Source organism: Acidovorax sp. Root219 (genome assembly GCF_001428665.1).
In the GTDB taxonomy this organism is placed as follows: Bacteria; Pseudomonadota; Gammaproteobacteria; order Burkholderiales; family Burkholderiaceae_C; genus Acidovorax.
The window spans coordinates 162,809-274,974 of record NZ_LMIJ01000024.1 but is presented as its reverse complement, the minus strand read 5'-3'; the positions used below and the strand labels follow the sequence as shown (position 1 = coordinate 274,974).

Annotated in this window: 106 protein-coding genes and 3 pseudogenes (1 of these 109 cut by a window edge); 68 read left to right on the top strand and 41 right to left on the bottom strand. The window is 67.6% G+C overall.

Annotated features, from left to right (window positions below; translation table 11 throughout):
- Positions 1-78 carry the beginning of a glucose-1-phosphate cytidylyltransferase gene (rfbF, locus tag ASE28_RS23370; RefSeq protein ID WP_057268661.1) on the bottom strand. 705 nt of this gene lie to the left of the window's left edge, so only the first 78 of its 783 coding nucleotides appear in the window; its start codon is at positions 76-78; its stop codon lies off the left edge, out of view.
- 132 nt (positions 79-210) lie between these two features.
- Entirely contained in the window at positions 211-2,571 is a 2,361-nt protein-coding gene (locus tag ASE28_RS23365; RefSeq protein WP_057268660.1) for a tetratricopeptide repeat protein, read from the bottom strand.
- Positions 2,572-2,835: 264 nt separating this feature from the next.
- Between ASE28_RS23365 and motA the strand changes: the two genes are divergently transcribed.
- The 9 genes from motA to ASE28_RS23320 all read left to right on the top strand — a co-directional run bounded on the left by motA (position 2,836) and on the right by ASE28_RS23320 (position 12,212).
- Positions 2,836-3,696 (top strand): flagellar motor stator protein MotA, encoded by an 861-nt coding sequence (gene motA, locus ASE28_RS23360; protein WP_057204096.1) that lies wholly within the window; start codon positions 2,836-2,838, stop codon positions 3,694-3,696.
- A gap of 12 nt (positions 3,697-3,708) precedes the next feature.
- Positions 3,709-4,647, top strand: a complete 939-nt coding sequence (gene motB / locus ASE28_RS23355) for a flagellar motor protein MotB (protein WP_057268659.1) — start codon at positions 3,709-3,711, stop codon at positions 4,645-4,647.
- A gap of 72 nt (positions 4,648-4,719) precedes the next feature.
- Positions 4,720-5,106: a chemotaxis response regulator CheY gene (gene cheY, locus ASE28_RS23350; protein WP_057204094.1), complete on the top strand. Its 387-nt coding sequence runs from the start codon at positions 4,720-4,722 to the stop codon at positions 5,104-5,106.
- A gap of 4 nt (positions 5,107-5,110) precedes the next feature.
- Positions 5,111-5,740, top strand: coding sequence for a protein phosphatase CheZ (locus ASE28_RS23345; RefSeq protein ID WP_057204093.1), 630 nt, complete (start codon positions 5,111-5,113; stop codon positions 5,738-5,740).
- Positions 5,741-5,936: 196 nt separating this feature from the next.
- On the top strand, positions 5,937-7,097 hold the full coding sequence (locus tag ASE28_RS23340; RefSeq protein WP_057204092.1) for a flagellar biosynthesis protein FlhB: 1,161 nt from the start codon (positions 5,937-5,939) through the stop codon (positions 7,095-7,097).
- Positions 7,094-9,172 (top strand): flagellar biosynthesis protein FlhA, encoded by a 2,079-nt coding sequence (gene flhA, locus ASE28_RS23335; protein ID WP_057204091.1) that lies wholly within the window; start codon positions 7,094-7,096, stop codon positions 9,170-9,172. Before ASE28_RS23340 ends, flhA begins: the two co-directional genes overlap by 4 nt.
- Complete coding sequence (flhF, locus tag ASE28_RS23330; RefSeq protein ID WP_057268658.1) at positions 9,169-10,692, top strand: flagellar biosynthesis protein FlhF; 1,524 nt, start codon at positions 9,169-9,171, stop codon at positions 10,690-10,692. The genes flhA and flhF overlap by 4 nt, the downstream gene beginning before the upstream one ends.
- The gene (locus ASE28_RS23325; RefSeq protein ID WP_057204089.1) at positions 10,685-11,491 is read left to right on the top strand and encodes a hypothetical protein; all 807 of its coding nucleotides are present in this window, start codon (positions 10,685-10,687) and stop codon (positions 11,489-11,491) included. The genes flhF and ASE28_RS23325 overlap by 8 nt, the downstream gene beginning before the upstream one ends.
- A gap of 4 nt (positions 11,492-11,495) precedes the next feature.
- Entirely contained in the window at positions 11,496-12,212 is a 717-nt protein-coding gene (locus tag ASE28_RS23320) for an RNA polymerase sigma factor FliA (RefSeq protein ID WP_057204145.1), read from the top strand.
- A 498-nt stretch (positions 12,213-12,710) separates the two neighbouring features.
- On the opposite strand, the gene ASE28_RS23315 is transcribed toward ASE28_RS23320, so the two are convergent.
- The 3 genes from ASE28_RS23315 to flgA all read right to left on the bottom strand — a co-directional run bounded on the left by ASE28_RS23315 (position 12,711) and on the right by flgA (position 14,311).
- Positions 12,711-13,097, bottom strand: a complete 387-nt coding sequence (locus ASE28_RS23315) for a hypothetical protein (RefSeq protein WP_082604314.1) — start codon at positions 13,095-13,097, stop codon at positions 12,711-12,713.
- Positions 13,098-13,148: 51 nt separating this feature from the next.
- Positions 13,149-13,478, bottom strand: a complete 330-nt coding sequence (flgM, locus tag ASE28_RS23310) for a flagellar biosynthesis anti-sigma factor FlgM (RefSeq protein ID WP_057268657.1) — start codon at positions 13,476-13,478, stop codon at positions 13,149-13,151.
- A gap of 92 nt (positions 13,479-13,570) precedes the next feature.
- The gene (flgA, locus tag ASE28_RS23305) at positions 13,571-14,311 is read right to left on the bottom strand and encodes a flagellar basal body P-ring formation chaperone FlgA (protein WP_057268656.1); all 741 of its coding nucleotides are present in this window, start codon (positions 14,309-14,311) and stop codon (positions 13,571-13,573) included.
- Between the two features lie 215 nt (positions 14,312-14,526).
- On the opposite strand from flgA, the gene ASE28_RS23300 reads away from it, so the two are divergent.
- The 13 genes from ASE28_RS23300 (at position 14,527) to ASE28_RS23240 (ending at position 27,268) form a co-directional block, all read left to right on the top strand.
- Positions 14,527-15,018 carry a flagellar basal body protein gene (locus ASE28_RS23300; RefSeq protein WP_057268655.1) on the top strand — a complete coding sequence of 164 codons (492 nt, stop codon included), beginning with the start codon at positions 14,527-14,529 and terminating at the stop codon, positions 15,016-15,018.
- Between the two features lie 30 nt (positions 15,019-15,048).
- Positions 15,049-15,453 carry a flagellar basal body rod protein FlgC gene (gene flgC / locus ASE28_RS23295; protein WP_057204085.1) on the top strand — a complete coding sequence of 135 codons (405 nt, stop codon included), beginning with the start codon at positions 15,049-15,051 and terminating at the stop codon, positions 15,451-15,453.
- A 19-nt stretch (positions 15,454-15,472) separates the two neighbouring features.
- Entirely contained in the window at positions 15,473-16,126 is a 654-nt protein-coding gene (locus ASE28_RS23290; protein WP_057268654.1) for a flagellar hook assembly protein FlgD, read from the top strand.
- Between the two features lie 51 nt (positions 16,127-16,177).
- A complete protein-coding gene (gene flgE / locus ASE28_RS23285; RefSeq protein WP_057204083.1) occupies positions 16,178-17,458 on the top strand; it encodes a flagellar hook protein FlgE in 1,281 nt (426 codons plus the stop codon).
- A gap of 34 nt (positions 17,459-17,492) precedes the next feature.
- Complete coding sequence (locus ASE28_RS23280; protein WP_057204082.1) at positions 17,493-18,233, top strand: flagellar basal body rod protein FlgF; 741 nt, start codon at positions 17,493-17,495, stop codon at positions 18,231-18,233.
- Positions 18,234-18,260: 27 nt separating this feature from the next.
- Positions 18,261-19,043: a flagellar basal-body rod protein FlgG gene (flgG, locus tag ASE28_RS23275; RefSeq protein WP_057204081.1), complete on the top strand. Its 783-nt coding sequence runs from the start codon at positions 18,261-18,263 to the stop codon at positions 19,041-19,043.
- 38 nt (positions 19,044-19,081) lie between these two features.
- Positions 19,082-19,795, top strand: coding sequence for a flagellar basal body L-ring protein FlgH (locus ASE28_RS23270; protein ID WP_057204080.1), 714 nt, complete (start codon positions 19,082-19,084; stop codon positions 19,793-19,795).
- 86 nt (positions 19,796-19,881) lie between these two features.
- The gene (locus ASE28_RS23265) at positions 19,882-20,511 is read left to right on the top strand and encodes a hypothetical protein (RefSeq protein WP_057268653.1); all 630 of its coding nucleotides are present in this window, start codon (positions 19,882-19,884) and stop codon (positions 20,509-20,511) included.
- A 128-nt stretch (positions 20,512-20,639) separates the two neighbouring features.
- Positions 20,640-21,794 (top strand): flagellar basal body P-ring protein FlgI, encoded by a 1,155-nt coding sequence (locus tag ASE28_RS23260; protein ID WP_057268652.1) that lies wholly within the window; start codon positions 20,640-20,642, stop codon positions 21,792-21,794.
- Positions 21,795-21,796: 2 nt separating this feature from the next.
- Positions 21,797-22,723 (top strand): flagellar assembly peptidoglycan hydrolase FlgJ, encoded by a 927-nt coding sequence (gene flgJ, locus ASE28_RS23255; protein ID WP_057268651.1) that lies wholly within the window; start codon positions 21,797-21,799, stop codon positions 22,721-22,723.
- Between the two features lie 16 nt (positions 22,724-22,739).
- Positions 22,740-24,671 (top strand): flagellar hook-associated protein FlgK, encoded by a 1,932-nt coding sequence (gene flgK / locus ASE28_RS23250; protein ID WP_057268650.1) that lies wholly within the window; start codon positions 22,740-22,742, stop codon positions 24,669-24,671.
- Between the two features lie 28 nt (positions 24,672-24,699).
- Complete coding sequence (flgL, locus tag ASE28_RS23245) at positions 24,700-25,959, top strand: flagellar hook-associated protein FlgL (protein ID WP_057268649.1); 1,260 nt, start codon at positions 24,700-24,702, stop codon at positions 25,957-25,959.
- A 76-nt stretch (positions 25,960-26,035) separates the two neighbouring features.
- Positions 26,036-27,268 carry an HDOD domain-containing protein gene (locus tag ASE28_RS23240; RefSeq protein ID WP_057204074.1) on the top strand — a complete coding sequence of 411 codons (1,233 nt, stop codon included), beginning with the start codon at positions 26,036-26,038 and terminating at the stop codon, positions 27,266-27,268.
- A gap of 16 nt (positions 27,269-27,284) precedes the next feature.
- Here ASE28_RS23240 and cls read toward each other — a convergent pair whose 3' ends face one another.
- Together cls and ASE28_RS23230 are read right to left on the bottom strand one after the other, a co-directional pair.
- Complete coding sequence (gene cls, locus ASE28_RS23235; RefSeq protein ID WP_082608216.1) at positions 27,285-28,736, bottom strand: cardiolipin synthase; 1,452 nt, start codon at positions 28,734-28,736, stop codon at positions 27,285-27,287.
- 110 nt (positions 28,737-28,846) lie between these two features.
- Entirely contained in the window at positions 28,847-30,313 is a 1,467-nt protein-coding gene (locus ASE28_RS23230) for a PLP-dependent aminotransferase family protein (RefSeq protein WP_057268647.1), read from the bottom strand.
- Positions 30,314-30,461: 148 nt separating this feature from the next.
- Here ASE28_RS23230 and ASE28_RS23225 point away from each other — a divergent pair, with 148 nt between their 5' ends.
- The 11 genes from ASE28_RS23225 to ASE28_RS23175 all read left to right on the top strand — a co-directional run bounded on the left by ASE28_RS23225 (position 30,462) and on the right by ASE28_RS23175 (position 39,319).
- Positions 30,462-31,076, top strand: coding sequence for a LysE family translocator (locus ASE28_RS23225; protein ID WP_057268646.1), 615 nt, complete (start codon positions 30,462-30,464; stop codon positions 31,074-31,076).
- Between the two features lie 2 nt (positions 31,077-31,078).
- Entirely contained in the window at positions 31,079-32,035 is a 957-nt protein-coding gene (locus ASE28_RS23220; protein WP_057268694.1) for a DMT family transporter, read from the top strand.
- 5 nt (positions 32,036-32,040) lie between these two features.
- A complete protein-coding gene (locus ASE28_RS23215; protein WP_057268645.1) occupies positions 32,041-32,370 on the top strand; it encodes a DHCW motif cupin fold protein in 330 nt (109 codons plus the stop codon).
- Between the two features lie 79 nt (positions 32,371-32,449).
- On the top strand, positions 32,450-33,661 hold the full coding sequence (locus ASE28_RS23210) for a PLP-dependent aminotransferase family protein (RefSeq protein ID WP_200963986.1): 1,212 nt from the start codon (positions 32,450-32,452) through the stop codon (positions 33,659-33,661).
- A gap of 5 nt (positions 33,662-33,666) precedes the next feature.
- Positions 33,667-34,293, top strand: a complete 627-nt coding sequence (locus ASE28_RS23205) for a glutathione S-transferase (protein ID WP_057268644.1) — start codon at positions 33,667-33,669, stop codon at positions 34,291-34,293.
- Between the two features lie 28 nt (positions 34,294-34,321).
- Positions 34,322-35,182 (top strand): PhzF family phenazine biosynthesis protein, encoded by an 861-nt coding sequence (locus tag ASE28_RS23200; protein WP_057268643.1) that lies wholly within the window; start codon positions 34,322-34,324, stop codon positions 35,180-35,182.
- Between the two features lie 139 nt (positions 35,183-35,321).
- Complete coding sequence (locus ASE28_RS23195) at positions 35,322-36,200, top strand: PhzF family phenazine biosynthesis protein (RefSeq protein ID WP_057268642.1); 879 nt, start codon at positions 35,322-35,324, stop codon at positions 36,198-36,200.
- Positions 36,197-36,922, top strand: a complete 726-nt coding sequence (locus ASE28_RS23190) for a VOC family protein (protein ID WP_057268641.1) — start codon at positions 36,197-36,199, stop codon at positions 36,920-36,922. Before ASE28_RS23195 ends, ASE28_RS23190 begins: the two co-directional genes overlap by 4 nt.
- A gap of 6 nt (positions 36,923-36,928) precedes the next feature.
- Positions 36,929-37,567, top strand: coding sequence for a LysE family translocator (locus ASE28_RS23185; protein ID WP_057268640.1), 639 nt, complete (start codon positions 36,929-36,931; stop codon positions 37,565-37,567).
- A complete protein-coding gene (locus ASE28_RS23180) occupies positions 37,564-38,550 on the top strand; it encodes a threonine dehydratase (protein WP_057268639.1) in 987 nt (328 codons plus the stop codon). Before ASE28_RS23185 ends, ASE28_RS23180 begins: the two co-directional genes overlap by 4 nt.
- Positions 38,551-38,647: 97 nt before the next feature.
- On the top strand, positions 38,648-39,319 hold the full coding sequence (locus ASE28_RS23175) for a histidine phosphatase family protein (protein WP_057268638.1): 672 nt from the start codon (positions 38,648-38,650) through the stop codon (positions 39,317-39,319).
- A 24-nt stretch (positions 39,320-39,343) separates the two neighbouring features.
- Here ASE28_RS23175 and ASE28_RS23170 read toward each other — a convergent pair whose 3' ends face one another.
- The 3 genes from ASE28_RS23170 to ASE28_RS23160 are packed head-to-tail and all read right to left on the bottom strand — an operon-like array spanning position 39,344 to position 41,247.
- On the bottom strand, positions 39,344-39,808 hold the full coding sequence (locus tag ASE28_RS23170) for a GNAT family N-acetyltransferase (RefSeq protein ID WP_057268637.1): 465 nt from the start codon (positions 39,806-39,808) through the stop codon (positions 39,344-39,346).
- A 41-nt stretch (positions 39,809-39,849) separates the two neighbouring features.
- Positions 39,850-40,716: a creatininase family protein gene (locus tag ASE28_RS23165; protein WP_057268636.1), complete on the bottom strand. Its 867-nt coding sequence runs from the start codon at positions 40,714-40,716 to the stop codon at positions 39,850-39,852.
- A gap of 18 nt (positions 40,717-40,734) precedes the next feature.
- Positions 40,735-41,247, bottom strand: coding sequence for a DUF1569 domain-containing protein (locus ASE28_RS23160; RefSeq protein WP_057268635.1), 513 nt, complete (start codon positions 41,245-41,247; stop codon positions 40,735-40,737).
- Between the two features lie 52 nt (positions 41,248-41,299).
- Here ASE28_RS23160 and ASE28_RS23155 point away from each other — a divergent pair, with 52 nt between their 5' ends.
- From ASE28_RS23155 to ASE28_RS23130, 6 genes are all read left to right on the top strand, one after another.
- Positions 41,300-42,052, top strand: a complete 753-nt coding sequence (locus tag ASE28_RS23155; RefSeq protein WP_057268634.1) for an alanyl-tRNA editing protein — start codon at positions 41,300-41,302, stop codon at positions 42,050-42,052.
- A gap of 124 nt (positions 42,053-42,176) precedes the next feature.
- Positions 42,177-45,923: a DUF748 domain-containing protein gene (locus ASE28_RS23150; RefSeq protein ID WP_057268633.1), complete on the top strand. Its 3,747-nt coding sequence runs from the start codon at positions 42,177-42,179 to the stop codon at positions 45,921-45,923.
- Between the two features lie 57 nt (positions 45,924-45,980).
- Entirely contained in the window at positions 45,981-48,182 is a 2,202-nt protein-coding gene (locus tag ASE28_RS23145; protein ID WP_057268632.1) for a protein-disulfide reductase DsbD, read from the top strand.
- 91 nt (positions 48,183-48,273) lie between these two features.
- Positions 48,274-48,888, top strand: coding sequence for a thioredoxin family protein (locus tag ASE28_RS23140; RefSeq protein WP_057268631.1), 615 nt, complete (start codon positions 48,274-48,276; stop codon positions 48,886-48,888).
- 25 nt (positions 48,889-48,913) lie between these two features.
- Positions 48,914-49,390, top strand: a complete 477-nt coding sequence (locus tag ASE28_RS23135) for a CoA-binding protein (protein WP_057268630.1) — start codon at positions 48,914-48,916, stop codon at positions 49,388-49,390.
- Between the two features lie 28 nt (positions 49,391-49,418).
- On the top strand, positions 49,419-50,717 hold the full coding sequence (locus tag ASE28_RS23130) for an O-acetylhomoserine aminocarboxypropyltransferase/cysteine synthase family protein (RefSeq protein ID WP_057268629.1): 1,299 nt from the start codon (positions 49,419-49,421) through the stop codon (positions 50,715-50,717).
- Here the strand turns inward: ASE28_RS23130 and ASE28_RS23125 are convergent.
- Positions 50,714-51,526, bottom strand: a complete 813-nt coding sequence (locus tag ASE28_RS23125) for an IclR family transcriptional regulator (protein ID WP_057268628.1) — start codon at positions 51,524-51,526, stop codon at positions 50,714-50,716. The two genes, ASE28_RS23130 and ASE28_RS23125, sit on opposite strands and share 4 nt — an antisense overlap.
- Positions 51,527-51,679: 153 nt before the next feature.
- On the opposite strand from ASE28_RS23125, the pseudogene ASE28_RS33190 reads away from it, so the two are divergent.
- The 6 genes and pseudogenes from ASE28_RS33190 to ASE28_RS23105 all read left to right on the top strand — a co-directional run.
- Positions 51,680-51,832, top strand: a pseudogene (locus ASE28_RS33190) (MBL fold metallo-hydrolase); the annotation flags it as partial.
- Between the two features lies 1 nt (position 51,833).
- Positions 51,834-52,092: pseudogene (locus ASE28_RS33185) on the top strand (MBL fold metallo-hydrolase); the annotation flags it as partial.
- A 2-nt stretch (positions 52,093-52,094) separates the two neighbouring features.
- Positions 52,095-52,500 (top strand): annotated as a pseudogene (locus tag ASE28_RS33180) (MBL fold metallo-hydrolase); the annotation flags it as partial.
- A gap of 30 nt (positions 52,501-52,530) precedes the next feature.
- Positions 52,531-54,222, top strand: coding sequence for an FAD-dependent oxidoreductase (locus ASE28_RS23115; protein WP_057268627.1), 1,692 nt, complete (start codon positions 52,531-52,533; stop codon positions 54,220-54,222).
- A gap of 16 nt (positions 54,223-54,238) precedes the next feature.
- Complete coding sequence (locus tag ASE28_RS23110; RefSeq protein ID WP_200963985.1) at positions 54,239-54,490, top strand: DUF2783 domain-containing protein; 252 nt, start codon at positions 54,239-54,241, stop codon at positions 54,488-54,490.
- A gap of 121 nt (positions 54,491-54,611) precedes the next feature.
- The gene (locus ASE28_RS23105; protein WP_057268625.1) at positions 54,612-55,577 is read left to right on the top strand and encodes a tripartite tricarboxylate transporter substrate binding protein; all 966 of its coding nucleotides are present in this window, start codon (positions 54,612-54,614) and stop codon (positions 55,575-55,577) included.
- 9 nt (positions 55,578-55,586) lie between these two features.
- Here the strand turns inward: ASE28_RS23105 and ASE28_RS23100 are convergent, their stop codons facing one another.
- Genes ASE28_RS23100 through ASE28_RS23095 form a run of 3 tightly spaced genes read right to left on the bottom strand, consistent with a single transcriptional unit; the run spans position 55,587 to position 57,309 of the window.
- A complete protein-coding gene (locus ASE28_RS23100) occupies positions 55,587-56,153 on the bottom strand; it encodes a DUF2062 domain-containing protein (protein ID WP_235514726.1) in 567 nt (188 codons plus the stop codon).
- Positions 56,154-56,163: 10 nt separating this feature from the next.
- On the bottom strand, positions 56,164-56,322 hold the full coding sequence (locus tag ASE28_RS32630) for a hypothetical protein (protein WP_164470727.1): 159 nt from the start codon (positions 56,320-56,322) through the stop codon (positions 56,164-56,166).
- 12 nt (positions 56,323-56,334) lie between these two features.
- A complete protein-coding gene (locus ASE28_RS23095; protein WP_057204049.1) occupies positions 56,335-57,309 on the bottom strand; it encodes a TerC family protein in 975 nt (324 codons plus the stop codon).
- Positions 57,310-57,575: 266 nt separating this feature from the next.
- On the opposite strand from ASE28_RS23095, the gene ASE28_RS23090 reads away from it, so the two are divergent.
- A complete protein-coding gene (locus ASE28_RS23090) occupies positions 57,576-58,481 on the top strand; it encodes a LysR substrate-binding domain-containing protein (protein ID WP_057204048.1) in 906 nt (301 codons plus the stop codon).
- Here ASE28_RS23090 and ASE28_RS23085 read toward each other — a convergent pair.
- The 14 genes from ASE28_RS23085 to ASE28_RS23020 form a co-directional block, all read right to left on the bottom strand.
- Positions 58,471-59,646 carry an ABC transporter substrate-binding protein gene (locus tag ASE28_RS23085; protein ID WP_162262274.1) on the bottom strand — a complete coding sequence of 392 codons (1,176 nt, stop codon included), beginning with the start codon at positions 59,644-59,646 and terminating at the stop codon, positions 58,471-58,473. The two genes, ASE28_RS23090 and ASE28_RS23085, sit on opposite strands and share 11 nt — an antisense overlap.
- 150 nt (positions 59,647-59,796) lie before the next feature.
- Positions 59,797-60,546, bottom strand: a complete 750-nt coding sequence (locus ASE28_RS23080) for an ABC transporter ATP-binding protein (protein ID WP_057268623.1) — start codon at positions 60,544-60,546, stop codon at positions 59,797-59,799.
- On the bottom strand, positions 60,543-62,453 hold the full coding sequence (locus ASE28_RS23075; RefSeq protein WP_057268622.1) for an ATP-binding cassette domain-containing protein: 1,911 nt from the start codon (positions 62,451-62,453) through the stop codon (positions 60,543-60,545). Before ASE28_RS23075 ends, ASE28_RS23080 begins: the two co-directional genes overlap by 4 nt.
- Complete coding sequence (locus ASE28_RS23070) at positions 62,450-63,478, bottom strand: branched-chain amino acid ABC transporter permease (RefSeq protein ID WP_057268621.1); 1,029 nt, start codon at positions 63,476-63,478, stop codon at positions 62,450-62,452. The genes ASE28_RS23075 and ASE28_RS23070 overlap by 4 nt, the downstream gene beginning before the upstream one ends.
- Positions 63,479-63,698: 220 nt before the next feature.
- Positions 63,699-64,853: an ABC transporter substrate-binding protein gene (locus ASE28_RS23065; RefSeq protein WP_057204043.1), complete on the bottom strand. Its 1,155-nt coding sequence runs from the start codon at positions 64,851-64,853 to the stop codon at positions 63,699-63,701.
- Positions 64,854-64,970: 117 nt separating this feature from the next.
- Positions 64,971-65,600: a TetR/AcrR family transcriptional regulator gene (locus ASE28_RS23060; protein ID WP_057268620.1), complete on the bottom strand. Its 630-nt coding sequence runs from the start codon at positions 65,598-65,600 to the stop codon at positions 64,971-64,973.
- A 128-nt stretch (positions 65,601-65,728) separates the two neighbouring features.
- Positions 65,729-66,814, bottom strand: coding sequence for a 1,2-phenylacetyl-CoA epoxidase subunit PaaE (paaE, locus tag ASE28_RS23055; RefSeq protein WP_057268619.1), 1,086 nt, complete (start codon positions 66,812-66,814; stop codon positions 65,729-65,731).
- 34 nt (positions 66,815-66,848) lie between these two features.
- Complete coding sequence (paaD, locus tag ASE28_RS23050) at positions 66,849-67,391, bottom strand: 1,2-phenylacetyl-CoA epoxidase subunit PaaD (RefSeq protein WP_057268618.1); 543 nt, start codon at positions 67,389-67,391, stop codon at positions 66,849-66,851.
- Positions 67,391-68,167, bottom strand: a complete 777-nt coding sequence (paaC, locus tag ASE28_RS23045) for a 1,2-phenylacetyl-CoA epoxidase subunit PaaC (RefSeq protein WP_057268617.1) — start codon at positions 68,165-68,167, stop codon at positions 67,391-67,393. Before paaC ends, paaD begins: the two co-directional genes overlap by 1 nt.
- An 11-nt stretch (positions 68,168-68,178) precedes the next feature.
- Positions 68,179-68,508, bottom strand: coding sequence for a 1,2-phenylacetyl-CoA epoxidase subunit PaaB (paaB, locus tag ASE28_RS23040; RefSeq protein WP_235514725.1), 330 nt, complete (start codon positions 68,506-68,508; stop codon positions 68,179-68,181).
- 23 nt (positions 68,509-68,531) lie between these two features.
- Positions 68,532-69,539 (bottom strand): 1,2-phenylacetyl-CoA epoxidase subunit PaaA, encoded by a 1,008-nt coding sequence (gene paaA / locus ASE28_RS23035; protein WP_057268616.1) that lies wholly within the window; start codon positions 69,537-69,539, stop codon positions 68,532-68,534.
- A gap of 30 nt (positions 69,540-69,569) precedes the next feature.
- The gene (paaK, locus tag ASE28_RS23030; RefSeq protein ID WP_057204141.1) at positions 69,570-70,877 is read right to left on the bottom strand and encodes a phenylacetate--CoA ligase PaaK; all 1,308 of its coding nucleotides are present in this window, start codon (positions 70,875-70,877) and stop codon (positions 69,570-69,572) included.
- Positions 70,878-70,908: 31 nt separating this feature from the next.
- The gene (paaI, locus tag ASE28_RS23025) at positions 70,909-71,373 is read right to left on the bottom strand and encodes a hydroxyphenylacetyl-CoA thioesterase PaaI (RefSeq protein WP_057204036.1); all 465 of its coding nucleotides are present in this window, start codon (positions 71,371-71,373) and stop codon (positions 70,909-70,911) included.
- Positions 71,374-71,380: 7 nt separating this feature from the next.
- Positions 71,381-72,184 carry an enoyl-CoA hydratase-related protein gene (locus tag ASE28_RS23020; RefSeq protein WP_057268615.1) on the bottom strand — a complete coding sequence of 268 codons (804 nt, stop codon included), beginning with the start codon at positions 72,182-72,184 and terminating at the stop codon, positions 71,381-71,383.
- A 145-nt stretch (positions 72,185-72,329) separates the two neighbouring features.
- Between ASE28_RS23020 and paaN the strand changes: the two genes are divergently transcribed.
- Positions 72,330-74,012: a phenylacetic acid degradation protein PaaN gene (gene paaN, locus ASE28_RS23015; RefSeq protein WP_057268614.1), complete on the top strand. Its 1,683-nt coding sequence runs from the start codon at positions 72,330-72,332 to the stop codon at positions 74,010-74,012.
- Positions 74,013-74,018: 6 nt separating this feature from the next.
- On the opposite strand, the gene ASE28_RS23010 is transcribed toward paaN, so the two are convergent.
- Both ASE28_RS23010 and ASE28_RS23005 read right to left on the bottom strand, forming a co-directional pair.
- On the bottom strand, positions 74,019-75,350 hold the full coding sequence (locus ASE28_RS23010) for a sulfatase (RefSeq protein ID WP_057268613.1): 1,332 nt from the start codon (positions 75,348-75,350) through the stop codon (positions 74,019-74,021).
- 7 nt (positions 75,351-75,357) lie between these two features.
- Entirely contained in the window at positions 75,358-76,311 is a 954-nt protein-coding gene (locus ASE28_RS23005) for a Bug family tripartite tricarboxylate transporter substrate binding protein (RefSeq protein ID WP_057268612.1), read from the bottom strand.
- Positions 76,312-76,407: 96 nt separating this feature from the next.
- Here ASE28_RS23005 and ASE28_RS23000 point away from each other — a divergent pair, with 96 nt between their 5' ends.
- The 14 genes from ASE28_RS23000 to gspD all read left to right on the top strand — a co-directional run bounded on the left by ASE28_RS23000 (position 76,408) and on the right by gspD (position 94,404).
- Complete coding sequence (locus ASE28_RS23000; protein WP_057268611.1) at positions 76,408-76,941, top strand: MarR family winged helix-turn-helix transcriptional regulator; 534 nt, start codon at positions 76,408-76,410, stop codon at positions 76,939-76,941.
- A 126-nt stretch (positions 76,942-77,067) separates the two neighbouring features.
- Positions 77,068-78,648 (top strand): MFS transporter, encoded by a 1,581-nt coding sequence (locus ASE28_RS22995; RefSeq protein ID WP_057268610.1) that lies wholly within the window; start codon positions 77,068-77,070, stop codon positions 78,646-78,648.
- A 206-nt stretch (positions 78,649-78,854) separates the two neighbouring features.
- A complete protein-coding gene (gene hemE, locus ASE28_RS22990; RefSeq protein WP_057268609.1) occupies positions 78,855-79,970 on the top strand; it encodes a uroporphyrinogen decarboxylase in 1,116 nt (371 codons plus the stop codon).
- A 1,460-nt stretch (positions 79,971-81,430) separates the two neighbouring features.
- Entirely contained in the window at positions 81,431-83,554 is a 2,124-nt protein-coding gene (gene priA, locus ASE28_RS22985; protein WP_057268608.1) for a primosomal protein N', read from the top strand.
- Positions 83,555-83,783: 229 nt separating this feature from the next.
- Entirely contained in the window at positions 83,784-85,382 is a 1,599-nt protein-coding gene (locus ASE28_RS22980; protein ID WP_057268607.1) for a GspE/PulE family protein, read from the top strand.
- Positions 85,379-86,575, top strand: a complete 1,197-nt coding sequence (locus tag ASE28_RS22975) for a type II secretion system F family protein (RefSeq protein ID WP_057204026.1) — start codon at positions 85,379-85,381, stop codon at positions 86,573-86,575. Before ASE28_RS22980 ends, ASE28_RS22975 begins: the two co-directional genes overlap by 4 nt.
- A 33-nt stretch (positions 86,576-86,608) precedes the next feature.
- Positions 86,609-87,067, top strand: a complete 459-nt coding sequence (gspG, locus tag ASE28_RS22970; RefSeq protein WP_057268606.1) for a type II secretion system major pseudopilin GspG — start codon at positions 86,609-86,611, stop codon at positions 87,065-87,067.
- A gap of 27 nt (positions 87,068-87,094) precedes the next feature.
- Entirely contained in the window at positions 87,095-87,661 is a 567-nt protein-coding gene (locus tag ASE28_RS22965; protein ID WP_082608206.1) for a prepilin-type N-terminal cleavage/methylation domain-containing protein, read from the top strand.
- Between the two features lie 4 nt (positions 87,662-87,665).
- Entirely contained in the window at positions 87,666-88,175 is a 510-nt protein-coding gene (locus ASE28_RS22960) for a prepilin-type N-terminal cleavage/methylation domain-containing protein (protein ID WP_057268604.1), read from the top strand.
- Positions 88,172-88,810, top strand: coding sequence for a type II secretion system protein J (locus ASE28_RS22955; RefSeq protein WP_057268603.1), 639 nt, complete (start codon positions 88,172-88,174; stop codon positions 88,808-88,810). Before ASE28_RS22960 ends, ASE28_RS22955 begins: the two co-directional genes overlap by 4 nt.
- Positions 88,807-89,853 carry a hypothetical protein gene (locus ASE28_RS22950; RefSeq protein WP_057268602.1) on the top strand — a complete coding sequence of 349 codons (1,047 nt, stop codon included), beginning with the start codon at positions 88,807-88,809 and terminating at the stop codon, positions 89,851-89,853. The genes ASE28_RS22955 and ASE28_RS22950 overlap by 4 nt, the downstream gene beginning before the upstream one ends.
- 79 nt (positions 89,854-89,932) lie before the next feature.
- The gene (locus ASE28_RS22945) at positions 89,933-91,279 is read left to right on the top strand and encodes a hypothetical protein (protein WP_057268601.1); all 1,347 of its coding nucleotides are present in this window, start codon (positions 89,933-89,935) and stop codon (positions 91,277-91,279) included.
- Positions 91,276-91,893, top strand: a complete 618-nt coding sequence (locus ASE28_RS22940) for a hypothetical protein (protein ID WP_157422090.1) — start codon at positions 91,276-91,278, stop codon at positions 91,891-91,893. Before ASE28_RS22945 ends, ASE28_RS22940 begins: the two co-directional genes overlap by 4 nt.
- A 39-nt stretch (positions 91,894-91,932) precedes the next feature.
- The gene (gene gspD / locus ASE28_RS22935; protein ID WP_157422089.1) at positions 91,933-94,404 is read left to right on the top strand and encodes a type II secretion system secretin GspD; all 2,472 of its coding nucleotides are present in this window, start codon (positions 91,933-91,935) and stop codon (positions 94,402-94,404) included.
- A gap of 60 nt (positions 94,405-94,464) precedes the next feature.
- Here gspD and ASE28_RS22930 read toward each other — a convergent pair whose 3' ends face one another.
- The 6 genes from ASE28_RS22930 to ASE28_RS22905 form a co-directional block, all read right to left on the bottom strand.
- Positions 94,465-95,418: an AEC family transporter gene (locus ASE28_RS22930; protein ID WP_057268598.1), complete on the bottom strand. Its 954-nt coding sequence runs from the start codon at positions 95,416-95,418 to the stop codon at positions 94,465-94,467.
- Positions 95,419-95,540: 122 nt separating this feature from the next.
- Positions 95,541-96,704: an ABC transporter substrate-binding protein gene (locus ASE28_RS22925; RefSeq protein WP_057268597.1), complete on the bottom strand. Its 1,164-nt coding sequence runs from the start codon at positions 96,702-96,704 to the stop codon at positions 95,541-95,543.
- Between the two features lie 204 nt (positions 96,705-96,908).
- A complete protein-coding gene (locus ASE28_RS22920; RefSeq protein ID WP_057268596.1) occupies positions 96,909-97,268 on the bottom strand; it encodes a hypothetical protein in 360 nt (119 codons plus the stop codon).
- A gap of 97 nt (positions 97,269-97,365) precedes the next feature.
- The gene (locus tag ASE28_RS22915) at positions 97,366-97,764 is read right to left on the bottom strand and encodes a roadblock/LC7 domain-containing protein (protein ID WP_057204015.1); all 399 of its coding nucleotides are present in this window, start codon (positions 97,762-97,764) and stop codon (positions 97,366-97,368) included.
- A complete protein-coding gene (locus ASE28_RS22910) occupies positions 97,761-98,330 on the bottom strand; it encodes an ATP/GTP-binding protein (protein ID WP_082604306.1) in 570 nt (189 codons plus the stop codon). Before ASE28_RS22910 ends, ASE28_RS22915 begins: the two co-directional genes overlap by 4 nt.
- Entirely contained in the window at positions 98,327-99,100 is a 774-nt protein-coding gene (locus ASE28_RS22905) for a hypothetical protein (protein ID WP_157412609.1), read from the bottom strand. Before ASE28_RS22905 ends, ASE28_RS22910 begins: the two co-directional genes overlap by 4 nt.
- A gap of 260 nt (positions 99,101-99,360) precedes the next feature.
- On the opposite strand from ASE28_RS22905, the gene ASE28_RS22900 reads away from it, so the two are divergent.
- From ASE28_RS22900 to ASE28_RS22890, 3 genes are all read left to right on the top strand, one after another.
- Complete coding sequence (locus ASE28_RS22900) at positions 99,361-101,433, top strand: ATP-dependent helicase (RefSeq protein ID WP_057204012.1); 2,073 nt, start codon at positions 99,361-99,363, stop codon at positions 101,431-101,433.
- Positions 101,434-101,650: 217 nt separating this feature from the next.
- Entirely contained in the window at positions 101,651-102,823 is a 1,173-nt protein-coding gene (locus tag ASE28_RS22895) for a phospholipase A (protein WP_057204011.1), read from the top strand.
- 396 nt (positions 102,824-103,219) lie between these two features.
- A complete protein-coding gene (locus ASE28_RS22890) occupies positions 103,220-103,606 on the top strand; it encodes a hypothetical protein (RefSeq protein ID WP_057204010.1) in 387 nt (128 codons plus the stop codon).
- A gap of 68 nt (positions 103,607-103,674) precedes the next feature.
- Here the strand turns inward: ASE28_RS22890 and ASE28_RS22885 are convergent, their stop codons facing one another.
- Positions 103,675-104,163: a universal stress protein gene (locus tag ASE28_RS22885; protein ID WP_057204009.1), complete on the bottom strand. Its 489-nt coding sequence runs from the start codon at positions 104,161-104,163 to the stop codon at positions 103,675-103,677.
- A gap of 99 nt (positions 104,164-104,262) precedes the next feature.
- Between ASE28_RS22885 and tgt the strand changes: the two genes are divergently transcribed.
- From tgt to ASE28_RS22865, 4 genes are all read left to right on the top strand, one after another.
- Complete coding sequence (gene tgt / locus ASE28_RS22880; RefSeq protein WP_057268692.1) at positions 104,263-105,435, top strand: tRNA guanosine(34) transglycosylase Tgt; 1,173 nt, start codon at positions 104,263-104,265, stop codon at positions 105,433-105,435.
- Positions 105,436-105,456: 21 nt separating this feature from the next.
- A complete protein-coding gene (locus ASE28_RS22875) occupies positions 105,457-105,975 on the top strand; it encodes a hypothetical protein (RefSeq protein ID WP_235516196.1) in 519 nt (172 codons plus the stop codon).
- A 113-nt stretch (positions 105,976-106,088) separates the two neighbouring features.
- Complete coding sequence (locus tag ASE28_RS22870) at positions 106,089-107,240, top strand: GGDEF domain-containing protein (RefSeq protein WP_057268595.1); 1,152 nt, start codon at positions 106,089-106,091, stop codon at positions 107,238-107,240.
- Between the two features lie 135 nt (positions 107,241-107,375).
- Complete coding sequence (locus tag ASE28_RS22865) at positions 107,376-108,836, top strand: GGDEF domain-containing protein (RefSeq protein ID WP_082608204.1); 1,461 nt, start codon at positions 107,376-107,378, stop codon at positions 108,834-108,836.
- A 6-nt stretch (positions 108,837-108,842) separates the two neighbouring features.
- On the opposite strand, the gene ASE28_RS22860 is transcribed toward ASE28_RS22865, so the two are convergent.
- The 4 genes from ASE28_RS22860 to ASE28_RS22845 all read right to left on the bottom strand — a co-directional run bounded on the left by ASE28_RS22860 (position 108,843) and on the right by ASE28_RS22845 (position 111,954).
- The gene (locus ASE28_RS22860; protein ID WP_057268593.1) at positions 108,843-109,952 is read right to left on the bottom strand and encodes a zinc ribbon domain-containing protein; all 1,110 of its coding nucleotides are present in this window, start codon (positions 109,950-109,952) and stop codon (positions 108,843-108,845) included.
- 68 nt (positions 109,953-110,020) lie between these two features.
- Entirely contained in the window at positions 110,021-110,809 is a 789-nt protein-coding gene (locus ASE28_RS22855; RefSeq protein ID WP_369818266.1) for a DUF2145 domain-containing protein, read from the bottom strand.
- Positions 110,810-110,928: 119 nt separating this feature from the next.
- The gene (locus ASE28_RS22850; protein ID WP_369818262.1) at positions 110,929-111,393 is read right to left on the bottom strand and encodes a hypothetical protein; all 465 of its coding nucleotides are present in this window, start codon (positions 111,391-111,393) and stop codon (positions 110,929-110,931) included.
- A gap of 78 nt (positions 111,394-111,471) precedes the next feature.
- The gene (locus tag ASE28_RS22845) at positions 111,472-111,954 is read right to left on the bottom strand and encodes a YiaA/YiaB family inner membrane protein (protein WP_057268592.1); all 483 of its coding nucleotides are present in this window, start codon (positions 111,952-111,954) and stop codon (positions 111,472-111,474) included.
- Positions 111,955-112,166: the final 212 nt, after the last annotated feature.

Sequence of the window (112,166 nt, the reverse complement as noted above, 5' to 3'; positions counted from 1 at the left end):
GATCATGGGCTTGGGCCGCAGGTGCGACTCTTCGGAGATGCGGGTGCCGAGGCCCCCGGCCAGCAGGACAGCTTTCATGGGTAACAGCTCGATAAGTCCCCGTGCCACGACAGAGCGCGCAGCGCAGAGCAAAGGCAGGGCCTTTTCAGGATGCAGGAACTATAGCGGCAGGAAGCCGTGTTTCTCACGGGGCGGCCCGGCCTACGTCGCTCAACGGCCCGGCACCTGCGCATCGCACCATGTCCGGAACATCTGCCGATAGGCGGTCTCCACGTCGCGCGCAAAGCCGGCTTCGTCCATCAGGGCCGACGCCTGCATCCGGGGCCGCAGTTCTGTGCGGATCTGCGCCAGGCGGGGCAGGTCCGAGGCCAGCTCCACCAGCTTGTCCACATACTCCTCCTCGGTCTGCGCGATCCACTCCGGATAACCCACCGAGGTGAGCACCGAGGCGCCCAGGGTTCCCATACTCGGCGCACTGGCCAGCGTCACCAGGGGCAAGCCCATGAACAGCGACTCGATCAAGGTGGTGCCCGAGTTCTGCGGAAAGCAGTCCAGGGCAATGTCCATTCGGCGCATCACGTTCCATGGCGGGCTTTCGAAACCCATGAGGATGCGCTCCCGCTCAATTCCCAGTGCCTCGAAGCGCTGGAACCACTGCTCGCGCACCTCGACCTGGCTGAAGTTGCCGCTGTTGATCTCCAGACGCGACCCCGGAACGCGCTTGAGCAACGCGGCCCAGGCACGGATCACGCGCTGGTTGAGACGCACGGCCCGGGTCAGCGTGCCAAAGGTGACGTACCCCCGCGACAGCGCAGGCAGTTCACTGACCTCGCCCATGCCCGGGTTGGACCGGTAGACCAATGAGGCATGGGGCAGGCGCCAGGGCTTCTCGGAGAAAAGACCCTCCTGCCCCGTGGGCACGGTCGGTTCATCGGTCAGGTAGTAGTCGATGGCCGTGAGCCCGGTGGTGTAGCCCGAATCGAGCCAATGCAGCGAAACCGGTGCGGGCTTGCGCGCAAAGGCACCCAGCCGGTGACCCTTGGTGTGGCCCGCAATGTCCACGAGCACATCGATTCCATCCTCACGGATGCGCTGGGCCAGTTGGTCGTCGTCCAGGTCCCGGGTATCGATCCAATGCTCGAAGTACGTGCGGTACCGGTCCGTCACCTCGTCCTCCAGTTCATACAGCCCGCTGTACGCGAACAGTTCCACCTGCGCATGGGAGTGGTTGGCCAGCAGGGGCTCCAGGAACTGTCGGCAGGCATGGTTGCGGAACACCGGCGCGACGTAACCGACGCGCAGGCGCCGCTCGGGATTGCGCTCATTGGCATGCGGGCGCCACAGGTTGCGGCAGGGCTCTCCGAAATGCTGATTGAAACGCTGGTAGGCCGCAAACCGCTCCATGGGATCCATGTCGGGAATGCAGTTCGCGACGAACAGGTAGGAGCTGAGGGCCGACGCATCGGCGGGAGCCAGGTCCATGGCCGCCCGCAGGACCTCCAGCGACTCAGGCAACCGCCCCTGGTCCTTGAGCAGCATGCCCAGGCTGATGCGCGCCTGCATATGCCCCGGCTGCACGATGATCGCCTTGCGCGCGTACTGCTCGGCCTCTGCCAGGCGGTTCATCTCGCCCAGCAGCACGCTGAGATTGATGAGCACGCCGACATCGTTGGCATCCACCTCCAGTGCAGAGCGGTAGGCCGACTCTGCGGCCTGCAGCCGTGCCTGCCCACGCATGACGATGCCCAGGTTGTACCAGCCCTGCTTGAACCGGGGGCCATGGCCCACCGCCTGGCGTAGCAGGATCTCGGCCTGCACGAGATCGCCCCTCAACGACAGGGCCAGGCCGTAGTTGCTCAGCATGTCCACGTCACCGGGGTCCAGGGCCAGCGCCCGCTGCATGGGCTCGATCGCCTTGTCCCTCTGCCCCACGCGCATCAGCGCCGCGCTCAGCGACTTCCAGCCCATGGTGCACTGCGGGTACTGGCGGGTCATCTTGCGGCCCATGCGCAACACCGCCTCGAATTGTTCTTCATCGAACAGGCGGTTGATCTGCGCAAGTTGCTCCTTGGGAGGCATGCGCCCGGCCACGGGGCGCGCCGACCGGGCACGCTCCATGGCGACGGCGACCAGCCGCTCGACCATTTCGCCAGCGGCGTCGCCAGCCAGGCCGGCGCGCAGGGCATCTTCCAGAACCCCGCCGGCCAGATTGGCCTCACCCGCCTGGATGAGCGCATCCACCAGGCTCACCCAGTATTGCCGCTCCTTGGGGTTGGCCTGCAGGGCCGCCTGAAAGAAAGGCACGCTGGCCAGGAACTGGCCGCATTCGACCGCGATGGCGCCAAGATTGTGGTTCGCGTCGGCGTGGCCGGGATCCAGGCTGAGCACGGCCCGGTACAACTCTTCCGCCTGGGGGTAATTGCCGCCGCGGTGGCACTCGATGGCCAGCGCCATGCTGCGCTCCATCAGCATCTGCACCGGGGATGCCGCCAATTTCAGTTGCGCGCCCTCCTGCCCGGCACTCGCCTGGCCGTCTGGCTGCGGGTTTTCTGTCGTCGTGGTGTCGGTCATTGGCATCAATATAGGGCCCGGGGTTCCAAAGGCACCCCGCTGCCGCCCAGCATAAACACCCTGGGCCGCTTCCTAAATCGGGAAAACCAACGTAAAAACCACGCTACCTGCCCAACTGCTGAAGTGGTGGGTGCTTTACCGCTTGCTCATGGGACCGGTTCAAGCACAATCCGATACAGTCAATCACGCACATGGCCCTGGCCGTGTGCCAACCGCAACAGCCCAGTCGCCCGTCTGGCGCCCGCCCAATCAACCTGAATCAGCATGTTCGTCATCATTGGCTACGTCGTCAGCATGGTCTGCATCTTCGGTGTGTACATCGTGCACGGCGGGAATATCCAGGTGATCCTGAAGGCCCTGCCGTTCGAACTCATCACCATCGGTGGCAGCGCCATGGGCGCCTTCGTGGTGAACAACCAGCCCAAGGTGCTCAAGGCCACGCTCAAGGCCGTTCCTGCCGCGCTCAAGGGATCCAAGTACACCAAGGCGCGCTACATGGAGCTGCTGGCCATGCTCTACGACATCCTGCAAAAGGCCCGCAAGGAGGGCCTGATGGCGATCGAAAAGGATGTGGAAGCCCCCCATGAGTCGGAAATCTTCAAGAAATACCCCACGGTGGGCAGCGACCACCATGTGATCGAGTTCACGACCGACTACCTGCGCATGATGGTCTCGGGCAACCTCAACTCCCATGAGATCGAGGCCCTGATGGACAACGAGATCGACACCCACCACCAGGAGGCCCACGCCCCGGTGGCGGCCATCGCCCGGCTGGCCGGCGCCCTGCCCGCCTTCGGCATCGTGGCCGCCGTGCTGGGGGTGGTGAACACCATGGGCTCGGTGGGGCAACCGCCCTCGGTGCTGGGCGGCATGATCGCCTCCGCGCTGGTGGGCACGTTCCTGGGGATCCTGCTGGCCTATGGCTTCGTGGAGCCCCTGGGCGGCCTGATGGAACAAAAGACCGAAGATGCCGCCAAGGAATTCCTGTGCATCAAGTCCACGCTGCTGGCCAGCATGCAGGGCTACAACCCCGCCACCGCCATCGAATTCGGCCGCAAGGTTTTGTTCTCCACCGACAGGCCGACCTTCGCCGAGCTTGAAGGACATGTGAAAGGCAAGAAGTAAGCCCGCACTACCATGGCAGAAAAGAAGCTCCAGCCCATCATCATCAAGCGCATCAAGAAGGGCGGCCATGCCGTCCATGGCGGCGCCTGGAAGATTGCCTATGCCGACTTCGTGACGGCGATGATGGCGTTCTTCCTGCTGATGTGGCTGCTGGGCTCTACCGCCAAGGGGGAGCTGCAGGGCATTTCTGCCTATTTCAGCTCCCCGCTCAAGGTGGCCATGACCGGTGGTGATGGCGCCGGCAACAGCTCCAGCGTGATCCCGGGCGGCGGCAACGATCTCTCGAAGGTGCACGGCCAGGTGCGCCGCTCGGACTCCGACCCCGACAAGGACCGCCGCGCCAGCATCGACAACGCACGCGCCGAGCGCGCCAAGCAGGACCAGGAGCGCATCAAGGCGCTGCAGGCCAAGATCGACGCCCTGATCACCGAAAACCCGCGCCTGAACGAATACAAGTCCCAGATCCGCATCGATGTCACGCCCGACGGGCTGCAGATCCAGATCGTGGACGACCAGAACCGCCCCATGTTCGACAGTGGCAGTGCGCTGGTGAAACCCTATATGCGCGACATCCTGCGTGAAATCGGGGCCGCGCTGGGCGGGGTGGAAAACCGCATCAGCCTGGCTGGCCACACCGATGCCGTGCCCTATGGCAACAGCGAGCGCGGCTACAGCAACTGGGAGCTTTCGGCCGACCGGGCCAATGCCTCGCGCCGCGAGCTGGTGTCTGCCGGCATGCCCGACGGCAGGTTGGGCCGCGTGGTGGGATTGGCCGCCAGCGATCTGCTCGAACCCACGAATCCGCGCGCACCCGCCAATCGCCGTATTACCATCACGGTGCTGACCCGCGAGGCCGAAGAACGCCTCATGGGCAAGGGGACTCCTGCGGCGGCAAGCCCTCCTGCAGAGCTGCCGACGGAAAAGCGCGAAAATCCAACGCCTGGCGGGTGATCGTTACGACTTGTCACCAAACCTGCCACACTTGACAATACAACCAGCCTATTTCGACCGAAAGGGTCCCACGTGACCACAGCCCTTCGCTTCTTGATCGTTGACGACTTCTCCACCATGCGGCGCATCGTCCGCAATCTGCTCAAGGAGAGCGGATTTGCCGATGCAGACGAGGCCGAAGATGGCGTCGCCGCACTGAACAAACTGCGCAACAGCAAGTTTGACTTCGTGGTGACGGACATCAACATGCCCAACATGAACGGTTTCCAGCTCCTGGCGGAAATCAAGAAAGACGACAAGCTCAAACACCTTCCGGTGCTGATGGTGACCGCCGAAGCCCGCAAGGAGGACATCGTCGCGGCCGCCCAGGGCGGGGCAGCCGGTTACATCGTCAAGCCCTTCACCAAGGCCACTCTGGAAGAAAAGGTCCTGCTGATTCTCAAGAAGATGGGGCTGTGACGCCATGGAAACCCCTGACACCCCCCCTGGTGAGCCCACGGCCGAGGTCCACCACAAGATCGGCCTGCTGACCCGCCAGCTGCACGATTCGCTCAACGAACTGGGCTACGCAGACAAGCTGCGCGGCTCCATGGGCGAGTTGCCCGACGCCCAGAGCCGCCTGTCCTACATCGCCCGCCTGACGGGCGAGGCCGCAGAAAAAGTGCTCACCCGGGTCGAACAGGCCAAGGCACAGCATGATTTCATCGCCGCCGAGACACGCCGCGTAGTGGCCTCGCTGGTCAAAGACCCTGTGGCTGCCGTGGCCAAGGGCGAGATCATGAACTTCCTGACCGACGTGGAACGCGTCACCATGGAAGCCGATACGCACCTGACCGAAATCATGATGGCGCAGGACTTCCACGACCTCACGGGCCAGGTGATTGCCCGGGTGGTCAATCTGGCTGCCACCATCGAGGAGCAACTGGTCCAGCTGCTGATCCAGACTGCCCCGCCCACCGCCAACGTGCCCGCCGCGCTGGTGGAGGTTCCGCGCGAGCACCTCGCCGGCCCCGTGGTGGACCCGGAAAACACTGCGGACATCGTGACCGACCAGTCCCAAGTGGACGACCTGCTGGCCAGCCTGGGTTTCTGACCCTCCCCTCGACTGGCGTGGCACCGCCCGGCGGCGCATCAGCGCCCGCCATGCAGCGCATGGCATGCGCTCGCGCTCTACACAGTGCGGCCCTGTAGCAAGGTACGAGGGAAAAGGGCCCCGCAGCCGCCCTTTATCCGTCTTTAGATTTCCGGGTCGCTCACGACAATGGCAGGACACAAGTTGTCACGCCATCATGGAATCCAGCCAAGAAAAAAGCCTACCGGCGTCCGAGCGAAAGCTGCAGAAGGCACGCACGGACGGACAGGGTGCGCGTTCACGCGACCTGTCCCACCTGGCCATTCTGGGTGCGGGCGGCGCCGCCATGCTGGTCCTGGCTCCAACGCTCATGGAGCACCTGCAGCAGGCGCTGGCCCACCAACTGGTGTTCAACGCCAGCATCGTGATGGCGCCCGCCACCATGGTCGATCGCATGCAGACCATGGTCATCGTGGGCCTGGTAGCCAGCACGGTGTTCGCGCTGCTCACCAGCGGCGCCGCGCTGCTCAGCGCCATCGGTGCCGGCGGCTGGATCTTCAGCATGAAGCCCATCAGCCCCCAGTTCAACCGCCTGAACCCCATCTCCGGGGTGGCGAACCTGTTTTCCAAGCAGCAGATGGCCAACGTGGCGAAGATGGTGCTGATGACGGCCATCATCTCCGCCGTGGCCTGGCACTACATGTCGGGCAGCATCGAGCGCGTGGCCATGCTGGTGCTGCAGCCCTCGCCCATGGCGATCCGCCACATGTCCGAGTGGCTCACCTCCGGCGTCAGCCTGATGCTGCTGGTGGTTTTTCTGGCAGCACTGATCGACGTGCCGCTGCAGTCTTACTTCTTCAAGGCGCGCCTGAAGATGTCGCACGAGGAAGTCAAGCAGGAACACAAGGAATCCGACGGTGACCCGCATACCAAGGGCCGCATCCGCCAGAAGCAGCGCGAGATGGCGGACGGCGCCAGCGTGGCGGCGGTTCCCAAGGCGGATTTCGTGGTGATGAACCCCACCCACTATGCCGTGGCCCTGAAGTACGACGACAAGACCATGGCCGCCCCGCAGGTGATCTCGCGCGGCACCGACCTCACGGCCATGCGCATCCGTGACCTGGCCCGCGCCCACGACGTGCCGGTGCTGCAGTCCCCCATGCTGGCCCGCGCGCTCTACGCGCACGCCGAGATCGACCAGGCCATCCCCGCCACCCTGTACGCCGCTGTGGCCCAGGTACTGGCCTATGTGTACCGCCTCAAGGCCGCTCTGCGCGGCGAAGGGCAGATGCCCGACGCGCTGGTTGAGCCTTTCGTTCCCCCTGAGCTTGATCCGCTGAACAAGACGTCTTCCACCGTGCAAGGCACCGCCCCATGAACAATTCCGTGAATTACCTTCGGCTGTGGGCGGGCAAGAACACATCGGCCCTCCAGGGCATGTCGGCACCGCTGCTGGTGGTGGCCATTCTGGCGCTGATGGTGCTGCCCATCCCGCCGTGGCTGCTGGACACCTTCTTCACGCTGAACATCGCCGTCGCCCTGATGGTGATGATGGTCTCGGCCTACATGATCCGGCCGCTGGACTTTGCCGCCTTTCCCTCGGTGCTGCTGCTTACCACGCTGATGCGCCTGTCGCTGAACGTGGCCTCCACCCGGGTCGTGTTGCTGGAAGGCCACACCGGCCCCGGTGCCGCTGGCGCCGTGATCGAGGCCTTCGGCCACTTCCTGATCGGCGGCAACTTTGCCGTGGGCCTGATCGTGTTTGCCATCCTGGTGGTGATCAACTTCGTGGTGATCACCAAGGGCGCCGAGCGCATTGCCGAAGTGTCGGCCCGCTTCACGCTGGATGCCATGCCCGGCAAGCAGATGGCGGTGGACGCCGACCTCAACGCCGGCCTGATCGACGAGAAGGAAGCCAAGCGCCGCCGCGCCGAAGTTGGCGAGGAAGCAAACTTCTTCGGCTCCATGGACGGTGCCTCCAAGTTCGTGCGCGGCGATGCCGTCGCCGGCATCCTGATCCTCTTGATCAACATCATCGGCGGCTTCGCCATCGGCGTTCTGCAGCACGACCTCACCGCCAAGCAGGCCGCCGACAGCTACATCCTGCTGGCCATCGGTGATGCGCTGGTCGCCCAGATCCCCGGCCTCTTGATCTCGGTGGCCGCTGCCATGGTGATCTCGCGCGTCGGCAAGGAACAGGACATGGGCCGCCAGATCGTGCAGCAGCTGTTCATGTCGCCCCGCGTGCTGGGCGTCACGGCCGGCATCCTGATCCTGCTCGGCCTCATCCCCGGCATGCCGCACCTGGTGTTCCTGATCACCGGAGCGCTGCTCGGCTACTGGGCGTGGACGCTCTACGAGCGCCAGCAGGTGCCCGAGGAAGTGGCCCCGCCGCCCCCCGTGGCCGCCGATGGCGAAGCCACCTGGGACGACCTGCAGCCCGTGGACCTGCTCGGCCTGGAACTGGGCTACCGCCTGATCACGCTGGTGGACAAGAGCCGCCAGGGCGACCTGCTGACCCGCATCAAGGGCGTACGCCGCAAGTTTGCGCAGGAAGTGGGCTTCCTGCCCCCTGCCGTGCATGTGCGCGACAACCTCGAACTCAAGCCCAGCGGCTACCGCATCACGCTGCGTGGCGTGGTGGTGGGCGAAGGCGAGGCCTTCCCCGGCATGTTCCTGGCCATCAACCCCGGCGGCATCACCACGCCGCTGATCGGTACCCCGACCACCGACCCGGCCTTCGGTCTGCCCGCGCACTGGATCGATGATCGCCAGAAGGAAGCGGCGCAAATGGCCGGCTTTACGGTCGTTGATTCGGAAACCGTGATGGCGACGCATTTGTCACACTTGATGCAAGTGCAGGCAGCCAAGCTGTTGAGCCGCACCGAAACGCAGCAACTCGTGGAACACGTCGCCAAACTGGCCCCCAAGCTCATCGAAGAAGTCGTCCCGAAAATGGTCTCCATCGCCACGTTCCAGAAAGTCCTCCAGCTGCTGCTGGAGGAGTCTGTGCACATCCGCGATATCCGCACCATCATCGAGACCCTGGCCGAGCACGCCGGTGGCATCTCCGACCCCGTGGAACTGGCGCGCCGCGTACGCATCGCCCTGTCGCCCGCCATCGTCCAGCAGATCTACGGCCCGACGCGCGAGCTCAACGTCATCGCCATCGAACCCGGCCTGGAGCGCCTCTTGGTGCAGGCCCTGGGCAACACCGCCAGCCCGGCGCTGGACCCTGGCGTGGCCGACATCCTGACGCAGAAGGCCGCCGAAGTGGCCCTGCGCCAGGAGGAGATGGGCCTGCCCGCCTGCCTGCTTGTTCCCGACCAGATCCGCACTGCGATCTCCCGCCTGGTGCGCCGCGTGGCGCCCCGCCTGCAGGTCCTTGCGCACAGCGAAATCCCTGAGACCCACACCATCCGCATTGGGCCCATCCTCAAAGGTGCATCATGAACATCAAACGCTTTCACGCTGCTACGTCCCGTGAAGCACTGGCCAAAGCACGCATGGCCTTTGGCGAGGGCACACTGATCCTGTCCAACCGCCCCACCGCCAACGGCGTGGAGGTGATGGCCACCGCCGAGGACACGCTCTCGTCGCTGGACAGCGCCGCGGCGGCCAGGCAATCGAGCGCGCCCTCCCCCCTGGCACAGGCCAGCCAGCGCCAGCAGCTGCAACAGCAGCCGCCCCGCGCTGCGCAGCAGCCGGCCGCTGCGGCCCACCGCAACCCGGTGGAGGAAGACACCGAGCAGTTGGCCATGAGCACCCTGTCCTTCCAGGACTATGTGCGCGAGCGCATGCTGCGCCGCCGCCACGAGGCCATCAGCGGCCCGTCCGACCCGGTTCCCATGATGGAGCGCAGCCGCGACCGTGCCGCTGAGCTGGCCCGTGAGCGCCCCGCCGCCCAGGTGGCGCGCCACAACCCGTTGCGCTCGATCCCCATGGACCTTGCAGAGCCCGCGCCCCGCAAGCAGCAGCAGCAGCGCCAGGAAGCCCCCTCGCTGTCGAACGCACAGGTGAACAACCAGCAGAACCTGATGAGCGAGCTGCACTCGATGAAGGAGCTGATCGAGGACCGCTTCAACACGCTGGCCTGGCTGGGCCAGGCGCGCCAGAATCCGATCCAGTCCAACCTGATGCTGAAGATGATCCGCGCCGGCTACTCGCCCGCCCTGGCCCGCGCCGTGCTCGAGCGCATGCCCGAGGAACTCTCGGCCGGCGAATCCGTGCGCTGGCTCATGGAGGTGCTGGAACGCAACCTCAAGACCGACACGGATGCCGCGCCCCTGTACGAGCAGGGTGGCATCTTCGCCATGGTGGGCTCCACCGGCGTCGGCAAGACCACCACCACTGCCAAGCTGGCCGCCTTGTGCGCGCGCATCCATGGCCCCGGCAGCGTGGGCCTGATCACCCTGGACACCTACCGCGTGGGCGCCCATGAACAGCTGCGCACCTATGGCCGCATGCTGGGCATCGTGGCCCACCTGGCCCACGACCGTGCAGCACTGCAGGACCTGCTGGGCCTGCTCAGCGGCAAGAAGATGGTCCTGATCGACACCACCGGCGTCGCCCCACGCGATCCACGCAAGCGCGACATGCTCGACGTGCTGGACCTGCCCCACGTCAACCGCCTGCTGGTGCTCAATGCCGGCTGCCACGGCGACACGCTGGACGATGTGCTGACCGCCTTCAAGACCAAGGGCTCGCAGCAGGCCATCCTGTCCAAGGTGGACGAGGCCGTGAAGCTGGGCCCCTCCATCGACGCCCTGATCCGCCACCAGATGGTGCTGCGCGGCGTGACCAATGGCCAGCGCGTGCCCGAGGACTGGGAAGCGGCCGATGCCCACCAGCTCATCAGCACCTCGATGCGCGCGCCGGTCAAGTCGCCGTTCGACCCCAAAGCCAGCGACCTGAATTTCTTCTTCTCGCATTCACCCGAATTGGTAACCGACAGGGGGTTGGTCGATGCTTGATACCGGCTTTCACCAGGCTGCGGGGCTGCAAAGCCTCACCCCGCAGACCGAACTGCGCGTGCTGGCCGTGGCCAGCCAGGAACAGGCCGGCAGCGGCCTCGAGACCCTTTGGCAGATCTGCGCCAGCCTGCAGCGGATGGGCTACCCGGTTGTGGTGCTCGACGCCACGGGCTACGAGACCGACGAGTCCCCGGGCCTGTACCACCTGCTGCGCCGGGCACCCTGGCACGACGGCATGGACCAGGGCGCCGCAGCCTCCTCCCTGGCGGTGATCCCCGCCGCTCGGGGCCTGTGGCAGATCAGCCGGGCCGACCGCCCGGCGCATGTCTCGCCGCTGCAGGACATCCAGCCCTACGTGCGCGCCTACAGCATCCTGGTGCTGCACGCCCCACCTCCCCTGCTGGGCCAGTTGCTCACCCACACCCGGACCATGCCGCTGATGGTGATGGAGGGCGCCGCAGCAGGCGTGCTCACCACCTACAAGAGCTTGAAGCAGATGGCCCAGCACACCGGCCTGTCCTGCACCGTGGCGGCACTGTTGCGCGGCTCGGGCACGGCCGAGCGCCGCAAGACACTTGCCGCATTGCAGACATTGCAGGACTGCGCCGAGCGCCACCTGGGCGGTCAGGTGCACACTACCGCCGTCTCCACCCAGAATCCCCAGGACCTGCAGCGCCTGGCCTTGCAACTGCTGGAAAACGCGGGCACCATCAATGGAACGATGGCGGCTGCAGCTGCAATTGCATCCAGCAATTTTGCTGGTATACCTGCAGCTGCACATCTTCTCCGGAGCCACTGATCTGATGTACACCGCCAAAGGCCAGCTCGATCGTGATGCGATGATTCGCCAGCACGTGCCCCTGGTACGGCGGATCGCACACCACATGATCGCCAAGCTGCCTCCCAATGTAGAGCTGGACGATCTGATCCAGGTCGGCATGATGGGCCTGGCGGAAGCACTTTCGCGCTACGAGGCCGCACAGGGCGTGCAGTTCGAGACCTTTGCCACCCAGCGCATCCGCGGCGCCATGCTCGATGAGCTGCGCGAGGGCGACTGGATGTCGCGCAGTTCGCGCAAGAGCCAGAAGGACATCGAGCAGGCCGTCAACCGGCTGGAGCAGCGCCTGGGCCGCAGCCCGCTCGAATCGGAGATCGCCAGCGAGATGGGCATGGCCCTGCCCGAATACCAGAGCCTGCTGGGCCGGGTGCGGGGCACGCAGCTCGTGTACCTGGAGGACATGACCCACAGCAATGACGACGATGATGGTTTCCTCGACCGCCATGTGGGCGACGAGGCAGCCAACCCGCTCGAAATGCTGCGCGACCACCGCCTGCGCTCGGCGCTGGTCACGGCCATCGAGTCACTGCCCGAGCGCGAACAGCACATCATGGGCATGTACTACGAGCACGACATGAATCTCAAGGAGATAGCAGCCGTGCTCGGGGTCACCGAATCCCGTGTGTGCCAGCTGCACAGCCAGTCGATCGCGCGCTTGCGGGCGAAGATGCGCAGTCACTAGGGCCTGTTCACACTGATTTCGGGGTCGCGAAGGCCCTTGCCGGCGTGCCAATCTAAGCGCGCGACGCAGCGTGTGCCCTTGCACACGCAAGGAGCGCAACGACGAGTGGCGCGCCGGTAAGGGCCTTCCCTTCGGGTTGCCCGGCCTGGGGGCCGTCTGCGGCGTTGCCCGCGCTTGCAAGGTGCACACCTTGCTGCGCACGGGCGCCTTGCATCCAGCCCCCAGGCCGGGCAACGCGATCCCCGAAATCAGTGTGAACAGGCCCTAGTACATCCCCCTGAGGCGCAGACGCGCCTTAACCCCTTCTCTCGAATTACTGCGTAATTCGGGAAGGGGGACGCAGCAGTGCGGCGGGGCGGCCCTTGCACGGCTGCCCTGGTATGGGGCAGCGCGCTATCCACGGGTTTGCCCTGGCGCTTGCGCGCCATTCAGGGCAGCGCCTATGTACTAGTACAAAAAAGAATCGTGGCCATACAGCGCGACTTTGCCGCGCGCCGATCAGCCGGCCGAGCGGTAGATCTTGGCGATGCCGGCGGCTTGTTGCTTGCCGCCCAGGCCGTTGCCGTAGGTGGCATTGGCGGAGCTGTCCTGGGAGGGGACGAGCACGGCGGTCTGGCGGTCGGTGATGGCCGCCAGGCGGGCCAGGCTTTCGCGGTGCACCACCAGGGTGGCGGCGATGGCGTCCATGCGGGCCTTGAGGGCAGGGGTGATGCTGCTCACCTGCTGGCGCGACAGGTCCAGCGCATACGAAAAACGGGCTGCAGTGTCGCGCAGCCCGGTGCTTGCTTGTTCGAGGGTGGGGGCATCGGCCTTGAGCAGGGCGGCAGACACCATCTCGATGTGCTGCTCGACGGCCTGCAAGGCGTCTTCCAGAGGCGTGGTCACGGCTTGTCCTGGTGAATGCGGACCGGTGACGCCTGGAAGAAAGGGGTCACGCTAGCCGCGCGAGCGGGAAAAAATCTCTTGGGCGTTGGCCAGCAGCTTGTCGGCAATCGCGCCGGCGCTGACCGTGAACGTGCCCTTTTCAATGGCTGCACGCACCGCCGCCACCTTCTTGGTGTCGAAATCGCCCGAGGCACGGCCCGTCTGGTCCAGGGCACGTGCTGCGGTGGAAACCGTTACAGGCACGCCAGGGGCCGGGGCAGCCGCAGTGCCCGTTGCCACTCCTTGGGGCGTAGCAGGGGCTGCAGCGGGGGCCTTGGCCTGCTTGGCCTGCCCCGTTTGCGCCAGTGCGCCCGGAAGTTCCGGTGGTTGACCTATCTTCATCGCCTTCTCCAGCGCTCCGATGACACGGAGCTCGTAGCAATGTTTTCGACCCTTTGGCGCTGGACTTTAGCTATTTCTGCAGGCTGGATGAATCAAAGGGTAACGTCAACCGTCCCATTTTCACCCACAATACCAGAGATGGTACGGCCATTGTCCATGCGCACACGCACAGTCTGGCCTACGGCGCCCGCAGAGAGTGCCTGCCCTGCCGAGGTTACCGCATAACCCGGCCCTTGCGCCACCACCCGAACCTGGGCGCCGGCCTGGAAAATACTCGGTGCACGCACCATCGGCTGGCGCAAGGCCTGCCCTGCCACCAGAGGACGTGAGGCGATCTGGCCGACCCACTGGTCGGGATTGGCCACGATGGCGGCCGCATCGGCCGCCCAGTCCACCTCGGCCTCGGTGGCGTCATTGGCGCTCAATACAGCACCGGAGGCCACATTGCCCGTCAGCACCCACGCCGGCCCCCAGGCCTTGACCGTGACGGGCAGGAACACGTTCCAGGCGGTCTGCCCTTCCACGCAGCGCAGGCCCAGCCGGGTGCGGCCCCACAGGCGTGAGCCGGCGGGCAAATAGGGCTCGACCCGGGCGCAGGGGGCCAGGCGCAACCGGCTGTCCAGCGCACCAATGCTCACCTCCATGCGCAGCGGCAGGCCGGCAGGCTGGTTGCGCGTGATCGCATCGTCCAGCCAGCGCTGGGTCAGGGCGGGCAGGTCTGCGGCGGGGTCGGCCACTGCCTGGGCCTGGGCCATGCCAGCGGCCAGCACGCAGGCCAGTGCGGCCAGCGCGGTGCGGCCGGCCGTGAACAGGGATGGGAATGCTGATGCCATGGGGCGCCTCCTGGTACGTCAGTGCGGCCCTGCGACACGGTGCAGGGGCCATTTCACGACCATCACTGTAGGCCCCCTGGCCGCCGCCGAACCCCCGAACTGCGGCCCCAAACGCGGGCTCTTCGCGCTTTAGAAAATCCGGGCGGTTTTCATAATCGAGCCACGCCAGAAAACCGTTTTTGCTGGCGCTTTCGCAACCTGGACGTGAGGCAGACATGCTTGACAAGATGACCAACCGGCTGGACTTCCACGGCAACGCACTGATCCTGCGTGCCGAGCGCCAGCGCGCCATCGCCAGCAATATTGCGAATGCCGATACCCCCGGCTACGTCGCACGCGACTTCAAATTCTCCGACGCGCTGAGCAACGCCACGGGCGAGCGCTCCTCGTTCAACGAATCGCCACACCGCCTGTCCACGACCACGCTGGGCAGCTCCGGCTACACCAGCGAGCGGCCCACGGTCACCATCGGCACCGATCCGCGGCACATCGCCGCCTCCTCTGCCGACCCGGGCACTTCGGCCGAGCTGGGGAGCAAGGGCAAGTTGGCCTATTCCGTGCAGACCCAGCCCAGCCTGGACAACAACTCGGTGGACCTGGACCGCGAACGCGCCGCCTTCGTGGACAACGCCGTGCGCTACGAAGCCACGCTGCGCTTCATCAACGGCAACGCCAAGACCATGCTCAGCGCCATCCAGGGCCAGTAAGCCCTTTAGCGATAGAAGAGGCACCCCACCATGTCCATGTTCTCCATCTTCAACGTTTCGGGCAGCGCCATCAGTGCGCAGTCCCAGCGCCTGAACGTCGTGGCCAGCAATCTGGCCAACGTCGATGCAGTGGCCGGCCCCGACGGCAAGGCCTACCAGGCCCGCCAGGTGGTCTTTCGCACCACCAACATGGGACAGGAAGGCTCAGACGGCGTGCGCGTGAGCGCCATCACCGAAAGCAATGTGCCCGGCCGCAAGATCCACGACCCCAGCCATCCTTCTGCCGATGAGCAAGGCTACGTGACCCACTCCAACGTGAACGCCGTGGAGGAGATGGTGAACATGATTTCAGCGTCGCGCTCGTACCAGAACAACGTCGAGGTGATGAACACGGCCAAGTCACTTCTGCTCAAGACCCTGCAGATGGGCCAGTAACCCCCGGGAGACCCTCGCCATGATCCTCAGCGCCACCAATGCCGCCACCACCGCCGACACCGCCAATGCCAAGGCGACCGCGGCCAACGACCCTGCGGCCTCGCAGGACCGGTTCCTCAAGCTGCTGGTTGCGCAGCTGAACAACCAGGACCCGATGAACCCGCTGGACAACGCCCAGATGACCTCGCAGATCGCACAGATCAACACCGTCACCGGCATCCAGCAGCTCAACACCACCATGCAGAGCATGGCCGCGCAGTTCAACTCGCTGCAGGTCATGCAGGGCACGACCCTGGTCGGGCGCAACGTGCTGACCGAAGGCACGGGCATGACCGTGGCCGATGGCGTGGGCAAGGCCGGTTTCGAGATTCCGTACGCCGCCACCAAGGTGCAGGTGGAAGTCGTGACGCCCGGCGGCAAGGTGGTCGATACCCTGGACCTGGGCCCCAAGGACCAGGGGCGCCACAACTTCGAATGGGATGCGAGTGCCTACAAGGGCAGCACTGCGGGCCTGCAGTTCCGCGTCAAGGCGGTCAATGGCGCCACCACGCTCGAATCCACGGCCCTCACCCTGTCCAAAGTCACGGCGGCAGGCGCCACCGACGGCCAACTGGTGCTCACGCTGGCCAACGGCAAGAACATCAACTACAGCCAGATCAAGTCGCTGGTCTGACGCCCCAACCGCCCACTCTTCACTGAACACGCCCCCTCCAAGGAGAACACCATGAGTTTCCAGCAAGGCCTCTCCGGCCTGAACGCCGCCAGCAAAAACCTCGATGTGATCGGCCACAACATCGCCAACTCCAACACCGTGGGTTTCAAGGCATCGCGTGCTGAGTTTGCCGAAATGGTGGCCAATGCCATCGGCTCGGCTGGGGGCTCCAACGCCGGCATCGGGGTGGAAACCGCCAACGTGGCCCAGCAGTTCACCCAGGGCAACCTGACCATCACCGGCAACAGCCTGGACGTGGCGATCAACGGCAACGGCTTCTTCACGCTGCAGCTGCCCGACGGCTCCTCGGCCTATACCCGCGCCGGCAATTTCAAGCTGGACAAGGTGGGCAACATGGTCACCAACGACAACGCCAAGGTGATGGGTTACCCCATTGATCCGGCCACGGGCCTGCGCACGGGCACCGACCCGATTCCCATGGTGTTCCCCACGTCCGAACCCATCCCCGCCAAGCAGACCACGAAGATCACTGCGGCCTTCAATCTGGACGCGCGCGCCACCGACGCCGCTGGCGACCCGGCCGCCACACCACCCGTGCCAGCCACTCCGCGCGCCACCTACGGCACCTCGATCAACGTGTTCGACAGCCAGGGCGTGGCCAAGCCGGTCAACCTGTACTTCCAGAAGACCGCCACGGACAACACCTGGGACGTGTACGACACCCTCGACGATCCCACGGCCGTGCCGCCCGTGGTGGGCACGGCCATCGGCCAGATCACCTTCGACAACAACGGCGTGATCACCGGCCCGGCCGCCACGCCGCCGGCCACCGGCTTCTCGCTGGCGCTCAGCGTGAACCCCACACCGCCCAACCCGAACAACCTGCCCGCCTACAACGTGGACGTGAACCTGGACGACGTCACGCAGTTCGGCCGCAAGTTCGCCGTGTCCGACCTGTCCCAGGACGGCTACACCGCAGGCGACCTGACGGGCATCAATGTCGAGAACAACGGCATGATCATGACGCGCTACTCCAACGGCGTCACCCGCGCCGAGGGCCAGATCGCGCTGTCGAGCTTTCGCAACACGCAGGGCCTGGCATCGGTGGGCGGCAACAACTGGGTCGCCACCTTCGAATCGGGCCAGCCGGTCACCGGCACGGCCACCGACGGCAACTTCGGCGCCCTGCGCTCGGGTGCGCTGGAGGACTCCAACGTGGACCTCACGGCCGAGCTCGTGAACATGATGACCGCGCAGCGCAGCTACCAGGCCAACGCGCAGACCATCAAGACACAGGACCAGATCATGTCCACCCTGGTGAACCTGCGCTGATCCGCGCCTGACCCCCTGACCGCAGAGAAACGCCATGGACCGCATCATCTACACCTCCATGACCGGGGCCAACGCCGCTGCCCACCGGCAGGCGGTTCTGGCCAACAACCTGGCCAACGTGTCCACCAACGGCTTTCGCGCGGAGATGTCCACCTTCCGCTCCGTACCGCTGCAAGGCGACGGCTCCACCACGCGCGTGTTCGCGCTGGAGGCCACCTCGGGCCACGTGGACACGCCCGGTCCCGTGCAACGCACGGGCCGCGCCCTGGATGCCATGCCCATCGGCAAGTCCTGGTTTGCCGTGCAGGGCCTGGATGGCGTGGAGGCCTACACCCGCAACGGCGGCCTGGAGGTCTCGCCCACGGGTGCCCTGCTCACCAACACCGGCCTGCCCGTGCTGTCCGACGGCGGCGGCCCCATTGATGTGCCGCCAGGCTCGGAGGTCTCGCTGGGTTCGGACGGCACGCTCACCGCCAAGACAGCAGGGCAGCCCCCCGCTGCCATCGGCCGCCTGAAACTGGCCACGCCCACCCCCGAAGACCCGCTCAAGCGCGGCGATGACGGGCTGTTTCGCACCACCTCTGGCGACCCGCTCCCCAACGACGCCAATGCGCGCCTGCTGGCAGGGGCCATCGAGGGCTCCAACGTGAACGCGGTGGAGACCATGGTCGGCATGATCGCCGCCTCGCGCCAGTTCGAGCAGCAGATCAAGATGCTGCAGACCGCCGAAACCAATGACAAGGCCGCCAGCCAGCTGCTGAGCATCAACGGCTGACCATCCCCATAAGCGCAAGGAAACGCCATGATCAACTCCCTGTGGATTGCCAAGACCGGCATGGAAGCCCAGCAGACCCAGCTGGACGTCATCTCCCACAACCTGGCCAATGTGTCCACCACCGGGTACAAGCGCGCCAATGCGGTGTTCGAGGACCTGATCTACCAGAACCTGCGCCAGGTGGGCGCCCAGACCACCGAGCAGAACCAGTTGCCCACCGGCCTGCACCTGGGCCTGGGGGTGCGCACCGTGGCCACAGCCCGCAACTTCATGCAGGGCAGCATGCAGCAGTCCAACAACAACCTGGACGTGGCCATCAAGGGCAACGGCTTCTTCGAGGTCACGCAGCCCGACGGAACCATCGGCTACACCCGCGACGGCTCGTTCCAGCTCGACTCGCAGGGCCGCCTGGTGAACTCCAGCGGACTGCCGATTGCCAATGGCATCACCGTGCCACCGAATGCCACCAGCGTGACCATCAGCGCCGAAGGCGCCGTGTCCGCCACGGTACCGGGCAACACCGCACCGCAGCCCCTGGGCAACCTCGCCATGTCCACCTTCGTGAACCCAGGTGGCCTGGAGCCGCGCGGGCAGAACCTGTTCATCGAAACCGCCGCATCCGGCCAGCCCCAGCAGGGAACGCCCGGCACCAACGGCCTGGGCACCGTCATGCAGGGCTACCTCGAAACCTCCAACGTGAACGTGGTGCAGGAGCTGGTGACCATGATCCAGACCCAGCGCGCCTACGAAATGAATTCCAAGGCCATCCAGACCTCGGACCAGATGCTGGCCAAGCTGAGCCAGATGTAAGCAGACAGGCCACAAGCCCTTGCGCCAGGACCCTCGCCATGACATTCCTCTCCACCTTGCACCACAGCGCCCGCACCCGTCTCCTTGCATGGCCGGCCCTGGCCGCCGCCGTGCTGAGCGCAGGCTGCGCCAGCATGTCCCCGCCCCCCCCCGTGGACATCCTGCCCACCGCGCCGCCGCCCCTGGCCATGGCGCCGCGCACGCCACCGCCAGTCACCGGCGGCCTGTTCCACACCGCCAGCTACCGCCCCTCGTTCGAGGACCGGCGTGCACGCCTGGTGGGCGACAACGTCACCATCCAGATCGTGGAGAACGTGACGGCCAGCCAGAAATCCTCGTCCACCGTGGACCGTACCTCCAAGGTCAGCAGTGGCGTGACGGCGCTGCCGTTCACCGGCCAGAAGTTTACCGACAAGCTGGGCGTGGGGGCCAACTCGGAAAATGCTTTTGAAGGCAAGGGCGGCACGGAGAGCGCCAACACCTTCCAGGGCTCGATCACGGCGATCGTCATCGACGTGCTGCCCAATGGCCATCTGGTCGTGGCCGGCGAAAAGCAGATCGGCGTGAACCAGAACGTGGATGTGCTGCGCTTCTCCGGCACGGTGGATCCGCGTGCCCTGCAACCCGGCTCCATCGTGGCCTCCACCCAGGTGGCCAATGTGCGCGTGGAATCGCGCGGGCGCGGCGCCCAGGGCGAGGCCCAGGTCACCGGCTGGCTGGGCCGCTTCTTCAACACCGTGACACCGTTCTGATACAGAATGTGACCAAACGCATGCGACCTGCCCCGACCAGGGCAGGCGGCGCAGCGCCCCTTTCGCATTCAGACCCGAGGTTCACGATGTCTTTTTTCCGCAGCTTCCTGGCCTGTGGCCTCACGGCCCTGGCCGCTGCATTCGCGCCAGTTGCCCAGGCGCAGCCGACCACCTATGCCTACTCCGTGGCGCTGACACTGGCCGCGCCCAAGGGTTCGGCTTCCGAAACCGCCTCCAAGAACAAGACCCTGCCCGCAGGCATCAAGTTCTCGCCCTGCGACGCCACGGCACTGGACCAGTTCGCATTCACCATCAAATACGACGCCGGCAAGGCTGCGGTGGGCACCACCCCGGGCACGCTGCAGAACGTGTATGTGATCTTCCACCGGGACGGCAGCTTCGTCTTTCCCCTGGTGCGCTCGCCGCTGATCACCACCGGCGCCATCTTCAAGGTGTACGTGGCACCCGGCAACATCCAGACGACGGACGCCTACACCGCCGTGTCCGACAACCTGGGCGGGGCGCAGACCGAGGTGATCCTGGGTGGCAACCTCACGCTGCACGGGCTGGACTCCGGCGTCTGGCTGGTCACGGCCATCATCGCGCCGGCCGCCACGGTGAACTTCGACGATCCGCGCACCTGGAGCGCCTGGGACACCCTGCCATTCATGCTGCGCAAGCCCTGGAAGGGCTTCACGAACAGCTATTGCGAGTGATTCGCAGGGGCCTGCCAAAGCCAGGCAGCGCAGGCGGGCGGGTGCGGAAAATGTAACCAGGCCCCTCTTCCAAAAGGCGGGTGAATGCGCCTCTTTTTGGCCATTCCCCTGGGCGGCAGCAGCCCACAATGGAGGCCATGAAAGCCTTGCCCTCCCCCTTCCTGGCACACCCCCTGCGCGCGCTGTGGCTCTGTGCCATCGCCCTGGCGCTGGTGTGCGCGGCCTGGCCGGCCCATGCGCTGCGCATCAAGGAAATCGCGGCGGTGCAGGGCGTGCGCAGCAACCAGCTGACCGGCTATGGCCTGGTCGTGGGCCTGGACGGCACGGGTGACCAAACCACGCAGATGCCCTACACCACGCAGGCCATGTCCAACTACCTGCAGCAGATGGGCATCAGCCTGCCGCCGGGCACGGCCTCGCAGCTGCAGCTCAAGAACGTGGCCGCCGTGATCGTCACTGCCCAGTTGCCTGCCTTTGCGCAGCCCGGCCAGCAGATCGACGTCAACGTCTCGTCCATGGGCAATTCCAAGTCGCTCAAGGGCGGCCTGCTGATGGTCACACCGCTGCGCGGCGCCGACGGTGAAATCTACGCCCTGGCCCAGGGCAACCTGGTGGTGGGCGGTGCCGGCGCATCGTCCGGTGGCAGCAAGGTGCAGATCAACCACCTGGCCGCCGGCCGCATCCCCCTGGGCGCCCAGGTGGAGCGCTCCGTGCCCACGCCCCTCAACGAGGGCGACACCATCAGCCTGGGCCTCAACGCCTCCGATTTCCAGACCGCACGCCGCGTGGCCCAGGTCATCAACAGCCGCATGGGCAATGGCCTGGCTACGGCACTCGACGGCCGCACGGTGCAGGTGCGCGCGCCCAGCGACCCTGGCGCCCGCGTAGGCTTCATCGCCGACCTGGAAGAGTTGCCGTTCGAGCTGTCCGCCCCCGCCGCCAAGGTGGTGATCAATGCCCGCACCGGCTCCATCGTGCTCAACCAGGCGGTGACCCTAGGTTCGTGTGCCATCGCGCACGGCAACCTGTCCATCACCATCAGTTCGCGCCCCGTCATCAGCCAGCCCAACCCGCTGTCGCAGGGGCAGACCGTGGTCGCGCAGCAAAGCGACATCAAGATCAACCAGGAGCCCGGCAACATCATCCAGATGCCGCCCTCGCCCCAGTTGGCCGACGTGGTGCGCGCGCTCAACTCGCTGGGCGCCACGCCCGGCGACCTGCTGGCCATTCTGCAGGCCATCAAGGCCGCCGGCGCACTGAACGCCGAGCTTGAAGTGATCTGACCATGTCCCTCACGCTGCCTTCGTCCTCCACCACCAGCACGTCCAACGCGCTGGCAGCAGACGTTCGATCGCTGAATGCGCTCAAGTACGAGGCGGGCAACAACAACCCCCAGGCCACGAAAGAGGCCGCCAAGCAGTTTGAATCGCTGTTCATGCGCGAACTGATCAAAAGCATGCGCGAGGCCACGATGAAATCCGGGCTCATGGATGGCGCCCAGGGCGACCTGGGCACCGACCTGCTCGACCAGCAGTTGTCGGTGCAGATGGCCGGCCAGTCCGGCGGCCTGTCCGAAGCGATTGCGCGCCAGCTCTCGCGCCAGATGGGTGGGCCAGACCCGTCCTTTTCCACACCCTCCACGGTGAGCCTGTCGCAGGTGCAGCGCCCGGCAGCCGCCAAGGTGAGCGCCAGCCCTGCCAGCACCGAGGCCGTGGGCCAGGCGCCCAAAGGCCGCGACGGCTTCGTGCAGCACCTGAGCGGCACGGCCGAGAAGGTGGCGCAGGAAAGCGGTATCCCCGCGAGCTTCATGCTCGGCCAGGCCGGCCATGAAACCGGCTGGGGCAAGAGCGAGATCAAGAACGCCGACGGCAGCAACTCCTTCAACCTGTTCGGCATCAAGGCCGGCAAGGGCTGGATGGGCAAGGTCGCCGAGATCACGACCACCGAATACATCAACGGCACGCCGCGCAAGGTGGTGGCCAAATTCCGGGCCTACGACTCGTACGAGGATTCGTTTCGCGACTACGCGCGCCTCATCAAGGAAAGCCCTCGCTATGAAAAGGCGCAGTCCGTGGCGCAGTCCGGCTCGGCCATGGCCTATGCCTCCGCATTGCAGAAGGCGGGCTATGCCACCGACCCCGAGTACGCCAAAAAGCTCAGCGGCGCCATCAACAGCGTGCAGCGTGCGCAGCAGCAGCGTGCGCAGGCTTGAGAACACGAGGTAAGCCATGAGTCTGCTCAACGTCGGCGCCCGCGCCCTGCTTGCCAACCAGGTGGCCCTGCAGACTGCAGGCAACAACATTGCCAATGTGAACACGCCCGGCTACTCGCGCCAGAGCGTGGTGCTGCAGACCGTGCAGGGCCAGTTCACGGGTGGCGGCTACATCGGCCAGGGTGTGGACGTGCAGACCATCCTGCGCAACCAGAGCGAGCTGCTCACGCGCCAGTCGGCAAGCGCCGGATCCGTGCAGGCCGGCGACATCGTGCGCGCCGAGCGCCTGCGCCAGCTGCAGGACGTGTTCAGCGGCGGGGCCACGGGCCTTGGCGCCGCCATCAACGACATGATGAACGCCTTCTCGGACGTGGTGAGCTCACCCACCGACATCACGGCCCGCACGCTGGCGCTCACGCGCATGGACGAGACGGCGTCCCGCATGCGCTCGGCTGGCGAGCGTGTCGACGAGATCCAGTACACGGTGAACGAGCAGTTGCAAAGCAGCATCACCGCCATCAACAGCCTGGCCGGCCAGATCGCCGCCGTGAACGAGCAGATCGCACGCGCCAAGGGCAACGGCCAGACCCCCAACGACCTGCTCGACAACCGCGACCAATTGATCCGCGAGATGAACCAGTACGTGCAGACCACGCAGATTCCTGCGGACGACGGCACGATCGGCCTGTTCGTGGGCGGCAGCCAGCCGCTGGTGCTGGGCACCACGCCATCGCAGGTGTCCGTGGACGATGCCACGCAGTTCCCTGGCAGCGGCCAGCTCAAGCTGTTCTTCAATCGCCCGGGATCGCCGGCCATCGAAGTGGACGAGAACACCATGGGCGGCGGGTCGGTCTCGGGGCTGCTGCGCTTCAACAACACCGACCTCGCCGAAAGCCGCAACCTGCTCGGGCGCATGGCCATGGCCATCGGCATGACCATGAACGAGCAGCACAAGCTCGGCCTCACGCTGGACGGCCAGATGGGCAAGGACCTGTTCTCTGTGCCGGCCAGCATGCCCGGCCTGACCAATGGCGTGGGCGTCGGTACGGTGGGCTTCACGGATCCGACCAAGTTCGCCGCCTCCGACTACGAGATTCGCTTCACCACCGGCACGGCCGGCCAGGTGGTGCGCCTGTCCGACGGCAAGGCCACGGCCTTCACCGACGCCGCCAACCTGGCGACGCTCACCATCGACGGCCTGCAGTTCAACCTCACCACGCCAGGCGCGCCGGGCGAGCGCATGCTGTTCCAGCCCTTCAGCACGGCGGGCTCCAACATCAAGGCGCTGGTGTACTCGCCACGCGACCTGGCGGCGGCCAACCCCATCAATGCGGCCATGGGCACCACCAATGGGGGCACGCTGCAGCTGGCAGGCCTGAAGGCCACGGCCAATGGCCTGGTGGCGCCGCCCATTCCCGGCGGCGTGACGCTGACCTTTGCCGCCGGCCCGCCCACCACCTACACCGTGACGGGATCGACCACGCCACCTTCGGGCACGGCCGGCCTGCCCTACACCTCGGGCACGCCCATCACCATCGACGGCTGGGAGATCAAGCTGCAGGGCACGCCCAAGTCCGGCGACACCGTGAAGGTGGGCAACTCCCTGGACCCCCAGTACGGCGACAACTACACGCGCAACGCCGGCAACGCCACATCGCTCATGAACCTGCGCGACGTGAAGATGTTCGACGAATCCACGCTCAGCGACGGCTATGCCGGCCTGATGGCCCAGGTGGGCACGCGCACCCAGAGCGCCACGTTCGCTGCCGAGCTGTCCACCACCATCGCCGCCAACCTGGAGCGCGACCGAACGGCGGTCTCGGGCGTGAACCTCGATGAAGAAGCGGCCAAGCTGATCCAGTACCAGCAGGCTTACCAGGCATCCGCCAAAATGCTGCAGATTGCACAAAGCGTCTTCGACACCCTGATGCAGGGTCTGACGCGATGATGTTTGAGATCAGGTCCAGGAGTTCGACATGAGCAATACCCTCTACCGCCTTGGCTCTGCCAACATGTACGACAACGCGCTGCGCAACCTGGGCGCGCGCCAGACCAACCTGTCCAACCTGCAGGAGAATTTGACCTCAGGCAAGCGCGTCGTGCGCGCCAGCGACGATCCGGTTTCGGCCGCGCAGGCCGAACGCGCACTCACCCGCATCACCCGCATCCAGACCGAGCAGCGCGCGCTGGAAACCCAGCGCAACGCCATCGCGCAGGCCGAGTCCTCGCTGGGCGATGCCATCGGGCTGGTGCAGAGTGCCCGCGAACTGATGGTCAGTGCCGGCAGCCCGGCCCTCACCAGCAGCGACCGCGCCACCATCGCCAACCAGTTGCAGGGCATCCGCGAGCAGTTGCAGGAAGTGGCCAACCGCAAGGACACCAACGGCATCCCCCTGCTGGGCGCACTGGGCAGCGCACTGGCGCCTTTCCTGGGCCCACAGTCCACCTCGCCGGACTATCTGTTCAACGGGCAGCCCGGACAGTCGGGCAGCACCGGTGTGTCGATCCCGAACACGCTGGACGGTGAATTCGCCTTCATGTTTGAGCCCCAGCGCGACGGGGCCTACAACGTGCAGGTGAACCCGGCAACCGTCAACAACAACCAGCAGTTGACCACTACCGGCGTCAAGCCGACCAACCTGAGCCTGGTGACCGGAGACAACTACTCCATCGCCTTCAGCGCGGTGGGCCCGGGCGCCACGGTCGGCACCAGCACGGCTACCTACACCATCACCAACACCACCACCGGCGTGGTATCGGCCCCCGTCGTGGTGCCCGACTATCCGACCGACAAGCCCGTGACCATCTCGGTGACGGGTGTGCCGGGTCTGACCTTCGACATCACCGGTGCGCCAGCCAATGGCGACGCCATCACGCTGCAGCCCACCGCCAGCGTGTTCAGTACACTGGACAGTGCGATCCGCGACATCCGGGCAGCGCCCAACAGCAACGCCGCGACCCAGGCTGTCGGACAGGCCTTGACCAACATCGACATCGGCCTGGACCGAATCAGCAACATGCGCAGTTACTCGGGCGAGTTGCTCAACCGCGCCGACCGCATCACGGGCGACCAGGAAAAGCGCTCGGTCCAGCTCGAAGGCGACCGCTCCCGGGCAGAGGATCTGGATATGATCAAGGGCATTTCGGACTTCCAGAACCAGCAGGTGGGCTACGAGGCAGCACTCAAGTCCTATGCCACGGTCCAGAAGCTGTCCCTGTTCAATTTCATCAGTTAAAGCGGGCCTGCCCACGCCGCAATGTCCTTGCCGGACCGGGGGGGACAGGCCCCTACGAGACAACGCCTGAGAGCCCATGGTCCAATCCGTCCTCGGCAGCCTGATCCTGGGGTACCGCCCCCTGTGGAATCGCGCCCGCAAGCTTGCAGCCATAGAGCTGTACGTCCAGAACGAATCTCCCGCCAGCATGGTGGACACCGGCCACCTGCTGCGCACGCTGCAGGAGCTGTGGTCGGCCAGCTCGCCCCCCCTGCTGCTGTCGCCCCAGACCCACCAGGTGCTGGCCGACATGCTTGAACATGCGCCCCGGGGCGCCCCGTGGATCGAGGTGCGGGGTGACTGGCTGCAGGATTCGGGCATCTATGCCCTCGTGAAAGCCGCGCACCAGCGCGGCTTGAAGCTGGTGTGGCGCGGCGACATCGGCAAGCTGCCCGAGCCTGCCGTGGCCCAGTGTTTCGACAACAGCCTGCTGAGCCTGACGCCGGCCGACGCGGTAGCCGCCCTGCAGGCCAACCCGCGGCCCGGCAGCCCGGCGGGCAAGGCGCCTGCCCGTGCCGTGAGCCCCATCCTGGCCGGCCAGATGTACGAGAACATCCCCAGCCGTGCCCTCATGGAGCACTGCCTGGACAAGCACAACGCCCTGGCCCTGGCCGGCTGGCCCACGGAAGACGTGCTCTACACCCTGCGACACACGCCGCAGCAGCCCTCGCACGCGGTGATCGCCAAGCTGCAGAAAGCCATCGACGCCGAGCAGTCGCTGGAGACCTTCGAGGACATCATGGGCGAGGACCCGCTGCTGGCCTACCGCTTCATGGTCTACACCAACTCGGCGGCCCTCGGCCTGCGCACCGGCATCGACTCGCTGCGCCGGGGGCTGGTGATGATGGGCTATGGCTCCATCAAGCGCTGGCTGTCCGACCAGTTGCCCCACGCCAACACCGACCCCAACATGCTGCCCGTGCGCGAATCCATGGTGCTGCGCGCCAAGCTCATGACGCAGCTGCTCAACGCCGGTGTGGAGAACGACCTGCGCCGCGAGATCTACCTGTGCGGCCTGCTGTCGCAGATCGACGAGCTGATGCAGGAGCCCCTGGGCACCATCCTGCACCGCATCCCGCTGTCCGAGCGCATCTACGATGCCACCGTGCTGCGCACGGGCCCCTATGCCGCCAGCCTGCAGATGGCCTGCGCACTGGAGACGGGCGATGCGAGCGCCATCCGCCACCTGTGCGAGACGCAGGAGATGGACCTCGAAGAAGTCAACCGCGGCCTGCTGCGCGTGCTCTCCGACATCGAAGTACAACGCTAGGAGCCCCCTCGAGCCGCTACAGCAGCGGCGAGAACAGACGGGCTGCGGCATCGCCCAGGCGCGGCACGAAGGCCTGGCGGCGGCGCGCCTGCACGGCACTGGAGCTGCGCAGGTCCATCTCGAATTGCCGGGCCAGGGGCAGCGCCAGTGCCTGCCCGTACACCACGGCGCAGACCTCGAAATTGAGCCGGAAGCTGCGGTTGTCGAAATTGGCGGTGCCGATGAAGGCGCATTGGTCGTCCACCAGCATGGTCTTGGAGTGCAGCATGCCGGCCGTGTACTCCCAGACCTTGACGCCCGCAGCAATCAGCTCGTCGAAGTAGGAGCGCGCCGCCGCACTCACCACGAAGGAATCGCTGCGCCGGGGCACGAGAATGCGCACGTCCACCCCGCGCAGCGCCGCGCTGGTCAGTGCCATGAGCGCGGGCTCGCCGGGCACGAAATACGGCGTGGTGAGCCAGACCCGGTCTGCCGCCATGTGGATGGCCGCCACGTACATGCGGTGGATGGCCTCGTTGGCATTGTCCGGGCCCGAGGTGAGGATCTGCACCGGATGGTCGCCCGGCTCGGTGGTGGGCAGCAGTTGCCGGCTCTCGCGCGCCACGGCACCGGGGCCCTCGCCCGTGGTGTAGACCCAGTCTTCCATGAAGGTCATCTGCAGCAGGCGCACGGCCCCGCCCTCGATGCGCAGGTGCACGTCGTGGTAGGCATCGCGCCGGGCGCGCTGGTCCTCCTCGTCGGTGATGTTGATGCCGCCCGTGAAGCCCACGACGCCGTCGCAGACCACGATCTTGCGGTGGGTGCGGAAGTTGATCACCGGCCGCAATCGGCGCCCGATGCGTGATGCATGGAAGAAGGCCACCTGCACGCCCGCCTCCTGCAGCGGTGCCAGGAAGCGCCGATCCAGCCGCTTGGAGCCCAGCGCATCGACCAGCAGCCGCACGATCACGCCCTCTCGCGCCTTGTCCACCAGCAGGTCGCGCAGGGCCGTGCCAATGCCGTCGGGCTCGAAGATGTAGTACTCCAGGTGCACATGGTGGCGCGCGGCACGGATGGCGTCGAAGATAGCGCCAAAGGTCTCGGCCCCGTCGACCAGCAGGTCCACCTGGGTGGCGGTGGAGACGCGCAGGTCACAGCTGGCCTCGCCCAGCAGCACCAGTTGCCGCAGGGCCTGGGGTGCGGCGGCCGCCGTGCCGCGCAGGCTGGCAAAGTCGGCATGGGCATACAGCGCCGACTGGCTGCGCATGCGCTTCAGACGCTGCTTGCGCAGCCGCTGCGGGCCGAAGAAGTAATAGACCACGTAGCCCACGAAGGGCAGCAGCGCCATCGACAGGATCCAGCTCAGCGTGGAGACCGGGGCGCGCTTTTGCAGAATGATCCACACCGCCAGCACGGCGATGTACAGGCTCCAGGCCACGGAGATGGTGGTCAGCAGCCCCTCATGCCCACCGGGAAAGAACTGCACCATGGACTGCAGGCCATCGGTCATTGCGGCCCAGCGTCCTTGTAGGTCCATGGTTCCCTTGCGATCAGATCAAAAGGCCATTGTAGGCAGCGAAGGTGACGGCGCCCGCGCGGTCAGCGGGTTTGCCGGACGATGCGCTCGAAGGTGCGCCAGAACGTGGCGTCCTGCGTGGTCGCGAAGTTGATGCGCATGAGCGTGCTGGGCTTGCGCTCGGCGTGGAACAACGCGCCCGGTGCCAGCAGATAGCCCTCGTCCAGCATGCGCTGCGACAGCGCATCGGTGTCCACCCCGGTATCCACCCAGCCGAACAGGCCCGCCGGGTCGGCCGCGAAGGTGCAGCCTGCGCTGAGCGCCAGCTTGACACTGCGCGAGCGCGCGGCATCAAGCCGGGTGCGGATGCGCTCTGCATGGCGGCGCAGTTGCCCCTGCTCGATGCACAGCGCCAGGGCCTTCTCCAGCAGCGCGGGCGTGGTCAGGGTGGCCAGCAGCTTGGTATCGAGCAGTTGCTCGACCAGGGCCGGCGGCGCGGCCAGGAAGCCGATGCGCCAGTTGGGCGCAAGAATCTTGGCAAAGCCGCTCACGTAGATGGTGCGCTGCAGGCCGTCGAGCGCCGTCAGGCGCGTGGCATGTTCGGGCGCGATATGGCTGTAGGTGTCGTCCTCGACGATGTGGAAATTGTGCTGGTTGGCCAGTTGCAGGATGCGGTGCGCGCTGCCCGGCGAGAGGCAGTAGCCCGTGGGGTTGTGGAACACGCTCACGCTCACGTAGAGCTTGGGCTTGTGCACCTCGCAGTAGCGGGCCATCACCTCCAGGTCGGGCCCGTCGGCGCGGCGCGGCACCGGCAGGATGTGCATGCCCAGGGCCGCCAGGCGCGCGAACTCCACGGCCCAGCCGGGCTCCTCCACCATCACCGGATCGCCCGGGCGCAGCAGCGTGCGGCTCACGATGTCGAGCGCATGCGTGGCACCCACGGTGGTGATGATGTTCTCGGGCACGGTGTGCACGCTCAACTGGGCCAGCTTCTTGACCAGCAGACGGCGCAGCCCGCTGTCGCCCAGCGGCTCGCCGTACTGCAGCGAGTATTCCTGCAGCGCCCGGGTGCTGGTGACCTTGCGCACCGCCGCGGGCATGAAGGTGGATTCGAGCCACTGCGGCGGCAGCACCCCCATGCCGGGCTGGGGCTTGTCGCTGATCTTGTGGAACATGCCCCGGATCAGCGCCGTGGCGTTCACCGGCGGCGAGCCCCGCCCGGCGCCGCGCGCAGCGAACCAGTGGGCCGTGGTCCAGTTGCCACCCGCGGCCTCCATGGCCACCGCATCCACGGTGGCCGGCGCATCGGCCCCCACGGGGGCCAGTTCGCGCACGAAGAAGCCCCGGTTCTTGCGCGCCTCCACCAGACCCTGGGCCAGCAACTGGTCGTAGGCGGCCACCACGGTCGACGGGCTCACGCTGTGCTGCAGCGCGCACTGGCGCACCGAGGGCAGGCGCGCGCCCGGCGCCAGCAGCCGGTTGCGGATGCGCTCACCAAAGCGCGCCGAAAGCTGCTCGGTGAGCGACTGGGTGGTGGTCTTCATCAGCATGCGGGAATCCTCACAGGGCCTGTGTACTGCCATGACAACCAATACAGATCACCAACTGCGCTGCTGTACTGTACTGGTTGTGTATTGGTGCAGAAGATTACAGTGAAGGCCAGACGCTGACAAGCCCACGATTTCAAAGCCCCCACCCATGACCGCCGCCGAACTCACTGCCCTGCTGGTCTTCTGCACCGCGATGAGCTTTTCGCCGGGGCCCAACACCACCCTGTCCACCGCGCTCGCGGCCAATCTGGGTCTGCGCCGGGCACTCAACTTCTGCCTGGCCGTGCCCACGGGCTGGACCTTGCTGATGCTGGTGAGCGGCCTGGGCCTGGGCGCCCTGATCACCGGCGTGCCGGCCCTGCGCATGGCCGTGACCTTGCTCGGCGTGGCATACATGCTCTGGCTGGCCTGGAAGCTCAGCCGCGCCGGCCAGCTCTCGGACGTGGACAGCGCGCGCCTCTCCGTCACCTTCTGGCAGGGCGTGGGCCTGCAGTTCGTGAACATCAAGGCCTGGATGCTGGCGCTCACGCTCAGCGCGGGCTGGGTGGTGAATGCCGCCGGCCAGCCCTCGGCCAACCCCGGTGAGCGCCTGGCCATCATCTGCGGCGTGATGATGGTGTTCGCCTTCACGAGCAATTTCGTCTATGCCCTGGTCGGCTCGCTGCTGCGCCAGTGGCTGGCGCAGGGTTCGCGCCTGCTCTGGTTCAACCGCGCGCTGGCCGGGGTGCTGGTGGCCACGGCTGCCTGGATGGTGACGCTATGACCATGAACCACGCTCAAGAACGCGAAGCCCTGGTCTGGGGCCTGGTGGGCGTCACCTTGTTCGCCGCCACGCTGCCGATGACGCGCCTGGCCGTCGGCCCGGTCGATGCACCGCAGCTGTCGCCCTGGTTCGTCACCTTCGGCCGTGCGGCCGTGGCGGGGCTGCTGTCGTTGGCCTACCTGGGCTGGCAGCACGCCCAGGGGCGCCTGCGGGTTCCCGTGCGGTCGCAGTGGCCCGTGCTGGGCGTCACGGCCTTCGGTGTCATCGTCGGCTTTCCGCTGTTCCTCGCGCTGGCGCTGCGGCATGTGCCCAGCACGCACGGGGCCGTGGTCACCGCGCTGCTGCCGCTGTCCACGGCCGTGCTCGGTGCCCTGTGGTTCCGGCAACGCCCGTCGGCCGGCTTCTGGGCCTGCGCCGTGCTGGGCAGCGGCTTGGTGCTGGGCTTCATGGCCTGGCGCGCCGGCGGCTTCTACCTGGGCGCGGCCAACATCTTCCTCATCATTTCCATGACGACGGGTGCCCTGGGCTACATCGGCGGCGCGCGGCTCACGCCCAGCCTGGGGGCCGAGCAGGTGATCTGCTGGGTGCTGGCCTGCGCCCTGCCGCTGACCCTGCCCGTGACTTGGTGGTTCGCGCCGGCCGTGCCGTCCGCCATCGGCACCATGAGCTGGGTGGGGTTTGCCTATGTGGCCCTGTTCTCGATGTGGATCGGCTTTTTCGCCTGGTACCGCGCGCTGGCGCTGGGTGCCGTGCGGGTCAGCCAGATCCAGCTGATCCAGCCGTTTCTGAGCCTGCTGTTCGCGGTGCCGCTGCTGGGCGAGCACCTGGACCTCACCACGGTCGGGTTTGCCCTGGCCGTGATCGCCACGGTGTTCCTGGGCAAGCGCATGCCCGTGCACCAGGCGGCACCGCACGCCCCCGCGACACCGCCCGGCCCCCTTGCGCCCGTGAAGGACTGAGCCCAATGCAGATGAACGACATCCCCTTCGCCGCCACCGACTGGAGCCAGGTCGAGCGCGTCGAGAAGAGCGCCCAGGCCGGCCAGGCCTTCTGGCAGACGCTGCAGTACGGCGAGTTGCGCGTGCGCAAGGTGGAGTACACGCCCGGCTATGTGTCCGACCACTGGTGCACCAAGGGCCATGTGCTGCTGTGCCTGGCCGGCGAGCTGCACACCGAGTTGCAGGACGGCCGACAGTTCACGTTGACTCCCGGCATGAGCTACCAGGTGGCGGACAATGCGGAACCGCACCGCTCCACCGCCCCTTTGGGTGCCACGCTGTTCATCGTGGACTGAAAGTACCAGGGCGCCGTGAAATACCCTTTTTTCTGATGACTTTGCAACAGGTTCTTAGGACCACCGCAGGAGACCGAGAGTGAAACTGAACGACCTTCCCCACACCAGCCCCTGGACCCTGGCGCGCCGCGCCGAGCGCATGAACCCCTCGGTCATCCGCGAAATCCTCAAGGTCACGGAAAAGCCCGGCATCATCAGCCTGGCCGGCGGCCTGCCCTCGCCCAAGACCTTCCCGGTCGAAGCCTTCGCGGCCGCCTCGGCCGCCGTGCTGGCCAACGACGGCCCTTCGGCGCTGCAGTACGCGTCGAGCGAGGGCTTTGCCCCGCTGCGCGAAGCCATCGCCGCCTTCCTGCCCTGGGATGTGGACCCGGAGCAAGTGCTGATCACCACCGGCTCGCAGCAGGGGCTGGACCTGATCGCCAAGGTGCTGATCGACACCGACAGCCGCGTTCTGGTGGAAACGCCGACCTACCTGGGTGCCATCCAGGCCTTCACGCCCATGGAACCCAAGGTGGTGGCGGTGGCCAGCGACGAGCAGGGTGTGCGCATCGATGACCTGGTGGCCAAGGTCGGCACGGGCGCCGACAAGGCACGTTTCCTGTACGTGCTGCCCAATTTCCAGAACCCCACGGGCCGCACCATGAGCGATGCGCGCCGCGCCGAGCTGGTGGCCAAGGCCGCCGAGCTGAACCTCCCGCTGGTCGAAGACAACCCCTATGGCGACCTGTGGTTCGACGGCCCGCCGCCCGCACCGCTGACCGCGCGCAACCCCGATGGCTGCATCTACATGGGCTCGTTCTCCAAGGTGCTGGCCCCGGGCCTGCGCCTGGGTTACCTGGTGGCGCCCAAGGCGGTCTACCCCAAGCTGCTGCAGGCCAAGCAGGCAGCCGACCTGCACACCCCCGGCTACAACCAGCGCATGGTGGCCGAGGTGATGAAGGGCGGCTTTCTGGAGCGCCATGTGCCCACCATCCGCGCGCTCTACAAACAGCAGCGCGACGCGATGCTGACCGCGCTGGACAAGGAGATGCAGGGCCTGTCCGTCGAATGGAACAAGCCCGACGGCGGCATGTTCCTGTGGGTGCGCCTGCCCGAAGGCATGAGCGCCATCGAACTGCTGCCCAAGGCCGTGGAGCGCAATGTGGCCTTCGTGCCCGGCGCCGCCTTCTACGCCGACGATGCCGACCACCGCACGCTGCGCCTGTCGTTCGTGACCTCCACGGCCGAGCAGATCGCCACCGGCATTGCGGCGCTGGCAGCGGCCATCCGCGACCACCGGGCACAGGGCTGAGCACCGTGCTGCGCCTGTGGGGACGGCTGTCGTCCATCAACGTCCGCAAGGTGGTCTGGGCCGCGCAGGAGCTCGGCATCAGCCTGCAGCGCACCGATGCGGGTGGGCAGTTCGGCATCGTGCGCGAAGCGCACTACCTGTCCCTGAACCCCAACGGCCTGGTGCCGCTGATCGAGGACGAGGACACGGGCGTCGTGCTGTGGGAGTCGAACCCCATCGTGCGCTATCTGTGCGCCCGGCATGCACCGGGCGAGCTTTACCCCGAGGACATCGCCACGCGCTTTGCGGCCGAGCAGTGGATGGACTGGCAGCAGACCACGCTGAACCCGGCGGGGCGCGATGCCTTTATCCAGTGGATACGCACGCCGGCCGCGCAGCGCAATGACGCGCTGATCGCCGCATCGGTGGCGGCCACCGAGCCCCTGCTGGACCTGCTGGACGCGCACCTGGCGCGCCAACCCTTCCTGGCAGGCGAGCGCTTCACCATGGCCGACATCCCGGTGGGCTGCGAGATCCACCGCTGGTGGGGCCTGCCCCAGGAGAGGGCGGCCCGGCCGCACCTGGAGCGCTGGTACCAGGCGGTGAGTTCACGCACCGGTGCGCGCGGCGTGCTCGACCAGGCGTTATCCTGACGGGACCATCCGCCCGCAAGACCGCACCATGCATCCACGCCCCTTCAAGCAGATCGATGTCTTCAGCGACCACCCCGGCGACGGCAACCCCGTGGCCGTGGTGCTGGAGGCCGAGGACCTGAGCGATGCGGACATGCGCCGCTTTGCCGCGTGGATGAACCTGTCGGAAACCACCTTTCTGCTGCCGCCCACCGAGGCCGGCCGCGCGCAGGGCGCCGACTACCGGCTGCGCATCTTCAGCCCACAGGGTGAGTTGCCCTTTGCCGGCCACCCCACGCTGGGCACCTGCCACGCCTGGCTGCAGGCAGGCAACGCACCGCGCCAGGAGGGCCTGGTGGTGCAGGAATGCGCGCTGGGGATGGTGCGCATCCGGCGCGAGGACCACACCCTGGCCTTTGCCGCGCCGCCGCTCAAGCGCAGCGCGCCCAGCCCGGCGCTGGTGCCGCTGATCGCCAGCGCCCTCGGTGTGCGCCCGGCGCAGATCCTGGGCACGCAGCTGCTGGACAACGGCCCGGTATGGCTGGGCATGCTGCTCGACAGCGCCGACACCGTGCTCGGCCTGCAACCCGACCATGCGCGCCTGATGGACCTGGGCCAGTCGGTCGGGGTGGTGCACGTGGGCACCGGCGCCAGCGACACCAGCCGACCCGGAGTCGTCGTGCGCGCCTTTGCTGCCCCCATGGGCAACCGTGAGGACCCGGTGACCGGCAGCCTCAACGCCAGCCTGGCCGAATGGCTGATCGCCGAAGGCCTGGCACCGCACCACTACCAGGTGGCCCAGGGCGAATGCCTGGGCCGCGCAGGACGGGTGCACATCCGCCAGGACGGGCACCAGGTGTGGGTGGGCGGGCGCTCCGTCACCTGCATCGAAGGCACGGTGCTGCTGTGAAACCGCCCCGCATCCCGATCCACGCCAGCGGCTGAACCCCGCTCGGTGCCCCCGCTTTGGCTCCCAGGGCCGCCCCCGGCGTGCCCGCTCCCCGAAAAGCCCCATTTCCACCCCATCCACCTACCTGACAGGCTTTCCCATGAAACTGCGCCCCTTCCAGCAAGTCGACGTCTTCACCGACCAGGCCTACCGCGGCAACCCGCTGGCCGTGGTGCTCGACGGCGAAGGCATCACCACCGAGGCCATGCAGGAGTTCACCAACTGGACCAACCTGTCCGAAGCCACCTTTGTGCTGCCGCCCACGCCCGAAGGCAGGGCGGCGGGTGCCGACTACCGCGTGCGCATCTTCTGCCCCGGGCGCGAGTTGCCCTTTGCCGGCCACCCCACGCTGGGCAGCTGCCACGCCTGGCTGGGCGCGGGCGGCAAGCCACAGACGCCGGGGCGGGTGGTGCAGGAATGCGGCGCGGGCCTCGTACCCCTGCGCCAGGACGGCGCACGCCTGGCCTTTGCCGCCCCGCCCCGCCTGCAAAGCGGCCCGCTGGACGAAGCGGACGTGGCGCTCATCGCGCGCGGCCTGGGGGTGGAGCGCGCGGACATCCTGCACCACTCCTGGTGCGACAACGGCCCCAAGTGGCGCGGCGTGATGCTCCAATCGGCCGAACAGGTGCTGGCACTGCAGCCCGATGCTGCCATCCTGGCGGGCCTCGATATCGGCGTGGTGGGCCCGCGCGGCAAGGTCGGCGTGATCGGTGCCGACACCGCGCGCGAGGACATCGCCTTCGAAGTGCGCGCCTTCTTCCCGGGCAACAACGGCCTGGCCGAAGACCCGGTGACCGGCAGCCTGAACGCGGCGCTGGCGCAGTGGCTCATCGGCGCAGGCCTGGCCCCTGCGCACTATGTGGCCAGCCAGGGCACCGCCCTGGCGCGCGCCGGCCGCGTGCACGTGGACCAGGAAGGCAGCGACATCTGGATCGGCGGCCATTCGGTCACCTGCGTGCAGGGCGAGGTGCTGCTGTGACGGCGCAGACCGCAGCCTGCATCGACCACCTGGTGGTGCTGGCCCGCGACCTGGCCACGGGCGTGGAGTGGTGCGAGCGCACGCTGGGCGTCACGCCCACCGCGGGCGGCGAGCACCCGCTGATGGGCACGCACAACCGCTTGCTCAATGTCTCCAGCCCGGCCCATCCGAGGGCCTACCTGGAGATCATCGCGGTCAACCCGCAGGGCACCAAAAGCATCCCCGAGGGTGACCGGCGCTGGTTCGACATGGACGATATTGCGCTGCAGCAGCAGGTCGCCGAGCACGGCCCGCAGCTCATCCACTGGGTGGCCTCGGTGCCCGACGTGGCGGCCAGCCTGGCCGCGCTCGCCACCCTGGGCGTGGACCGGGGCCGCGCCATCACCGCCAGCCGCCCCACGCCACAGGGCTTGCTGCAGTGGCAGATCACCGTGCGCCCCGACGGCCAGCGCCTGTGGAACGGCTGCCTGCCCACGCTGATCGAATGGGGCGCCGTGCACCCCTGCGATCACCTGCCGGCCAGCGGCGTGCAACTGCAATCCCTGCAGCTGCAGCACCCCGACGCGCGCGCCCTGCGCGCGGCCTGCGAAGCTGCGGGCCTGCGCGACGTGGCCATGCCCACGGAAGGCCCCTTAGCCCAACTGCACGCGCAGCTGCTCACCCCGCGCGGCGCTCTGGCCCTGCAGTCGCGCGCCCTGCCACCCTCGCCGTCAACGGAGTAACCCACCATGCTCACCCCCCAGGAACTGCTGATCTTTGCGTTCGCATCCCTCTTGCTTGTGCTCACGCCCGGGCCCAACATGGTCTATTGCATATCGCGCAGCCTCACCCAGGGCCCGCGTGCCGGGCTGCTATCGCTCGGTGGCGTGATCGCCGGTTTCGGCGTGCACCTGCTGGCGGCATCGCTCGGCCTCACCGCCCTGCTGGCCGCCGTGCCCATGGCCTTCGACGCGATCCGCATCGCGGGGGCGGCCTACCTGCTGTGGCTGGCCTGGCAGGCCGTGAAGCCCGGCGGCACTGCGCCGTTCGAGGCGCGCGACCTGCCGCACGATACGCCGCGCAAGCTGTTCCTCATGGGCTTCATGACCAATTTGCTCAACCCCAAGGTGGCCATGTTCTACCTGTCGTTCTTTCCACAGTTCCTGCACCCCGAGCGCGGCAACTGGCTATTGCAGAGCCTGACCCTGGGCGCGGTGCAGATCAGCACCAGCGCCCTGGTGAATGCACTGCTGGTGTTGTTTGCCGCCCGCGTGGCCCTGTTCATGAACCGCAGCCAGGGCTGGATGCGCGCCCAGCGCTATGTGATGGGCACGGTGCTCGGCCTGCTGGCCGTGCGCCTGCTGACCGAAAAGAGGCCTGCCGCATGAGCGCCCTGCCGACCACTCCCCTGCCCTGGCTGCCGGGCCTGGCCGACATCGAGGCTGCGGCCCAGGTCGTGTACCGCGACTTCCCACCCACGCCGCAGTACCGCTGGGCCCTGCTCAGCGAGCGCCTGGGCACGGACTGCTGGCTCAAGCACGAGAACCACACGCCCGTGGGGGCCTTCAAGATCCGCGGCGGGCTCACCTATTTCGACCAGCTCGCCAAGCGTGGCGCACTGCCGCGCGAAGTGGTCAGCGCCACGCGCGGCAACCACGGCCAGAGCATGGGCTGGGCGGCGCGCAACCACGGCGTGGCCTGCACCATCGTCGTGCCCCGGGGCAACTCGGTGGAGAAGAACGCCGCCATGCGCGCCCTGGGCGTCACGCTGATCGAGCACGGCAGCGACTTTCAGGAGGCGCGCGAGCATGCCATGCAACTGGCCGCCGAGCGCGGCGCGCACATGGTGCCGAGCTTCCACGCCGACCTGCTGCGCGGCGTGAGCACCTACTGGTGGGAGTTCCTCTGCGCCGTGCCGCAACTCGACGTGGTCTATGTGCCCATCGGCCAGGGATCTGGCGCGTGCTCGGCCATCGCAGCCAAGCTGGCGCTGGGGCATGGCGTGCGCATCGTGGGGGTGGTCAGTGCCCATGCCACCACCTATGCCGACTCGCTGGCGGCGGGCCGGGTGGTCGAGGCGCCCGTGACCACCGAACTGGCCGACGGCATGGCCTGCCGCGTGGCCGATGCGAATGCGCTGGCCGTGCTTGCCCCGCACATCGACCACATCGTGCAGGTGACGGATGCCGAAGTGGCCGCCGCCATGCATGCGATCTATACCGACACGCACAATGTGGCCGAGGGCGCGGGGGCTGCCGCACTGGCCGCTGCGCTGCAGGAGCGCGACCGCTTGCGCGGCCTTGCGGTGGGCCTGGCGCTCACGGGCGGCAATGTCGACGCGCCGGTGTTCAGCCGCGTCCTGGCGGGCTGACCTGCCGGGTGGAGCCTGTCCCCGAGGCTACTGGCTGGGTGGTTCTGGTCGCTTGGGCGACAAACGTCCGGGCCCGCCCCTGCCCACAATCCGACGCATGGGAACCCTTTACCTCGTGCGCCACGGCCAGGCCTCGTTTGGCGCCGACGACTACGACCAGCTGAGCGCGCGCGGACGCGAACAGGCGGTGCGCCTGGGCGAATTCTGGCGCGAGCGCGGCCAGGCCTTCGATGCCGTGATCACCGGCACCTTGCGCCGCCATACGCAGACGCTGGAAGGCATTGCCGAGGGCCTGCAGGTCACCCCCGAGGTGCTGCAGATGCCCGGCCTCAACGAGTACGACAGCCATGCGCTGATCACCGCTATCCACCCCCAGCCGCTGCAGAGGCCCGATACGCCCGAGCTCTACCGCCACCACTTTCGCCTGCTGTGCGATGCACTCGCGCAGTGGATGGCGGGGGTCATCAGCCCGCAGGGCATGCCGACGTGGAACGAGTTCAGTGCCGGCGTGCGCGCCGCGCTCGACCATGTGCGCCAGCACCACACCGGCCAGAACGTGCTGCTGGTGAGCAGTGGTGGCCCCATCTCCACCGCCGTGGGCCAGGTGCTGGGCACCGCGCCCGAGGTGACGATCGCCCTGAACATGCGCATCCGCAACAGCGCGGTGACGGAGTTCAGCATCAGCCCCAAGCGCCTGATGCTGCAGACCTTCAACACCCTGCCGCACCTGAACGAAGCGCCGCACCTGGACTGGATCACCCACGCCTGACCGGCGGCAGGCCAGCGGGCTCGCCTACAGATCGAGTGCGAGAAACCGGGTTCCCGGAACCGGGTTGAAGCTCACGGGTTCCGCAGGCACAAACCCCAGCGATTCGTACAACCTTTGTGCCGCGACGAATTCCGCCAGCACATCCAGGCACATGCGCCGATAGCCGGCCTCTTTTGCGGCGTGCAGCATCTGCTCGACCAACTGCCGACCCAGGTCCATCCCCCGGGCTGCGGGCCGCACGTACACGCGCTTGAGTTCACAGGCGCTTGCATCGACCCGTCGAAGGGCGGCGCACCCCACCACTTGGCCCTCGATGACGGCCAGAAGAATGCATCCGTCGGGCTCGGCATACTTTCCCGGCAGTTGTGCGAACTCTTGCTCGTAGTCCTGAAAATCGAGATTGGCCGTTGGGCTCTTGACGTACTCGCGAAAGATCGCGATGACGTCGGGGAGATCGCCAGGGAACGTGGCAGGTCTGATCATGGTCATTCAATGAACGCAAAAGGCCGTGCAAAGCGTGGCCACCGCCCTCACCAATCGGGCTGGTCACGCAAGGTGCTCAGCGGCAATGCCGCCATTTCCTGCAGCAGGGCCACCAGTTGGGTGGCCGCCGCCTCCACCACGGTACGGCCTTTGTCGGCGCTGGCGGCTGCGGCATTGCCCACGGCACCGGCCGGGTGGTAGTCCTGCATCTGCCAGCCGAGCTTGGCGCTCTTGCCATTGCCCAGGATGGCGTACTGCTCCGAGCGGTCCTGCGAGGTGGAACGAAAGTCCTGCGCATGCGCCATCTGCACCGTGGCTGGCGCCAGGTGCAGCATCATCGAGGTCTCGATCTCGCCCGCGTGGATGCCGAAGCGGTGCTCTGCCGCACTGAACTGGCCGGCCACCGCATCTGGCAGGGGCAGGCTGAACCAGCTGGCACTGTACACCAGCAGGTCGCAGCGTGTGCGCAGCTCGCGCGCCACGATGTCCATCACGCTGACCTGGCCGCCATGGCCGTTGAACAGCAGCAGCTTCTTCACGCCCGCGCGCGCCACGCACTCGCCGAGCTCGGTCCACAGCGCGATGATGGTGGCAGGCGACAGCGTGAGCGTGCCGGGGTAGCGGATGTGCTCCGGGCTCAACCCTACGTTCTGCGGCGGCAGAAAGAGCACCGGCAGCTCGGCCGGCAGCAGCGGCAGCGCCGCGTCGATCACACCCTGCAGCAAGGTGGCATCGACCGACAGCGGCAGGTGCGGCCCATGCTGCTCGATGGCGGCCACCGGCAACACGGCGACCGTCTGCGCCGCCAGGCCCGAAGCCTTGCGCTGTGCGAAATCGCGCGTGCCGAGATCGGCCCACCAGCGCGCAGGCGTGGTGGCAGATGGGGAAGAAGAAGGCACCGGTGGCTGGGTCATGCCGCCATGGTAGCGGCCTCAGCCCAGAATGATCTCGTCCTGGTGGTTGGCGATGTGAAAGGTGTGGGCACGTGCGAACTCGACTTTGTCCAGCGCGCCATACGCGAAGTGGTGGCGCAGCACCCCCGAATGGGCGTTGAAGCGTGCAATCGCGGCCCGCAGGCGCTGGGCTGCTGGCTTCCACTCGCCCGACATGGTGAGCGCTGGCGCCGCGGGAATGGGCTCGGCAAGGCCGTGCGACATGCGCCCGCACCAGCCGAAGAAGCTGAACGCGGCAGCGCCCAGCGTGCGCTGGAACAGGGCGCTGTTCTCCTTCGGAAAACCGTCGATGCTCATCTCGATGCTCTGCGACAGGTGTTCGAGCACCGCCACCAGGGGCCAGGCACCATTGGTGCGGGCCTGGGGTGCCGCCTCCATCCGGTCGAGCCAGCGCAGCGCGCCGGACAGGTCGGCCACCTTGGGCTCATCGGCCCAGCCGAAGGCAGGGACCAGGACCAAGGGGGCGGCGATCAAGGCGGTGCGGCGTTTCATGCCTCGATGGTAGCGCTCTGCAGCCGCACCCCGCTGCCGCTACCATGCAGGGATGACCCACGATCTGTTCCGAGAAGACGGCTACCTGCGCGAGTGCAGCGCCCACATCACCGCCATCACCGACGCCGGCATCGTGCTCGACCGCACGGTGTTCTACCCCCTGGGTGGCGGCCAGGCCGGCGACAGCGGCCACCTGCTGCTGGCCGACGGCACGGCCATCGCGATTGCCGACACGCGCAAGGGCAAGGATGCCGAAGGCCAGCCCACCAGCGACATCGTGCACGTGCCCGCCCCGGGCCAGGAAGAACACCTGGCCGCGTTTCAAGTCGGCACGCCGGTGACCGCCCGCATCGACTGGGAGCGCCGCCACCGCCTGATGCGCCTGCACACCACCACCCACCTGCTGTGCCACCTGGTGCCGCAGCTGGTCAACGGCTGCTCCATCACGCCCGAGTACGCGCGCCTGGATTTCTCGATGACCGACCCGCTCGACAAGGAGGTGCTGACCGCCGGCATCGCCGCCCTGGTGGCCGCAGGCCATCCGCTCACCGTGGCATCGATCAGCGACGAGGAACTCGACGCCAACCTGGCACTGGTCAAGAGCATGAGCGTGCAGCCCCCGCGCGGTTCGGGGCGCATCCGCACCATCCGCATCGGCGGCGAGGGCGGTGCCCCGTTGATCGACCTGCAGCCCTGCGGCGGCACGCACGTGGCCAACACGGCGGAGATCGGGGCCATCGTGGTGACCAAGATCGAGAAGAAGAGCGCCACCACGCGGCGGGTGGTGCTGGGCTTCGCTGCCTGAACGTCAACAAACATCAACCACACCTCTGGATACACCGCGCGACACTGCGCGGTGGTACCTTGGGCGGCCTGCCGCCCGTTTGCGGCGTCGCTCCCCTGACCGCCCGACGTTTTCAGCTGCCTCCATGCCTCTTCCCAAGCGCCTTTCCCTGACCCGCCCCTCCCTGGCAGCCCTGCGCCAGCACCGCTGGGCGCGCCGTGCCGCCGTGGCCCTGGCGGCTTTGCTGGCCCTGTGGCTGCTGGCCTGGCTGGCTTTGCCGCCCCTGCTCAAGGGGCCGATGGAGCGTGCGGCCAGCGAACAACTGGGCCGGGCCGTGACGGTGGGCGCCATCGATTTCAAGCCCTGGTCGCTGGAACTCACGCTGCGCGACATCGCAGTGGCAGGCGCCGAGGGCAGCGACAAGCCCCAGCTCACCATCGCCCGCGTGCATGTGGATGGCGAGCTGCAATCGCTGCTGCGCCTGGCGCCGGTGGTGGACGAGTTCACCGTGGAGTCACCCGTGCTGCACATCGCCCACCTGGGCGAGGGCCGCTACGACGTGGACGACATCATCGCCAAGGTCACGGCACCACCCGCCGAACCCAAGCCGGACACGGGCCCCGCCCGCCTGGCGCTGTACAACCTGGCGCTCGTCGGCGGCAGCATCGACTACGACGACCGCAGCGTGGGGAAAAAGCACAGCCTGCGCGACCTGGCGCTCAAGGTGCCCTTCATCAGCACCCTGCCCTCGCAGCGCGAGGTGAAGGTGGAGCCGCACCTGGCCTTCACCCTCAACAGCAGCCGCTTCGACTCTTCCGCACAGGGCACGCCGTTCGCCCAGACCGGCAAGACCGACGCCAGCGTGCGCTGGGACGGCGTGGACCTCGCCCCCTACCTGGCCTACCTGCCCGCCAGCCTGCCCGTGAAGGTGCAGGGCGCCACGCTGGACGTGGATCTGAAAGTGGCCTTCGAGCAGGCCCCGAAGATGGCCGTGAAGCTCACCGGCAGCGTGCAGGCGCGCGGCGTGCGCCTGGCCGACCGCCAGGGGCAGGACCTGCTGAGCTACGAGCGCCTGAAGATCGACCTGGCCGACGTGCGCCCGCTCGACCAGGTGGTGCGCCTGTCACAGGTGGAGCTCACGGCCCCGGTGCTCAACGCCACGCGCAATGCCGACGGGCAGATCAACCTGGCGCAACTGGCGCCCGAGAGCCCGCCCGCTGCGGCGGCGCCTGCCGCCAACGCTGCCAGTACCGCGTCTCGCCCAGCCTCGGCCGCTGCGGGCAAGCCCGCGACCGCCAGGCCCTGGACCGTGGAGGTCGCCCACACCCTGGTGCGCGGCGGCACGCTGCGCTGGGGCGACCAGACCACCCGCCCCGCCGCCGCATTGGAGGCGCGCGAATTCACGCTGGATGCCAGGGACCTGGCCCTGCCGTGGGCCCACCCCGTGGCCTTCGAGGGCGGCTTCAAGCTGCAGGATGGCAGCCTGGGCTTCAAGGGCGAGGCCACGGACCAGAAGGCGCAGGTGCAGGCGACTGTGACCGCACTGGCGCTGCAGGTGGCCACCCCCTACCTCGCGCAGGCGCTGGAGCCCGCCGTGTCGGGCCAGCTCACCGGCGACATCGGCGTGCAGTGGGCAGCGCCCGATGCATCGTCCGTGAAGCCCGGTGCTGCGGCGCCCACCGGCATCACCCTCACCGCCGGCCCGCTGGCGCTGGAGCAACTGGCCCTGCGCCAGGGCAAGACCGTGCTGGCCAGCCTGGGCCGGCTGGAAGTGAAGGGCGTGCAGGTGCCATTGGACACACGCACCGCCACGCTGGAGAGCCTGGCCCTGACCCAGCCCAAGGCCACGGTGGACCGCAGCGCGGACGGGCGCTGGATGTTCGAGCGCTGGATGAAGGCGCCGGCCAGCACGCCCCCGGCACCAGAAAACGCCCCGGCATCGAACGCACCCGCCGCTGTACCGTGGGTGCTGCGCGTGGCGGATTTCAGCCTGCAGGGCGGTGCCATTGCGCTGGCCGACAACGCCCAGGCCCGCCCCTTGGCGCTGGAGCTGTCGGCCCTGGGCATCAGCGCCAAAAACCTCGCCACCGACGGCAGCAAGCCCGAGGCGCTCAAGATTTCGGCCCAGGTGGCTGCGGGCAAGGGCTCACCTGGCAAGCTCGACTACCAGGGCACGCTGGCGCTGCAGCCGCTGGCCACGCAGGGGCGTCTGGATGCCACGCGCCTGCCGCTGCACGCGCTCGATGGCTACCTGGCGAGCCAGCTGTCCATCGAGCTGCTGCGCGCCGACGTGGGATTCAAGGGCCAGGTGGCTTTCTCGCAGGGCGACAAGGGCGCCAGCCTGCGCCTGTCGGGCGACGCCGCCGTGGACGACCTGCAGGCCAACAGCACCTCGGCCTCCACCCCCAAGACCGAGGCCCAGGTGGGCGAAGAACTGCTGGCCTGGAAGAGCCTGAACCTGCGCGGCCTGGACCTGGCCACCGCGCCCGGCACGGCGCCGCGGCTCGAAGTGAAAGAGACCAGCCTGGCCGACTTCTTCGCGCGCATCACCATCAACGAAGCCGGCCGCATCAACCTGGGCGACATCGCCAAGACCCCGGCCGAGGCCCAGGCGGCCAATGCCGCCAGCGCCGCCAAGTCGGTGCCACCCGCGACGGCGCCTGCCGCGTCCGCAGCGTCCGCTGCCGTGGCGGCAGCGCCGGCCGACCCGCTGGCACCGGTGGTGCAGTTCGGCCCGGTGAGCCTGGTCAACGGCAAGGTGCTGTTCTCCGACTTCTTCATCAAGCCCAACTACTCGGCCGACCTGTCGGAGCTCACCGGCAAGCTCAGTGCCTTCTCGTCCGAGGCGCCAGGCGGCGCGCCCGTGCTGGCCGACCTGGAGCTGCGTGGCAAGGCCGAGGGCACGGCCTCGCTCGAGATTACGGGCAAGCTCAACCCGCTGGCCAAGCCGTTGGCGCTGGACATCGCGGGCAAGGTGCGCGACCTGGAGCTGCCGCCGCTCTCACCCTATGCCGTCAAGTACGCAGGGCATGGCATCGAGCGCGGCAAGCTCAGCGTGGACGTGGCCTACAAGGTGCTGCCGAGCGGCCAGCTCACGGCCAGCAACAGGCTGGTGCTCAACCAGCTGACCTTTGGCGAACCCGTGGCCGGCGCGCCCAACAGCCTGCCCGTGAAGCTGGCCGTGGCGCTGCTGGCCGACCGCAATGGCGTGATCGACCTGGACCTGCCGCTCAGCGGCTCGCTCAACGACCCTGAGTTCCGCGTGGGCCCGGTGATCTGGAAGATCATCGTCAACCTGATCGGCAAGGCCCTGATCTCGCCCTTCAGCCTGCTGGCCAGCGCCATGGGGGGCGGCGACGAACTGGGCAGCGTGCCCTTCGCCCCCGGCAGCGCCAGCCTGAGCCCCGAGGCCCAGCAGAACCTTGCCAAGGTCGTCAAGGCGCTGACCGACCGGCCCAACCTGCGCATCACCGTGACCGGCCAGGCCAGCCTGCAGGCCGAGCGTGAAGGCCTGCAGCGCGAGCACCTGCAGCAACTGGTGCTGGCCGAAAAGCGCCGCGCCAGCCCGGCCGACACCGCAGCAGTGCAGGCCGCCGAGTACCCCGCCCTGCTCAAGGAGGTGTACCGCCGCGCCGACATCCCGAAGCCGCGCAACCTGGTGGGCCTGGCGCGCGAGCTGACCCCGGCCGAGATGGAGGCCCTGCTGCTGGCCAACCAGCCCGCCACCGAGGCCATGGCGCAGGAGCTGGCCACCCAGCGCGGCCAGGCAGTGCGCAGCTACCTGCTGGCGCAGAAGCTGCCGGTGGAACGGCTCTTTCTGGCGGCGCCGCGCGCGGGAACCCAGCCCGAAAAATGGTCTCCCCAGGCGCGACTGACCCTGGCGACACAATAAGGGGCATCTTCCCCGCCCAGGAACCAAACGGTCTTCTGGGCGCTCACACCTTGCAACATGCACTACCGCCCGACCTCCCTGCTCGCCAAAGCCATCTTTCTCATAGCAGTCATGCTTGCTGGCGCGGGCAGTTGGGCCCAGTTGCCGGCCAAGGGTGGCGCGGCCACCAGCGCCGTGGTGACCACCCCCCATGTGCGGGCGGAGCTGATCGCCCATGCACCACAGGGCGTCGAGCCCGGCCAGCCGCTGTGGATGGGCCTGCAGATCACCCACCAGCCCGAGTGGCATACCTACTGGAAGAACCCCGGCGATTCGGGCCTGCCCATCGAGATGGCCTGGACCCTGCCCGCCGGGCTGGATGCGGGCGAGATCGCCTGGCCCCTGCCCAAGAAGATCCCCATCGGCACCCTCGCCAACTACGGCTACGAGGGCGCGGTGCTGCTGCCCGTGCCCGTCACCGTGGCCAGCACCTTCGCGCCCAAGGCACTGTCGAACGATGCCACGGTGCGCCTGCGCGCCACCTGGCTGGTATGCCGCAAGGAATGCATCCCTGAAGAGGGCGACTTCACGCTGACCATCCCGGCACGCAGCACCACGGCCATGCATGGTGCCGCGTTCGATGCCGCCCTGGCGGCCCAGCCCCGCCAGGTGATGGGCAGCGTGCAGGGCGTACGGCCCGACAGCAATGCCCGCATCGAGGGCAACACGCTGCAGCTGAGCGTGCAGGGCCTGCCCGTGGAACTGCGCGGCAAGACGCTGGAGCTGTTCCCCGAGACGCCCGAGGTCATCGAGAACGCCGCCGCCTGGACCCAGGCCTGGAAGGGCGCGGTGTGGACTGCCGAGGTACCGCTGGCGGCCCAGCGCAGCAACAGCCCTGACCCGATGCCCGTGGTGCTGGCCGCCGATGGCCAGGGATACCGCGCCGAGCTCAAGGTGCTGGGTGCCTGGCCCACGGTGGCCGCAGCGGCCACGGTGTCGCCCGCGCTGGAGGCCGCGCTCAAGGCCAATGCGGCGGGTGTCCCCGCTTCCACCTCGTCGGCCCCGCCGCTCACGCTGCTGGCGGCCTTGCTGGGCGCGCTGCTCGGCGGACTGATCCTGAACCTCATGCCCTGCGTCTTCCCGGTGCTGGCCATCAAGGTCGTTGGCTTTGCCCAGCATGCGCAGGACCGGCGCGCGCACCGGCTCAGCGGCATCGCCTACACGGCCGGCGTGGTGCTCTCCTTCGTGGCGCTGGGCGCGCTGATGCTCGCCTTGCGCGCAGCAGGCGAGGCCATCGGCTGGGGCTTTCAGCTGCAGTCGCCCGCCGTGGTGGCGGGGCTGGCCGCGCTGTTCACGCTGATCGCGCTGAACCTGGCGGGGGTGTTCGAGTTCGGGCATTTCCTGCCTTCGTCGGTGGCCAGCCTGCAGGCGCGCCACCCGGTGGCCGATTCGTTCCTGACGGGCGTGCTCGCCGTGGCCGTGGCCTCGCCCTGCACCGCGCCGTTCATGGGGGCCTCGCTGGGCCTCACGGCCACGCTGCCGGGCCCACAGGCGCTGGCCGTGTTCGCGGCGCTGGGCCTGGGCCTGGCCCTGCCCTACCTGGCCGCCGCCTTCGTGCCCGCCGTGGCGCGCGCCCTGCCGCGACCCGGCGCGTGGATGGACACGCTGCGCAAGTTCATGGCCTTCCCCATGCTGGCCACCGTGGTCTGGCTGGTCTGGGTGCTGGGCCAGCAAAGCGGCATCGATGGTGCCGGCGCGCTGCTGATCCTGCTGGTGGCGCTCGGGATGGTGGCCTGGGCGCTGTCGCTCGCAGGCTCGGCGCGCCGTTTCATGGCCCCGGTCTCCATCCTGGCGCTGGCGCTGCTGGCCTGGACCTTCGCTCCGCACGTCACCAACGTGGCTGCCGCACCGTCAGCACAGGCGTCCACGGGCAACGCCACCCAGCAGTGGCAGGCGTGGACCCCGGGCGCCGCCGAGCAGCTCGTCGCCAGCGGTCGGCCAGTGTTCGTAGACTTCACGGCCGCCTGGTGCGTGACCTGCCAGTACAACAAGAAGACCACGCTGGCCGACGCTGGCGTGCAGGCCGACTTCACCGCCAAGAACGTGGCCCTGCTGCGCGCCGACTGGACGCGCCGCGACCCGGCCATTACCGCCGCCCTGGCCCAGTTGGGCCGCAGCGGCGTGCCGGTGTACGTGCTGCACGCCCCCGGCAAGGCGCCCGTGGTGTTCTCCGAGATCCTGGGCGAAGCGGAACTGCGCGCCGCAGTGGCGGCGCTGTAAGACCAGCCGGTCGGCAGGGGCTCCGCCTGGAAATCCGGGGCCGCATCGCCCATACTGCCCCACCACCGTCCCACCTGGAGATTTTTCATCCATGCTGCTTCGACGTACCCTCTTCGCCCTGCCTCTCGTGCTGGCTGCCGCCGGTGCGCAGGCCGCCGCCACCGTGGGCCAGCCGGCTCCCGACATCACCCTGAAGGACACCACGGGCAAGACCGTGCGCCTGTCGGACTTCAAGGGCAAGCATGTGGTGCTCGAATGGACCAACCCCGGCTGCCCGTTCGTGCGCAAGCACTACGACAGCGGCAACATGCCCGCAACGCAGAAGGACGCTACCAGCAAGAACGTGGTGTGGCTCGCGGTCAACTCCACCGAGAAGGCCAGCGGCGATTACCTGGAGCCCGCCAAGCTCACCAGTTGGCTCAAGGAGCGCCAGTCGGTGCCCACCGCCATCCTCATGGACGAGGAAGGCACGGCCGGCCGCGCCTATGGCGCGCGCACCACGCCGCACATGTACATCGTGAACCCGCAGGGCCAGCTGATCTATGCCGGCGGCATCGACAGCATCGCCTCGGCCAAGGTTGACGACATCCCGCGCGCCACCAACTATGTAAAGACCGGGCTGGCAGAGGCGCTGGCGGGCAAGCCGCTGACGGCATCCACCACACGCCCTTACGGCTGCTCCATCAAATACAAGGACCCTGCATAGGTCTCTGCAGTTTTACACTGGTGGCATGAGCACCATCAGCGAACTGCGCCACATCCTCGGAACCTGCCGCACCATCGCGGTCGTGGGCCTGTCGCCGCAATGGCACAGGCCCAGTTTCTTTGCGGCCAAGTACATGCAGGCCCATGGCTACCGCATCGTGCCGGTGAACCCCATGGCACCCGAAATCCTGGGCGAGCGCAGCTACCCCAGCCTCGCGGCGGCGGCGGCAGACCACCGCATCGACATGGTGGACTGTTTTCGCAAGAGCGAGGACATCCCGCCGCTGGCCGAGGAAGCCATTGCCATCGGCGCGCAGTGCCTGTGGCTGCAACTCGGTGTGGTGAACGAGAACGCGGCGGCGCGGGCCCGTGCAGCGGGCCTGGCGGTGGTGATGGACCGCTGCGTGAAGATCGAGCATGCGCGCCTGTTCGGCGGGCTCAACTGGGCCGGTGTCAACACGCGCGTGATCTCGGCCAAGCGCCCGCAGCAACTGCCTTACTGAACAGAAGAACAAAGAAAGACATCCGCCCATGGAAAAGGACAGAGACTACGGCTTCGGCACGCGCGCCATCCACGCGGGCGCGATTCCCGACCCGGTGACCGGCGCGCGCGCCACGCCCATCCACCAGACGACGAGCTTCGTCTTCGACAGCGCCGAGCACGCCAGCAGCCTGTTCAACCTGCAAACCTTCGGCAATGTCTACAGCCGCATCAGCAACCCCACGGTGGCGGTGTTCGAGGAGCGCATCGCCAGCCTGGAGAACGGCCGCGCGGCGCTGGCCTGCGCCAGCGGCATGGCCGCGCAGATGGCAGCGTTGCTGGCCATCCTCAAGACGGGCGACCACATCGTGGCGGCCAGCACCCTGTACGGCGGCACGGTGGGGCAGCTCGGCGTGGGATTTGCGCGCCTGGGCATCGAGACCACCTTCGTGGACCCGGCAGACCCCGAGAACTTCGCGCGCGCCATGCGCCCCAACACCCGCGCCGTCTACGGCGAGACCATCGGCAACCCGCTGGTCAATGTGCTCGACATCGCCGCCGTGGCCGGGGTCGCGCATGCGCATGGCGTGCCCCTGGTGATCGACAACACCGTGGCCAGCCCCTACCTCTGCAACCCGCTGGCCTTTGGCGCCGACATCGTGGTGCACAGCGCCACCAAGTACATCGGCGGCCACGGCACGACCATGGGCGGCGTGGTGGTCGAGGGCGGCAAGTTCCCCTGGGACAACGGCAAATTCCCCGAGATGGTGGAGCCCAGCCGCGCCTACCATGGGGTGAAGTTCTACGAGACCTTCGGCGACTTCGGCTACACCATGAAGGCGCGCATGGAGATCAACCGCACCTTCGGCGGCGTGCTCTCGCCCATGAACGCCTGGCAACTGCTGCAGGGCGCCGAGACCCTGCACCTGCGCATGCGCGAGCACTGCCGCAACACGCTGGCGGTGGCGAAGTTCCTGCAGGGCCATGCCAAGGTGGCCTGGGTCAACTACCCGGGCCTGGCCGACTCACCGTACCACGCCCTGGCGCAAAAGCAGTTCCGCGCGGTGGACGGCACGCCGGGAGCCTCGGGCATCCTGACCTTCGGCGTGAAGGGCGGTGCTGCAGCCGGCGAGAAGTTCATCGACGCCTGCGAGTTCCTGAGCCACCTGGCCAACATCGGCGACGCCAAGACGCTGGTGATCCACCCGGCGTCGACCACGCACCGGCAGCTCAGCGACGAAGAACTGGTCCGCGCCGGCGTGAGTGCGGACATGGTGCGGCTGTCGGTGGGCATCGAGGACCTGGACGACATCCTCTGGGACATTGACCAGGCGCTGTCGAAAACCTAGCGTTCCCCACCTTGCGCGGCGCCCAGGCGCTGCGACAGGCTGCGCGCCGTGTCGCGCAGATGCCCCGCGGCGGCACTGTCCGGACCGGTGCGCAGCGTGGCGCTCGGGCCGATCACGGCCAGGCACAGCACGAGCTGGCCAAAACCGTCGAAGACCGGTGTGGCCAGCGCGCTGATGCCGGGCAGCAACTGGTCGGTGACCTCGGCCACCTGGTGGGTGCGCACGGCGTCCAGCTCCGCGGCAAACGCCGGATCGTCGAGCGCGCCGGCATGTCCATCGGCGGCCAGGGCGGCTGCGGTGCGCTCGCGCGGGCCGAAGGCAGCGAACACCTTGCCCGTGGCGGTGTGCCGCACCGAGGCCGTGGTGCCATGGCGCATGGCCACGTAGACGGCCGTGGGCCCTTCTTCGACGCGGATGATGGTGGGCCCGCTGTCACCCCAGACCGATGCCGAGACCGTGTAGCCGATGCGCTGCGCCAGCGCCGGCAGCTCGGCAATCGCCAGCCGCACCGGGTCGACCTGCTGCAGGCTGATCAAACCCAGTTGCATGGCCAGCGGCCCCAGGCCATAGTGGCCACTCACGGCGTCCTGCTCGATCAGGCCGAGCTTGCCGAAGCTCACGAGGTAGGGGTGGGCCTTGGCGGGCGTCATGTCGGCATCACGCGCCAGGTCCTTGAGCGCCATGCGCCGGCCAGTGCGGGCCAGCACCTTGAGCAGTTGGCCGCCCACCTCCACGCTCTGGATGCCGCGCGGCGCGCGCGGGCTGTCTTCGTCGTCGGCAGAAGCAAGGTCACGGGAAAGGTCGTCCATGGCGCCATTGTCCACCGAGCCCGCAGCGATCCTGGCTACCCTGGGGTTTTCACTTAAACAAATGAATTAGACATTAACGAATTTATTGCCTATGATCAGGAAATTCTGTTTAGATGAATGCATTCCACTAAACCAAATCAACCGGTACCACCCATGAGCACCAAGACCTTCGCCTCCGCCGCCGACCTGGAAGTCAAGCAGGTGAGCTTCGACAAGCTCTCCGAGCACGCCTACGCCTACACCGCCGAGGGCGACCCCAACACCGGCATCATCATTGGCGACGACGCGGTGATGGTGATCGACACGNGCTGTCCCACTACCACGCGGTGCGCGTGCTGGGCGCCAGCGCCTACGGGGCCGAGCACATCATCGCCAGCGAGGACACGCGCGATTTGATCGTCGAGCGCGGCCAGTTCGACAAGGACAGCGAGATCGGCCGCTTTCCGCGCCTGTTCCAGAATGTGGAAAGCGTGCCGGACGGCCTGACCTGGCCGACCATGACCTTCAACAAGAAGATGACGCTGTGGCTCGGAAAGCTCGAAGTGCAGATCCTGCAGCTGGGCCGCNNCCTGGTGGAATTCGGTGCCACGCCGTATGCGGGCGATGCCTACTTCAAGGACTGGCCACAGACCCTGGACAACCTGGCGGCGCTGAAGCCCGAGAAGCTGGTGCCCGGACGCGGCGCCGCGCTGCAGACCCCGGCGCAGGTGCAGGAAGGCTTGGCGGGCACGCGCGCTTTCATCAGCGACCTGTACGAGAGCGTCAAGGCCAGCGCCGCCCAAGGCGAAGACCTGCGCAAGGTGTACGAAGCCACCTTCGCCAAACTGCAGCCCAAGTACGGCCACTGGGTGATCTTCAACCACTGCATGCCGTTCGACGTGACGCGGGCCTATGACGAAGCCACGCAGTACCCGGACCCGCGCATCTGGACGGCGGAGCGCGACGTGCAGATGTGGAAGTCGCTGGAAGGCTGAGCGCCTGCCGCAATGGAGGAGACAACCACCATGCCAACAAATAACTCTGCACCACCCGCATTCGGCGGCACCGGCGCCCAGGTACAGGCCATCGAATTCGCCTACCAGCGCTCCCCCGACCAGGACGCCCCGGCCCCCGCGCAGCACCCCATCGTGGTGGTGGGCGCCGGGCCCGTGGGCCTGTCGCTGGCCATCGACCTGGCGCAGCGCGGCCAGCGGGTGGTGGTGCTGGACAATGACTGCAAGCTGTCCACCGGCTCGCGCGCCATCTGCTTTGCCAAGCGCACCCTGGAGATCTGGGACCGCCTGGGCGTGGGCCAGCGCATGGTGGACAAGGGCGTCTCGTGGAACGTGGGCAAGGTGTTCTTCCACGACGCGCCGCTGTACGAGTTCAACCTGCTGCCCGAAGAAGGGCACGAACGGCCGGCCTTCATCAACCTGCAGCAGTACTACGCCGAGGCCTACCTGGTGGAGCGGGCGCTGCAGTTGCCCAACATCGAACTGCGCTGGCACAACAAGGTGGCGGGCGTGGCGCCGCGCGACGACGGTGCGCTGCTCACCGTGGAGACCCCCGAGGGCGCCTACCGGATCGACGCACAGTGGGTCGCCGCCTGCGATGGCTCGCGCTCGCCGATGCGGCAGATGATGGGACTGGAAAGCAAGGGCCGCACCTTCCAGGACCGCTTTTTGATCGCCGACGTGAAGATGGCCAGCAACGCCGACTTCCCGACCGAGCGCTGGTTCTGGTTCGACCCGCCCTTCCACCCCAACCAGAGCGTGCTGCTGCACAGCCAGCCCGACAATGTCTGGCGCATCGACTTCCAGCTGGGCTGGAACGCCGACCCCGAGGAAGAGAAAAAGCCCGAGAACATCCTGCCGCGCGTGCGCGCCCTGCTCGGGCCCGATGCGCAGTTCGAGCTTGAATGGGCCAGCGTCTACACCTTTGCCTGCCTGCGCATGGACCGCTTCGTGCATGGCCGCGTGGTGTTTGCCGGAGACAGCGCGCACGGCGTGTCGCCCTTTGGCGCACGTGGTGCCAACAGCGGCGTGCAGGACGCCGAAAACCTGGCCTGGAAGCTCGACTGGGTGCTGCGCGGCCGAGCCGTCGAACAACTGCTGGCCACCTACGGCTCCGAGCGCGAGTACGCGGCCGACGAGAACATCGCCAACTCGACCCGCGCCACCGACTTCATCACGCCCAAGAGCGAGATCAGCCGCCTGTTCCGCGACGCCGCGCTGGAGCTGGCGCGCGAGCACCCGTTTGCGCGCCGCATCGTCAACAGCGGGCGCCTGTCGGTGCCGGCCACGCTGCGCGGTTCGCAGCTCAACACGCCCGACGTGGACACCTTTGCCGGCACCCAGGTGCCCGGCGCCGTGCTGCTCGACGCACCGGTGCTGCAGGGCGGCCAGAGTACCTGGATGCTGCGCACGCTGGGGGCGGACTTCACCTTGCTGGTGTTCGGCACGGCCCCGGCCTGGGCCACCGCACTGCCCCAGGTGAAGCTGCTGCGGGTGGGCACCGACCTGCAGGACCCCCAGGGCCTGCTGGCTCAGCGCCTGGATGCACAGCCCGGCACGACCTACCTGGTGCGGCCCGACCAGCATGTGTGCGCGCGCTGGCGCAGCCTGGATGAAGCCGCCGTGCGCGCCGCGCTGGCGCGTGCCACGGCGTCGCTCCGCAGCCAGCCTGCAGCCGCGCCTGCCGACCTCGCAACCGCCTGAACCAGGAGCCATGAGCATGCTCGATACCCAGCCCCATATGCAGGACTGCGACGACTTCTACGAGTCCCTGATCGCCAGCCACAATGGTCTCACCCCGCCCGAGAGCCACGCGATGAATGCCCGACTCATCCTGCTGCTGGCCAACCACATCGGCGACCAGGCCACGCTGCTGCAGGCGCTGCAGCTGGCGCGCGGCACCACGGTGCCCACCGGCGCTGCGGACATGGCGCCCGTGACTCCGGTCGCCCCGGTACACGCTGCGGCCTGACGCCACCCACAACCGCCCACCCACCATTCAGCCACCGCGCAAGCCCTGCAAAGACAGGGCCTGCGGCGCCGCTGTGCCCGACCCAAGCCATCCATCCTTTGACCACCGGAGACAAACCACCATGCTGCGCAAACACTTCCTCGCCACCCTCGCGGGCCTGGCACTCACGCCCCTCGCCCTGCATGCACAGGACAACAGCAAGCCCCTGGAATGGGTGGTCGGCTATGCGGCCGGAGGGGGCTCGGACATCGTGGCCCGCACCATCGCAGAGTCCATGGGTGCCAGCCTGGGCCGCCCCGTCATCATCAACAACAAGCCCGGCGCGGGCACCAACATCGCGGCCGACTATGCCGCGCGCAACAAGGATTTCGGCAACCTGATCTTCTCGGCCGATTTCGCCACGCTGGCGGCCAACCCCTTCCTGTTCAGCAAGCTGAGCTACAACGCCGAGAAAGACTTCCAGCCCGTGGGCCTGCTGGTGCGTTTTCCGATGTTCCTCGTGGTCTCGAACAACGTGCCCGCCAAGAACCTCAAGGAGTTCATGGCCTGGGCCAAGGGCAACGCCGATGGCGTGAACTGGGCGTCGGCCGGCCCCGGCAGCCCGCACCACCTGGTGGGCGAGCTGTTCCGCGAGCAAAGCGGGCTCAAGCTCACCCATGTACCCTACCGCGGCGCGGCACCGGCCATCCAGGACGTGATCGGCGGCCAGGTGCCCGCGATGTGGATCGACAGCGCCACGGTCTACCCCTTCCTTGCCACGAACAAGGTGCGCGCCATCGGCGTGGCCAGCCCGCAGCGCGTGGCGACCATGCCCGACGTGGCCACCATCCAGGAGCAGGGGCTGCAGGGATTCGAAGGCTATGCATGGCAAGGGCTGGTGGCCCCCACGGGCACTTCGGCCGAGGCCGTGGCCCAGTTCAGCAAGGCGCTGCAGACCGCCCTGGCCGATACGCGCACGCGCGCGCGCCTGCAGGCCCTGGGTGTGGAGCCCCTGCCCGGCACCCCGGCCCAGATGGGCAGCTATGCGCGCGCCGAGCGAGAAAAATGGGGCCGCGTGATTGCCAAGGTCGGCGTCAAGCTCGATTGAGCCACAGGCTCAGGCCTGGTCGCGCAGGGCGCGGGCACGCTGCCGGCGGCGCCCGCGTTGCAGCACGGGCGCGAGCCACAGGGCCTGCACCGCTGCATAACCCAGTACGGCGAGGACCAAGCCCAGCACCGGCAGGCCGACCAGCAGCGGCGTGCCCAGCGCCTGCATCCACTCGGCCAGCGCCTGCACGCTGAAGGCGCCTGCCGGGCCGGCCGCATTGAAGGCCGGCAGCGACTGCTCGCCGGGCAGCACCAGCGAGCCCACCTGGAAGGCCAGCACATACAGCGGCACGGTGGTCAAGGGGTTCGTATAGAAGGTGGTGACGCCGCCGGCCACCACGTTGCCGCGCAGCCACGCGCAGGCGCCGACCGCGCCCACCAATTGCAGCGGGCCGGGAATGAGCCCGCAGAACAGGCCGGCGGCGACCCCGCGTGCCAGCGGCTCGCGCTGGAAGCGGAACAGCGCACGCTGCTCCATCCACGGCACGGCACGGGCCAATGCCGTGCGTGCCAACTGGTCTCGCACACTCGGCTCCAGGTGGCGCAGCTTGCGGCGCAGGGTGCTCAGCATCCGCATGGGCGGGCCGTCACCAGCTGAAGGCCGCTGCGGTGGCCAGGCCCCACAGCGTGGCCAGGGCCGTGAGCAGGCCCACGTCGCGCCGGTCGTTGCCCAGGCGCCAGGCCATCAGGGCCGTGCCCGCCAGGGCCACCATCAGGGTGAGCATCACCGATTCGATCATGTCCATGGCCGGTCTCCTTCAAGGCTTGGGAGGCTCAGCAGCCGGTGGGCTGCCGGCCGAGCTGCGCAGCGACAGGACGATGGAGCCGGCAATCAGGCCCGCGGTGACCAGCAGAGCGTAGCCGATCGGGATCTTCACCAGGTCGATGAGCAGCATCTTGCCGCCGATGAACACCAGCACCAGGGCCAGGCCATAGGCCAGCAGGTGGAAGCGGTCGGCCAGGTCGGCCAGCAGGAAGTACAGCGCACGCAGGCCCAGGATGGCGAAGATGTTGGCCGTGAGCACGATGAACGGGTCGCTGGTGATCGCGAAGATGGCCGGGATGCTGTCCACCGCGAAGATGATGTCCGTGGTGCCGATCAGGATCAGCACCACGAACAGCGGCGTGTAGTGCTTGACGCCGTTGATGCTGGTGGTCAGCTTCTCGCCGTCGAACACGTCGGCGATGCGGATGCGCTTGCGCAGAAAGCGCAGCACCGGGTTGGTCGCGATGTCGGGCTCCTGGCCGGCGGCGAACCACATCTTGGCACCCGTGAACACCAGGAAGGCGCCGAACACGTAGAGCAGCCAGTGGAACGAGGCCAGCAGCCAGGCGCCTGCCAGGATCAGCAGCGTGCGCAGTACGATGGCGCCGATGATGCCTATGATCAGCGCGCGCTTCTGGTGCTGTGGAGGTACCGCAAAGTAGCTGAACAGCATCAGGAAGACGAAGATGTTGTCGATGGACAGGCTCTTTTCCACCAGGTAGCCGGTGATGAACTGCATCGACACGGTGTTGGCCACCTCGCGGCCCTGGCTGCCGTCCAGGTACCACCACAGGCCGGCCACGAACACGAAGGCCAGCGAGAACCACAGGGCGCTCCATTTCAGGGCTTCCTTGGTCGTGACCTTGTGCGCGCCCTGGCGCTCCATGACCAATAGGTCGATGCCGATGGCCACGACCACAAAGACGGCAAACCCCGCCCACATCCACCAGGTTCCGATTGTTTCCATGATGTTCTGATCCTTCGCGCGATGGCGTCAGCGCCGCGAACGCGGCAGGGGTGGCAGGCCCGGGGTCGGGGTGGACAGGGGACGGGGGGCGGCATGGCGCATGGGTTCTCTCCGGTGCGGTCAGTTGGGAATTTCAGGGCAAGCCCGCACTGTAGGGATGCTTTTGCATCTTAAAAACCTGTCTTCACGGTACTATGGGTTCGGTTTTTACGAACCAAATATTCTCCACGCCCATACCCCTTCAGCCTGTTGGGATACGCAACACCATGAGCCAGAGCTTCAACTACCGCCACCTGTATTACTTCTGGGTGGTCGCCAAGGAGGGCGGTATCGCGCGCGCCGCCGAGCGGCTGGACATGGCCGTGCAGACCATCAGCGCGCAGGTGCGCCTGCTGGAGCAGGCCTTGGGCACCAGCCTGCTGCGCACCGAGGGGCGCAGCCTGGTGCTCACCGAGGCGGGCGTGGCCGCGCTGCACGAGGCCGACCAGATCTTTGCGCTGGGCGAGCAGTTGACCCACCGCGTGCGCGAGGCCGCCAGCGGCCGGACGCTGCGGCTGAACCTGGGCATCTCCGACGGCATCGCCAAGCTGGCCATGCACCGGCTGCTGACGCCGGTGCTCGACGAGCCGCACCTGCGCCTGCTGTGCCACGAGGGGGAATTCCAGCCGCTGCTCGGCGAGCTCGCGCTGCACAAGCTCGACGCGGTGCTGGCCGACCGCGCCGCGCCGCCGAACCCGGCCCTCAAAACCACCAGCCAACTGCTGGGCACGAGTGCCGTGGCCTGGTACGCGCCGCCTGTGTGGGCCGAAGCGGCGGCCCGGCAGTTTCCGCAAAGCCTGGCCGTGGTGCCAGTGCTGCTGCCCACCGACCACGCCGCCATGCGCGCGCGCATCGACCACTGGCTGGAGCGCGAACGCATCCGCCCGCGCATTGCCGGCGAGTTCGAGGACAGCGCCCTGCTGAGCACCTTTGCCGCCACGGGCATGGGCGTGATGCCGGCCCCCGTGACAGTGGGCGCACACCTGCTCAAGACCCACGGCCTGGTGCAGGTGGGCTCCACGCCCGACGTGCAGGAGCAGTTCCACTTGATCTACAACGCGCGCAAGGTCATGCACCCGCTGCTCACGCGGCTGCTGGAGGCGGCGCAGGGCGGTGCGCTGCTTACTTCGTAAAACGGCCGTCGCGGCCCATCATCAGCAGATCAACAAACTTGCCCGAGCTGTGCTGCGTGGCCGATAGCTCCACGGGGTAGCCGCCCAGGTTCACGCTCTTCATCGACTCCATGGCCTGCACCAGTCCTGCGCGCGTGGGCTTGGCGCCGGCGCGCTGCAGCGCTTCGACCAGGAAGCGGGCGGAGATGAAGCCCTCCATCTGGCTGAAGGTGTACTCGGTGATGCCCTTGGCCTTGGCCAGGGTCTGGAACTCGCGCGAGATCGGCATGCTCTGGTTCCACGGCGAGGGCACGACCTGCGAGACCACGATGCCCCGTGCGCGTTCTCCGAGGGCCTTGACCAGTTGCGCGTTGCTGATCACCGAGAGCATGTAGAACGTGGTGCGGTGGCCGGCCGCCAGGTAGGCATCGACGAAATCCACGCTGGGCTTGCCCGCGCTGATGACGATGATGGCCTGGGGCGCGGCCTTGGCCACCACAGCCACGGCGTCGGCCATCTTCGAGCCGTCCACCTCCAGCGGGGCCTGGGCCACAAGTTCCACCTTGTGGTTCTTGACCGACTTCTCGACCGAGGCCAGGCCGCCGGTGCCGAAGGGGTTGTTGAGGTAGACCGCCGCGATGCGCGCGATGCCCACCGAGGCCAGTTGCTTGACCGTGGCATCGAGCTCGGCGGCATAGCCGGCCTTGATGTTGAAGACGTAGCGGCTGCCGGCCTGGCGCAGGCCGTCGGAGCCCGTGAACGGCGCGATGAAGGGCACGCCGCGCTCCTCTGCAATCGGCAGGGCGGCCAGGGCCGGGGGCGTGCCGGCGTACTGGAACAGCGCGAGCACCTTGTCCTCGTCGATCAGCTTCTTCGTGTTCTCGGCCGCCTTCTTGGGGTCGTAGGCATCGTCGATGGCCACCACGCGGATCTTGCGGCCGCGCACGCCGCCCGAGGCATTGACGTGGTCGAAATACAGGGCCGAGCCCTGGCGCACTTCGCTGGTCAGTGCCGCGAGCGGACCGCTCAACTGGCACGACTGGCCGATGACGATCTCGCCGTCGGTCACGCCCGCGCTGTCCTGGGCCCAGGCCGTTCCGGTGGCCCAGCCCAGGGCCATTGCGAGTGCGGTGCGCCGGCGGGCGGCACCCGCGCGTGAGAGGGGTTGAACTCCTGCTGCTGCCATGTTGTCTTGTCTCCTGTCGTCTTTATGGTTCTTCATCACAACGCAAAAACCTTCCGGTGCCAGGCCTGGCATGCGGAAGGATGGAATAACGGGGCTGCCGCCGCGTCACGCAGCAGCCCTGGGAGCGCGCTGGCGCTCCCCGAAAAAATCTCAGGCCACCTCGGCCGGGGCGTGCGCAGCCCCGCCCATGCCCAGGTAGGTGTCGATGATGCGGCGGTCGTTGAGCAGATCCTGCGCGGCACCCGTGAGCGCCACGGCGCCCATTTCGAGCACGTAGGCCCGATCGGCCACGCGCAGCGCGGCGCGCGCGTTCTGCTCCACCAGCAGCACCGACACGCCATGCGCCCGCAGCGAAGACACCACCTGCAGCACCTCGCGCACGATGAGCGGGGCCAGGCCGAGCGAGGGCTCGTCGAGCATCAACAGGCGCGGGCGCGCCATCAGCGCACGGCCGATGGCCAGCATCTGGCGCTCGCCGCCCGAGAGCGTGGAGGCCAGTTGCGGGCGGCGCTCGCGCAGGCGCGGGAAGATCTCGAACACCTCGTCCATGCGCTGCGCCTGGTCGCGCTGGCCACGGCGCCAGCGCGAAAAACCGCCCAGCAGCAGGTTGTCCTCCACCGACATCTCGCCAAACAGCTCGCGCTTTTCGGGCACCAGGGCCACGCCGCGCGCCACCATGGCTTCCACGCTGGGGCGCACGATGCGCTCGCCGGCCAGGGTGATGGCGCCGGTGGCCGGCAAGAGGCCCATGGCCGCGCACAGCAAGGTGGTCTTGCCCGCGCCGTTGGGGCCGATGACGGTGACGATCTCGCCCTCGTTCACCTCGAGCCGGACCTGGTGGACGGCTTCCACCTGGCCATAGGAGACGCTCAGGTCCTGGAGTTGCAGCAAGGCGGTCATGCGGTGGCTCCTTCAGTGGCAGCGGCGGGCAGGTCGTCATCGGCACCGCCCAGGTAGGCATCGAGCACGCGCTGGTTGCTCTGCACCTGTGCGGGCGTGCCCTCGGCGATCACGGTGCCGAACTCCAGCACGGTGATGCGGTCGGCCAGGTTCATCACGAACTCCATGTCGTGCTCCACCACTAGGATGCCCAGGCCCTCGGCGCGCAGCTGGCGCAGCAGATCGGCCAGGGCCTTCTTTTCCAGGTGGCGCAGGCCGGCGGCAGGCTCGTCGAGCAGCAGGATGGCCGGCTGGCCGGCCAGGGCGCGCGCGATCTCCACGATGCGCTGTTGCCCCAAGGCCAGCGAGGCGGCGGGCGCGTCGGCATGGGCGTCCAGGCCGCAGCGCTCGATCTGGCGGCGCGCCTCGGCCAGCAGGGCGGCTTCTTCGGCGCGGTCCAGCCGCAGCATCGAGGCCAGCCAGCCGCGGTGGGCGCGCTGGTGCGCGCCGAGGGCGACATTCTCGACCACGCTGCGCTGGCCCAGCAGGCGCACATGCTGGAAGGTGCGCGCCATGCCCAGGCGCGCAAAGGCGCGCGAGGGCCGGCGCAGCATGGCCTGGTCCACCAGGCGCACCTCGCCCTCGGTGGCGTCGTCCACGCCCGAGATCATGTTGAAGAAGGTGCTCTTGCCGGCACCGTTGGGGCCGATCAGCGCATGCACCTCCCCGGCCTTGACGTCCATGGAGACGTTGTTGTTGGCGACCAGCCCACCGAAGCGCTTGGTCACGTTGCGGGCCTGCAGCAGCACCGTGCCGGGCGTCGGCAGCGTGCGCTGCGCCAGTTGCATGGCCTGGCGCACGGCGCGCGGCGCCTCGCGGCGCAGCCAGCGCTCGCCCAGGCGGTTGAGCGTGGGCCACAGGCCGTCGGCAAAGCGCTGCAGCACGAAGACCATGAGCAGGCCGAAGACGATGACCTCGAAGTTGCCGCTGGTGCCCAGCAGCGAGGGCAGCACGTCCTGCAGCTTCTCCTTGAGCAGGGTGATCAGCGTGGCGCCCAGCACCGCGCCCCAGAGGTGGCCGGCGCCGCCGACCACGGCCATGAACAGGTACTCGATGCCGATGTTGAGGTTGAACGGCGTGGGGCTCACGAAGCGCTGCAAATGCGCATACAGCCAGCCCGAGATGGCCGCCAGCAGCGCCGCCAGCACGAAGAGCTTGATGCGGTAGTGCGCCGTGTCCACCCCCATGGACTCGGCCATCACCCGGCCGCCCTTGAGCGCACGGATGGCGCGGCCCTCGCGCGAATCGAGCAGGTTGTGCAGCAGCCACAGCGACACCAGCAGCACCGTCCAGATCAGCACGCCGATGGCGCGCGGCGAGGCCAGCGAGAAGCCCGCCACCACCAGCGGGGGGACGCCGGTGATGCCGGTCTGCCCGCCGAGGAACTCCATGTTGCCGAACAGGTAGTACAGCGACAAGCCCCAGGCGATGGTGCACAGCGGCAGGTAGTGGCCCGAGAGTTTGAGCGTGACCGACCCCAGGCCCCAGGCCAGCGCGAAGGTGACCAAAAGGCCCAGCACCAGTCCCACCCAAGGCAGGCCGGCCATACCGACGATGCCCGAGAGCGCCTGCACCGATGCGGGCGCGGTGCAGATCCAGGCCGTGGCATAGGCGCCGACGCCCACGAAGGCGGCCTGGCCAAACGAGGTCATGCCGCCCACGCCGGTGAGCATGACCAGCCCGGCCGCCACGATGGCGTACAGCCCGATGTAGCTGAGCATGACCACGGTGAAGTCGGGCAGCCAACCCCAGCACAGGGCCAGCAGCGCCACGCCGGCCAGGGTGAGCTGGGTGCGCGTGACGATGCCGCGCGATGTGGGTGCGGCTTGTGCGCTGGCGGCCATATCGGTCTTGACGGGCGTGCTCATTCCTCATCCTCCACATGGCGGCTGTTGAGCGAGCGCCACCACAGCACGGGCACGATCAGGGTGAACACGAGAACCTCCTTGTAGGCACTGGCCCAGAACGAGGCGAAGGCCTCCAGCTGCCCCACCAGCAGGGCACCGGCCAGCGCCATGGGGTAGCTGGCCAGCCCGCCCACGATGGCCGCGACGAAGCCCTTCAAGCCAATCAGGAAACCCGTGTCGTAGTACACGGTGGTGAGCGGCGCGATCAACAGGCCCGAGACGGCGCCGATCAGCGCGGCCAGGGCAAAGCTCACGTCGCCCGAGAGTTCGGTGGGGATGCCCATGAGGCGCGCCCCCACGCGGTTGATGGCCGTGGCGCGCAGCGCCTTGCCGACCATGGAGCGGCCGAAGAACAGGAACAGCAGCATCACCAGCGCCAGCGTGACGCCCAGCACCACCAGCGACTGACCCGAGACGGGGATGCCACCGAGGTCAAAGCGCGCCTCGGAGAACGGCGGCGTGCGCGAACCCTCGGCACCGAAGAACAGCAGGCCCAGGCCCACCAGCACGCCATGCAGCGCCACCGAGACGATGAGCAGCATCAGCACCGTGGCATCGGCCAGCGGCCTGAAGGCCAGGCGGTACAGCAGCGGCCCCATGGGCGTGATGAGCACCAGCGTGGAAAAGGCCTGCATGCCCAGCGAGGTTGGCCGCAGCCCGAGGATCAGCCCGGCGGCCACCAGCGGCAGCACCAGGCACCACACCACCGTGGCGGACCAGTTCACGGGGCTGCCGCGCCGAAAGCGCACCACCTCGACAAGCAGCACCACCGCGGCCATGCCCAGCAGCAGCCACAGCGTGGCGGGAATGCGCCCGCCCTGCATCATGGCCATGGTCAGCGCCCCGAAGGCCACGAACTCGCCCTGGGGGATGAAGATCACCCGGGTCACGGAAAAAACCAGCACCAGCGCCAGCGCCATCAGTCCATAGATGGCGCCATTGACAATGCCGTCCTGCCCCAGCAGCAGGGCGATCTGCAAATCCATATTCGGCTTTCTTTCACAAGGCAGACACGCCGCAGGCTGCGGGGACCAGCTCCCCGCAAACGCATACGCGCCTGTATCTCAATCCAAGCGCTCCCCGGCGCTACCTAGCGCCCCAACCAAAGCAGTGACGGGGCGAAAGCCAGCGCTCCCGCGCAAGGGCCGCCCCGCCGCGCTGGGAGCGTCCCCCTGGGGGGAAGGCGCGCAGCGCCTCAGGGGGGAGTCAAGGCTGGTATTTCCAGGTGCCGTTCTCGATCTTGACCATCACGCGGGCGCGCTGGTCCAGGCCCAGGTGGTCGTTCTCGGACATGTTGAAGATGCCGTGCGCGCCGGGCACTTCCTTGATCTGCTCCAGCGCATCGCGCAGGGCGGCACGGAACTCGACGGTGCCGGGCTTGGCCTTCTTGAGGGCGACGGGCACGGCGGCGGCCATCAGCACGCCGGCATCCCAGCCGTGGGCACCGAAGGTGGAGACGCTGTCCTTGCCGTTGGCGGCCTCATAGGCGGCCACGTAGGCGCTGGCCGACTTCTTCACCGGGTGCGAAGCGGGCAGTTGCGAGGCCACGAGCACGGGACCGGAGGGCAGGAAGGTGCCTTCCACATCCTTGCCACCCACGCGCAGGAAGTCGGCATTGGCCACGCCATGGGTCTGGTAGACCTTGCCGGTGAAGCCGCGCTCCTTGAGCGCCTTCTGGGGCAGCGCGGCCGGCGTGCCGGAGCCGGCGATCAGCACGGCATCGGGCTTGGCCGAGATCATCTTCAGGGTCTGGCCGGTCACCGAGGTGTCGGTGCGCGCATAGCGCTCGTTGGCCACGATCTGGATCTTCTTGATGGCGGCGGCCTTGCCGAACTCCTGGTACCAGCCTTCGCCGTAGGCATCGGCAAAGCCGATGAAGGCCACGGTCTTGATGCCGGCGTTGGCCATGTGGTCGACGATGGCCAGCGACATCATGATGTCGTTCTGCGGGGTCTTGAAGACCCACTTCTTCTTGGCATCCATGGGCTCGACGATGCGCGCCGAGGCGGCCATGGAGATCATGGGCGTCTGCGCCTCGGCCACCACGTCGATCATGGCCAGCGAGTTGGGCGTGGTGCTCGATCCCAGGATGATGTCGACCTTGCTTTCGCTGATCAGCTTGCGCGTGTTGCCCACGGCGGTGGTGGTGTCCGACGCGTCGTCGAGCACGATGTAGTTGACCTTCTGGCCGCCGATGGTGCGCGGCATCAGGGCGATGGTGTTCTTCTCGGGAATGCCCAGCGATGCGGCGGGGCCGGTGGCCGACACCGTGACGCCGACGGTGATGTCGGCCAGGGCAGCGCCGCAGGCCATGGCGGCAGCAGCGGCCACCAGCGCGAGTTGTGCAAAACGGAATTTCATGCTTTGTCTCCTGTGGATCATTGTGAAAGAAAGAGGTCAGCGCCGAGCATGGCTCCGGCGCTCAGCTGGCTCTTGGTGGCCGCTTGGGAATACACGACATGCGTGGTGCACGCATTGTCATGGACGGGGAGGCCTTTCGGCCAGTGGTGGGGGCATGCGCACGGCAGGAAACCCGCCAAAGAACAGATCGGCCACGATGGGCGCCATGGTCTCGTAGTCGAGCTCGCCATCGGGCTTGAGCCAGGTGAACATCCAGTTGATCATGCCGAACAGCAGCATGGTCAGCGCCTTGGTCAGCCCTGCGGCATCGGTGTCGGGGCGCATCTGTGCCAGCGCCTGGGCAAAGACGGCCACCACGGCGCGCTCCTTGCCGAGGATGCGTTCGCTGTCCTCGGGCTGCAGAAAGCGCACGTCCTCGGTCAGCACGCGGTGGGCATGCTGGGCCTCGGCGTATTCCTCGACGAAGCGGTGGATCAGCTCGCGCAGCCGCGCCTCGGGTTCGAGCTGCTTGCCCTGCACCTCGTCCACCAGGGCCTGCAGGCGCGAGACATGGCCGTCGGCGATGTGCACGAGCAGGTTGTACTTGTCGCGAAAGTAGTGGTACAGCGTGGGCTTGGACAGGCCGCAGGCCTCGGCCACCTCGTTCATTGAGGTGGCGGGGTAGCCGCGGCGTGCAAACAGTTCGGCGGCATGGCGGAGGATCATTTCGCGCTGGTCGTCGTATCCGGGAGATCGTCCTCGGGCCATGGGCAGTTTTCCTTTGCATCCGGTAGTGAAGGGCCGCCATCTTGCCGCATGCCGACGCACAGGGGGCACGCTGGCGCCCATTCTCCCCAGGGAGAAGGCGCTGTAGGGCACTGCGGCAGCCGGGTTCATCACCGCTCGTCGAACGACAGCACCACGCTGTCGGTCAGGGGCCGGCACTGGCAGGTGAGGACGAAGCCGGCGGCCACGTCGGCCTTGTCGAGCGCGAAGTTGCGCTCCATGCGCACCTCGCCCTGCACGCACTTGGCACGGCAGGTGCCGCACACGCCGGACGTGCACGAGAAAGGCACCTCCAGCCCGGCGGCCGATGCGGCATCAAGGATGCTCGCCTGCCCGTCGGAGAAGGGGAACTCGCGCCTGAGGCCGTCGCGCACGATGGCGATGCGCGCGGTCTTGGCATCGCCGGGAAGTGCCTCGTGCACCACGGCCCCCACCTGCCCGCCTGCGGGCAGGGCCACGCCGAAGCGCTCCACGTGGATCCGCTCGGCCGGCACGCCGCCCGCCAGCAGCGCGGCCTCCGCCTCGTCGTTCATCTGGAACGGCCCGCAGATGAAGGCCTCGTCGATCCTCTGCGCGGGAATCAGGGCCTTGAGGAACTCGGCGAGCTTCTCGCGGTTCACGAAGCCCATGTTCAGCGGCGCATCGGTCTGCTCAGCCGAGAACACGTGGTGCAGCACCAGGCGCGTGAGGTAGCGGTTCTTGAGGTCTTCGATCTCCTCCTTGAACATGGTGGACTGCAGCGTGCGGTTGCCGTAGATCAGCGTGAAGCGGCTGCCGGGTTCGCGCGCCAGCACCGTCTTCATGATGGAGAGGATGGGCGTGATGCCGCTGCCACCCGCGATGCCCAGGTAGTGGCGCTGCGCCGCGGGCTGCAGCGGCACGAAGAAGCGGCCCTGCGGCGCCATGACCTGCAGGGTGTCGCCCACCTGCAGCTGGGCGTTGATCCAGTTGGAGAACACGCCGCCGTTGACCTTGCGCACGCCCACGCGCAGCTCGGCATCGTCGACACCGGCGCAGATGGAGTACGAGCGGCGCAGGTCCTGGCCGCCAATGTCGGTGCGCAGCGTGAGGTACTGGCCCTGGGTGAAGCCGAAGACCTCGCGCAGTTCGGGCGGCACGTCGAAGGAGACGATGACGGCCTCGGCCGTGTCGGGCTCGATGGCGCGCACGCGCAGGGGATGGAAGATGACGCTCATGTCGGTGTCTTGTAGGGGGGCGTGAAAAGGGTCTTCACAGCGGCTTGAAGTGCTCGAAGGGCTCGCGGCAGGCCATGCAGCGGTACAGCGCCTTGCAGGCCGTGGAGCCGAAGGCGGACAGGCGCTCGGTCTGCGGGCTGCCGCAGCGCGGGCACGCCAGGGCGGGCGCAGCCGCGTTGGCGCGTGGCATGAAGCGCAGCGGCACCTCGGTGCCCGGCGGCAGCGGGCCGGGCGGCGCGATGCCATAGGCCAGCAGGCGCGCACGCCCCTGCTCGGTGATCCAGTCGGTGGTCCAGGCGGGGGCGCGCTGCAGGGTGGCGTGGGCCGGGCCCAGGCCGGCGGCGTCGATGGCCGCGAGCACGTCGTGCTCGATCACCTCGGTGGCCGGGCAGCCCGAATAGGTGGGGGTGAGCACGATCTCCAGGCCCTCGCCCTCCAGACGCACGTCGCGCACGATGCCCAGGTCGCACACGGAGACTGCGGGCACCTCGGGATCGGGCACGTTGGCGAGCACCTCCCACGCCCGCGCAATGCGTGCGTCGGCGGCTTGCGGGCGAGCTATGGCCTCGGCCATCATCACCACACGCCCCCGGGAAAGCTGCGCTGCAGGTGCTGCATCTCGGCCAGGATGAAACCCATGTGCTCGCTGTGCACACCCTGCTTGCCGGTGCTGCGAAACGCCGACTCCCTGGGCGTTGCCAGGCTGGCGGCCGCGAGGACCTGCGCCATCTCGTCCGTCCAGGCGCCCTGCAGGTCGGCCCAGCGCGGGCCCAGGCCTGCGGCATGGGCAGCGTCCTCGACCGCATCGGAGGCAAACAGCTCGGGCGTGTAGCGCCAAAGCGAAGCCAGGGCGGCCTCGGTGCGGCGGCGCGACTCGGCCGTGCCGTCGCCCAGGCGCACCACCCAGTCGGCACAGTGCTGCTGGTGGTAGCGCGCCTCCTTGAGGGCCTTGCCGGCGATGGCGGCCAGCTCGGTGTCGCTGGAGCTGGCCAGGCGCTCCCACAGCAGCTTGAGCAGGGTGGCCACCATGGTGTTGCGCACCATGGTGAAGGCGAAGTCGCCGCGCGGCAGCTCGACCAGGGTCACGTTGACGTAGTCGCGCTCGTCGCGCAGGAAGGCCAGCTGGTCTTCGTCATGGCCGCGGCCCTCGATCTGGCCGGCCCGCGTGAGCAGGGCGCGCGCCTGGCCCACGAGGTCCAGCGCCATGTTCGCCAGGGCGATGTCTTCTTCAAGCACGGGACCGTGGCCGCACCATTCGGACAGGCGCTGGCCCAGGATCAGGCAGGTATCGCCGATGCGCAGCAGGTACTGCACGGCCGGGTCCTGGCTGGTGTGGATGCTGGTGGCTTGCATGGCGGGCGATCTCACATGTGGTCCACGGACTCGGGCAGCACGTAGAAGGTGGGGTGGCGGTAGACCTTGTCCTGCGCGGGGTCGAAGTACATGGCCTTCTCGCCCGGGTCGCTGGCCACGATCTGGTCGGAGCGCACCACCCAGACGCTGGTGCCTTCCTGGCGGCGGGTGTAGACGTCGCGCGCCAGCTGGATGGCCATGCGCGGGTCGGCCGCGTGCAGGCTGCCGCAGTGCTTGTGGTCGAGGCCTGCCTTGCTGCGCACGAACACCTCCCACAGCGGCCATTCAGTGGCCATGGCGGGATCGGCAACGGGGGTGGAGGGGGCGGATGGGGTCGTCATGGGGGTTCTCGAATGGGGAAGGCTCAGGCAGCGGCGCGAACCGGGGTGTGCTTGGCGGCATGGGCCAGGGCGGCTTCGCGCACCCAGGCGCCATCGTCCCAGGCCTTGACGCGGGCGCCCAGGCGCTCTTCGTTGCAGGGGCCGTCGCCACCGATCACGCGCCAGAACTCGCTCCAGTCGATGGCGCCGTAGTCGTGCGCCTGGCGCTCCTCGTTCCACTTCAAGTCGGGATCGGGCAGGGTGACGCCGAGCAACTCGGCCTGCTCGACCGTGGCGTCGATGAACTTCTGGCGCAGCGTGTCGTTGGAGATGCGCTTGATGCCCCAGCGCATGGACTGTGCGGAGTTGGGCGACTGGTCGTCGGGCGGGCCGAACATCATGATGGAGGGCCACCACCAGCGGTTCACCGCGTCCTGCACCATGGCACGCTGCGCCTCGGTTCCCTGTTTCATCATGGTCAGCAGGGCGTCGTAGCCCTGGCGCTGGTGAAAACTCTCTTCACGGCAGATGCGCACCATGGCACGCGCATACGGCGCGTACGAGCAGCGGCAGATCGGCACCTGGTTCATGATGGCCGCGCCATCGACCAGCCAGCCGATGGTGCCCATGTCGGCCCAGGTCAGCGTGGGGTAGTTGAAGATCGAGCTGTACTTGGCGCGCCCGGTGTGCAGTGCGTCGATCATCTGGTCGCGCGAGGTGCCCAGAGTCTCGGCCGCGGCGTACAGGTACAGGCCGTGGCCGCCCTCGTCCTGCACCTTGGCCAGCAGGATGGCCTTGCGCTTGAGCGTGGGCGCGCGGGATATCCAGTTGCCCTCGGGCAGCATGCCGACGATTTCCGAATGCGCATGCTGGCTGATCTGGCGCAGCAGGGTCTTGCGGTAGTGGTCGGGCATCCAGTCCTTGGCCTCGATGAATTCGCCTGCGTCAATGCGCGCATCGAAGGCTTCCTGGCGCTGCATCTCTTCGGCGCTGCGCAGGGCCTTGGCGTCGCCGCCGTCCTTGCCCATGGTGTCCATGGCCTGGGTGTACATGGTGGTGTCCTTTCGTGGGGGGGGCGCCGCTCAGCGGGCGCGCTGGTCGATCACGCGGCGGGCCTTGCCCACCAGCGTGCGTTCGATGGAATCGGTGGCCAGCACCTCCACCTGGCAGGTGATGCCCACCAGGGTCTTGATGCGGTGCTGCACCCAGCCGGTAAGGTCCGGGCGCTCGCCGTCTGCCACGCCGGGCTGCAGCTCGCAGCGCACGGTCACCTGGTCGAGGTTGCCGTCGCGCGCCACGAGGATCTGGTACTGGCCCGACAGCTTCTCGTTCTGCAGCACGATCTCTTCGATCTGCGTGGGGAACACGTTCACCCCGCGGATGATGAGCATGTCGTCCGAACGGCCCACGATCTTGCCCATGCGCCGAAACGCGCGCGAGGTGGGCGGCAAGAGGCGTGTGAGGTCGCGCGTGCGGTAGCGGATCATGGGCAGCGCCTCCTTGCTCAGCGAGGTGAAGACCAGTTCGCCCTCCTGGCCGTCGGGCAGCACCTCACCCGTCTCGGGGTCGACGATCTCGGGGTAGAAATGGTCTTCCCAGACCACCGGGCCGTCCTTGCTCTCGATGCACTCGCTGGCCACGCCCGGGCCCATCACCTCGGACAGGCCGTAGATGTCCACCGCGTCGATGCCGGACTTGGTCTCGATCTCGCGGCGCATGGCCTCGGTCCAGGGCTCGGCACCGAAGATGCCGATCTTGAGCGAGCTTTCGCGCGGATCGAGCCCCTGGCGCACGAACTCTTCGTTGATGACCTGCATGTACGAGGGCGTCACCATGATGATGCTGGGCGCGAAGTCGCGGATCAGCTGCACCTGCTTTTCGGTCTGGCCGCCCGACATCGGGATCACCGTGCAGCCGGCGCGCTCGGCGCCGTAGTGCGCGCCCAGCCCGCCCGTGAACAGGCCGTAGCCGTAGGCCACGTGGATCAGGTCGCCGGCGCGCCCGCCCGCAGCGCGGATCGAGCGCGCCACCAGGTCGGCCCAGGTGTCGATGTCCTTGCGCGTATAGCCCACCACCGTGGGCTTGCCCGTGGTGCCCGAGGAGGCATGGATGCGCGACACCTGCTCGCGCGGCACGGCGAACATGCCGAAAGGGTAGTTGTCGCGCAGGTCCTTCTTGACGGTGAAGGGGAACTTCGACAAGTCGGACAGCTGTTTGAGGTCCGAGGGGTGCACGCCCTTGGCATCGAAGGCACGCTGGTAATGCGCCACGTTGTCGTAGGCGTGCTGCAGCGTCCAGCGCAGGCGCTGCAGCTGCAGGGCCTGGACTTCATCGCGGCTGGCGGTTTCGATGGGCTCCAGGTCGCCTGGGGCAGGTTGGCGCACGGCCATGGATGTCTCCTGTGGGTCTATGTAGGGGGGGTCAGCGGCCGGCGGCATCCAGCGGCACGGTGGGCTTGCCCTTCATGCAGTACGAGCGGCCGCGGAACACGGCGATCGCTTCGCCGCGCTGGTTGTGCACGTTCACGTCGTACACGCCGGTGCGGCCGGCCAGCGAGACCTCGCGGGCCTCGGCCGTGAGACGGTCGCCCTCGCGCGCCGGTGCCAGGAAGTCGATGGACAGGCCCGAGGCCACGGTCATCTCGTTGCGCGCATTGCACGAGAAGGCGAAGGCCGAATCGGCCAGCGTGGTGATGAAGCCGCCGTGGCAGATATCGAAGCCGTTGAGCATGTCGGCCCGCACGGTCATCTCGAGCGTGGCCTGCCCCGGGCCGATGGCCGTGATGGCGATGCCCAGGCCCTGCGTGGCGCGGTCGTTGGCCAGCATGCCGCTGCGCACATGCTCCGCGATGGCCTGGGGGTCGAGCGTGGAAGTGGTGGAATCCATGGGGTACTCAGCGGTCTTTGAACACGGGAGCGCGCTTGCCGATGAAGGCTTCGACGCCCTCGCGGTAGTCGACGGAAGCCCCCAGCGTGCGCTGCAGTGCAGCCTCGTGCGCCAGGGCCTGGCCGAAGTCCATCTGCGCCGCAGCGTCCATCGCGTTGCGCGTGGCCACCAGCGCCTTGACGGGCATGGCGGCCAGGCGCTGGGCCAGGGCCTGGGCTTCGTCCTGCAGCGCCGCGTCGTCCACGCAGCGCCAGATCAGGCCCAGGCGTTCGGCCTCGGGCGCGGGCAGCTTGTCGCCCAACAGCGCCAGGCCCAGGGCCTGGGCGCGGCCGACCAGGCGCGGCAGCAGCCAGGTGCCGCCGGTGTCGGGCACCAGGCCGATCTTGGTGAAGGCCTGGATGAAGCTGGCCGAGCGCGCGGCCAGCACCAGGTCGCAGCCCAGGGCCAGGTTGGCCCCGGCGCCCGCAGCCACGCCGTTCACGGCGGCGATGACCGGAATGGGCATGCTACGGATGCGCTGGCACAGCGGGCCGTAGAGCTTGTCGATCACCTCGCCCAGGTCCTTGGCCGGTGCACCGGGCGTGAGGTCGGGCGCCACGGCGGGGTCGGCCAGGTCCTGGCCGGCGCAGAAGGCCCGGCCCGTGCCCGTGAGTACAACGCAGCGCACCTCGGCGTTGGCCGCAGCGGCCTCCAGGGCTGCCAGCAGCTGCGCATGCAAATCGGCGGTGAAGCTGTTCAGCGCGGCCGGCCGGTTGAGCGCCAGTGTTTGCACGGCGCCCGACTGCGTTACGAGGACCAGGGGTTCGGACATGGATGCTCCTGCCTGCCAGGGGTGAGGGAAAGTGGTCTTGATCGATCGCAAACATTATTGACCGACCGTTCGGTAGAGAATAAACTTTCCACAACCCTGATGCAAGTCAAACCCCTCAGGGCAAACCCTTAACGGAGACAAATACATGCCCCTGTTCGATACCCACCGCGCTCTGCTGGACGGAGCCATCAATGCCCTGGCGACGCGCGGCCACTGGACGCCCTTCCCCGAAGCGCCCTCGCCCAAGGTCTATGGCGAGACCGGCCAGGCCGATGGCCAGGCGGCCGTGGCTGCCTTGCTGGGCAAGGACTTCCCGCTGCAGCAACCCGGCGAGCGGGGCCGGCTGGCCACGGAGCGCTCGCCCTATGGCGTGGCGCTGGACGTGCGCTACCCCGATTGCGACGTGCACGCGCTGGTGGCCGCAGCCCAGGCCGCCGAACCGGCCTGGCAGGCGCTGGGTGCACGGGGCCGCGTGGGCGTGCTGTTGGAGGCGCTCACGCGCATCCACCGCCGCAGCCACGAGATCGCGCATGCCGTGATGCTGACAACCGGCCAGGGCCCGATGATGGCCTTCCAGGCGGGTGGTCCGCATGCACAGGACCGCGCGCTCGAAGCCATTGCCTACGCCTGGAAGGCCATGGCCGACGTGCCCGGCGAAGCGATCTGGGACAAGCCCCAGGGCAAGAACCCGTCGCTGGTGATGCAAAAGCACTACGAGATCGTGGGCCGCGGCGTGGCGCTGGTGATAGGCTGTGCCACCTTTCCGACCTGGAACACCTACCCCGGCCTGTTCGCGGCGCTGGCCACGGGCAACCCGGTCATCGTCAAGCCGCATCCCAATGCCGTGCTGCCGGCCGCGATCTCGGTGAACATCCTGCGCGAGGTGCTGGCCGAGCAGGGGCTGGACCCGAACACCGTGACGCTGGCCCTGAGCCCCCGCGCCGAAGACACGCAGGCCCTGGCCACGCACAGCGCGGTGGCCAGCATCGACTTCACGGGCAGCAACCAGTTCGGCCACTGGCTCATCGACAACGCCCGCCAGGCGCGCGTGTATGCCGAAATGGCCGGGGTGAACACCGTCATCATCGAATCGACCGACCAGTATGCGGCGCTGCTGCGCAATCTGGCGTTCACGCTGTCGCTGTACAGCGGCCAGATGTGCACGACCACGCAGAACATTTTGGTGCCGCGCGGCGGCATTGCCACCGACGAAGGGCACAAGAGTTTCGAGCAGGTGGGCGAGGACCTGGCCGCCGCCGTGACCGAGCTGGCCTCGAACCCGCGCGTGGCCACCTCGGTGCTGGGCGCCGTGGGTTCGCCCGAGACCGTGGCGCGCATGCAGCAGGCGAGCAGCCAGGGCCGCCTGGTGCTGGCCTCGCGCGCCCTGCCCCACCCCGAGTTCGCCAGCGCGCAGATCCACACGCCGGTGATCGTGGCGCTGGAGCAGGCCGACAGCGCCATCTATGGTGAGGAATGCTTCGGCCCCGTGTCCTACCTGGTGGCCACCGATTCGGGCGCGGCCAGCCTGCAGGTGGCCGAGGCCACGCTGCGCACTCGTGGCGCGCTGACCCTGGGCGTGTACTCCACTGACCGCGCCTACATCGATGCCGCCGTGGCCCTGGGCCGGCGCACGCGCGTGGCCCTGTCCATCAACCTCACCCAGGGCGTGTTCGTGAACCAGTCCGCATCGTTCTCGGACTACCACGCCACGGGCGGCAACCCGGCCGCCAACGCCACCTACACCAGCCTGGCTTTCGTGGCCGACCGCTTTGTGATCGTGCAGCGGCGCGAGCATGTGGCTGCGCCGATAGCGCCTGCTGCGCAGTAAGCGGCCTCAGCGCTGGGGCATGTCCTTGACGGAATAACCCAGGCTGACCGTCGCGTCTTCCGGGATGGCCGGCATGGTGGCGTTCCACACCTCCCATGCCGCGCGCATCGCCGCCAGGCGCCCGGGGTCCACCTGGGCGCGGTTGGCACGCTCGCGCTCGTCGTCGGCCAGGTTGAAGAGGTAGTCGTTGCCGTCCACGCGCAGGTACTTCCACTCGCCTTCGCGCATGGCGCGCTGGCCACGGTGGTTCATGCGCCAGAACAGCGGGCGCTCGCACTCCCAGTCGGCATCGCGCAGCAGCGGCATCAGCGAGGTGCCGTCGAGCGGGTAATCCGCATCGGCGGCCACGCCGGCCGCGTCGAGCATCGTCGCGGACCAGTCCATGGTCATGCAGCTGTGCACGCTCTCGCCGCCCGGCGCGATCACGGCGGGCCAGTGGGCGATCCACGGCACGCGGATACCGCCCTCGGTCAGGTCCATCTTGCCGCCCACCAGGGGCCAGTTGTCCGAGAAACGCTCGCCGCCGTTGTCGCTGGTGAAGACCACCAGTGTGTCGCGATCGATGCCGTGGCGGGCCAGCGATTCCATGATGCGGCCGATGCCCTCGTCCATGTGGTGGATCATGCGGCGGTAGGTCTCGATGTTGCCGCCGTGCAGGTGGAACAGGTTCTGGCGCACCTCCTCGGCCAGCGCGGCATCGTCGCGTGTTTCCCAGGGCCAGTGCGGCGCGGTGTAGTGCAGGCTCAGGAAGAACGGCGTGCCCGCCTGGGCGCCGGGCGCCATGCGCTCCACAAAATCCAGCGCATGGTCGGTGATAAGGTCGGTGAGGTAGCCGTCCTGCTGCGCCTCCTCCTCCCCCAGGTAAAGATCGTGCTGCCCGGCAGAGCTGCAGTGCGTGAAGTAGTCCACCCCGCCCGACATGGGGCCGAAGAACTCCTCGTAGCCCGACTGCAGCGGCCCGAAGGCCGGCGGGTAGCCGAGGTGCCACTTGCCCATCAGCGCCGTGCGGTAGCCGCCGGCGCGCAGCAGCGAGGGCAGCGTGGGGTGCGATGGCGGCAGGCCCAGCGTGGTGCTGCCCCGGCTCTTGCTGTTGATGGGCTCTTCGGCCGCGCCGCGCAGGCGGTACTGGTAGCGCGCGGTCATCAGCGCGAAGCGCGTGGGCGAGCACACGGGGGAGTTGGAATAACCCTGCGTGAGCTTGAGGCCCTGCGCGGCCAGGCCGTCGAGCACGGGCGAGACCGGGCCGAAGGCGGCCTCGCGACCGCCGTAGCAGCCCAGGTCGGCATAGCCCAGGTCGTCGGCGACGATGAAGATGATATTGGGGCGCTGGTGCTGCATGGGGGCCTCAGGGTTTGAAGCCCGAACGTTGCACCACGGGTGCCCATTGCGCACGGTAGGCTTTGAGCATGGCCTCGGTCTGCGCCATGCTGCTGGCCACGGGCTCCATCTTGGCGGCCTCGAACTTGCGGCGGGTGTCGGGGTCCTTCATCACCTCGTGGATCAGGCCGGCCAAGCGCTCGGCCTGGGCCTTGGGCATGCTCATGGGCGCGAAGAAGGTGTTCCAGCCCGTGGCGGCCAGGTCCAGGCCACCTTCCTTGAAGGTCGGGATCTTCGGATCGAGCGGGCTGCGCTTGGCGCTCGACACCGCGAGGATGCGGATCTTGCCCGCCTCGTGCTGGGGCAGCAGGGTGTCGAAGGTGTCGAAGGCCACCGGCACCTGGCCGCCGATCAGGTCGTTGAGCAGGGGGGCCGAACCCCGGTAGCCGATCACCTCGGCATTGACCTTGGCGGCATCGCCCACCATGAGGCCGAAGAAGTGCGGCAGGCTGCCCGTGGCAGGCACGCCGAAGTTGGCCTTGTCGGGGTTGGCACGCAGCCAGGCGATCAGGTGTGGCAGCTCGCGCACGGGCACGGCGCTGGAGACGGCCACGCCGAACTCGTAGCTGTTGACATGGCTCACGGGGCGGAAGTCGCGCTCGGCGTCGTAGCCCGCATCAGGGAAGACCAGCGGCGCCACCAGCATCACGGCCGGGTTGGCCAGCAGCAGCGCGGGCTGGTTGGCCGGCGCGCTCTTGACGGCCTGGGCCGAGAGGCGGCCGCCGGCGCCGGTGCGGTTCTCCACGATCACGGGCGAGCCGAGCTTGGCCTGCAGCTTGTCGGCCACGATGCGGGCGACCCGGTCGCTGGAGCCGCCGGGCGCATAGCCGACGATGATGCGCAGCGGGGCCTCCTGGGCGTGGGCCAGGCAGGCCGACAGCGCGAGCGCGGCGGTGAGGATGAAGGCAGGCGGTTTCCACATGGCGGCGCTCCCGGATGAATATCGATAGAAGGAATGGCGCACTGTATCGGGCCCACAATGGATTGATCTAAACAACCATTGCCCGGACATACCCTGATGCCCGCACCCGAACCCGCCACCCCGCCCCGGCTGGCCGACCCCGAGGCGGCCCAGCACCTGCTGATGTACCGCCTGAACCGCCTGCTGGCGGTGGCCGGCAGCCTGGTGGTGCGCCTGTGCGAGGGCGGCTATGGCATCACGCGCCGGGAGTGGGGCCTGTTGATGTGGCTGGCCGAGCACCCGGGCATGCCCCCGGCCGAGCTGGCCCAGCGCCTGGGGCTGGACCGTGCGCGCACTTCGCGCGCCATCACCTCGCTGCTGGCCAAGAAACTCATCACCCGCGATGCCATGCCGGGCGACCGGCGCCAGGCCGTGCTTTCGCTCACCCCGGCAGGCCAGGCGGTGCACGACGCCCTGTTCCCACAGATCAAGGCGCTCAACCAGGGCCTGCTGGCCGGGCTGGACGCGGGCGCGGTCGAAGCGCTCGATGCCAGCCTGGCCCACCTGCAGCGCCAGGCCGAGGCCCTGGTGGCCACCCGCACCGATGTGCCGCGCACCTACCGGCTCAGGGGCGGGCGGCACATCGAGTAGGCCAATTCATTGGCCGATGTACAGGCAATCGAAGGGTTGTGCCACGCCAAAGGCGGCTGGTAACGCTATCCTGTGGCTACAGGTGCAGCGCGCACCTCCTCTATATAAGAATCCCACTCCGCATCCATGTCCACATCCACCTCGCTCTGGAGCCCCTTGCGCCAACCTGCATTCAGGGGCCTGTGGCTGTGCGGCGGGGTGTTCTTCATCGGCAGCGGCATGCAGACCATGGCGGCCGCCTGGCTGATGGTGGAGCTCACGGGCTCCTCTTTCCTGGCCGCGCTGGTGCAGACCGCGGTGTTCATGCCCATGTTCCTGCTGGCCCTGCCAGCGGGTGTGCTGGCCGACACCACGGACCGGCGCCGGCTGATCTCCGGCGCGCTGCTGGCGCAGATCGGCGCCTGCAGCCTGCTGGCCCTGCTGGTGCTGATGGGCTGGGGCGGGCCGGCGTCGGTGCTGTTCCTGGTGTTCGTTTGCGGATGCTGCACAGCCGTGCTCACGCCGGCCTGGAACTCCTCGGTCATCGACCCGGTGCCGCGCGAGGAATGGCCGCAGGCCATCACCGCCGTGAGCATCGCCTACAACGCCGCGCGCGCCGTGGGCCCCACGCTGGCCGGGCTGGTGTTCGCGCAGCTGGGGGCAGGCTGGGTGTTCGCCGTGGCGGCGTGCACCACCGTGGTGATGTGGGAATCCATCCGCCGCTGGCCCCCGCGCCCGCATGCCCCGACGCGGCTGCCGGCCGAGCGCCTGTGGGGCGGCACCCTGAGCGGGCTGCGCTTTGCCTGGCATTCGCGCATGATCCTGGCGCAGCTGGTGCGCGTGATGGCGTACAGCGCGGCGGGTTCGGCCCTGTGGGCGCTGCTGCCCGTGATCGCCCAGCGCCAGCTAGGCACGGGCGCCCAGGGCTTCGGGCTGCTCATGGGCTGCCTGGGCACCGGCGCCGTGGCCGTGGGCCTGGTCATCGGAAAGCTGCGCGCCCGCTTCAGCCTGGATGCCATCGTCAACGTGGCCTGCCTGGTGTTCGCCGGGGCGATGCTGGTGGCGGCGTTCTCGCACACCGCCTGGGTGGTGTACCTGGCCATGGTGCTGGGGGGCGCGGCCTGGATGTCGGCCATGTCCACCTTCAACACCGCCACCCAGGCCAGCGCCCCGCCCTGGGTGCGCTCGCGTGCGGTGGCCATGCACATGGTGGCGGCGCTGGGCGCCTTCGCCATCGGTTCGGCCTTCTGGGGTGCGGCTTCGGACATCGTGGGCCTCGCGCCCACGCTCTGTGTCGCCGCCGCCATCATGGGCGCAGGCCTGCTGTTGGCGCGCCCCATGCCGTTGCGCATGGGCGCCCTGCACGAGGTGACGCAGGCGACGCCCTGGGATGAACTCTTCATTGAGGCAGAGCCACTGCCCGAGGCCGGCCCGGTGGCTGTGGAAGTGGGCTACCGCATCGCGCCGGGCAACGACGCCGACTTCCTGGACACCATCAGCCGCATGAAGGCGCCGCGCCGGCGCGACGGCGCCACTTTCTGGCGCGTGTACAAGGACCTGGGCGAGCCCTCGCGCTATGTGGAGCGCTTCATCGTCGAGTCATGGGCCGACTACCTGCACCAGCGCGCCCGCGCCACCATGGCCGACCAGGCGTTAGAAACCGAGGTGCGCGCCTACCTGGCGCCCGGCGAAGTGGCACGCATGTCGCATTACATCGCCGAGCGGTAGCTCCCCCTGAGCCGCTTCGCGTCTTCCCCCTGAGGGGGACGCCTCCAGTGGACCGGCAAAGCCGGATCCACGGTGGCGCTTGCAGGGCCGCGCACTTGGCACGGATCGGTCGGGTGCACAACGCCGAAGCATCTGCGAACGCAGTCCTCACGGAACCTGTTCGGCTGGGGCAAGAACGCTCTCCACGGCCCTGCGACAATCGGGGCATGAGCTTTGCCCCCCTCTCCAACGACACCTTCCTGCGCGCATGCCGCCGCCAGGCCACCGATTACACCCCCCTATGGCTGATGCGCCAGGCGGGCCGCTATCTGCCCGAGTACAAGGCCACGCGCGCCAAGGCCGGCAGCTTCATGGGCCTGGCCACCAATGTGGACTACGCGACCGAGGTGACGCTGCAGCCTTTGGCCCGCTTCCCGCTCGACGCGGCCATCCTGTTCAGCGACATCCTCACCGTGCCCGACGCCATGGGCCTGGGCCTGTCGTTCGCCGAAGGCGAGGGTCCGCGCTTTGCCAGGGTGGTGCGTGACGAGGCCGCCGTGGACGAGCTGGCCGTGCCCGACATGGACAAGCTGCGCTATGTGTTCGACGCCGTCACCAGCATCCGCAAGGCGCTGAACGGCCGCGTGCCGCTGATCGGTTTTTCGGGCAGCCCCTGGACGCTGGCCTGCTACATGGTCGAGGGCAAGGGCAGCGACGACTACCGCATGGTCAAGAGCCTGATGTACGCCCGCCCCGACCTGATGCACCGCATCCTGGCGACCAACGCCGACGCCGTGGCGGCCTACCTGAATGCCCAGATCGACGCGGGCGCCCAGGCGGTGATGATTTTCGACAGCTGGGGTGGTGTGCTGGCCGACGGCGCCTTCCAGGAGTTCAGCCTGGCCTACACGGCCCGGGTGCTGGCACAGCTCAAACGCACCGGCGTGGACGGCACCGACGTGCCCCGCCTGGTCTTCACCAAAGGCGGCGCCCTGTGGCTGGAAGACATGAAGCCGCTGGACTGCGAGGTGCTGGGCCTGGACTGGACAGCGAACCTGGCGCGCGCCCGTGCACTGGTGGGCGGCGCCGTGGGCGGCCCGGGCAAGGCCCTGCAGGGCAATATCGACCCCAATGTGCTGTTTGCCCCACCCGAGCAGATCGCCGCGCAGGCGCGCCGGGTGCTCGACAGCTTCGGCACGCCGCACACCGATCGCAGCAGCACCGGGCCCACGCACATCTTCAACCTGGGGCATGGCATCAGCCAGTTCACCCCGCCCGAGCATGTGGCGGCGCTGGTCGAGACCGTGCACCAGTATTCCCGCAGCCAGCGCGCCGGAGGCTGAAAAGCCGCCCTCCAGCGCCAGGAATAGCCTGGGTTGTGCACACCAGCGGTGCATCTGCGAAAAAATCAATCGGGCCGTCTGCGTGACGGCCCTTTTTTTTCGCACTGCTGCAAGTGCTTGATTTGTATAGGCATTCACCGAGTGCACTTTTGCTGGGCAATCTACCGGAAGCACGGCTTTGCAAGGGTCGGTGGGCCAAACACCGGGGATATCAACAAAGTTATCCACAGAATTTCTGGATTTCTTGTGAAAACCCCGTGAAATCAAGCACTTGCAGCCGAAATGACAGAAAACACTGGATGTCGCCCTGCAGCCCTAGCATAAAAACCAGGGCCAACCGCCCCTTGACGAACCGGGCCAACTGCACTTATGCACACAAACCGTGACGCGGCGCAGCAAAAGCAGCAGGCGTTGCCCTAGCACAGGAAAGCGCTGTAAAAATCCTCAGATGATTGATTCATATGGATTTTTTGACCCTGCCACTTTGACAGGCATTCTGTTGGAGCCCAGCACCCATGCGGCTTGCGGAGCCATGGAGGCAGGATGTCAACAAAGTTATCCACAAAATCCTGGGATGACTTGGCAGAGTGCGGCGGAACCGACGGCCGGGTGATCCGCCCCGCCCCTGCGCCTGCACCGTGGGGCGCGCCGGCCGAAAATGCCGCTGGCCCCGGCAGGCCCACTGATTTGGGTAAGAAAGGCTGTCAGAAAAGCCATCCCAGGACCAGGAATAGCCAGGGTTGTGCACACCGACAGCCCATCCTTGAAAAATTCTATCGCGCGGTTTCCACGGCAGCACTTTATTTTCACCATGTCGCAAGTGCTTGATTTGTATAGGCATCCACCGGTTGCACTTTTGGCAGGCAACCTAGCGAAAGCGCGGTCCTTCAAGGGCTGGCGGTCTGAGCACGGGAGATATCAACAAAGTTATCCACAGATTTCCTGAACTTCTCGGGAAACCCTTGATAAATCAAGCACTTGCGTGCGATATCGCAGAAATCAGTGGATATCTCGCCTCGTCGGCTAACACAGAAAGCACGCCCAATGTCCTCTTGACGAACCTAGCCAACTGCACTTATGCACACAAAACGTGATGCGGCGCAGCAAAAATTGGATCGATGCCGTTAACACAAAAAATCGCCCAAAAAATCATCAGATGATTGATTCATATGGATTTTTTGGCACTGCCGGATTAACAGGCAATCTGTTCAGGCCCAGTATCCATGCGGCCTGGGCCGTGGTGAAGACAGGATGTCAACAAAGTTATCCACAGAATTGTGGGATGACTGGAAAAACGCAGCGCGATCATGCACTTGGCGCCCACATCGCCACAGGACATGAACTAGCGCACGCAAGCTGCGCAGGCCGCCCGTGCGCCCGGCGACCTGGAGGATTCGCGTACGATTCCCGGTTGCCTTACCGCTCCTGCGCGGTCGCCGCACACCCCTGATCCCTTGACCTTGCCCCCCACCACCATCGTCCATGTGGCCCTGCACGCGCCCTCGCACAGCGGCGTGGGCGATCTGCTGAGCTACGCCAGCCCCGAGGCCCTGCCGCCGGGCACGCTGGTGCGGGTGCCGTTTGGCACGCGCGAGGTGCTGGGCGTGGTCTGGGACAGCGACGAAGCCACCGGCGAGCTGCCCGAGGGCGCCACCATGCGCGCCATTGCCGGGGTGCTGGCCGGCGTGGCGCCGCTCGATGCGCCCTGGCGCCGCCTGGTGGGGTTTGCGGCACGCTACTACCAGCGCTCGCTGGGCGAGGTGGCCCTGGCGGCCCTGCCGCCGCAGTTGCGCGACCTGGGGCCGGAGCAACTGGCCCGGCGCCTGCGCCGCCCGGCCGCGCCCGTTGGCGACACCAGCCAGGACCTGCCCACCGTGGCCCTGACGCCCGAGCAGGAAAGCGCGCGCGCGCTGATCGCCGCCGAAAAAGGCCCGTTCGTGCTGTTCGGCAGCACCGGCAGCGGCAAGACCGAGGTCTACTTGCGCTGCGTGCAGGAGGTGCTGGACGCCGACCCTAGCGCCCAGGCCCTGGTGATGGTGCCCGAGATCAACCTCACCCCGCAGCTCGAAGAGCGCTTCACCGCCCGTTTCGCACCCCGTTTCGGCGCCCAGGCCGTGGTCTCGCTGCACAGCGGCATGACCAACCCGCAGCGCCTCAAGAGCTGGCTGGCCGCGCACAGCGGCACCGCGCGCATCGTGTTGGGCACGCGCATGGCGGTGTTCGCCAGCCTGCCCGGGCTGCGCCTGATCATCGTGGACGAGGAGCATGACCCCAGCTACAAGCAGCAGGAGGGTGCCCGCTACTCCGCACGCGACCTGGCCATATGGCGCGGGCGCGAGCAGGGTGCCAAGGTGCTGCTGGGTTCGGCCACGCCCTCGCTGGAGAGCTGGCACGCCAGCCGCCCGCCTACGCCCGAAGACCCGGAGGGCGGCCGCTACCTGCGCCTGCACATGCCCAGCCGCATCGGCGCGGGCCAACTGCCGCGCGTGCGCCGGGTGGACATGAACCAGCAGCCCCGGCGCGCGGTGTTCACCGCCCCCTTGCTGGCCGCCATCACCGAGCGGGTGCAGCGCGGTGAGCAGAGCATGATTTTGCTCAACCGCCGCGGCTACGCCCCCGTGCTGCACTGCGCCGACTGCGGCTGGAAGAGCGACTGCCCCCACTGCAGCGCGCACCAGGTGTTCCACAAGACCGACCGCACCCTGCGCTGCCACCACTGCGGCTACACCGTGCGCGTGCCGCGCCACTGCCCTACCTGCGGTAGCCCCGACATCTTGTCCATGGGCCGGGGCACCGAGCAGTTGGAGGAGCAACTGGGCGGCCTGCTGTCCGAGGTGCTGCGCCCCGATGGTTCGCCCGCGCGCATCGCCCGCATCGATGCCGACACCACCAAGGCCAAGGGCGCACTCGAGAGCCAGCTGGCGCAGGTGCACTCGGGCGAGGTGGACGTACTGGTGGGCACGCAGATGATCGCCAAGGGCCACGACTTTCGCCGCATCACCCTGGTGGCGGCGGTGCAGCCCGACGGCGCGCTGTTCTCCAGCGACTTTCGCGCGGCCGAGCGCCTGTTCGCCCTGCTCATGCAGGCCGGCGGACGCGCCGGGCGCGATGCGGCCTACATGGCCGCCCAGGGCGGGGCCCCCTGCGAGATGTGGGTACAGAGCTTTCACCCCCAGCACGCGGTGTTCGAGGCGCTGCGCACGCACGACTACCCAGCCTTCGCCGCCCAGCAGCTCCAGGAGCGCCAGGAGGCGGGCATGCCGCCCTTCGCCTACCAGGCCCTGGTGCGCGCCGACGCCCGCACCCAGGAAGTGGCCCAGGGCTTCCTGACCGCCGCCAGTGCCGCCGCCCGGGAGCATGGCCTGCCGGGGCTGGACCATGTCACCCTGTACCCGCCGGTGCCGCTGACCATCCAGCGCATCGCCAACGTGGAGCGCGCCCAGATGCTGCTGGAAAGCCCGAGCCGGGCCGCCCTGCAGCGTTTTCTGGCCACCTGGCAGCCCGTGATGCAGGCAACGCGCAGCGATCCGGCCCACAAAGGGCTGATCCGCTGGCTGGTGGACGTGGATCCTCTGGCGATCTGAGCCGGCCCATTAACAAGAACTCGTCTTTGTTACGAGCCCCGGCACAAGCCCACCCATGCAGGGGGTGCCCCGGGAAAGGCGAACAAACTACAATGCCGAGTGGTGCCAGAACGCCCCCAGCCCGTGGCTGGGCGGGTCGCGCAGCGCCCATGCCACAGGCCTTGGGCTGCTGGCAAACCCCTTTCCACCCCAAGTCCCCCGTGCCGAACCGGCCATTCCCATAGCAACTATGAGCAGTCTCCCCATCGGCACCGATGACGCCGGCAACCAGGAAGCAGAGCTTCTGGCCCAGTTCGCGCGCAACTTGAAGGTGCCGCTGCTCAACACCATGACGCATGCGCTGCAGGACGTGGCCCCCATCGAGGGGCTGTCGCCGGCCTTCCTGCGTTCCAACTCGCTGCTGCCGTTCTCGGTGTCGGACGAGGTGGTGCACATAGCCTCCAGCGTGCCAGTGCAACTGGCGGCGCTCGATGCCCTCAAGCAGTTCTTCACCGTGCCCACGCGCCTGCACCTGGCGCCACGCATGTGGATCCATTCCGGCCTGGACCAGATCTACCGGCCCGAAAACGCCAACTTGGCCGCCTTCGACGACGAGAACGCCTCGGGCTCCGACAACCAGGACGACGACCTCGAAACCCTGAAGGCCCTGGCCGAAGATGCCCCCGTGGTGCGCCTGGTGCAGTCGCTGCTGCTGCGCGCGGTGGAAAGCCGAGCGTCGGATTTGCACCTGGAAGTCTCGCAGCAGAAGTTCCGCGTGCGCTACCGCATCGACGGCGTGCTGTTCGACGCAGAATCGCCGCCCCGGCGCATGTACATGGCGTCCATCTCGCACCTGAAGCTGCGCGCCAAGATGAACATCGCCGAGCGCCGCCTGCCGCAGGACGGCCGCATGAAGATGGAAGTCGGCGGCCGCCAGATCGACATGCGCGTCTCCACCGTGCCCACGGTGTATGGCGAAAGCATGGTCATCCGCTTGCTGGACCAGGGCCCCGGCATGATGGGCATGGACTCGCTCGGCCTGAACGCCGAGGCGCTGGCCATGCTGGAGGCCGCCATCGTGCAGCCGCACGGCATGATCCTCGTGACCGGCCCCACCGGCAGCGGCAAGACCAGCACGCTGTACGCCTCGCTGGGCAAGGTGAACCTGCCGGGTAACAAGATCATCACGGTGGAAGACCCGGTCGAGTACCAGATCGACGGCATCAACCAGATCCAGGTCAAGTCGCAGATCGACCTGACGTTTGCGAGCGCGTTGCGCTCCATCGTGCGGCAGGACCCGGACATCATCATGGTCGGCGAAATCCGCGACCGCGAAACGGCCGAGATCTCGATCCAGTCCGCCCTCACGGGCCACCTGGTGTTCTCGACCCTGCACACCAACGACTCGTTCGGCGCACCTCACCGGCTCATGGAGATGGGGGTGGAAAGCTACCTCATCGCCTCCTCGGTGGTGCTGATCGTGGCGCAGCGCCTGGTGCGCATGATCTGCCCGCACTGCCGGGAGGGCACCACGCCCACCTCGGCCGACCTCTTGTTCCTGGCCGAAGAAGGCGTGCAGGCACACCAGGTGACCGAGCTGTTCCACGGCAAGGGCTGCCACCACTGCGGCCAGTCGGGCTACATCGGCCGTACGGGCATCTATGAAATGCTGCCCATGACCACGGCGATCAAGGAAGCCATCATCCAGAAGCTGCCCGCCGAAGGCGTGCGCCGCAAGGCCATCGAGCAGGGTGTGCGCACCATGCGGGCCGACGGCATCGGCAAGGTGCTGGCCGGCGTCACCACGCTGGAAGAGCTGGCGCGCGTCACCCGCCAGGAGATGACGTGAGACCCCGCCCCAGTGCAGCGGGCGCCAGCCAGCCGCCCCTGGTCGACAGCGGCAGCCCGCTGCCTACCGACACCGCCCAGCATCTGCCGCTTGCGGCCGACGCGAAGCCGGCCGCAAGCGGCATCTCCTGGACGGCCTCGCTCGGCGGCGGCAGCAAGCGCGTAGGCATCAAGCATGTGCTGGCCATGACGGAGCAACTGCTTACTTTGCTCGACGCCGGCCTGCCGCTGGACCGGGCGCTGCACATCTGCCAGAGTAGCATCGAGCAGCCCTTCTTTCGCGGCGTGATGCAGGCCGTGGTGGTCGATGTGGAAAAGGGCAATTCCCTGGGCGATGCCTTCATGCGCCACCCCTCGGTGTTCCCGCGCCTGTACGTGAACATGGTGCGCGCGGGCGAAGAAGGCGGCGTGCTGCCCGTGGTGATGCAGCGGCTGGTGGAGTTCTATACCCGCAGCATCGAGTTCCGCTCGTTCCTGGTCACTTCGTCGATCTACCCGGTGCTGCTGTTCTTCTTCGGCGTCAGCGCACTGCTCGGGCTCACGGTGTTCGTGCTGCCCAAGTTCGGCCAAATCTTCACCGACATGCACCAGGAGCTGCCCATGGCGGCAGCCGTGCTGATCGGCACCGGCGAGTTCCTCAAGACCTATGGCCTGTACATCCTGGCGGTGATCGCCTTGGCTCTCACCGGCTTCGTGATGGCCCTGCGCGACGAGAAATGGCGCGAGCGCTGGCAACTGCTGCTGCTGCGCATGCCCATCCTGGGGCCCCTGCTGCTCAAGATCCAGTTGGCCCATGTCTGCCGCACGTGGGGAACTCTATTGGCCAGCGGGGTTCCGATACTCACCGGCATGCGCATCGTGCGCGAGCTGACCGAGCACATCCCTTTGCGCAAGGCGCTCGACCGGCTGGTGCGGGCCGTGCAGGAAGGCAAGGGCGTATCGGGCCCGGTGCGGGCGGACCCGTTCTTTCCCCGCCTGCTGGGCCAACTGGCCGCGGTGGGCGAGGAATCGGGTGCGCTCGATGCCATGCTCGTGAAGGTGGCCGACCAGTATGAGAAAGACATCCAGAAGGCCACCCGCAACCTGGTGGCGCTGTTCGAGCCCATGATGATCCTGCTGATGGGCGGGCTGATCGGCACCATCGTGGTGTCTATGCTGACCGCCATCTTCTCGATCAACGACATGCCCCTGTGAATGAACAAGTGAAGTAGCAAGTAGGTTTTTTCAATGCATATCCCCTTCCAGATCCCTTCCCGCAAGCCCTCGCTGCGCCGCGCCGGCGGCTTCACGCTGATCGAGTTGCTGATCGTCATGGTCATCCTGGGCCTGTTGGCCTCGCTGGTCGGCCCACGCCTGTTCGGCCAGCTCGACGCCTCCAAGGTCAAGGCCGCGCGCACCCAGATCGAAATGCTGGGCGCCGCCATGGACACCTACCGCCTGGACATGTCGCGCTACCCGAACACCGAGCAGGGCATCGCCGCCCTGTCGGACAAGCCGGCCGACGCGGCCGAGGCCGCCCGCTGGCGCGGCCCTTACCTCAAGAAGAAGGTGGACAAGGACCCCTGGGGCAACAGCTACGTCTACCGTTCGCCTGGCGAAAAGAGCGACTACGAGATCTCGTCCCTGGGCGCCGACGGCAAGGAAGGCGGCACGGGCGACGACGCCGACATCCGCAGCTGGGAATAAGCCATCCCGGAGCCAGTGCGGTTGCGCATGAAGAAAATAGTGCCCCCGCGCTCCGCCGCTGCGCGGGTCGCTGCCCCCCGAGGGGGTGGCTTTTCGCCTTGGGGCGGCCCGGCGGCGAAAGCATCCGCCGGTTTCACGCTGCTAGAACTGCTGCTGGTGCTGGTGCTCGTGGGCATCGGCACGGGCCTGGCCATGGTCTCGGTGGACCAGTTGGCCGGCCGCGCCGAGGAGCGCCGTTGGCTCGACCGCACGCAGCAGGAGCTCAAGCGCCTGCGCAACCGGGCCGTGCTCAGCGGCGCATCGGTCGAGGCCACGCTGTACTTCGACTCGGGGCGCATCGCCACAGCAGCCGGCAATGTGCTGGAGCTGCCCGGCAGCTACCGCTTCGTCGCCAGCCCCGACACCCGCCCGCGCACGGCTGCCACGGCCACCCGTGCCGAAGACGAAACATTGCAACTCCTGTTCTACCCCGATGGCACCGCACAGGAGGCGGCCTTCCTCGTGCGCACCCCCTCGGGCGTGCAGCAGCAGTTCCGCATGGCCCGCATCAGCGGGCGCATTGAAAGAAAAGATGCCGCGCCGACCGAGCAGTAAGCCCTTGTCGGCCTGGCCACGCCCCCTGCAGCAGCAGCACGGCTTCACGCTGCTGGAGGTGCTGGTGGCCATGGTGCTGATCGGCTTTGGCCTGGCGATCGCGTTCACCGCGATCTCGGGCACGGCGCGCCTGGACGACAAGATCAACGGCCACACGGCCGCCATGGCACTGGCCCAGGCCAAGCTTGACGAAGCGCTGGCCAACCCCACCTTCAGCGTCGCCGACGACGCCGTGGACCAGGGCTATGCGGGCACCGATTTCGGCTACCGCATCCACCTGCGCCCATTCGAGGCGCTCACGCGCGCCCAGCAGGAGCGGATTCCCGCGTTCCGGCAAAAGCTCGAAGAGGTGGAGGTCGAGGTCTTCTGGGGCCCCAAGGGCAACCAGCAGGTCTACCGGCTGAACAGCTACCGCCTGGCACCGCCCCCGCCGGGCGAGCGCGCGGCAGGCGGCGCGGCCCCCACGTCGTCGACCCCGCAGAACCCGCAAAACCCCGTGCGGCCCACGCCATGAGGAGCCAGCGCAGCCATCCCCTTGCAGGCACCCAGACCGGCTTTACGCTGCTGGAGCTGATGGTGGCGCTCGCCATCTCGGCCGTGGTGGCGGTGATCGGGGCCTCGGCCATGTCCACCGCGCTCGACTTCTATGGCCGCAACAACGACCGCGCCCGCTCGCGCGAAGAAGTGCGCGGCGCCGAGCGCATCCTGCGCCATGAATGGACCACCCGTGGCTTCGCCGTCAAGGGCAGCGCCACCACGCTGGAGTTCGACACCCTGCACCCGGTGATGGGCACGCCCGGGGCGGCTCCGGCCATCGCGCGCGTGGAATACGCCTGCGAAACCGCCGAAGGCGGCGGCACCATGGTGCTGGTGCACCGGGTCAAGACGCTGGCGGTGGCCACCAACAACAACAGGCAACCGGCCCCGACGCTGCTGGACACCAGCGTGCTGGCCTCGGGCCTGCGCATGTGTGCCTTCTCGTACCTGACCCGCATGCCCAACCGCGAAGGCAAGCCCATCCCGACCTGGCTGGCCAAGTGGGAGCAACTGCGCCAGCCACCGGACCTGCTGCGCCTGGGGCTGTCGGGCGTGCGCAACGACATGCCGGCCCTGGTGTACAGCGCACGCGGCGAGGCGACTGCGCCATGACCGCCCGCACCCTGCAACACACCAGGCAGCTGCAGCGGCGTGCCCGCGCGGGACGAGGCGCGGCCGAGCGCGGCTACATCCTGCTGTTTGCGCTGGGCCTGATGGCCGTGGTGACCACAGTGGTGCTGGGCGTCTCGGTCTCGCTGCGACTGGACGCCCAGTTGCTCGCCCGCGAAAAAGAAGCGCTGCAGGAAGGCTATGTGCTGCAGTCGGCCGCCGCCTACACCGCCCTGCAGCTGGGCGTTGCCTCGGCCGTGGCGGGCGCCAACCCGCCCTTGCCCGAAGAAGTGCGCCGCAACTGGCCGCTGTGGCGCCTGCCCGAACCGGGTGCGCCGCCCGCAGCCGCACCGGGCACGGCGCCCTCATCCCGCGGCACGGCGGCAGCGGCCGCTGCCGGCACCACCCCCACCGCCCGCTACGAAGCCACGCTGGGCCGCCAGCCGTTCACGGTCGAGCTGCAGGATGCCAGCGGCCTGCCCGACGCCAACGACCTGACCGCCCAGGAGTGGGAGCGGCTGTTCGCGCTGCTGGGCACGGCCCCGGAGCGTGCACGCGAGCTGGCGCTGCTGACCATGGAGTTCAAGAACCGGGTGATGGATGCGCGAGGAACGACCGGATTTTCAAGCATGCGAGAATTGACGGATTGGAACGAGATACCGCGCTCCCTGGTGCGGGGCGGCACGACCCAGGTTCCCGTGGGTTTGCAGGACCTGCTGGTGGTGGGCACCAAGAACCGCAAGGTGCGGCTGGACACCACGCCCGTCGTGCTGCTGCAGACCCTGGGCAATCTCACGGACGACCACCTGCAGCGGCTGGCCACCATGCGCCGCTCGGGCACCTCCATCACGGCAGCGCTGGCCCAGCAGTGGACCGCCGGCACGGGCCTGATCGCGGCTGACATGGCGGGCCCGCCCACGGCCGCCAAGGCGCGGTTGCGCCTTGGGGGGCCCCGGCCCACGGGTGCGACCCTTGTGGCGACCCTGGTCCTGCAGGGTGGAAAGTACAGCGTGGTGGACTCCGTTGTCGATGTAAGCGCCCGCTGACCATTGCCGGCCCCGGGACCGACCGAACACCCGAAGGCAGCCCGAAAAGAACACCTCGATCAGATTGAAACCTCAACCGATGCGCAATTTTTCCCCCTCAGCCGGCTGGCGCCACCAGCTCGTGCTCTCCCTCTCACCGCACAGCCTGTGCATCCTGCATTTCTACCGCGGGCTGCTGGGCTGGAAGCGTGCGCATGAGCTCTCGGTGCCCCTGCCCGAGGGAGACGGGTTTTCGTCGCAATTGCAGCAGCAGCTGGCCGACTGCGTGACGCGCTGGAAGATCCCGCCAGCCACGCGCGCGCACTGGGTGCTGGCCGGTGACATCCTGGGCATCGTGCCGCCCAGCACGCAGGGCGCAGGCGCGCCGCCCTCGCTGCCCTTCCCGGCCAGCGACACGCGCACCCAGGTGGACGCCTTCGGCGGCGCCGAGGGCACCTCGCTGATGTGGATGCACAAGGACTGGGTGACCGAGATTGAGCGCATCAGCAGCGCCTGCCGCCTCGACCTGGTGGAGCTGTACGCCCGCGCCCAGCTGTTCCAGCGCATGGTGGCCAAACAACCCGCCTCGCTGCGCGCCGTGGTCGAGGCCGATGCCTCGGACCAGTACCTGCATGTGTACGGCGCCAACGGCACCATGCTGCGCACCCGCGTGCTCGACGCGGGCGACACCAACGAACACCTGGCCCAGACCCTGCAGGTGGAACTGGCCGCCCTGGGCACGCCGGCCGACAGCGCACCCGGCCGCCCGGTGCAACTGACCACGCCCAAGGGCTACGCCGCCGAGCCGCAGACCTGGGCCGACTATCAGCACCACGTACTGCCCGCGGCCTCCCACAGCGACCTGCTCGAAAAACTCTGGCGCTCGGACCAGGGCGGCATCATCGTGCGCCACACGCACAACGACATGGTGCAGGCGCTCAAGGTGCTCAGCGTGGGGCTGGGCGCCGCCGGCCTGGCGGGCCTGGCGCTCATGGTTTGGCACGACGGGCGCCTGGTGCGCCAGATCGAAGAGGGCCGCGACCGCGTGCGCAAGGACCTGCCCAAGGTCGAGGCAGCCAAGCTGCTCAAGGCCCGCACGCTGCGCATGGCCGATGCGGTGCAGGCCGTCAACACGGCGCGCGAATCCCCCTCCGCATTGGGCCCGTTCTCGCAATTGGTTGCGTATTTCCCGCCGCCTCCGGCCACTTTGCAGTACTTCAGCTCCGACAATGGCGTGGTCGCGCTGGCGGGCCAGGGCAATGAAGCGAGCGTGAAATGGCTGCAGGAGCGGCCGCTCGCAGGCTTTGGCGCCTGGACCGACTTCCCCGTGCCCGAATACCTGGCCGCCAGCACCCCGCAGATCCACCTGCAGTCGCGCAAGGAAGCGCCCAAACCCATTGTTCCCGCACCGGCACAGCCACCCGCATCGGGGGCCTCCCAACCATGATGAAGCGCGATCTCAAGCGGGTGCATGCCGCCCACGGCATCAAGTACTTTGCCTTTCCCGTCGTTGTGCTGCTGCTGATTGCCGCACTCGTGGACCAGCGCCTCACCGGCTACCTGGAGCACCGCGAGCAGGCCAGCGACCTGCAGACCCTGTTGGAAAGCAACCAGAACACCCTGGACTTGGACAAGAAGGTGCAGGCCAACGCCGAACAGGTGGGCGGCAGCTACACGCCCGTGCAGGCGCAGCTGTTCGTGGCCAATGACATCACCGACTCCGTCAACGCCATGCAGCAGCAGGTGACCAAGCTGCTGCAGGGGCTGTACTTCGACAACATCGACCTTTCGGACTTTTCGGATGCACCCAAGGGCAGCATCTCGCGCATGTCCCTCACGGCGCGCTTCAACGGCGTGCCCCAGCAGTTGCCGCGCCTGCAGATCGCCCTGGCGCAGTCGCCCACCCTGCTGGTCATGGACAAGGTCGAGATCAAGGTGGTGGACGACACCCAGCGTGGCGGCCAGCAACTGCACATCGTGGCCCGGTTTTCCGGCCTGCACATGAAGCCGCTGCCCGAGGCCGCCGCCCCTGCTGCGCCTGCCGCCGCTGCCCGAAAATAAATCGAAACCCAGCCGAACTGCTGAATTTCAGAGACTGCAATGAAAAAATCCATTCCTCCCATGCTGCGCAAACTGACCGCTGTGAGCATGCTCCTGCCCACACTGGCGGCCACGCAACTGGCGATGGCCCAGCAGGCACCGATCAACCCCTTCACCGGCCAGCCCATGCCTGCAGTGCCCAGCGGCAGCGGCACCCCCGTGCCCGGCGGCTTCAGCCTGCCCGGCATCACCATGCAGCCCCCGCAGACGGGCGGCGCCGTGGCACCGGCCGCAACGCCAGCAACGGCCCCTGCCGCCACGCCCGGTGCGGCAGCGCCCGCCATGCCGGCCCCCATGGCCATGCCCGCCTCTGGAGTCGCCGCAGCGCCTGCGGGCGGCAACCCCGGCGCGGTGCTGTCCAACACGCCCAACCCGGGCGTGACGCTCAAGTTCGACAACGCCGACATCTACGAGGTGATCCAGGTCGTGCTTGGCGAAGTGCTCAAGCTCGACTATGTGATCGACCCCACCGTGCAGGGCCGCGTCACGCTCAAGAGCACCGGCGCCATCAGCATGGCCGACATCTACAGCACGCTGGAGACGGCGCTCGCGGCAAGCAACATCTCCATCGTGCGCCAGGGCAAGATCTACAAGGTGCTGCGCGACACCAATGCCGTGCGCGACAGCGGCATCGGCCAGGGCGTGGGCCCGGCCTCGTCGGTGATGCAGATCATTCCGCTGCAGTTCGTGCAGGCCAACCAGCTGGCCAACACCCTGCGCGGTTTCGTCGGCGCGCAGGCGGCCATCACCAACGACCCGTCCAACCGCTACCTCATCGTGGTCGACCGTGCGGCCAACGTCGAGAAGATCGTGGAGATGGTCAAGACCCTGGACTCCGACTACGTGAGCCAGGTGCAGATCAAGCTGTTTCCGCTGGCGCACAGCGAAGCGGCCGACGTGGCCAAGGAGCTTGACGCCATCTTCAAGACCTCGGGCATCTTCAACAAGGCCGGCACCGACGCCAATAAGACCTACTTCCTGCCCGTGGCGCGCATGAATGCGGTGATGGTGGCTGCTGCGAATCCGGCCCTGCTGCAGACGGCAGAGCAGTGGATCAAGACGCTGGACGCCGAGCCGCGCAATGGGCTGGGTTCGTTCGTGCATGTGTATCCGGTGGCCAATGGCAATGCGGCGAATCTGGCGAGCTTGGTGACGCAGATTTTTGGCGGGTCTGCTCCTACGCAGAACAATGCGAATACCGGCGCTTCGGGGTTGCCATCAGCATCAGGAACGGCCTTCGGTTCGGCTACGGGTGCAACCGGTAGCAGCACCGGCCTGGCAGGTGCAGCCGCCGGTGGCACCAACAACCAGAACAACAGCTCCGCAGCGCGAACCATCGAACGGGGCAACACGCCTTCGCAAGGCACAACGGGCACCGCCCCTGGCTTGGGTGGCTCGGTGCAGGTGATTGCCGACACCGAAACCAACACCCTAATCGTTCGCGCATCGCCACAGGACTACCAGCAAGTGCGGAAAGTGCTGGAACGACTGGATGCATCGCCGCGTCAGGTCTTGGTACAAGTGATGGTTGCCGAAGTCACCTTGACTGATGCATTGCAATACGGCGTGGAGTGGTGGATAAAATCTGCTTTGAGCACCGGAGGCAAAAGCTGGCCGGGCTTCTTTGGACTTGACGGCTCCCCTACTCCTTCAGCGGCAGGTGCGGTTTCCATTGCTGGCGCAACGCCGACAGTTACCGGTACCGGCTCTGGCCTGAATTACGCTGTTTTTGGCAGCGCTGGTCAAGTGATTGGTCTGCTCAACGTGCTCGCAAAAGACACCAACGTGAACGTGATGTCCACGCCACACGTGTTGGCGAGCGATGGAAAGATCGCCAAGATCGAGGTGGGCCGTGAAGTTCCAATCGTCACCCAAACTGTATCCACGCCTAGCAGCAGCTTGCTCGGCACTTCGAATTCCACCTCCAACTCCGTGCAATACCGCCCCACCGGCATCCTGTTGGAAGTCAAACCAAGCATTACATCCACAGGACGCATCACACTCAGCATCTCGCAAGAAGTGAGCAATCTGGGTGACCCGGTCAGGGCGGGCGGGGTCGACTATCCGAGCTTCCAGAAGCGCAAAGTCACGACGGATGCGACGATTGAAGATGGCAAAACCATCATGCTTGCCGGCCTGATTGAGCAGAGGCTTGAGAACACTGGCAACGGAATTCCTGTGCTCAAGGACATTCCAATGGTTGGTGGGTTATTCGGAAATACGAGCAAGAGCAAGAACAAGACTGAACTGCTGATCACGATTACCCCCTATATCATCAACAATCGTGAAGAGGCAGATCGTTTGGCGGGCAGCTTTCAGGAGAGCCTGCAAAAGCTCCGCGTGATGCTGCAGGACAAAGACAATGCGGGGATGGCTCCCAACCTAGGCCGCGACGCACCCGTACGCAGCCAGCAAAAACCTGCTGCCCTGCCAGCACCGCAGATCCAGAACAGCGAAGCCTTCGTCAACTGATCCCGCTGGTACCAAAAGCAAAACAGCCCACTTCGGTGGGCTGTTTTGCTTTGCAGGCCCTCAGGTCAACAAGGCCACCGCCCCTGAAAAGCTCAAAAACGCCAGCGCCGTAGACACCAGAATGATCCGCGCCACGCGCCCGTTGTTGGCGCCAAAGCGCTCGGCAAGCAGCGACACGTTGCTGGCGCTGGGCAGGGCCGCCACCAGCACCAGCACGGTAAGTGCAAACGGCGTGAGCGGCACGCCCATGGCCATGGCTACCGTGCCCGCGCCCCAGACCAGCACCGGGTGCACCAGCAGCTTGGCCAATGCCACCGGCACGTACTCGCGGGCAGGAACCTGTTCATGCTGGTTCATCTGCGAGCGGGCCAGCACCGCGCCGATGGTGAACAGTGCCACGGGCGAAGCCGCATCGGCCAGCATGGCCACAGTGCGGTCCACCGGGCCGGGGAGCTTGAAGCTGAGCGCCGAGGCGAGCGCACCGAGGGCGATGGACCAGGGCATGGGATTCGCCACCATGCCCTTGAAGGCATTGCGCAGCGCCACGCCCACGCCATGCGTGCCCGCGCCGTCCAGGCGCGAGAGGGCAATGCACAGCGAGCTGGTGACCAGCATGTCCACCGCAATGGTCACGATGGCGGGCCCCGCGGCCTGCGCACCCAGCAGCGCCACGAGCAGCGGCACGCCCATGAAGCCGGTGTTGGGGAACGCAGCCACCAGCGCGCCGAAGGCCGCGTCGTTCCAGCCGATGCGCCCGCGGCGCGTGAACGCCACCGTTCCCACCACCATGACCAGCGCGCACAGCACATAGACACCGGCCACGGCCGGATCGAGCAGTTGCGCAATGGGCGTGCTGGCGCCAAAACGGTACAGCATGCAGGGCAGCGCGAAGAACAGCACGAAGGCGTTGAGCCCCGGAATGGCCGGCTGCGGCAGCACGCCCCGCCGTGCGGCCAGGTAGCCACACAGCACCAGGGCAAAGAAGGGGAAGGTGATGAGAAGGACGGAGAGCACGGGGGATATTGTCGGTGCGGCCAAGCACCACGAGGCGGCATGGTTTGCGTGCGGTCAGCGCAAAGTCAGGGGTGTGCCATCGCCGGTAGTGCGGGCCACCTGAGTAACCCGATGCCCGTCCGCTACTGCTTGCGCTGGATGATGAGGTTGCGCTTGGCATCCTCGGGATAGGCAAACGTGATGGCGCCGTTCTTCACCGCGCCGATCACCAGCATGTTGCGCGTGATGGCGTCCTTGTCGGCGGTGCTGAACGGTTTGTCGTAGGTGGCGACCACGCCGTAGTAGGTCTTCATCTTGCCCTCCAGCGATTCCTTGAGCGCCGGGCCGTTGAGGTTGCCGTCGCGGATGCCCAGGAAGGAGTACATGAGCAAATAGGTGGCATCGTAGGCATTGGCTGCCGCCATGGGCACGGCCAGCTTGCGCTGGAACTTGCGCGTGTAGCTCGACAGGAAGGAGGCGCGGCGCTCGTTGCTGGGCTCGGCGATGAAGGTCTGCACCATGAGGGCGCCCTCGGCCGCATCCCGCGCGCCATCAAGGAAGTACGGGAACGACAGGGTCCATGGCCCCACCTGCGGCGCCTTCCAGCCCAGGGTCTTCTTGCCGTTGGCGATGACGGCGTTCTCCTGCCCCACGGTGTAGCTGAAGACCACGTTGGCACCTGCCGTGCGCGCGGCGGCCAGCTCGGCGGTGAGGTCCTTCACCCCCAGGTCGAAGCGCGCCACATGCACGGGTTTCAGGTTCTTGGCGGCCAGCGCGGCCACCACGTCGTTGTAGCCGCCTTCGCCATAGCCGGTCTTGTCGGCGAAGATGGCCACCTTGTCCCAGCCGCGCTTGACGATGTCTTCCACCATGAAGGGGGCCTGCAGCGCATCACGCCCCTGCACGCGAAAGATGTAGCTGTCGGCCGGCGGGTACTTGGCGGTGACCGCGGTGCCCGACGCGCAGGGCACGATGAGCGGCGATTTGGCGTCCTGGAACAGGTCGATGGCCTTCATCGCCACGCCGGTGTTGCAAAAGCCGATGGTGGCGACCACCTTCTCGGCCAGCAGGTCCTGCGAGACCTTGCGCCCCTGGTCGGGGTTGGCCGCATCGTCCTTGACCACCAGCTCCAGCGGCCGGCCCAGGTAGCCGCCGCCGGCATTGATCTCGTCCACCGCCATGCGGATGCCGTTGAGCATGGGCACGCCGAAGTCGGCCGATGCCCCGGTGAACGGCCCCACCACGCCAATGCGCACCGGGGCCGTGTTGCCGATCTGCGCGCGGGCAGGCAGCGCAGCCAGAGCCATCGCCACACAGGCACCCAGAATGAAAAACGCCCCACTCCACCCTGCATGTTGCGGCGCAGTGGCTATGGGGCGCGATGGCGCGAGGCTCTTGGTCGGCATGGCACGGCCTTTCGGGCTTGTCTCGTTGGTCCGTGCAGTATCAAAGTGCCAACAGACCTGGGACAGCGGGGTTTCCCGCAGGAAGGCGCGTGCCAGCGCGTGCCGTCAGAATTCGATCAGCTTCTCGACGTCCTGCACCTTGCGACGGGCCAGGGCCAGGTTGGCGCGCGCCTTGTCGAGCACCATGTAGATGAAGATGCCTTCCTTGGTGGCCAGGGGGCGGATGATGTGGTACTGCTTGCCCAGCGTGATCAGGATGTCGTCGATGGTGTCCTGCAGGCCCAGCGCCTGCATGGTCTTGTTCTTGGCGCGCACGACTTCGGTGTTGCCGGCGGCGGCCAGTTCCATGTCCACCCCCGTGCCGATGCTGCCCAGCAGCATGCCGCTGCCGCTGTCCACGATGGCGGCGCACAGCGCACCTTCCACGGCCTGCAGCTGGTTCAGGGATTCATTGAGAGTCGCCATTTTTTCGTTTCCTTGTCGTTCGTTCACACTGGCTGGAAAGGGGAGTGGGCGCAGGCTGCCAATGAAAGCCCGCGCCCAAAAATCGATCGCAGGCGCGTCAGGCCCGGGACATCTCCTGCACCACCTCACCCGCGGCCCACAGGGCGCGGCCGAGCAGGGCATCGCTGCCCAGCACCAGGCACAGGATGCAGGGCACCGGCGCATCGATGGACTGGAAGACCACGGTGCTGCCCTCGGCCTCGAAGGTCAGGCGCTTGCACTGGGGGCTCTGGATCTCGCGGCCCACCGCACGGGCCATGGCCATGAGCGAGCTGGCCATGGCCGACAGGCGGTTGGCCTGCAGGTCGCTGCGGTTGCGCAGGCAGGCGATCTCAAAGCCATCGGGTGTGGCCAGCAAGGCCAGCTGCAGGCCGCTGATGGGCGCGGCATGGGTGTCAAGAGCGCGCTGGGCCGTCTGGGCCAGTGCTTCGGAAATCAGGGGGGAACTGCTTTTCATGGGGACTCGCTGCGCAGGGACAACATCGACACCAGCACACCGAGCGCCTGCAGCACGTCGGCACGCTTTCTCACATCCACCTGCAGCACCGGCACCACGCCATGGCCGGCGGCCTGCAATCCATCGGCAAAGGCCTGCATGGTGGCGGCAGATGCCGGGCGGGTGCTGAGCACCAGGGCCAGCGGCGGATGCTCAGCGGCAGCAGCCTCGGCCAGCAGGGCACCTGCGGCCTCCATGGCATCGGGCGCATTGGCATCGACCATGACGAACACGCCCACCGAGGCGGACACGACCCACTGGCGCAGGAAGTCGAAGCGGTCCTGCCCGGGGCAGCCGCAGACCTGCACGAACTCGCCATCGCCCAGGTCGATCTGGCCGAACTCGGCGCCCACGGTGGTGAACTCCTTGGCATGGGCCTGGCGGTCCAGGTTGGGCACGTCGGAGGCGACCATGTCGTCGCCGCACAGCGCACGGATGGCCGTGGTCTTGCCCACGCCCATGGGGCCCATGAAGGCGATGCGCGGCATGGGGGCAGCGCTGGAATAGGTCTTTACCGAAGCATTCATGGGCGGTTGGCTCCTGTCAGCCAGTGGGACAGGCGGCGCACGAAGCCCTGGGACACGGCGCCTCCCGCGCGGGACGGCGAGGCCGCAGCGGGCACCGCCTGGGTGGGGGCAATCACCTGCAGCACCTTGCGGTGCGCAAGCTCCCGCAGCAGCACGGCCACCATGGCGGGCTCCAGGCCGCTGTGCGCCTGCAGCTGATGCGCCGTCACGGGCTGGCGGGCCAGCAGGGCCAGGGCGCTGACGTAGCCTGCACTGTCGAACGGCGCGCCCAGGAACACCCAGGAGCCCAGGCGGTAACGGCTGCCCTGCGCGGCGGCCATGGCGGCCGAACCCACGGCGGCAGGCGCTGCCGGCTGGATGGTGCTGTGGGCAAAGGATCGCGCTGGCTGTGCTGCAGGGGCAGGCGTGGGTGCCGGGGGTGCGGCCTGCACCGCCACGGCGATGGGGGCGGCATTCTGCCGCGCCTTCCAGTCGAGCAGAAAGACCGCCGCGCGGTCGAGGATGTCAATGAGGTCGGCCACCGTGTAGTCCTGCGGCAGGCGCCCCACCCAGGTCTGCGCAAAGCGGGCGCCCGGCTGTTCGTGGCCCACCCAGATCACGCACGGGGGCATCGGCTGCAGCCGCATCAGGTTGGACGATACGTCGAGCATGGCCACCTGCGCCTGGGCCAGGGGCGACTCGCGCCACGCGAACACCGATTTGCGGGCGGCCACGCCAAACAACTCTGAAAACCGCGTGCGCAGCGCGGGCGCCAGCAAGCTGGTTGCCAAATCCCCCCTCAGATTGGTCTTCACGCAAATACCCCGCAGTGCAGAAAGCAACTGATCAGTTTAAGTGAGCCCTCCATTCGCGACCAGTACAAAACCGTATCAGTCAGGTTTTGTGACAGTAGTTGACCTTTCTGTGGCCAATTGTTCACAACGGGGTGCGAGAGGTGCCCAAGGTATGATCCCCCATCCCCTTGCTGAAAGCACGCCGCGCGCCCCTCCGGCGCTGTGCGCGTCACCCCCTCCCTGCCCGCTGCTTTCCCATGTCTTTCGGTCTCAACCTTGCCCAGCTCCAGGCTGTCCACTACACCGAGGGGCCCTGCCTCGTGCTGGCGGGTGCAGGGTCGGGCAAGACGCGGGTGATCACCCAGAAGATCGCGCACATGATCGAGCGCGGGCTCGATCCCAAGCGCATCGCCGCCATCACCTTCACGAACAAGGCCGCCTCCGAAATGCGCGAGCGCGCCAAGGGCCTCATCGGCCGGCGTGCCAAGGACGTGCTGATCTGCACCTTCCACGCCCTGGGGGTGCGCATGGTGCGCGAGGACGGCTCGGTGCTGGGCCTCAAGCCCCAGTTCAGCATCATGGATGCCGACGACGTGACCGGCATCCTCAAGGAAGCCGCCGGCGGCACGGTCGACATGGCCACCGCGCGCCAGTGGCAGTGGGTCATCAGCGCCTGGAAGAACAAGGGCCTCACTTCGGAGGAGGCGCTGGCGCAGGCGGCAGACGACAACGAGCGCAGCATCGCCGTGCTGATGGCGCGCTACGAGGAGCGCCTTGCGGCCTACCAGAGCGTGGACTTCGACGACCTGATCGGCATGCCGCTGCGCCTGCTGCGCGACTTCCCCGAGGTGCGCGCCAAGTGGCAGGCGCTGCTGGGCCACGTGCTGGTCGACGAGTACCAGGACACCAATTCCACGCAGTACGAGCTGCTCAAGCTGCTGGTGGGCGAACGCGCCCGCTTTACGGCGGTGGGGGACGATGACCAGTCCATCTACGGCTGGCGCGGCGCTACCCTGGACAACCTGCGCAAGCTGCCCATTGATTTCCCGACCCTGCAGGTCATCAAGCTGGAGCAGAACTACCGCTCCACCAGCGCCATCCTGCGCGCGGCGAACAACGTGATCGGGCCCAACCCCAAGCTGTTTCCCAAGACGCTGTTCAGCGAACTGGGCGAGGGCGAGCCCGTGCGCGTGATCGATGCCGACAGCGAGGAGCACGAGGCCGAGCGCGCCGTGGCGCGCATCATGAGCCTGCGCGCGGCCGCCAACCCGCCGCCGGACTGGAAGCAGTTCGCCATCCTGTACCGCGCCAACCACCAGGCCAAGCCCTTCGAGAAGGCGCTGCGCCGGCAGAACATTCCCTACAAGGTGTCGGGCGGCACGAGTTTCTTCGACCGCGCGGAGATCAAGGACCTGTGCGCCTGGTTCCGCCTGTGGATCAACAACGACGACGACCCGGCCTTCCTGCGCTCCATCACCAGCCCCAAACGCGGCATCGGGCACACCACGCTGGGCTCCCTGGGGGAGTTCTCCACCCAGCACAAGCAGAGCATGTTCGCCGCGCTGTTCAACGGCATGCTGCCGGCGGCCGTGCCCAAGCGCGCGCTTGATGGCCTGCACGAGTTCGGCCGCTACATCAACGACCTGGAACACCGCGCCCGGCACACGCACGGCGCCGAGGCCTCGCGTGCCTTCCTGGCCGACTGGCTCAAGGAAATCGGCTACGAGCAGCACCTGTACGACGGCGAGGACAGCGAGACCGTGGCCGCCGCGCGCTGGACCAACGTGCTCGAGTTCTGCGACTGGATGGCCCAGCGCGCCGGCGGCCAGATCGACGACACCTCGGGCACGCCCGTGGCGGCCGAGAGCAAGAGCCTGCTGGAGGTGTCGCAGACCATCGCCCTGTTGTCCACCATCTCGGAGCGCGAGAAGGAGCAGGACATGGTGGTGCTCTCGACCCTGCACGCCTCCAAGGGACTGGAGTGGCCGCACGTGATCCTGGTGGGCGTCACCGAGGGCATGCTGCCCTTCAAGCTCGATGACGACGAGGGCCGCCAGAAGGTGGTTGCCGAAGACACGCAGCAGCGCCTGCAGGAAGAGCGCCGCCTGATGTACGTGGGCATCACCCGTGCCCAGCGCACGCTGGCCGTGAGCTGGACCAAGCGGCGCAAGAAGGGCCGCGAGATGGTGCAGGCCCGCCCCAGCCGCTTCATCGCCGAGATGGGCCTGGACCGCACCACCACGCGCGAGGACCCACGCGAGAAGCTCAGGGCCCTGCGCGCCGAATTCGCGGCGAAGGCCAAGGCCAGCAGCGACGCCGCATCACCATGAAATGACGCGCCCGCGCAACAGCAGCCTGCAGGTCGCGGTCGCCGCCGACAGTCGGCGGCCGCCTGATTCTGGAAGAATGGGCACCGACACGCAACCCAGCGATCTGGCCGGACAAGAACGTCCATGGCCATCGCGGCAATGAAATACCAGGCACATGCAACACGCTCACAGCACCCCTCTCCCGTCCCTTCGCCCCGCCCGAGCGCGCGCCACGGGCATGGCTGCGGCCCACCGCACGGCAGCCCTGGCCCTGGCGGTGCTGGCGCCGGCCGGCGCGGCTTTGGCGCAAGGGGCGCCCGCGCCCTCCATGGCCCCCGGCAGCACCAGCACGGGCGACCAGGCCGCCTGGCGCCGCTGCGCCGCGCTGCCCGACGACAACCAGGCGCGTCTGGCCTGCTTTGACCAATGGGCCGGCCAGCAGGCCTGGCAGTCGCCAGCCGCCACGGCCGAGGCGGCCAACGCCGTGCCGACTCCGGTGGACACCACGCTGCCCGCCACGCGCATCATCGAGGTGGCGCGCACCGAAGGCTGCCGCGACCCGCAGTACAGCGATCTCTCGCGCTTCTGGGAGCTGGAGTCGGGCAGCGACTGCGGCACCTTCAGCTTCCGTGGCTACCGCCCGATCACGGTATCGGTGGCGGCAGGCAGCAACGTGAACCGCATGCCCACGTCGACCGCAGAGGGCAGCTCGGCCACCGAATCCACCCCCTACCGCCGTACCGAGAACCGCATCCAGCTGTCGGTGCGCACCAAGGTGGCGCAGGGCCTGCTCACGCAGGGCCACCCCACGCTCAAGGATTCGATCTGGTTCGGCTACACGCAGCAGTCGTATTGGCAGCTGTTCACGCCCGAGCTGTCGCGCCCCTTCCGCACGACCGATCACGAACCGGAAATGATGTACGTCTACCCCACCGACGCCAAACTGCCCTTCGGCTGGCGCTGGCGCTACAGCGGCATCGGCCTGGTGCACCAGTCCAACGGCCAGAGCAAGCCGCTGTCGCGCAGCTGGAACCGCGCCTACCTGATGACGGGGCTGGAGCTGGGCAACGACATCAACGTGCGCGCCCGCCTGTGGAAGCGCCTTTCTGAAAGCGCGAGCAGCGACGACAACCCCGGCATCAGCGACTACATGGGCCGTTTGGAACTGGCCGCCTTCTGGAACTACGACAAGGACAACACCCTGGGCGCCACGATGCGCCACTCGCTGGCCAACAGCGACCGAGGCTCGCTGCGGGTGGAATGGCTGCAGACCCTGGGCTCGGGCTTCCTGGGCAGCAAGAGCAACCTGCGCCTGCACACCCAGCTGTTCAGCGGCTATGGCGACAGCATGATCGACTACAACCGCAAGCGCACGGTGTTTAGCGTGGGCCTGAGCCTGGTAGATTTCTAAGCTCCCTCTGAGGCGCGGACGCGCGCTGGTGCGTCCGCCAGAGGCGGCCGCTCTTCGGGCACGTCCAAGTCTGCGCGGGCAGGCTGGGAGCCGCGGCCCTCAGCCCCCAGTGCGGCGGGCCGGCCCGTGCACGGGGGCAGGCCTTGGCCGCGCGCTTTTGACCATCGGCAGGCGATCTCAATCGCCGGTGAAAGTGGCTCGCCTCAGCCCCTCACAAACCGTTACTCAATTGCGGTCAAGTTTCATTTGCACATGCCGACGGGCCGCGCACAATGGCACGCGCACCGACTGGCATGGCTGCATGCGGACACGCTCCGATAAGAGCGGTTTTCCGGCCCCATTCCCTGCGATTGCCCTGTGGTGCGCCCTCGACAATGACCCCAGAGAGGAATCACCATGGACATGCAATACCAGCTCAAGGCCGGCAGCTACTACCTGTACGACATGCGCGATGAGCCCAGCGCCGTGACGGGTGAACGCAGGTTCAAGCTCAAGACCGATACGGTGGCCATCGCCTTCGATGCGCACACGGGCGAGGTGCACCAGCATGGCAGCCCCACGCGCATCCAGTCCTGGGCCAACAACACGCGCCGCCGCCTGCGCGCGGCCGGGGCGCAGGACATGGCCAATGACATCGTGGTGGTGTCGGGCCCGCTGCCCGTGGATGAGCTCAACAAATGCTTGTGGGTCAACGGCTATGTACGGCGCATGTTCTCGCGCCTGGCCAGCCTGCCCCACGGCAAGCTGCAGCGCACGGCTGAACCATTCCGCAAGGCGGCCTGACGGTCCCCTGCTGCATTCTCTCTGCCACAAGGGCCGCTCACGCGGCCCTTGGCACATGGGGATGTGCTTCAGGTCATGGCATCGGCCGTGCCGTCCTCCTGCTCAGGCTCCCCCTGCAGCGCCACGTCGGCATGCTTGACGATGGTCACGGGCACGGGGCTCGCGTGGGCCACCTCCTGCGACACCGAACCGAGCAGTGCGCTGCTGATGGCACCCTGCCCGCGCGCACCGATGACCACCAGGTCACAGCCGCTGCGCTCGATCATGTCCACCAGGGTGTGTGCCACGTCGCCCACGCCGATGTCGGTTTCGTAGGCAACGCCAGCGGCATCGAGCAGGGCACGGGCTGGGGCCATCAGGTGCTCGCCCGCTTCCAGGCTGGCGGCGGCAATCAGGTCCGCGTCGCGCGCCGTGACCATCTCATACAGGGTGGCGGGCTCCTGCACGTTGGCCAGCACGATGCTGGCCGACAGCCCCTGGCGCACGAGGCCCAGGGCATGGTGCACGCCGTCCAGGGAGAGGTCCGAGCCGTCCACGGCAATCAGGATCTTGAACATGGGGTTCTCCTTCCGTTGGTATGGGGTTCAGTGTACCGACACAGGGGCCTGACGGCATCCATGGCCTCATGCACCGCACGGTCTGGGACAATGCGGCCCATGCTGAAGTTTGACCTCCTCACCACCGACCCCGCCAGCCACGCGCGCCGGGGCACGCTCACGCTCAACCACGGCGTGGTGCAAACACCGATCTTCATGCCCGTGGGCACCTATGGCACCGTCAAGGGCGTGATGCCGCAGAGCCTGCACGACATGGGCGCGCAGATCATCCTCGGGAACACCTTCCACCTGTGGATGCGCCCGGGGCTCGACGTGATGGAGAGCTTTGGCGGCCTGCACGGCTTCGAGCAGTGGAACAAGCCCATCCTTACCGATTCGGGCGGTTTCCAGGTCTGGAGCCTGGGCGCCATGCGCAAGATCACCGAGGAGGGCGTGACCTTCGCGAGCCCCGTGAACGGCGACAAGCTGTTCATGTCGCCCGAGGTGAGCATGCAGATCCAGACCACGCTCAACAGCGACATCGTGATGCAGCTCGACGAGTGCACGCCCTACGAGACCAAGGGCCACTTGACCACCGAGCGCGAAGCGCGCCAGTCGATGGAGATGAGCCTGCGCTGGGCCAAGCGCAGCCAGGACGAGTTCCACCGGCTGAACAACCCCAACGCCCTGTTCGGCATCGTGCAGGGTGGCATGTACGAGAACCTGCGTGCCGAGTCGCTCTCGCGCCTGGTGGAGATGGACTTCCCCGGCTACGCCGTGGGCGGCGTGTCGGTGGGCGAGCCCAAGGACGAGATGCTGCGCATCATGGCGCACACGCCCCACCTGCTGCCGGCGCACAAGCCGCGCTACCTGATGGGCGTGGGCACGCCCGAGGACCTGGTGGAGGGCGTGGCCCAGGGCGTGGACATGTTCGACTGCGTGATGCCCACGCGCAATGCGCGCAACGGCACCATGTTCACGCGCTACGGCGACCTCAAGATCCGCAACGCCCGCCACAAGAGCGACCACCAGCCACTCGATACCAGCTGCACCTGCCACGCCTGCGCGGGCAAGAGCGGTGTCTCGTGGGAGGCCGGCGGCCGCGAGGGCTTCAGCCGCGCCTACCAGCACCACCTGGACCGCTGCGGCGAGATGCTGGGCCCCATGCTCACCAGCATCCACAACCTGCACTACTACCTGAACCTGATGCGCGAGGTGCGCGAGGCGCTGGACGCGGGCACCTTCGCCCAGTTTCGCGCCCAGTTCAAGGCCGACCGGGCGCGCGGCGTCTGACCTGACCCTGTCACGTCCACCGTGCCACCCATCCTGCGCAAGCTGTTGCTGTGGCCGTTGCGCCTGATCGCGGGCCTGGCCGGCTGGCTGTTGGCGCTGGTCATTGTCTTCGAGGAATGGGGCTGGGAGCCGCTGCAGCGCGTGCTGGCGCGCATCGGCCGCTGGCCCGGTCTGCGCTGGATCGAGGGGGCCGTGCGCAGCCTGCCGCCCTGGGGCGCAGTGCTGGTGTTCGCCCTGCCCTCGCTGATGCTGCTGCCCATCAAGCTGCTGGCGCTGTGGACCATCGGCCAGGGGCATGTGCTGCTGGGCATGCTCATCATCGTGGCGGCCAAGCTGGTGGGCACGGCCGTGCTGGCGCGCCTGTTCACACTCACCCAGCCAGCCCTGCTGCAACTGCGCTGGTTTGCCTGGCTGTATGGCCACTGGACGCGCATCAAGGCCGTGCTGCTGGCCCGTGTACGTGCTTCCTGGCCCTGGCGCGTGGGCCGCGTGCTCAAGCGCCAATGGCGCCAGCGGTGGCAAGCATGGCGCGCCAGGTAGCCCGCAGCCACGTTCGGCCCGCCGGGAACCTACCCGCGCTGAAAGCGCAGCGGCCAGAGCAGCGTCACGGTGCCCCTCGATAATCGGCGCGACACATCTGCGCACACGACTCCATGGACTTCCAGCTCGACCTGGCCACCGTTCTCCTTCTCTACAACACCTCTCTCATCGCCGGTGCCCTGAGCATCTTTCACATTCGCCGCCACTCGTGCCGACCGCAGGGCCTGGCGCCTCTGGCTACGGCCTATCTGATGCTGGCGGTGGGGGCGATCCTGGCCTGGCGCGGCGAGAGCGCAGCCCTGCCAATGTGGATGTGGACCCATGGCAGCCTGCTGCTGGGCACCGGCGGATACGCCCTATTCTGGGCGGGGGTGCGCGGCTTCAGCGGCCGCAGGCGGGTGCCCTGGCGGGCCGTGGTGCTGCTGCCACTGGCATGCCTGGTGGTGGGCATCGCCACGGGCTTTCCCCTGCAGAACCTGCTGCGCGCAGGCGCCTTCCACGCCACGGCCACACTGGTGCTGGCCGTCTGCACGTTCGAGATACTGCGCGACCGCCGCAGCGAGCCCCTGCCTTCACGCATGCTGATGGCCGCCTTTCTGGGGCTGAGCGGCAGCATCTATGCCTTGCGGCTCGCCTACATCCTCAGCGGCACGGCCGGCTCCACCGGCTTTGCCTGGGCGTTCTACGTTCAGATGTTCTGCCACTTCGGCATGGCACTCATGGTGGCCGCACTGTCCAATGAACGCGCCGAGATCCGGCTGGAGCAGGCGGCCCACACCGACCCGCTGACCGGAACCGGCAACCGGCGCTGGCTGGAATCGCGGCTGCCCGCCCGGCTGCCGCCCCAGAGCGCCGTCGCCCAGCTGGACCTCGACCACTTCAAGCAGATCAATGACCGCTTCGGCCATGCCGTGGGTGACCGGGTGCTTGTGGAGTTTGCCCGGTGCCTGCAAGGGCAGTTGCGCAGCTCGGACCTGCTGGCGCGCATGGGAGGCGAGGAGTTCGTGGTCTACCTGCCGGCGGTGACGCAGGCGGAGGCCCAGGCGATTGCCGAGCGGCTGTGCGCCCAAGTCGCCCTGCTGCGCATCGAGGCACAGGGATCGCCGATTTCCGTCACGGTGAGCATAGGCCTGGCCTGGGTGCATGACACCGGCACCGCCGCGGACACATGGTTCAAAAGAGCTGACGATGCCCTGTACCAGGCCAAGCAATCGGGGCGCAACCAAGTGGTTCTGGCGGCAGGCACTGCCGCGCAAGGGGCCTGAGCGCCTGGAAATGCCCCGCCCGGACACAATCTTCCACAGTTGTCGGCAGTGTTTGCTGCCAAGCCCCCTGGGGCGCTGAGAGATTTCGCGGCTACAGTGGGTCCGAATCACCTTGGGCGCCCTGAACTTCAACGCATGCCGTCTTTGCTTCGTCCCCCTTCACCCGGCACCGCCGCTGGCCCGCTGACGGGCTGGGGCCTGTGCGCAGGCATCGGCCTGCTGGTCTTTGCCGCGTCGCTGTTGGGCATCGTGACCCGGCCGCTGGGGTTCATGGCTGCCTTCTGGCCCGCCAATGCCCTGCTGCTGGGTTTGCTGGTGCGCTACCCACGCCTGGCGGCATCGGGCACCTGGGCTGCGGCCGCCCTGGGCTATGTGGCCGCGGACCTGGTGACCGGCACCGCCCCCCTGGCAACGCTGTGGCTGGCCAGCGCCAATCTTTGCGGCGTGGTCATGGGCTGGTGGCTGTTCGGCCAGGTGCCGGTGGCCACACGCTTCCTCAAGCGGCAAATGTCGGCGGTGCTGATGTTCGGCATCTGCGTGGCCAGCAGTGCGGCGGCGGCGCTGGCGGGTTCGGGCACGGGCCCATTGCTGTTCAACACCACCTGGCTGACGGCACTGGGCATGTGGTTCTGCACGGAGCTGATCAACAGTGTGTTGATCCTCCCGGTGATCCTCAGTCTGCCGACCCCGCAGGAGGCGCGGCGCACGCTCAAGAAGCGCCGCTGGTCCCGGCGCCGCTGGAAGTACGCGGCGCCCCTGCTCGCGTTGGCGGCCAGCGAGGCGGCGGCGATCGCCATTGGCGGGCCCGGGGCGCTGGCGTTTCCGGTGCCGGCGCTGCTCTGGTGCGCCCTCACTTACGGCGTGTTTGCCACCAGCGTGCTGTCCATGCTGACCTGCTTTGGCCTGGCGATCGCGGCCGGCGCGGGCATGCTGGAGCTGGCGTTCGCGCCCAACCAGGCCTGGGCAGTGTTCTCGCTGCGCGTGGGGATCTCCTTGCTGGGGCTGGGCCCGCTTTCAGTGGCCACGGCCAAGGCGGCGAGCGTCGAGGCCATGCGCCGCCTGCACCGCGTGGCCAGCCACGACTTTTTGACCGACGCCCTGGCGCGCCGCGCCTTCATGGCCCAGGGCAGCAAGCTGCTGGCCCGCCTGGCGCGCGAGCGCAGCAGCGTGGCCGTGCTGATGCTGGACCTGGACCACTTCAAGCGCGTGAACGACACCTATGGCCATGCGCAGGGCGACAAGGTACTGCATGGCTTTGCCGCCACGGTCAGCGAGGCGCTGCGGCCCGGTGACCTGTTCGGCCGGCTGGGTGGCGAGGAGTTCGCCGTGGTGCTGCCGCGCATCCGCCAGGCCGATGCCATGGCGGTGGCCCGGCGCCTGTGCAAGCAGGTACGCAACCATCCGTTCGCCGTGCCGGGGCAGCGCGACCCGCTGCACGCCACGGTCAGTATCGGCCTGGTCGTGTGCACCGGGGTGTCTCTGCAGGACTCGCTGGGCGCGCTGATGTCCGATGCCGATGCCGCGCTCTACGAGGCCAAGGCAGCCGGCCGTGACCGCGTGCAGCTGCATGAGCCCCGGCAGACGCCGGGGCGCTGAAGGGGATCAGGACACTTCGCCGGGCCCTGCAGGTACGGCAGGCGTGGACGCGATCACGGGCAGGATCTGCGGTGCCGGAGCGCCGCTCGCACCGGTTCCACAGGCGTGGCAAAAGCGGGCGAATGCGCTCTTGCGGGTGGTGCATACGCCGCAGTGGTCGAACAGGCCGATGCCGCAGTGCGGGCAGAAGTCTATCTTCTCGTTCTTGAGGTCCACCGGCCGCTCGCAGCCGGGGCACACGCTCTTGGCCAGGCGCGCCAGGGCCACGTCGTAGCTCAGCTCCTTGCGGCGCTCCTGGTCGGGCAGGGCCTCGGCGAGCTTTTGCCGCTCAAGGTAGCGGTTGAGGGCCACGATGGCATAGCGCCCCACCAGCACCGTGATGCCGATGCCCACCACGTAGCGCACATAGCCACCGTAGCTGGGCAGGTAGGGCACCAGCTCCACAAAGAAGGCGAACAGCGCGAAGAAGATGAAGCCCCAGACGAAGGGCCAGTAGGTGCCCTTGCGCTTCTTGACGAACAGCCAGCCCGCAATGGCCAGCAGCGGCAGCGTGAGCGCCAGCCGGTACAGGAAGACGCGCAGCTCGAGCTTGCGCTGCTCGACGGACATGCGTGCATAGCCCTCGGACTCCATCTCGCTCTGGCGCTGCTGCGCGGCAGTGGCGCCCTGGTGCGCATCGAGCGAGGCCTGCTGCTGCGCCTCGACCGCCTGCTGGGTCTTGCGCTCTGCGAGCTTGAGCACGTCGAGCCGCTGCGTGCGCGCGATCACCTCGGGGTCCTGGTCGGCGCGCTGCGTGGCGCTGCGCGTGGCCAGCCAGTTGTTGAAGGTCTCGCGCTCGGCCGCGCTTTCGCTGCGCGCCTTGCTGCGCTGCAGCTGGGCCTGCTGCAGCGCGGTCTCGGCGTCTTCCTCGGCCTTCTGCGCCGTGCGCACCTCGTTGCGCACCGCGTCGAAGGCGGCCTTGTCGACGAAGTCCTCGACCTGCAGGCGCTTTTCGACCTGGGGAAGGTCACCGACGAGGGTGCCGCCCAGCCCGATCAGGAAGCCCGCGAAGACGAAGGCCACCAGCCACAGGCCACGGCGGAACCATTTTTCGGACAGGCGCAGCGATTTGCTCATGGGCACATCTCCCTCGTGTTGGTGGCAGTCAAAGGCATCTGGCGTGCAGACGCATTGTCACGAAAACTTCAGTTCTTGAGCACCAGGGTGGCCGGCGCCGAGCCCAGCTGCGCACGCTGCAGCCACGCCAGCATCGAATCGACGGTCACGGTCTCGATGCGGTCCGAGTAGCGCTTGTCGTTGGGATGGTCGTCGAACGCGATGTTCGCCGAGCCCACGCGCCCGCCCATGCGGGTCAGCGGCCCGATCTTGAGCGTGGTGGGCTCGTAGCCCTTGAACTTGAGCCAGGCCTGCGCCTGCTCGCGCGAGTTCACCGAGGTCGGCTCCATGGCGGCGGCCAGTGTCTCCAGCGCCCACTGGTTGGACTGCTGGTACTTGGTGCCCCAGGCGTAGCTGACCATGCTGTAGGCAGGCTGGTTCATGACCTTGGTGCGGCCCTTGTCCTGCAGCAGCACGAACAGGCGCTGCTGCACCTCGGGGCTGGGCACGGCCCACACGGCTTCGTAGCGCCACAGGTCATCGAGGAAGAACTCGCCCAGGCCCTGGCGGTAGACATGGCCCACGGCGGTGCCGCATTCGTTGAGCTTGTGCGCCACGCGCCAGGGGCCCTCGGGCGTCTTGTAGGCCCAGCCCAGGTGGGAGTAGCGTATGCCGTACTTGCTCAAATCCTGGCCGGCACGGCCCAGCATCACGACCTGGGCGCCCGTGGCGTCCAGCGCCTGGGAGGTGCGCTCGGCCAGCTGCATGCCGCGCTCCACACTCTTGGCCGGTGGCGGCTTCTGGGCCTCGCACGAGCGGCCTGCATGGGCCTGGGTGGCCGTGAACACGGCGGCACCGGCAATGAGCGCTGCGCCCATGGCCCAGCGCATGGACGCGCGGCGCACGGCGCTGCTGCGGCGCGAAGCAGGCTGCAGCGGCAACTGGATGGGCATCTGGATGGCGCGATGGACGGTGGTTGGCATGGTGGCGGACCTCATCACAGGCGCTCGTTGTACAGCAGCGCGCGGCCGATGGCATTGGGCACGAAGGCCAGCGCCTCGCCGGCCACCGACAGCACCACACCCGAGCCGATCACGGTGCAGACCACGACCGTGCCGACGGCATGGGCCGAGGCGCCCACGCCTTTGCCCACCACTTCGACGCTGACGCGGGCGCCGTCCGAGGCGCGCTCCAGCACGTACACCGTGCCGACGGCGGAGACCTCCACGGCGCGCACCGCCAGCACGGCACCGCCGACTGACAGGGCCGCAGGCAAGGCCACGATGGCACCGGCAGCCGCCGAGCCGACCGAGGCCGTGCCCACGATGGAGGCCACGGGCAGCAGCGACAGAGCGGCCGAGGCCTCGCTCTGTGCACGGACCGGCAGGCTGGCCATGGCCGTGAGGAAGCTGGCGGCAAGCAGCATGCGGGCCAGGGTGCGTTGCAGGGTCTTGTTCATCATGATGGATCACTCCTTCGGGTTGGGTGGGCCCGGCGCACACAGGCGACGGGCCATGGATTCAAAAACCGGCGGCGCGGCTCAGCCGTTGTTGCCGGGCGCAACCTGGGCAGCTTCGCGGCGGCCTTGCAGGCGGGCATCGAGCAGGTCGGCCTCGTGGCGGTCGCGCAGCATCTTGGCCAGCGTGAAGGCGGTGGTGATCAGGTACAGCCAGCTCACACCAAGGAAGGCCTTGTAGGTCTGGTTCACGTCCATGCTGAACAGGCCCCAGCCCGTCAGGCCCATGGCAACCGCAAAGCCGCCCCACACCACCAGCTTCCACATCGGGGTGTCGCCAGCGCCGCGGCGGCCAGCGCTTTCGTTGTCCCGCACGAACTTGGCCAGCACGAAGGCGGCCGAGAGGCAGAACACATAGCCCATCACCATGAACGCGCGCTCCAGCTGTTCTCCGGGCAGCCAGGCCAGGCCGACTGCGCACAGGAACACGGCAATGCCGAACGAGATCCAGACCTGGAGTTGCCAGGCACGGGTGTCACGCTGAACGACGAAAGGAGATGCTGACATATAGGCGGGTGGCCCTGGGGCCTTGGTTGAACACGGAACGAATAGTGGCAAAGCCCCATCCGGCTGTCCGCATTGAACCACCACAGTGGCATTGCGCAGGCTGCCGGGTATCGTTTTCCGGTACTTGGTCACACTTTGACACCCTTATCCGATCCGAAAGTTGCGTGCTGGAGCGTGCGCGGCAGAAGGCATCGAAGCGAAACGCCCGAAAG

What these genes read in the sequence shown, in the direction of transcription:
- ASE28_RS22850 (WP_369818262.1), bottom strand. Translation starts at nt 111,393, where the DNA reads ATGATGAACAAGACCCTGCAACGCACCCTGGCCCGCATGCTGCTTGCC.
- ASE28_RS23125 (WP_057268628.1), bottom strand. Translation starts at nt 51,526, where the DNA reads ATGGACGACCTTTCCCGTGACCTTGCTTCTGCCGACGACGAAGACAGC.
- tgt (WP_057268692.1), top strand. Translation starts at nt 104,263, where the DNA reads ATGCTGAAGTTTGACCTCCTCACCACCGACCCCGCCAGCCACGCGCGC.
- ASE28_RS23080 (WP_057268623.1), bottom strand. Translation starts at nt 60,546, where the DNA reads ATGACCGCCTTGCTGCAACTCCAGGACCTGAGCGTCTCCTATGGCCAG.
- ASE28_RS23230 (WP_057268647.1), bottom strand. Translation starts at nt 30,313, where the DNA reads ATGCTGATGAAGACCACCACCCAGTCGCTCACCGAGCAGCTTTCGGCG.
- ASE28_RS22965 (WP_082608206.1), top strand. Translation starts at nt 87,095, where the DNA reads ATGAAGAAAATAGTGCCCCCGCGCTCCGCCGCTGCGCGGGTCGCTGCC.
- ASE28_RS23240 (WP_057204074.1), top strand. Translation starts at nt 26,036, where the DNA reads ATGGTCCAATCCGTCCTCGGCAGCCTGATCCTGGGGTACCGCCCCCTG.
- ASE28_RS23090 (WP_057204048.1), top strand. Translation starts at nt 57,576, where the DNA reads ATGAGCCAGAGCTTCAACTACCGCCACCTGTATTACTTCTGGGTGGTC.
- ASE28_RS23060 (WP_057268620.1), bottom strand. Translation starts at nt 65,600, where the DNA reads ATGGCCCGAGGACGATCTCCCGGATACGACGACCAGCGCGAAATGATC.
- ASE28_RS23100 (WP_235514726.1), bottom strand. Translation starts at nt 56,153, where the DNA reads ATGCGGATGCTGAGCACCCTGCGCCGCAAGCTGCGCCACCTGGAGCCG.
- ASE28_RS23345 (WP_057204093.1), top strand. Translation starts at nt 5,111, where the DNA reads ATGGAAACCCCTGACACCCCCCCTGGTGAGCCCACGGCCGAGGTCCAC.
- ASE28_RS22890 (WP_057204010.1), top strand. Translation starts at nt 103,220, where the DNA reads ATGGACATGCAATACCAGCTCAAGGCCGGCAGCTACTACCTGTACGAC.
- ASE28_RS22940 (WP_157422090.1), top strand. Translation starts at nt 91,276, where the DNA reads ATGATGAAGCGCGATCTCAAGCGGGTGCATGCCGCCCACGGCATCAAG.
- ASE28_RS23155 (WP_057268634.1), top strand. Translation starts at nt 41,300, where the DNA reads ATGACCCACGATCTGTTCCGAGAAGACGGCTACCTGCGCGAGTGCAGC.
- ASE28_RS22995 (WP_057268610.1), top strand. Translation starts at nt 77,068, where the DNA reads ATGTCCACATCCACCTCGCTCTGGAGCCCCTTGCGCCAACCTGCATTC.
- ASE28_RS23010 (WP_057268613.1), bottom strand. Translation starts at nt 75,350, where the DNA reads ATGCAGCACCAGCGCCCCAATATCATCTTCATCGTCGCCGACGACCTG.
- ASE28_RS22900 (WP_057204012.1), top strand. Translation starts at nt 99,361, where the DNA reads ATGTCTTTCGGTCTCAACCTTGCCCAGCTCCAGGCTGTCCACTACACC.
- ASE28_RS23145 (WP_057268632.1), top strand. Translation starts at nt 45,981, where the DNA reads ATGCACTACCGCCCGACCTCCCTGCTCGCCAAAGCCATCTTTCTCATA.
- ASE28_RS23085 (WP_162262274.1), bottom strand. Translation starts at nt 59,646, where the DNA reads ATGGCAGCAGCAGGAGTTCAACCCCTCTCACGCGCGGGTGCCGCCCGC.
- ASE28_RS23020 (WP_057268615.1), bottom strand. Translation starts at nt 72,184, where the DNA reads ATGTCCGAACCCCTGGTCCTCGTAACGCAGTCGGGCGCCGTGCAAACA.
- flgA (WP_057268656.1), bottom strand. Translation starts at nt 14,311, where the DNA reads ATGGCATCAGCATTCCCATCCCTGTTCACGGCCGGCCGCACCGCGCTG.
- ASE28_RS22865 (WP_082608204.1), top strand. Translation starts at nt 107,376, where the DNA reads ATGCCGTCTTTGCTTCGTCCCCCTTCACCCGGCACCGCCGCTGGCCCG.
- ASE28_RS22870 (WP_057268595.1), top strand. Translation starts at nt 106,089, where the DNA reads ATGGACTTCCAGCTCGACCTGGCCACCGTTCTCCTTCTCTACAACACC.
- motA (WP_057204096.1), top strand. Translation starts at nt 2,836, where the DNA reads ATGTTCGTCATCATTGGCTACGTCGTCAGCATGGTCTGCATCTTCGGT.
- flgJ (WP_057268651.1), top strand. Translation starts at nt 21,797, where the DNA reads ATGTCCCTCACGCTGCCTTCGTCCTCCACCACCAGCACGTCCAACGCG.
- flhA (WP_057204091.1), top strand. Translation starts at nt 7,094, where the DNA reads ATGAACAATTCCGTGAATTACCTTCGGCTGTGGGCGGGCAAGAACACA.
- ASE28_RS23105 (WP_057268625.1), top strand. Translation starts at nt 54,612, where the DNA reads ATGCTGCGCAAACACTTCCTCGCCACCCTCGCGGGCCTGGCACTCACG.
- ASE28_RS22920 (WP_057268596.1), bottom strand. Translation starts at nt 97,268, where the DNA reads ATGGCGACTCTCAATGAATCCCTGAACCAGCTGCAGGCCGTGGAAGGT.
- ASE28_RS23160 (WP_057268635.1), bottom strand. Translation starts at nt 41,247, where the DNA reads ATGAAACGCCGCACCGCCTTGATCGCCGCCCCCTTGGTCCTGGTCCCT.
- ASE28_RS23135 (WP_057268630.1), top strand. Translation starts at nt 48,914, where the DNA reads ATGAGCACCATCAGCGAACTGCGCCACATCCTCGGAACCTGCCGCACC.
- paaD (WP_057268618.1), bottom strand. Translation starts at nt 67,391, where the DNA reads ATGATGGCCGAGGCCATAGCTCGCCCGCAAGCCGCCGACGCACGCATT.
- gspG (WP_057268606.1), top strand. Translation starts at nt 86,609, where the DNA reads ATGCATATCCCCTTCCAGATCCCTTCCCGCAAGCCCTCGCTGCGCCGC.
- ASE28_RS23215 (WP_057268645.1), top strand. Translation starts at nt 32,041, where the DNA reads ATGCAGATGAACGACATCCCCTTCGCCGCCACCGACTGGAGCCAGGTC.
- ASE28_RS23220 (WP_057268694.1), top strand. Translation starts at nt 31,079, where the DNA reads ATGAACCACGCTCAAGAACGCGAAGCCCTGGTCTGGGGCCTGGTGGGC.
- ASE28_RS22955 (WP_057268603.1), top strand. Translation starts at nt 88,172, where the DNA reads ATGAGGAGCCAGCGCAGCCATCCCCTTGCAGGCACCCAGACCGGCTTT.
- ASE28_RS32630 (WP_164470727.1), bottom strand. Translation starts at nt 56,322, where the DNA reads ATGGACATGATCGAATCGGTGATGCTCACCCTGATGGTGGCCCTGGCG.
- ASE28_RS23185 (WP_057268640.1), top strand. Translation starts at nt 36,929, where the DNA reads ATGCTCACCCCCCAGGAACTGCTGATCTTTGCGTTCGCATCCCTCTTG.
- ASE28_RS23340 (WP_057204092.1), top strand. Translation starts at nt 5,937, where the DNA reads ATGGAATCCAGCCAAGAAAAAAGCCTACCGGCGTCCGAGCGAAAGCTG.
- ASE28_RS23075 (WP_057268622.1), bottom strand. Translation starts at nt 62,453, where the DNA reads ATGAGCACGCCCGTCAAGACCGATATGGCCGCCAGCGCACAAGCCGCA.
- flgG (WP_057204081.1), top strand. Translation starts at nt 18,261, where the DNA reads ATGATCAACTCCCTGTGGATTGCCAAGACCGGCATGGAAGCCCAGCAG.
- ASE28_RS23280 (WP_057204082.1), top strand. Translation starts at nt 17,493, where the DNA reads ATGGACCGCATCATCTACACCTCCATGACCGGGGCCAACGCCGCTGCC.
- paaA (WP_057268616.1), bottom strand. Translation starts at nt 69,539, where the DNA reads ATGTACACCCAGGCCATGGACACCATGGGCAAGGACGGCGGCGACGCC.
- motB (WP_057268659.1), top strand. Translation starts at nt 3,709, where the DNA reads ATGGCAGAAAAGAAGCTCCAGCCCATCATCATCAAGCGCATCAAGAAG.
- ASE28_RS23270 (WP_057204080.1), top strand. Translation starts at nt 19,082, where the DNA reads ATGACATTCCTCTCCACCTTGCACCACAGCGCCCGCACCCGTCTCCTT.
- ASE28_RS23225 (WP_057268646.1), top strand. Translation starts at nt 30,462, where the DNA reads ATGACCGCCGCCGAACTCACTGCCCTGCTGGTCTTCTGCACCGCGATG.
- ASE28_RS22855 (WP_369818266.1), bottom strand. Translation starts at nt 110,809, where the DNA reads ATGGGCGCAGCGCTCATTGCCGGTGCCGCCGTGTTCACGGCCACCCAG.
- paaB (WP_235514725.1), bottom strand. Translation starts at nt 68,508, where the DNA reads ATGACGACCCCATCCGCCCCCTCCACCCCCGTTGCCGATCCCGCCATG.
- ASE28_RS23170 (WP_057268637.1), bottom strand. Translation starts at nt 39,808, where the DNA reads ATGACCATGATCAGACCTGCCACGTTCCCTGGCGATCTCCCCGACGTC.
- ASE28_RS23165 (WP_057268636.1), bottom strand. Translation starts at nt 40,716, where the DNA reads ATGACCCAGCCACCGGTGCCTTCTTCTTCCCCATCTGCCACCACGCCT.
- ASE28_RS22895 (WP_057204011.1), top strand. Translation starts at nt 101,651, where the DNA reads ATGGCTGCGGCCCACCGCACGGCAGCCCTGGCCCTGGCGGTGCTGGCG.
- ASE28_RS23005 (WP_057268612.1), bottom strand. Translation starts at nt 76,311, where the DNA reads ATGTGGAAACCGCCTGCCTTCATCCTCACCGCCGCGCTCGCGCTGTCG.
- ASE28_RS22910 (WP_082604306.1), bottom strand. Translation starts at nt 98,330, where the DNA reads ATGAATGCTTCGGTAAAGACCTATTCCAGCGCTGCCCCCATGCCGCGC.
- flhF (WP_057268658.1), top strand. Translation starts at nt 9,169, where the DNA reads ATGAACATCAAACGCTTTCACGCTGCTACGTCCCGTGAAGCACTGGCC.
- ASE28_RS23065 (WP_057204043.1), bottom strand. Translation starts at nt 64,853, where the DNA reads ATGAAATTCCGTTTTGCACAACTCGCGCTGGTGGCCGCTGCTGCCGCC.
- ASE28_RS22860 (WP_057268593.1), bottom strand. Translation starts at nt 109,952, where the DNA reads ATGAGCAAATCGCTGCGCCTGTCCGAAAAATGGTTCCGCCGTGGCCTG.
- paaK (WP_057204141.1), bottom strand. Translation starts at nt 70,877, where the DNA reads ATGGCCGTGCGCCAACCTGCCCCAGGCGACCTGGAGCCCATCGAAACC.
- paaE (WP_057268619.1), bottom strand. Translation starts at nt 66,814, where the DNA reads ATGAGCGTCATCTTCCATCCCCTGCGCGTGCGCGCCATCGAGCCCGAC.
- ASE28_RS23320 (WP_057204145.1), top strand. Translation starts at nt 11,496, where the DNA reads ATGTACACCGCCAAAGGCCAGCTCGATCGTGATGCGATGATTCGCCAG.
- ASE28_RS22925 (WP_057268597.1), bottom strand. Translation starts at nt 96,704, where the DNA reads ATGGCTCTGGCTGCGCTGCCTGCCCGCGCGCAGATCGGCAACACGGCC.
- ASE28_RS22950 (WP_057268602.1), top strand. Translation starts at nt 88,807, where the DNA reads ATGACCGCCCGCACCCTGCAACACACCAGGCAGCTGCAGCGGCGTGCC.
- flgC (WP_057204085.1), top strand. Translation starts at nt 15,049, where the DNA reads ATGTCCATGTTCTCCATCTTCAACGTTTCGGGCAGCGCCATCAGTGCG.
- ASE28_RS23175 (WP_057268638.1), top strand. Translation starts at nt 38,648, where the DNA reads ATGGGAACCCTTTACCTCGTGCGCCACGGCCAGGCCTCGTTTGGCGCC.
- paaC (WP_057268617.1), bottom strand. Translation starts at nt 68,167, where the DNA reads ATGCAAGCCACCAGCATCCACACCAGCCAGGACCCGGCCGTGCAGTAC.
- hemE (WP_057268609.1), top strand. Translation starts at nt 78,855, where the DNA reads ATGAGCTTTGCCCCCCTCTCCAACGACACCTTCCTGCGCGCATGCCGC.
- ASE28_RS23070 (WP_057268621.1), bottom strand. Translation starts at nt 63,478, where the DNA reads ATGGATTTGCAGATCGCCCTGCTGCTGGGGCAGGACGGCATTGTCAAT.
- cls (WP_082608216.1), bottom strand. Translation starts at nt 28,736, where the DNA reads ATGGTGCAGTTCTTTCCCGGTGGGCATGAGGGGCTGCTGACCACCATC.
- ASE28_RS23150 (WP_057268633.1), top strand. Translation starts at nt 42,177, where the DNA reads ATGCCTCTTCCCAAGCGCCTTTCCCTGACCCGCCCCTCCCTGGCAGCC.
- ASE28_RS23095 (WP_057204049.1), bottom strand. Translation starts at nt 57,309, where the DNA reads ATGGAAACAATCGGAACCTGGTGGATGTGGGCGGGGTTTGCCGTCTTT.
- ASE28_RS23140 (WP_057268631.1), top strand. Translation starts at nt 48,274, where the DNA reads ATGCTGCTTCGACGTACCCTCTTCGCCCTGCCTCTCGTGCTGGCTGCC.
- ASE28_RS23200 (WP_057268643.1), top strand. Translation starts at nt 34,322, where the DNA reads ATGCATCCACGCCCCTTCAAGCAGATCGATGTCTTCAGCGACCACCCC.
- ASE28_RS22945 (WP_057268601.1), top strand. Translation starts at nt 89,933, where the DNA reads ATGCGCAATTTTTCCCCCTCAGCCGGCTGGCGCCACCAGCTCGTGCTC.
- ASE28_RS23260 (WP_057268652.1), top strand. Translation starts at nt 20,640, where the DNA reads ATGGAGGCCATGAAAGCCTTGCCCTCCCCCTTCCTGGCACACCCCCTG.
- ASE28_RS23300 (WP_057268655.1), top strand. Translation starts at nt 14,527, where the DNA reads ATGCTTGACAAGATGACCAACCGGCTGGACTTCCACGGCAACGCACTG.
- ASE28_RS22915 (WP_057204015.1), bottom strand. Translation starts at nt 97,764, where the DNA reads ATGAAAAGCAGTTCCCCCCTGATTTCCGAAGCACTGGCCCAGACGGCC.
- ASE28_RS23290 (WP_057268654.1), top strand. Translation starts at nt 15,473, where the DNA reads ATGATCCTCAGCGCCACCAATGCCGCCACCACCGCCGACACCGCCAAT.
- flgL (WP_057268649.1), top strand. Translation starts at nt 24,700, where the DNA reads ATGAGCAATACCCTCTACCGCCTTGGCTCTGCCAACATGTACGACAAC.
- flgK (WP_057268650.1), top strand. Translation starts at nt 22,740, where the DNA reads ATGAGTCTGCTCAACGTCGGCGCCCGCGCCCTGCTTGCCAACCAGGTG.
- ASE28_RS22845 (WP_057268592.1), bottom strand. Translation starts at nt 111,954, where the DNA reads ATGTCAGCATCTCCTTTCGTCGTTCAGCGTGACACCCGTGCCTGGCAA.
- ASE28_RS23265 (WP_057268653.1), top strand. Translation starts at nt 19,882, where the DNA reads ATGTCTTTTTTCCGCAGCTTCCTGGCCTGTGGCCTCACGGCCCTGGCC.
- ASE28_RS23130 (WP_057268629.1), top strand. Translation starts at nt 49,419, where the DNA reads ATGGAAAAGGACAGAGACTACGGCTTCGGCACGCGCGCCATCCACGCG.
- ASE28_RS23365 (WP_057268660.1), bottom strand. Translation starts at nt 2,571, where the DNA reads ATGACCGACACCACGACGACAGAAAACCCGCAGCCAGACGGCCAGGCG.
- ASE28_RS23115 (WP_057268627.1), top strand. Translation starts at nt 52,531, where the DNA reads ATGCCAACAAATAACTCTGCACCACCCGCATTCGGCGGCACCGGCGCC.
- ASE28_RS23000 (WP_057268611.1), top strand. Translation starts at nt 76,408, where the DNA reads ATGCCCGCACCCGAACCCGCCACCCCGCCCCGGCTGGCCGACCCCGAG.
- ASE28_RS23110 (WP_200963985.1), top strand. Translation starts at nt 54,239, where the DNA reads ATGCTCGATACCCAGCCCCATATGCAGGACTGCGACGACTTCTACGAG.
- flgM (WP_057268657.1), bottom strand. Translation starts at nt 13,478, where the DNA reads ATGAAGATAGGTCAACCACCGGAACTTCCGGGCGCACTGGCGCAAACG.
- ASE28_RS23325 (WP_057204089.1), top strand. Translation starts at nt 10,685, where the DNA reads ATGCTTGATACCGGCTTTCACCAGGCTGCGGGGCTGCAAAGCCTCACC.
- paaI (WP_057204036.1), bottom strand. Translation starts at nt 71,373, where the DNA reads ATGGATTCCACCACTTCCACGCTCGACCCCCAGGCCATCGCGGAGCAT.
- ASE28_RS23180 (WP_057268639.1), top strand. Translation starts at nt 37,564, where the DNA reads ATGAGCGCCCTGCCGACCACTCCCCTGCCCTGGCTGCCGGGCCTGGCC.
- ASE28_RS23195 (WP_057268642.1), top strand. Translation starts at nt 35,322, where the DNA reads ATGAAACTGCGCCCCTTCCAGCAAGTCGACGTCTTCACCGACCAGGCC.
- ASE28_RS22980 (WP_057268607.1), top strand. Translation starts at nt 83,784, where the DNA reads ATGAGCAGTCTCCCCATCGGCACCGATGACGCCGGCAACCAGGAAGCA.
- ASE28_RS22885 (WP_057204009.1), bottom strand. Translation starts at nt 104,163, where the DNA reads ATGTTCAAGATCCTGATTGCCGTGGACGGCTCGGACCTCTCCCTGGAC.
- paaN (WP_057268614.1), top strand. Translation starts at nt 72,330, where the DNA reads ATGCCCCTGTTCGATACCCACCGCGCTCTGCTGGACGGAGCCATCAAT.
- flgE (WP_057204083.1), top strand. Translation starts at nt 16,178, where the DNA reads ATGAGTTTCCAGCAAGGCCTCTCCGGCCTGAACGCCGCCAGCAAAAAC.
- gspD (WP_157422089.1), top strand. Translation starts at nt 91,933, where the DNA reads ATGAAAAAATCCATTCCTCCCATGCTGCGCAAACTGACCGCTGTGAGC.